Raw genomic sequence first — 88,026 nt, 5'->3', positions numbered from 1 at the left:
TGATAATATGGCGTGTTTGAAACGCTAATTAAGTTTCTACGTGGGGTTGCCATGCTCTTCTCCTCCATGAGTTGAACACTATAAGCTTAGCTGTAATTCCAAAAATTGAGAAATATTAAGTTGGATGTCTACATAAATTTAGTCTTTATATATGAAGCTCGGTTAACTCTTCAAATTTAAAATGGGTGTCTAAATATATATCTAAATAAAAAAGCTCAGCGGTGCTGAGCTTGCTTGAAATTAGGGGGTACTTTGCAAGTGAATGATTACGAAAATGCCTTTTCGCTTAGGAGTTCCTGCATTTGTTCGCGCATTTTAAATTTTTGAAGCTTGCCTGTTACTGTCATTGGGTATTCTTCAACAAAGCGGATGTGCTTTGGTACTTTGAAATAGGCAAGTTTATCTTTTAAAAAATCACGAATGGCATTTTCATCAAGTACCGCATCATCTTTTGGTTGGATCCAGGCGCACACTTCTTCGCCGTATTTTTCATCGCTAATACCAAATATGGCTGCATCTTGAATACCTGGATAGGTGTAGAGAACTTCTTCTATTTCTCTTGGATAAATGTTTTCTCCACCGCGGATGATCATGTCTTTTATCCTGCCAACGATAGCAACAAAGCCATCTTCGTCCATCACTCCTAAGTCACCAGAATGTAACCAGCCGTCTTGATCAATTGTTGCTTTCGTTTTTTCTTCATCATTCCAATAGCAGCGCATAATTCCAGCACCACGGCTACATACTTCACCCGGTATGCCAACTTTTTGAATATCACCCAGCTCGTCGATAATTTTCACTTCAGTATGGGCTAATGCACGGCCCACTGTGGTAACTTGTTTTTCGAGAGGCGAGTCGGTTTCGGTCACGTTATTGATAGGGCTACATTCTGTTTGGCCATAACCAATTACAACTTCTTTCATATGCATTAATGAGTGTACTTTTCGCATAACTTGCTCAGGGCAGGTTGAGCCGGCCATTACGCCTGTTCGTAGGCTAGATAAGTCATAGTTTGCAAAATCTTTAAGCTCTAACTCGGCGATAAACATAGTTGGAACACCATGTAGGCCTGTACAGCGTTCTTTTTCAACAACTTCAAGGGTTGTTTTAGGGTCGAAAGAATCCCCCGGAAAAACAGCTGTAGCGCCTTTACTTATACATACTAAATTGCCAAGCACCATCCCAAAACAGTGGTATAAAGGTACCGGAATACAGAGTTTATCTTCATGTGTCAGCTTCATAGCTTGTGCCATCAAAAATCCGTTATTGAGGATGTTTTTATGGGATAAGGTCGCTCCTTTTGGGTTACCTGTAGTACCAGAGGTAAATTGAATATTGATATCTTGGTCACAATGTAAAGTGGCCGCAATGGCATCAAGCTCCAGCTTATGGGCATCTGTAGCGCGCTGCATGATATCGCTAAAGCTAAACATGCCAGTAGCAGGCTCATCACCAATACGAATAATGTTTTTTAGGTGTGGCAGGGCGTTTAAATTTAATTCACCTGCTTGTGAATCTATAAGTTCCGGTGCGAGCTCATTCAGCATGCTTATATAATTACTGGCTTTAAATTCACTTGCTGTGATAAGTGTTGAACACTCAACACTATTGAGTGCGTATTTTAATTCGCTTGGTCGATATGCAGGGTTAATGCACACCATAATTGCACCAATCTTGGCTGTAGCAAATTGGGTTAAGCACCATTCAATATTGTTAGGAGACCAAATACCAACCCGGTCGCCAGGTTTTACGCCAAGTGATAATAATCCCATTGCTAACTTGTTAATCTGTTGCTGGTATTGCCTATAGGTTAAACGGATCTGTTGATGATGAACCACAATCGCGGGGTGATCAGGGTAATTGTCGACAATGTTATCAAGGTACTGTCCAATAGTTTTTTCAATTAAAGGAATATCTGTACGGCCTTGATAATAGCTTTGAGTAAGTGGAAGCGCATTACAGTGTGTGTTCTTTGTCTGCATTGTATTCTCCGTGTCCGGTTAATTTGTTGTCATGGACTTGATGCAAAAGAATTGAAACAATCATTTAGGATGATTTCAAAACATGCGTACTTGATTAACTAAACATAGATTGTCGACAAAGAAAAGCTTTATAAGACTAATGTACAGAGTTTAATTTTAATAAAGCAGAATAAAGGATGGTTTTTGAGGTATAAAAAAACGTGCCGTAGCACGTTTTATTAAGAATAAGCAGCAATTAAGCTTTTGGCTCATCTTGCTTATAAGTTTTACGCATGATGTACACGTAAGCACTAATGAATGCGTTTTCTTGGAATTTTTTCAGGCCTGTGTCTTCAAAATCAATAGGCACCGGGTTGCGCTTAAGCTGCTCTTTGATTTCAGTTGCAGATAAAATTTGCACATCTAAGCGTTCAATTAACTGAATAGCCGTTTCCATTTTGAAACCTTTTGCGCTGCCAGCAAACTTACCTTTTGCTTGGCGCTCTTTGATTGCTACAGAGTCAATTTGGTAATCTTCCATTAATTTTTTGAAATCAAATTGGAATTTACGCATTACTTCTGTGTCATTACCATTGCCTAAGGTAAAACGTGTTTGTCTGACATCACGTATATCAAATACATCATTGTCTTTGGTTAAAATGCACAGCAGTACGTCACTACCTGTAATTTCTACACCACATGTTCTCATGGTCTTTCTCTAAATAACTTAATTTGCGCAATTATAGCAATTAACGTTATGAAAAACAGGTGCTTTAAAAATGAATTTTAATTGCGATAACACCGTGGTCACTTACACTAATATCTTCGGTTAATTTACCTGGCGAAATATGCTTATCATAACTTTCGTAGTCGAGCACTTTAACTTTCGAAGCTTGGCAATCGGGATTAAAATGCGCTGAAGCAAGAATATAATCTAATACATTCCCTTTTCCTTGGTAATAATGGCTAAAGGGTTTGTTTTTATTATCATAATATGAGCGGCTAAACTCATAGCTGTCGGTCAGACCAACAACAAGTTCGTTCTGTTCTATACAAGGTTCACAGCGAGTGGGGTGAAAGCCTTGAGTCATAAACGATAAAGTTGGGCTGGTAAGTACATCATTAAAGTCCCCCATAACAAGTGTTGCACATTGCATTTCTCGCTGCGTTTTCAGTGCATCATAATAGACAATAGACGCTTCTAATGAGCGGGAGATTTGCGACTGCATGGTACCCACCGTTTGATGTAGTAACTGCAGGAGCGGATCTTCAAGGTTATGAATATTAAGAATGTGCGCCATTGATTGCACACGCTGTGACTTAAAATGAACAACATAAAAACAGACTTCACCAAAATCAGGTAAATCAATGATACATTTAATCGGTGTGCGATTAAATTTGAACTCATTTTGATTGTTTAAGTACTCAAGTAATTCAGGGCATGGCGTCAGTGCATCGGCTGATTTAAACGGGTATTTACTCGCAATTGCAACTACAGGGTTGAATAACACTTGCGGATAGAGCGCATCATGGGACGGGCTATCGACCGTTTTAAAATAATCATAACCCGCTTCTTTACACTGCACTTCTAATGCGTGTTGACTAAACACTTCTTGAAATGCCACCACATCAGGGGTTGACTCACTTAAGAAATTAGCAACAAACAATTGTTTTTGCAGCCATTGTGTATTGTTATAGCGTTCATGTAATTGGTAAAACGAGTAGGGTGGCGCGGTGTAATTTAATAAGTTAAATGTAGCAAACTTGAAAGAACGCGTGTTTGGCATTTTCATCACCCTAAAAGTACTGACTCATTAAGTATGAAATGAGTTAACTAATTGTCAATTTACTCTCCTAACTACTTGTATTTGAGCACGTGAGCAGCGACAATAGTCGCTTGTATTTGCGAAGACTCAGTAAATACAAGCATAAATAGCAATGCTTATTCGTAAAAGCGTTGCAGAGTTACTAAAAATTAATTTAAAAATATTACATGTGATGCATTGTAGGCATCACCACTGTATTAAGGATTTATAATGCCAGTTATTACCCTCCCTGACGGCAGTCAGCGTAGTTTTGAAAACCCAGTAAGCACATTTGACGTAGCGAGCGATATCGGTCCAGGTCTTGCCAAGGCAACGATTGCAGGCCGTGTTAATGGTACTCGTGTTGATGCATGTGACTTAATCACCGAAGATGCGCGTTTAGAAATTATCACAGCAAAAGATGATGATGGTTTAGAGATTATCCGTCACTCATGTGCGCACCTTATTGGTCATGCAGTTAAGCAGCTTTTCCCTGAAGCAAAAATGGCAATCGGTCCGACCATCGATAACGGTTTTTATTACGATATCGACATGGAACACTCTTTAAGCCAAGATGATTTAGATGCTATCGAAAAGCGCATGCTTGAGCTTGCTAAAACAAACTACGACGTTGTTAAAAAGACCGTAAGCTGGCAAGAAGCACGCGATACTTTTGAAGCGCGTGGTGAAACATATAAAATGGAAATCCTAGACGAGAACATCGCGAAAGATGATCGTCCAGGCTTATACCATCACGAAGAATACATCGACATGTGTCGTGGTCCACACGTTCCAAACATGAAGTTCTGTCAACATTTCAAAATCATGAAAGTGGCAGGTGCTTATTGGCGCGGTGATTCTGAAAACAAGATGCTGCAACGTATCTACGGCACTGCATGGGCAGATAAAAAGCAACTTAAAGCGTATTTAAAACGTTTAGAAGAAGCTGAAAAACGTGATCACCGTCGTATTGGTAAAGCGCTTGATTTATGGCACTGGCAAGAAGAAGCACCAGGCATGGTGTTTTGGCACAATGATGGCTGGAGCATTTACCGTGAACTAGAAGACTTCGTTCGTGAAAAACTACGTGAGTACGATTACGAAGAAGTTAAAGGCCCATTAATGATGGACCGTGGTTTATGGGAAAAATCAGGTCACTGGGACAAATACGCAGATGCGATGTTCACAACTGAATCTGAAAAGCGTGAATACGCAATCAAACCAATGAACTGTCCGGGTCACGTACAAATCTTTAACCAAGGTTTAAAATCATACCGTGATCTTCCATTACGTATGGCTGAGTTTGGTTGTTGTCACCGTAACGAACCATCAGGTGCATTACACGGCTTAATGCGTGTACGTGGCTTTACTCAAGATGATGCGCATATCTTCTGTACTGAAGAGCAAATCATGGATGAAGTTTCTGCATGTATCAAAATGGTTTACGACACATATGAAACGTTTGGTTTTGAGAAGATCGTTGTAAAACTATCTACTCGTCCAGAAAAACGCATCGGTGAAGATGAAATGTGGGATAAAGCTGAGCTTGCGCTAGCTGATGCATTAAAAGCAAACGACATTGAGTTTGATTACCTACCAGGTGAAGGTGCATTCTACGGTCCTAAGATTGAGTTTACACTTTATGACTGTTTAGACCGTGCATGGCAATGTGGTACTGTACAGCTAGACTTCGCATTACCAGGTCGTTTAGGTGCAACTTATGTTGCTGAAAATAACGAACGTCGTACACCTGTTATGATCCACCGCGCGATTTTAGGTTCAATTGAGCGTTTCATCGGTATTTTAACTGAAGAATACGCTGGTTTGTTCCCAACGTGGCTTGCTCCTAAGCAAGTTGTGATCATGAACATCACGGACAAACAAGCAGATTATGTGCAAGAAATTGTACAAAAATTAAATAAACTTGGAATTAGAGCCGCTGCTGACTTGAGAAATGAGAAGATTGGCTTTAAAATCCGTGAACATACGTTAAAACGTATTCCATATTTACTTGTTGTTGGCGATAAAGAAGTTGAACAACAAGAAGTGGCAGTACGCACTCGCACAGGTGAAGACCTAGGCAAATTTAGTGTTGATGATTTCATTGCAAAAGTAAGCGAAGAAATTAAAAATCGACAATAAATCATGAGCGTGTAGGGCAAAACAAACAGCCAACTACACGCTTTTTATTTTATATTCTTGGAGGATCGTACCATTAGAGGCGGCAAGAAAGGGCAACAAACAGCTCAAAAAAATCGTATCAACGAAGATATTACAGCTAAAGAAGTTCGTTTAATTGGCATCGACGGCGAGCAAGCTGGCATCGTGTCATTAAAAGAGGCGCAAGCTATCGCTGATGATGCGGGTGTAGATCTTGTAGAAATCAGTCCTAATGCTGAGCCACCTGTTTGTAAGGTTATGGACTACGGTAAGTTCATCTTTGAAAAAAGCAAAGAACTAAAAGAACAAAAGAAAAAGCAAAAGCAAATCCAGGTTAAAGAAATCAAATTCCGTCCAGGTACGGATGAAGGTGACTACCAGGTTAAGCTACGCAACTTACGCAAGTTCTTAGAAGCGGGTGATAAAGCTAAAATCACTATCCGTTTCCGTGGTCGTGAAATGGCTCACCAAGAAATTGGTATCGAATTATTAAACCGTGTTAAAGCCGATTTAGAAGATGTTTCACAAGTTGAATCATTCCCAAATCGTGTTGAAGGTCGCCAGATGGTTATGATGATGGCACCTATTGCTAAAAAGCAATAAACAGGGTATATTACGCACCGATTTTATTTCAGGTCTGCAAGTAACAGTTTACTGTTCACCTGAAATAACCGGTTATAAGTAAGGTTGCACTGCTTTTGTAGTGAGCCTTCACCGGATTATGGCAGTAAGTTAGGCCTTAAAAGTAGAGCTATTTTTATATCTCTCGCCTGCTTGCTAATTTTTAAGCAATACATTTGGAGTTATTGCAATGGCTTACAAGCTAAAAACTCACAGAGGCGCGGCTAAGCGTTTCAAGAAAACTGCTTCTGGCGGTTTCAAGCGTAAACAAGCGCATCTTCGTCACATTCTGACTAAGAAAACTTCTAAGCGTAAATTACACTTACGTCCTAAGATGATGGTTCATAAGAATGACCATGGTCTAGTTTCACGTATGTTACCATTCGCTTAATAGGAGTCTTCAGAAATGGCAAGAGTTAAACGCGGTGTTATCGCACGTGCACGTCACAAAAAAGTTTTAAAGCAAGCTAAAGGTTACTACGGAGCACGTTCACGTGTTTACCGCGTAGCTTTCCAGGCAGTTACTAAAGCGGGTCAATACGCTTACCGTGACCGTCGTGCTAAGAAACGTACTTTCCGTCAACTTTGGATTGCACGTATCAATGCAGCAGCTCGTCAAAACGGTCTTTCATACAGCCGTTTTATCAATGGTCTTAAAAAGACTTCTGTAGAAATCGATCGTAAGATCCTTGCAGATATCGCTGTTTATGACCAAGTTGCATTCGCAGCGCTTGTTGCAAAAGCAAAAGAAGGCCTAGCGGCTTAATTTCGCTTTTCATAAAGTTTAAAAAGGAGCCTAGTGCTCCTTTTTTTGATCTTAATTAATATTCATAACTAACAACGATTTTGCATAGCGTATGTCGTTTGCTCCATTTTTTTGTTGAATCACCGCAGTTTACGCAATCCATTCAGATTAGTTGTTATAATTTCCCCAATATAGAATAAGTACCGCACTTGAGAGTGATATGTTTGCGAGTTTAGTGTTTTTATCTGCTGCAGTAACTTTAGACAGCCACTTACCCCCATTATTGCCATGGCAAGGCGATAGTGTGTCTTTAATGCAAGAAAAAGGACCTTTAACCACAGATTTTGAATTAAGCGAAGGCACTTTATCGCCAAATTATGCCGACACGATGGCGTTCGTAGATCGCCTAGTTGCAGCAAACCCAACACAATTCAAAGTAACGACAATTGCAACGAGCAGTGCGGGTCGTGCGGTTAAGATGTTAGTGGCGAATGAGCAAGGTTTGTTTGATGCCAAACAACTTGTTGCTGATACAAAGCCAACTATCTTTATTCAGGCTGGCATTCACAGCGGTGAAATTGATGGCAAAGACGCCATGTTTATGTTGCTACGCGATATTGCAACAGGTAAACGCCGCGATATTTTGAGCAAAGTAAATATTCTGTTTATTCCTATTTTAAACGTTGATGGTCACGAGCGCAGTAGCCAATACAACCGTATTAATCAGCGTGGCCCAGTAGAAATGGGCTTTAGAACGAATGGTCTAAATTTAAATTTAAATCGTGATTACACTAAGCTTGATACACCCGAAGTACGAGGTGTGATGCAGGTTATTAATCAATTTAAGCCAGATTTATACGTGGATGTCCATGTAACCGATGGCGCTGATTATCAGTATGACGTGACCTACGGCTATAATCCGGTTTTTTCGAGTGAATCACCGAGTGTGTCACAAGCGCTGGATAATCTATTTAAACCTGTTATTGATGCCAAACTCGAAAAAGCAGGGCATATTCCTGGTCCACTGGTGTTTGTAATGGACAAGCGGGAATTTAAAAAAGGGTTAGCGGGTTGGGTGGCAACACCACGTTTTTCAAATGGCTGGGGTGATTTACGTTCATTACCGACCATCTTAGTTGAGAACCACTCTTTAAAACCTTATAAGCAGCGCGTATTAGGTACTTATGTATTTATTGATGGTGCCATTGATGCTTTAGCTGCAAACGATAAAGCCCTTAATGAAGCAGTTCAAAAAGAGCTCGATTTCAAACCTACGCAATTAGTAGTGGAACGCGGTTATGCAAAAGAGCCAGATACCATCGAATTTAAAGGGATCGCCTATTCAAGAACTGAAAGCGCATTGTCTGGGCAACCTGAAGTTAAATATTTAGGTCAAGCTAAAAACTATGACGCATTACCGGTTTTTTGGCAAAAAGAAGTTAAAAAGACCGTTAACGTACCTGCTGCGTTTTATATTCCGCCGGCGTACAGCCAATTGGTAAGTAAGCTTAAATTACACGGCGTAGAGGTAACGACAGTGAATGGTTCTGTTTATGAGCCATTAACGCAAGCAAGCGTTGCTGATTATTCATTTGCAAAAGCACCTTTTGAAGGACGTTTTCGTGTAGAGGCGACATTTGATTACAACACCGTAGAAAATGTCGATATGACCGGCTGGTACAAAGTCTCAACTGAGCAGCCATACTCAGAACTGGCTACACACTTACTACACCCAGAAGCGCCAGATTCATTCTTTGCTTGGGGCGAGTTTAATACTCTTTTTCAGCGCACTGAATACGTTGAGAATTACGCTTTAATGCCGTACGCACGTCAAATGCTAAAAGAAAAACCTGCATTGGCTTTAGAGTTCGATAAAAAAATTCGTGAAGATAAAAACTTTGCTAAAGATGCTGATGCGCGCTTGCATTGGCTTTATGAGCGTACACCGTTTTATGATCAAGGCTATTTAAAATACCCAATTTTAATGGCGTTTGAGCAGTTACAAAAAGGACAATAACATGAAAGTGATTGTTGTTCCTGTTACTGGCTTTGCGCAAAATTGCCGAATTATTATTTGTGAGCAAACGAATAAAGCGGCATTGGTTGACCCAGGTGGAGATGCAGAGAAGCTGCAAGCGGAACTAGCTGCGTTAAATTGTGAGTTAGAGGCAATTTACTTGACCCATGGTCACTTAGACCATGTGGGCGCTGCAAAGCAACTCGCAGAGCATTTTAGTGTTGATATCATTGGCCCACATTTAGATGATAAATTTTGGTTTGATGCCTTGCCAATGCAGGCGCAAATGTTTGGTTTTGCACCAATTACACCATTTTATCCAACGAAGTGGCTAAATCATGGCGATACAATCACAGTGGGTGAACTTGAATTATCTGTACGCCATTGCCCAGGGCATACGCCTGGTCATGTTGTTTTTTACCACCAAGGTTCTGAACAGGTGATTGTTGGGGACGTGATTTTCCAAGGCTCTGTCGGTCGTACTGACTTCCCGAAAGGGGATAGTGCGCAATTAATCGAATCAATTAAGTCTGAGATTTTATCATTCTCTGATGAAGTTGCTATTTTGCCAGGCCACGGTCCGAATACCACCGTAGGGCATGAGCGAAAAACAAATCCATTTATCAGCGGACGTTTTGGTTAATGCCAACGCGTAACATCAGTTAAGTAGTTTGTAAGTGGATCGGTATAAAATTGCAATTTTTTTGCATAAATAGTAGAAAATAGGCAGACTGATTTTTAAATCAGTTATATAATTTAACCAGTATTTTTACAGAAAAAGAAATAAAATGTCTCTGAACCAAGTAGATCGCCAAATTTTGGCATTATTACAGCAGGATGCTAGCTTATCTACGGCAGAAATTGCCGATAAAGTTGGTTTATCTCAATCTCCATGTTGGCGTCGTATTGCTAAGCTTGAGCAAGATGGCTATATCAAAGGTAAAGTTGCTTTGCTTGACGAGAAAAAGCTTGGCTTTGATATGTTGGTTTATGCCCATGTTCGTCTATCTAACCACGGTAGAACGAACCTAGCTGAGTTTGAACGTTTAATTATGAGCTATGATGAAGTAACCGAGTGTTACAGTATGGCGGGTACCATGGACTTCATGCTTCGTATTATTTCAAAAGGTATTGAAGGTTATGAGCAGTTTGTTCGTGATAATCTACTAAACCTTGAGTTTGTTCAAGAAGTTCACTCAAACGTGACCATGACATGTGTTAAGCGTAGTACGTCTTTACCTCTTTAATCTTTTTCTACTACGTTTTATTTTTCGAAAACGGTTAGTGCTTTTAGGTACTAGCCGTTTTGTTGTTAATAATTGTTAACTTTTGCGGATTTTGCTAGAATTCTGCGCCTTGCCGAAATGCATTCACTATAAAGAGGATCTTAATGTTTAACTTACTCAGCAAAGCGCCAAGCTCTGCTAAAAACGATATTCTATCAGGCCTGACCGTTGCGTTGGCATTGGTACCAGAAGCGGTTGCGTTTGCTTTTGTTGCTAATGTTGAGCCTTTGGTTGGTTTATATGCCGCATTTATTGTTGGCTTAATTACGGCTATTTTTGGTGGTCGTCCAGGTATGATTTCTGGTGCTACCGGCGCACTAGCCGTTGTAATGGTAAGTTTAGTTTTAGATCATGGTGTAGAGTATCTATTTGCAACCGTCTTATTGATGGGGATACTGCAAGTACTCGCAGGTATCTTCAAGCTTGGCAAGTTTATTCGCATGGTTCCGCACCCTGTAATGCTTGGCTTTGTAAATGGTCTTGCGATTGTTATTTTCTTGGCGCAACTGGGTCAATTTAAAGTACCAGACGGTATGGGTGGCCAACAGTGGATGGAAGGGCAAGCACTTTATATTATGCTTGGCTTAGTAGCGTTAACTATGGCTATTATTCATTTCTTACCTAAGTTAACTACAGCTGTACCTTCATCGTTAGCTGCCATTGTAACGGTAACAGCGATTGTGATTGGCTTTGATTTAGAAGCGCGCACTGTACTAGATTTCTTAAAAGGAATGACAGGCAATGAGCAAGCAACGATTGCCGGTGGCTTGCCGGAGTTTCATATTCCTATGGTACCATTTAACCTTGAGACATTAAAAATTATCTTCCCTTATGCTTTAGTTTTAGCAGCGATTGGTTTAATTGAATCGTTATTAACACTGACCTTAATTGATGAAATTACTGAAACCCGTGGTCACAGTAACAAAGAGTGTATTGGTCAAGGCGCTGCAAACATTACCTGTGGTTTCTTCGGTGCAATGGGTGGTTGTGCGATGATTGGTCAATCTATGATCAATATTAACTCGGGCGGTCGTTCACGTTTATCTGGTATTAGTGCCGCAATTATACTGCTAGCATTCATCATTTTTGCAGCCAGTCTCATTGAAATGATCCCACTAGCTGCCTTAGTTGGTGTTATGTTCATGGTTGTTCTTGGTACCTTCGAGTGGGCAAGCTTCAAAATGATGAAACGTGTACCTAAGTCTGATGCTTTTGTTATCGTGCTTGTTTCTGGCGTAACCGTAGTAACAGATCTTGCGATCGCGGTATGTGTGGGTGTGATTGTTTCTGCTTTAGTTTTTGCTTGGCAGCATGCGAAACACATTTACACAAGCAATTACATCGATGAGCAAGGCTCTAAAGTGTACGAGCTTCATGGTCCTTTATTCTTTGGTTCGGTTAAGAACTTTGCCGAGTTATTTGATGTTAAAAATGACCCAGAAGACGTGATCATTGAATTCAAACATAGCCGTGTTGCTGATCACAGTGCGATTGAAGCGATTGACAGTCTTGCAGAAAAATACGCAAAAGTCGGTAAGAAACTGCATTTGCGTCATTTAAGCCCTGATTGTATTCAACTATTACACAATGCGCGTGATTTAGTTGAAGTGAATGTGATTGAAGATCCAAATTATAAAGTGGCTTCAGATAAACTAGCTTAAAAATAAAGCAGATAAAAAGCGAAGGCTGTTGTGGCCTTCGCTTTTTTAATGTCTGAAGAATGCGGTAAGGCTATAAAAAATTAAGATAGGCGGCAGTGCTTTGTTCTCGTGACTATCGGTATAATAAAAATAATTATGAAAGGTAATCTGATATTTTGAATTGGCAATCATTAGTTGATAATCGACAACGCTTTTTCTGGGTTTTGCAAATTGCAGGCTGGATAGGTTATGCGTTAGTTAATTATATCGGCTCAAAAGTCTTTGAAATGCGTGATATTTACGTATTTGTTATTGTATTAAACGCTTATGCAGGCTGTTTAATGACAGTACCTTTACGTTATATGTATCGTAAAGTGTGGAATGCCTCACCTTGGGTATTAATGCTTGTCGTTTTTGGTGCTTCCTATGTAACTGGCACATTATGGGCCGTTGTACAAAAATTCAATTTATGGGAAATCTACCGTCACGGTTACCGTCCAAATGAATGGTTTTATTACTTTCAACAAGGTTTAGATTCGGTTTATATCATTCTTTGTTGGAGTGGTTTGTATTTTGGTATTAAGTATTACCAGCTATTGCAAAGTGAGCGTCAAAAGGCTCTAAAAGCAACCACTATGGCGCACGAAGCTCAGCTGAAAATGCTGCGCTATCAACTTAATCCGCACTTTTTATTTAATACCCTAAATGCAATCTCAACCTTAATTTTGGTAAAAGAGAACAAAGATGCAAATTTAATGGTGTCAAAATTGAGTGACTTCTTACGATACACACTCAATACCGACCCAATAAAAAAGGTGCCGTTAGAGCAAGAAATTCATGCCCTCATGCTGTACTTAGAAATTGAAAAAGTACGCTTTGATGAACGTTTACAAGTCAATGTAGACGTAAGCGAGCAGGCAAAAGAAGCCTTGGTACCAAGCTTGATCCTCCAACCTATTATCGAAAACTCGATAAAGTATGCGATAGCGCAATTAAATGAAGGTGGTGTGATTGATATTAAAGCACAAGTTTTTGCAAATGAACTATTATTGGAAGTAGGCGATAATGGTCCTGGCACTGAGCTTAAAAATGGCCAACTGGTTAATTCTCAAGGCGTTGGCATAGCTAATACACAGGACCGCTTAAAAACACTTTATGAGAACAACTACTCGTTTGTTCTCTCTGACAATACGCCAAGTGGATTAAAAGTTAATCTGCGCGTTCCGTTTGAAAAGGCTGTTAAGAAATGAGCAAAATTAGAACTTTGATCGTTGACGATGAACCGCTAGCAAGAAAGGGCTTAGCTGTTCGACTTTCTGAATTTGACGATTTAGAAGTCATTCGTTTATGTAGCAATGGTCAAGAGGCAATTGATGAATGCTTATCGGGCAATATTCAATTGGTTTTCTTAGATATTCAAATGCCAAATATGAACGGTTTTGAAGTTGCAAGAGCACTTAGCGAGAGCGTTAATCCATTACCCGCTATTGTGTTTGTAACGGCTTTTGACCAGTTTGCAGTTAAAGCATTCGAGATTCATGCGTTGGATTATATTCTTAAACCAGTCGATGACAACAGACTAAAACAGGCGGTAGAAAAAGTGCATACCTATTTAAAAACGCAACAAGATAACGCCCATAAGAAAAAACTAGCGAGCTTTGTTGCAGGTATTACAGGCAATAATTGCGAAGAAATTTTAAAGAAGTTAGCAACGGGCGATAGCCTTGCTGACCGTCGTTATCCAGAATCATTAGCTGTAAAAGAGCAGGGCGAAATTGTTCGTGTGCCTGTTATTACAATTCAATGGGTTGATGCGGCTGGTGATTATATGTGCCTTCATTGCCAAGATGGGCAAACACATATCCTTCGTAAAACAATGAAAGAGCTTGAACAAGAGCTTGATCCACAACTATTTGTGCGAGTTCATCGCAGTGCCATTGTGAATACTAAGCAAATTAGCAAACTTGTAACTCAAGTAAGTGGTGAGTATCTTTTAGTGCTAGATAACGGCCAAGAACTAAAAGTAAGCCGAAGCTATCGCGATAAAGTGAAAGCAGCTCTGGCGAGCTAATAGTTGTTCTAAGCTAAACAAGTTAAAACAAAAAAGGCGCAATAAATTGCGCCTTTTTTATTGAAAATTTGTAACAGCTTAAACAGTTACAATCTTCATCGTGTTTGTTGCACCAATCGTTTCCATTGCATCACCATGAGTTAAAATCACAGTATCACCTGCAACTAGTGAGCCTTGCTCAACAAGAGTGTTTAATGCATCACGTACCATGCTTTCGTCTTCACACTTCGTTGAATCGAAAAATACAGGATAAACACCACGGTAAAGTGCTGTTTGGCCCAGCGTACTTGGATGACGTGATAATGAATAAATTGGTAAACCAGAGCTGATGCGCGACATCAATTTAGCTGTACTTCCTGATTCAGTCAGAGTCACAATAGCTTTAACAGAATCTAAGTGGTTAGCTGCATACATCGCAGATAATGCAATTGATTCAGCATTTGATGAAAAACGGCTGTCTAAACGGTGCTTAGAAACGTGCGTTTCTTTTTGTGATTCAGCACCTAAACAAACGCGAGCCATAGTCGCTACGGTTTCTTCAGGGTAGTCACCAGCAGCTGTCTCAGCAGATAACATAACTGCATCAGTACCATCTAATACGGCGTTTGCTACGTCCATAACTTCTGCACGTGTTGGCATTGGGTTATCGATCATAGATTCCATCATTTGTGTTGCAGTCACAACTGTACGGTTAAGTGAACGAGCACGGCTAATGATAAGCTTTTGTTTACCAACAAGCGCTGCATCACCAATTTCAACACCTAAGTCACCACGCGCAACCATCACTGCGTCAGACGCAAGTACGATATCATCAATTGCTTCAACAGTTTCAACGGCTTCTGCACGTTCGATTTTTGCTAATAGTTGTGCGTTTGAGCCAGCAGCTTCTGCTAAAGAGCGAACATAACGCATGTCATCACCACTGCGTGGGAACGAAACAGCAATATAATCAACACCAATCTCAGTGGCAGTGATTAAATCTTCTTTATCTTTATCAGTGAAAGCAGGGGCTGTTAAACCACCGCCTAAACGGTTGATACCTTTGTTATTTGAAAGTACGCCACCAACAGTAACAGTTGTGTGCACTAGGTCACCGTCAACGCTATCTACTGTCAATTGGATTAAACCGTCGTTTAATAACAGTAAGTCGCCTGTTTTAACGTCGTTAGGTAGCTCTTTATAGTCGATACCTACTGCATTAACGTCGCCTTGGCCTTTTTCCATTTTCGCATCAAGGGTAAATTTTGCGCCAACTTCTAGGTTTACTTTACCGTCTTTGAAGGTTGATACACGAATTTTAGGACCTTGTAAGTCTGCAAGGATAGCAACGTGTTTGCCTAAACGCTTAGCAATGCTGCGTACCGCTTCAGCGCGGTCTTTATGATCTTGTGCTACGCCATGTGAGAAGTTCAAACGAACCACATTTGCACCTGCACGAATAATTTTTTCTAGGTTGTTATCGCGATCGGTTGCCGGTCCAAGGGTCGCAACAATTTTTGTGCGTCTTAGCATCAAATTCTCCTGTGCGCTCAAATATATTAAGCGAATTGATGGTTATCTATTAAAATGTCGTGCTATAAACCTTTAATATAGGCTTATACATAAGCACAATGTAGAACTCATAAGTAAAAAATGATTGTTTTTACTTATGAGAATCTGGCTCTTTGTATTAATTATAGAGTATACAAAGGGTGAATGACGTTATTATGACACCGGTGTCAGGTAGCGTCAATACACATACCTTTTTAAAGGGTATTATAAAAATCTGGTCCGATGCCTTGGTTATTTTGATATACTGGGGGCCAACGTCGCTTCATGATTTCGATGATTTATCTCAAGTTGGCTGTCAAGCTCGCATTTTTGGGCTGCTTGGGTATAATGCGCGCGTAATTATTTTGATTAACTAACCAATAGTTGTTACCGAGGAGGACACTAAATGCAAGTTGCATTAGTAGGGTTAGGCGTTATGGGTAAAAATCTTGCCCTCAACCTGATTGAAAAAGGGCTGACATTAGTAGCTTACGATAAAAACCCAGATGCGGGTGCCGAGTTACTAAGCTGTGCGAAAGCATTAGGTTTGGCAGACCGTTTACATATTGTGTCTGATTTAAATGATATGGTTAGACGCTTAGAGCCGCCTCGTTCGATTCTTCTTTTAGTTCCTGCTGGTGAATTGGTTGATAAAGTATGTACAGAGCTTGCAGAAGCAGGTGTTGACTGTGATGACATTATCGTAGATTGCGGCAACAGTAACTACAAAGACGGCATTAGCCGTAAACTTAAATATCAAAACAAATTTGAATTTGCCACTATGGGTATTTCTGGCGGTGCAGAAGGCGCACGTCACGGCCCTGCAATGATGGCAAGTGGTTCAGAAGGCGGCTGGGAGCGTGTTGAGCCGTGGTTTGAAAAAGTAGCGGCAAGCTACAAAGGTGAGTCGTGTTTTGCACGTGTAGGCCAATCTGCAAGTGGTCACTTTGTGAAAATGGTGCATAACGGTATTGAATATGCGCTAATGCAATTAATTGCAGAAATGTATCAATTATTACGTTTAGGTACTAATCGTTCACCAAAAGAAGTGGCTGACATTTTCAATGAATGGTCCGAAGGCACTTTAAATAGCTACTTACTGTCAATTTCAAGCCATATCTTGAGCCTTGAAACGACAGAAGGCGAGCCACTCGTTGATTTAATCGACAATAAAGTTGGCGCGAAAGGCACGGGTTTATGGACTGCACAAAATGCCCTAGAGCTTGGTATTGCTGTGCCATCACTCGTTGCGGCTGTTCAAGCTCGTCACTTAACAAATACGTGTGATACGCATGCTGCTAAAGAAATGACTTACGCTGCTAAAGCAACTGATACCGTTGATTTAGACTTAGCAGAGCTAAAAGATGCATTCACATTGGCAAGTTTACTTGCTTATCGTCAAGGTTTAGCACTTATCAAAGGTGCGTCTCGTGCGCATCAGTGGAAAGTTGATCTTTCTAAAACGCTACAAACGTGGCGCGCTGGCTGTATCATCCGTGCTGATTACTTAGACAATGTCGCTGAAGGTGTAGAATTTATTGATTCTATGCAGCGTGAATCAGCAGCATTACGTAAGGTAACGGGTGCAGCAGTTTCATCTGGTCTTGCATTCCCAGTGTTAACAGCAACGCAAACTTACATTGCGACGTTAACAACACCAAGTAATGGTCACCTTGTTCAAGCACAACGTGACTACTTCGGTGAGCATGGTATTAAAACTCACAGTGGTGAGATTTGCCATTTAACAGATTTAGTTGAGATTGACGAAAAAGTTCGTTAATTATCAAAAAGCATAAAAAAGGCACCAATTGGTGCCTTTTTTGTATTTGCTGCATTAACGACTTAGCTCACCGCGCAGGTTGTCTTGCATCAAGTGACGAATTGTTTCTACTTCCAGCTTTTGACTAAATAAGTAGTGTAACTTGGTCAAACAGGCTTCTAATGTCATATCGTAGCCACTGATCACACCACAATTTAATAAGGCATTACCGGTTGCATAACCGCCCATATTAACTTGGCCTTTTAAGCACTGCGTTAGATTTATAATCACCATACCGCGTTTGCTTGCATCATTAAGAATGTCTAAGAACGCCGGATCTTGTGGGGCATTACCCACGCCAAAACTTAATAACACAAGTGCTTTTATGTCGTCATTAACTAAACTTTTAACCACTTTTGGGCTGATCCCAGGATAGAGATAAAGCACACCAATTGGCTGTGGCGTGATATTTGACACCTGTAGTTCGTTATCAACATAAGGGCTAAGTTGCCCTTTGATCAGTTGAATATTAATTCCTGATAGTGCTAATGGTTCAAGGTTCGGTGATGCAAAGGCATCAAAGCCATCAGCATGGGCTTTTGTTGCACGGTTACCACGGAATAACTGGTTATTAAAAAACAGACTTACTTCGGCAATTGGGTAATTTGCGGCTAAGTACATGGCATTAAGTAAGTTTACTTGGCCATCAGAACGAAGTTGCGACAATGGAATTTGTGAGCCTGTCACAATCACAGGTTTTGTCAGGTTTTCGAACATGAAAGACAAAGCAGAAGCTGTGTAGGCCATAGTATCGGTACCATGCAAAACCACAAAGCCATCATAGTCTTGGTATTTACTCTTAATATCGTCAGCAATTAATTGCCAGTGGGCAGGGGACATATCTGAAGAATCAATGAGCGGGCAATATTCGTGAATATCAAACAAAGGCATTTCATCACGATTAAACTCTGCATTATTGACCACTGTTTCGGTTAAAAAACCTTCTGCCGGAACATAGCCACGGCTCGATTTTTTCATACCGATAGTACCACCCGTATAGGCGATATATATACGTTTACGTTTCATAAAAAAAGCCCAGTTAAATAACTGGGCTTAGTATACCTAAAATCGCTTAGCTAAGTAACTTATTGAATTACATTACACACTAAACAACGAGCGTAAACGCCTTGTGGATCGTTGTAATCTTTTAGATTATCGATCTCACTACTTAACTGATTAATAAGGCTTTGTAAGTTAGCTTGTGTTGCGAGTACTGATTGTGATGAATCAGACTTAGCAAAGAAGCTCTTAACAGCCGCGGTGCCAAAGATATCTTGCAGCATTTGCTCTTGTGGTGTTAATGACTGTTTGATGGTCTTAACATCATAATGATTAAGCTTAGCAAGCTCAGCTGCCGCCTTAATTGCATCTTGCTTATCGCCAAGCTTATCAACTAAACCTAGTTCTTTTGCTTGAGTTGCAATCCATACACGGCCTTGGGCAATTTTATCAACTTGCTCAGGCGTCATGTTACGTGCTTCAGCCACTACATTTAAAAAGCGTTTATATGCATTTTCAACGCTCATTTGAATGATGTCTGACATTTTCTCGTCAAGTGGGCGTGCAATAGAGAAGCCAGCAAGATCAGTTGTTGCAACACCGTCTGAGTAAATACCTAATTCAGCCATGGTATTTTCAAACGTCATGAAAGTACCAAATACACCAATTGAACCTGTAATTGTGCTAGGGGCTGCCCAAATTTCATTGGCTGCAGATGCAATCCAGTAACCACCTGATGCTGCCACTGAGCTCATTGAAGCGATAACCGGTTTACCCGCTGCCTTAAGTGCTAATACTTCAGCGCGGATAACTTCAGAAGCAAACATACTACCGCCACCTGAATCGATGCGTAGTACAACGGCTTTCACTTTGTCATCAAGACGCGCTTTACGAAGTAGGGCTGCAGTAGAGTCACCACCAATTTCGCCCGCTTTACGCTCGCCATCGACAATGGTGCCTTTAGCTACAACGACAGCTACTTTTTCAGTAATTGGGTTATCGAACTCAACAGGCGGTTTTACCAGCGATAAATACTCACGGAAGCTTACTTGCTTAAAGGTTTTACCTGTTTCTTCTGCACCGACTAACTCAATAAGTTGTTGGCGAATTTGTTGTGATGTTTTTAAAGAATCAACCCACTGATTATTTAGCGCGTATTGGCCCGAGTTACCATCCACTGCTTGCATTTTTGCAAGATAAACATCCATATCTTCATCGAAGTTACTTTCATCGAATGGACGGCTTGCTGCAACGTCAGTTTTGTACTCGTTCCAAAGTGCAGTTAACCAAACACTATTCGCTTCTTTTGCCGCATCTGACATATCATTACGAATGAATGGTTCAACCGCTGATTTATAAGTACCCACACGGAAAATATGTTGAGTCACTTTTAACTTTTCAAGTGCATCTTTGAAGTAAAGCGGGAACATACCGTAGCCTTCAATGCTCACACCACCATATGGGTGCATAGACACTTCATTGGCATGGGCAGCAATATAATATTGTGCTTGTGTATAGTAGTAGCCCGTTGCAATAACTTGCTTGCCTGCATCTTTAAACGCATCAATTGCTTTAGTTATTTGTTTTAGCTTATTAATGTGCGCGCTTGGCATTTTTTGTAGGTCAAGAAGCATAACAGTGATGCGATCATCTTTAGTTGCTTCGTTGATCACTTCAATGACGTCATCAAGAAGAATTTCTGATGGTGCTTCTTTACCCATAGTTGCATCGTTGATGGCTGCTTCTACAGGATCAACATAGGTTTTTTCTTCAACAATAGGGCCATTTAAGTTTAGGCGTAGCACGGTTCCGTCTGCTACTTTTACTTGGTCTTCTTCACCTGTGATGGCAACAAAGAAGAGTATTACTAGTAATAGAAATAATATGTTTAGGACCAAACGGCGGGAAAAATTAATCCCGGTCCAAATGCCTTTAAATATCTTTGCTAGCAAAATAAATCCTTAATTCAGTACAGCTTAGTAGTGAACTCATCTTAGCTTAGAATAACTTTAAAATTAACTGTTAAATAGTAACAGAGTGTTTAAAACGATAATTTGCTACCGATTAATTAGCAGCGAAAAGTTGATTATTCTAAGTTATTGCCGCAGAATCTATTTCAAATAGAGGTTCGACCAGTTAACGGGGCACACAATGTTAGAACAAAAATTACAATTACCGCATACCGAACTTCGTAATCGTTTGGTTATGGGATCAATGCATACTGGCTTAGAAGAAGGCTGGCATAACCGCAAACGCTTACGTGCATTCTACGAGGCACGTGCCAAAGGCGGCACGGGTTTAATCATTACAGGTGGCTACAGCCCAAATATTCGTGGCAAGCTATCTCCGTTCGCATCAACATTTAATTCATTTTATGATGTGATCAAACACAAAGCATATACTGATGCGGTGCATCAACATGGCGGAAAAATTTGCTTACAATTATTGCATGCAGGTCGCTATGCGTATCATCCATTCAATCAAGCGCCAAGTTCAATTCAAGCTCCTATTAATCCATATAAACCTAAAGAAATGTCGTTAGGTTCAATTAAAAAAACCATCAAAGACTTTGCTAACTCAGCAAAAATGGCTGAAAAAGCAGGTTATGACGGTGTTGAAATCATGGGTTCTGAAGGTTATTTGATTAATGAATTCATGGCTAACCACACCAATAAAAGAACAGACAGCTATGGCGGTAGTTTAGAGAACCGTATGCGCTTGGCTGTTGATATTGTTAAAGCTGTTCGCGCTAAAGTCAGTCAAAAGTTCATTATTGTATTTCGTTTGTCTGTAATGGATTTAATTCCTAATGGATCAACACCCGATGAAGTAAAGCAACAAGCCCTGGCACTTGAACAAGCTGGCGTTGATATCTTTAACACCGGTATTGGTTGGCACGAAGCTCGTGTACCAACCATTGCCAGTATGGTGCCAGCAGGTGCATTTAAAGAAGCATCGAAACGCTTAAAAGAAACGGTATCAGTGCCAGTGATCGCGGTTAACCGTATTAACACGCCAGAAATTGCCAATGGAATTTTAGAAGCAGGCGAGTCTGATTTAATTTCGATGGCACGTCCTTTATTAGCAGACCCAGAGTTTTTCAATAAATACGTTAATAATAAGTCTGAGCAAATCAATATTTGTATTGGTTGTAATCAGGGCTGTTTAGACCATGTGTTTAAAAATAAACGTGCCACCTGTTTGGTTAACCCACAAGCGGCTTTTGAGTTAGATTACAGCCTTGAAAAAGCTCCATCTTCTCGATTAGTTCTGGTTGTGGGTGCTGGCCCTGCTGGCCTTGCTGCAAGTTGTTACTTAGCAGCGAAAGGTCACAAAGTGACTTTAATTGAACGTAAAGAACAAATGGGTGGCCAATTTAATTTAGCCATGCAAGTGCCGGGTAAAGAAGACTTTAACCATACCCTTAACTACTTTACTAATGAATTAAAGCGTTTAAATGTCGATTTACAACTCGGTACTGAATTTACTGACAATATGCTCAATCAATACGATGATGTTGTTTTTGCAACAGGCGTACGTCCGCGCGAAGCCAAAATAGAATGCGGTGATGGCAAACGTGTATTCGCTTATGATGAAGTAATTCGTGGTGAAGTAGAACTCGGTGAGAAAATTGCGATTCTAGGTGCCGGTGGTATCGGTTTTGATATGGTTGCCTTTTTAAGTGAACACAAAGGCCAAACAATTGAGCAATTCAAAACTCAATGGGGTATTGAGTGCGAAGCTGCGCCTGAAAAAGACAATCGTCAACTTTACATGCTTAAGCGAAGTGCAGGGCGTTTTGGTAGTGAACTTGGTAAAACAACGGGTTGGATCCACCGTCAAGTTGCCAAACAGCATGGTGTTAAACAAATCGCTGAGTGTCAGTATCTAAGCTTTGATAAGCAAGGTTTGAAGATAACGGTAAAAGGTGAAGAGCAAATCCTCGATGTTGATACCGTGATTGCTTGTATTGGTCAGGTATCAAATACTGAAACGTTCGACAATCAAACCGAAAACGCGAAAGTACACGTTATTGGTGGCGCAAAACTAGCTGCCGCTATCGATGCTAAACGTGCAATTTTTGAAGCGTTACAAGTCGCTCGTAAAATTTAATTGAAAGTAAACTAGAAAACGTGCGGTCTATGTGATTAATCTATTTAGTCACGAGACCGCTATGTTGAACACACACCTAATACCCCTTTACCAACACACCTTAAAGAAACTGCAGTTTTTAGATGGACTACCGAATCTATTAATTCGCTTGATTTTAGCCCCAGTGATGATCATTGCAGGCTTTAATAAGCTTGCTTTAAGCGGTGATGTTACTCATTTTTATCAATACTTTTTAGCATCTGAAGATATTGTTGCATGGTTTGGAAATAGTGACTGGGGTTTAGGCCTACCCATGCCCTCTGTATTGGCCTTTTTAGCTGCATGGACTGAGTTTTTAGGGGGGATCTTTATATTATTGGGTTTATTTACTCGTTTAACCGCAATTCCTTTGATGATTACCATGCTGGTTGCAGCGACAACAGTACATGCCAGTAATGGCTGGTTTGCTGTAACACCAACCGATGCCAGCACCAGCCCAGCGAGAGTACTCAATTGGCTTGCAATACCTGGTAGTGAAGCTAGCCTAGTTAATTCTGATGAAGCCAGCGAAAGATTAACCAAAATGCGTGAGTTGCTAGAAACGCATGGTTATACAGAGTACCTTTATGCGAAAGGGAAACCTGTGATCTTAAATAATGGTATTGAGTTTTCTGCCATATATTTTGTTATGTTATTGAGTTTATTTTTTACAGGGGGTGGTCGTTACGTTAGTTTAGATTATTGGTTAACTAGAAAAGTATCGAATAGCTTTCTTGCTCATAAAGATAAATGATAAGCTTGGGTTTTCTGCCCCGATTATTAAGGGGCGTCGTACTTAAGCATTTACGGAATATTCATGGACGCTTTAACGCTATTACAAACTCGACAATCAGATCCTCGCCTTATCGCACCTGGACCTACTGCAGAACAACTTGAAATTATTAAGCGAGCGGCCATTAAAGTGCCTGATCATGGCTGTATTGCTCCTTGGCGATTTATTGTCGTTGAAGGCGATGCACGTAATAAATTAGGCGATATCTATCATCAGGCCGCTGTTGCTGAAAACCAAGATGATAGAACCATTGAGCGCGCTAAAGAACTACCGCTGCGATCTCCGATGATGATCATTGCCATTGCAGATGTAACTGAAAACCCAAAAGTGCCACGTATTGAACAAGTACAAAGTGCAGGCTGCGCTGTACTTGCAATGCAACAAGCGGCATTCGCCCAAGGTTTAGGGGGGATTTGGCGCACAGGTTATTTTGCACAGAGCCCAGCTGTTAAAGCGGCACTCGGTTGTAAAGAACAAGATGAGATTGTTGGTTACCTCTATTTAGGTACGCCAGAAATAGACATTAAAAAACCTATCAGACACAAGCCAGAGACGTTTTTTGAGAATTTATAAATAGTAGGAACTTTTTTGCAGTTAAGCAGTCAGACACTATTAAGCTTACTTATGTTAGTTTTTTTAGATTTAGCTTAGCTGTAAGAAGCGCACGGATGCAAAAAACGAAATAATTCTTCTTCAGTGTGTTTTTTAATCGGTTATTTTTTGTTAACGTATGGAAAGTCTTAAAAAAATAACGATAAAGAAGACGAGAACAATGGGAAACTTATTTTTACGTGAAAAAGAAAATTGGTTCGCTTGGTCAATTTGGGGCTTAGTTGGCGCTGTTGTCACATTTTTTGTTGCCATGTCTACAAAACAACCTCATTACCTTGGCTTGTCTGCTGTAGTGGTATTACTTCTATTGACATGGTGGATGCAAAGCACTAAACGTTTCGATTTCGGCCGCGCTTTTAAAATTTGTTGCTACGTTTTAACGATCACCTGCTTACCCGCCTTCGCATTAGTTATTGTACCGAGTTATAACCTCAATAAAATTGACGTAATAGTGCAGGGCTCAGGTTTTGCAATTGTTAGTTTAATTGTTTGTTTAGTTTGCTCTTTAATCGCAAAGCGTCCGAAGCAGTACTATTAAAAATACTTTTTTAAAGTTTTTTACATTTAAGGCTTTACAACGAACGCAGTAAACACTATTATGCGCGCCGTACGGAGAGATGGCAGAGTGGTCGAATGCACCGGTCTTGAAAACCGGCAGGGGTTTGTAGCCCCTCTAGGGTTCAAATCCCTATCTCTCCACCATTATTTAGAAAAACCGCCTTTAGGGCGGTTTTTTGCTATCTGGAGATAAGTAATGTCAGCAAGCGAGTCTTCTTCTACACTAATGCGCATTGTTAAACATGTTCTGCTTTGGTGTATCTTTTCTTATTTTTATCACAGCGGGATCAATGTACTTGTAGCTATGGCCCATGATGCGCAGCCTGATTACGGGCTAATATCTTCAATCGCTTATGGTATTGGGTTTAATGTGTTAGTAGGGCACCTTATTGGCAAATACGACAAGCATTGGCCTGTTATTGCAGCATGTGTGATTTCTACTGTGGGTCTTATTGCTGTGCCTTTAATTATGTTAGGCAAAGATGGTTTAATGAGCGGTTTTTTTATTGCTTCGATGATCGCTACATTACCTGTTGCGACATTTGTAATTGATAAAATAAAGCAGCGAATTAGTGCAAACACTGAGCAAACGCAGTAAAACTAGGCGATATTCGTTGTTTTTTTATGTTAGTATGAGCACGTCTTTTAACTAAATAAACGTGAATTAAAACATGTCAGATAATTTTACAACAGACGCTGAAAAAGCAAGTTACGGTATTGGTTTACAAATGGGTGAGCAATTAAAAGCGAATCCATTCGAAGGTTTAAACTTAAATTCTGTATTTGAAGGTATGAAAGACGCATACACTGGTAATGATTTCCAAGTTGAAATCCCAGAAATTCAAGCAGCTTTTGAGAAAATCAACGCTGAGATCCAAGCTCGTCGTGAAGAAGAAGCTAAAGTTCTTGCAGCTGAAGGTATTGCATTCTTAGAAGAAAATGCAAAACGTCCTGAAGTAACAGTAACTGAATCAGGTCTTCAATACGAAGTACTTACTGCAGGCGACGGTGAAAAACCAACTGCAGATTCAACAATCCGTGCACACTACCACGGTACACTAATCAACGGTACAGTATTTGACAGCTCATACGAGCGTGGTCAACCAGCTGAATTCCCAGTTGGCGGTGTAATCAAAGGTTGGACTGAAGCAGTGCAAATGATGGGTACTGGTTCTAAGTGGCGTTTATACGTACCACACGAACTTGCTTACGGTGAGCGCGGTGCTGGTGCAGCAATCGCTCCTTTCTCAACGTTAATCTTTGACGTTGAGCTATTAGAAATCATCTAATCGATTTCAAATAGATATAAAAAAACCTGCTTTAAGCAGGTTTTTTTATGTCTGAACCAAATAGCTAATTAGCTATTTGATTCAGCGTATTCTTTACACGCAGCAGTGTTTTCACATTCACCATATAGGTAAAGAGAGTGGTTCGTCAGTTTAATACCATTCTCTGTTGCGATTTCTTCTTGACGACGTTCAATAGTGTCGTCTTCAAACTCAACTACCTTACCACATTTTAGGCACACTAAGTGGTCATGGTGAGTGCTACCTGATAATTCAAATACTGACTTGCCGCCTTCGAAGTGGTGGCGAGATACAATACCTGCATCATCAAATTGGTTAAGAACACGGTAGACAGTTGCAAGACCAATCTCTTCGCCTTTGTCTAAAAGAATTTTATAGACATCTTCAGCGCTGATGTGTTGGTTGTCTGGAGATTGTAGAATCTCTAAAATTTTAATACGTGGCAAGGTTACTTTTAACCCTGCTTTTTTTAATTCCAAGTTGTGATCAGTCATTCAATCTGTCTCAATTTTATTTAGTTATACTAGGCATCATCAAGATGCACACGACACATTAGCAACTATTAGAATAACGTGCCTAGTTACTAAGTGCAAAGAACAATTCGTCTATTTGCCGATTTTTCAAACAAAAATGAACTGGTTGTGCATCTTTACATCAGCTAGTAAATGCGAGTAGTACTTGTTATTAATCAGCAAGTTCCGCTAAACACATTTCGTCATAAACCTGAGCACACCAGTCTTTAACACGCTTTTCAGTAAGCTCTGGTTGACGGTCTTCATCAATACCAAGGCCAACAAAGTTGCTGTCATCTACGAGTGCTTTTGAAGCTTCGAAGTCGTAGCCTTCAGTTGACCAATGGCCCACTACGATTGCGCCACGCTCAGTAACGATATCGTTGATCATGCCCATTGCATCTAAGAAGTACTCTGCATAGTCTTCTTGGTCACCGCAGCCGAAAATAGCAACAAGTTTACCTTCGAAGTCAACTTCTTCTAATTCAGGGAAAAAATCATCCCAGTCACATTGAGCTTCACCGTAGTACCAAGTTGGAATACCGAATAACAATAAATCGAATTCAGCAATCTCTTCTTTAGAACTTTTTGCAATGTCGTGAACAGCTACAAGCTTTTTACCTAATTCTTTTTGAATCATTTTAGCTACGTGTTCAGTATTGCCTGTGTCACTTCCGAAAAAAATACCTACGCTTGACATGGATTTAAAACCTTCTATCTATCAATAGCCAATCTTTCTTGTAAAATTGTTTCAATCAACGCGCTACGGCTAATATTCTGCGCATCTGCCATATCGCTTAATGCTTGATATAACTGTGATGAAACCTTAAATTCTACACGCTTTAAACCACGTGCTTTATCTCGTTTTATTTGGTTACGTTTATTTACTTTTAATTGCATATCGCGAGGTAGGGGATTTGTTTTCGGCCTACCTGGACGCTTTTCGTATTCAAATAAATCGGGTGTTGTTCTATCTGTTTCTGACTTTGCCATGTCTAGCCCACACCTGCGCCTTGCCAGAAGACTTGAATAAGTCCTTTCGCTATAAACCCAGAACAGCCTAAAAATAGCACTAACCAAACGATGTATCGGCCAAATCGTGGTACATCACCTTTTTTAAGGACGTCTTGAATTGCCATTCCAATAAAAAAGAAAATACCGGCTAAGCCAAAATACAACCCTAAGGTATCAAATTCGTTAATTAACTGACTGACCATCAACGTATAAACCTTTAAATTAAACGGCGCGTACTATATCACACAAATTTGTAATAATTTAGTGCGCACGATCAAAAACAGCGAATTTAATCAGCCCTATTAATGAGCTAAAAAATCGCTGATTGCTTTATTAACAGCAAGTGGTTTTTGGGCATGTAGCCAGTGACCAGCACCATGAATAATTTTTGCTTTTGCATTAGGGAACAACGCCATAATAGCAGGGCGGTGCTCTGCTAAAATGTAGTCAGAATCATTACCTTTAATGAACAAAGTATCACATAAACAAGAATCATTTTCACTAACTTGCGCTAAAATATTTTCATATTGCTGGTATAAAACAGCTAAATTAAAGCGCCATTGATAGTGACCTTCATCATTTTTAGCAAAGCTTTTTAATAAAAATTGACGTACGCCCATTTCCTCAATGTGCTTGGCAAGTATTTCATCAGCCGATTTTCTATCTTTGATATTAGACTGTGCAACTTCGTTTAGGCCTGCAAAAATGGCACTGTGGCGAGGGTTATTAGCAACAGGAGAAATATCTAACACGACAAGCTTATCGATAAGTGAAGGGTGATTAAGTGCTAATTGCATGGCCACTTTGCCACCCATTGAATGACCTATGATGTGCGCTTTACTAATAGTTAGATGTTCAAGTAACTCACTGACATCTTTAGCCATAGCATGATAATTCATGGTATCGCTATGGAATGATTTACCGTGATTACGTAAATCGATATTCGTTACACGATAATTTTCAGCTAATGCTTTTGCGATTACATTGAGGTTTTCAAGTGAGCCAAACAAACCGTGGATCAATACAACGTCTGAACCTTGACCCATTTGTTGGTAGTTTAATAGCATTTTCAACTCCTATTTTTAATGGCAGTATTTTGCCTAGTGAAATTACAAAATGCAAAACATAGAGAATTGCTGCGAGCTTAGGTATAATCATTGAGAACTTTTAAAATGTGACCCGTAAAGACAGGAATAACATGAAAAAAATCGACATAGACGACGAGTTATATCAATACATTGCAAGCAACACGCAAAGTATTGGTGAAAGTGCATCAACCATTTTGCGTCGTTTATTAAACCTCTCTGATGGCACCAATGCCCCAGTTGAAACAACTACTAAAACTGAACAAGAAACCCCAGTTGTTGAAGTACAAGAACAAGCAGAACAAGAATCAAGCCCTGAACCTAGCAACGAAAATGTTGAAGAGGCTGCAGAAACTGTCACAGCATCGACACAAGTGAAAGGTAATGTGTTTAATGTATTAAACAAAGAAGAGCTGGCAATGCAAAAAGGTGTTGTTGGTCGATTCTTATTTATACTTGCTGCTTTATATAGAACGCATAAAAAAGATTTTGCTAACGTGCTTGAAATTAAAGGCCGTGATCGAGTTTATTTTGCCACAAGCAAAGAAGCACTTCTGGAGAGCGGTAGCAGCATGAATCCAAAAAATATCACTGATACTGAGTATTGGGTGATGACAAATTCAAATACAACCAGAAAAAAAATGATGCTTCACGAAGTAGCACTGTGCTTAGGTTACAGCGCAGATGAAGCAGAAAAAATTCGTGATTACTTATAATCCATAAGGAAATAATATGGCGATTCATCCAGATGCAGGTAAACCTGCACCGCAATCAAGCTTAGTGAATGTACCAAAACTGATCTCGGCTTATTACTTAAATGAACCAGACCTAGAACAAAACCCAGAGCATTGTGTTGCTTTTGGTACATCTGGCCATCGTGGTTGTTCGTTCGATGTAAAATTTAATGAATCGCATATTTTAGCGATCACTCAAGCAATTTGTGATTACCGTAAAGAAAACAATATTTTTGGCCCACTTTTCTTAGGTAAAGATACACATGCATTGAGTGAAGCGGCTTTTAACTCTGCTATTGAAGTACTTGTTGCAAACGAAGTGCAAGTCATTGCACAAGAAAATGACGATTACACGCCAACGCCGGTAATCAGTCATGCTGTTGTTTGCCATAATAAAGAAAATCCAAATGAACTTGCTGATGGTATTGTGGTAACACCTTCACATAACCCGCCAGAAGATGGTGGTTTTAAATATAACCCGCCAAATGGTGGCCCAGCAGATACTGATGTTACTAAGTGGATTGAAGACAGAGCAAATCAATTACTTTTAGAAGACTTAGTTGAAGTTGAGTTATTTCCGTATGCTAAAGCATCACGTTCTGGTTTTATTAAGTACCAAGACTTAATTACCCCTTATGTTGATGACTTAGTTAATATCGTTAATCTAAAAGCAATTAGCGATGCGAAAATCAAAATTGGTGTGGATCCACTTGGTGGCTCTGGTATCAACTTTTGGCCAGTCATTGCAGAAAAATATAATTTAGACTTAACGGTCGTAAATGAATCTGTTGACCCAACATTTTCGTTCATGCCTTTAGATAAAGACGGCAAAATCCGTATGGATTGTTCATCTCCTTATGCAATGACAAACCTTATTGCATTGAAAGATGACTATGATATCGGTATAGGTAACGACCCTGATTATGACCGCCATGGTATTGTTACTCCTGACGGCTTAATGAATCCAAATCACTTTTTAGCAGTTGCGATTGACTACTTATTAAATAACCGCGAATGGTCAAAAGAGGTCGCAATTGGTAAAACGCTGGTATCAAGCGGCATGATTGATAAAGTGGTTGCACGTAATAACCGCGAAGTAAAAGAAGTACCGGTAGGCTTTAAATGGTTTGTTGAAGGCTTAAGCAAAGGTACCCTTGCTTTTGGTGGTGAAGAAAGTGCAGGGGCGTCATTCTTACGCTTTGATGGTACAGTTTGGAACACTGATAAAGATGGTTTCATCTTAGGTCTACTTGCTGCAGAGATTTTAGCTGTAACAGGTAAAACACCATCACAGCTTTATAAAGAACTTGAGCAAGAGTTCGGTGCGCCTATTTATAAACGTATTGATGCGCCAGCTAATACAGAACAAAAATCACGTTTAAAAGCGTTATCAGCGGATGATGTAACTGCAAGTACCTTAGCGGGTGATGCCATTACGCAAAAACTAACCCATGCTCCTGGTAATAACGCTGCTATCGGCGGTTTAAAAGTTGTTACTGAAAACGGTTGGTTTGCTGCACGCCCATCTGGCACTGAAGACATCTACAAAATTTACCTTGAATCATTCAAAGGTGAAGAACATCTAGCATTATTAGAAAAAGAAGCGAAAAAGCTGGTTGATTCAGTAATTAGCTAATTCCTTTTTTACCTATTAAAACGGCTGAGTTTCTCAGCCGTTTTTGTATTCTACTCTCACACATTTTTAGGATAGAACAATGAGCTATTCAACTCCTTCATATCTCGAACAATTAAAAAGTACTGGCGACTTTTTAACCCTGACCCGTAACAATGAATTTTCACTCGAACCTTGTGCATTTACCCTTGAAAACGGTACTGATGTCACTGTTCACGACACGGGTATCATTGAGTTTCAACCTGCGCAGCAGACAAACAAAGATATTGTACTTTCAAGTGCGGTACATGGTAACGAAACTGCGCCAATTGAAATCTGCGATCAATTAATCAAGTCAATCGTTACAGAACAACTTACCTTGCAGCAGCGTGTACTGTTTATTTATGGTAATCCTAAATCTATTAATATCGGTAAGCGTTTTGTAGATGAAAACTTAAACCGTTTGTTTAATGGTCATCATACAGTAGAAGGTATTGCTTCTAACCCTGAGCGAGTGCGTGCAAAGCTCCTTGAAGACGTTGTTACTGATTTCTTTGCTAGAGGCAACCAGGGCAGTGAGCGTTTTCATTATGATCTTCACACAGCAATTCGTGGCTCTAAAAATGAAAAGTTCGCAGTGTATCCTTTCTTACATGGTAAACCGTGGAAAAAATCACAACTGCAATTTTTACTTAGCTGTGGCGTAAACACGGTACTAATGATGAAATCAGCGGCAACTACCTTCAGTTACTACTCGTCGTTTGTACATGGAGCTGACTCATTTACGGTAGAACTTGGCCAAGTAAAACCATTTGGCGAAAACGACATGTCGCGATTTGAGAAAACCAAACAAACCTTAATTGCATTAATTAGTCAAAAATCTGTTGAATATAAAGAATTTAATGCAGAGGATTTCGAGTTGTTTTCTGTATATAGAACAATAAACCGTACTTGCGAAGACTTTAGTTTTCCATTTGCTGATGATGTGGAAAATTTCACCGGTTTCGCAAAGGGCGAATTAATGGCAACTGATGGTCAGACCAGATATGAAGCGGAAGTAGACGGTGAAGCTATTATCTTCCCAAACGCTGATGTAGCCTTAGGTCAGCGCGCTTTGCTTACCGTTATTCCAATGCAAGTTGATAGCAACTTTATTTAAAATCTCTGCATTAACACCCATCTATATTTAGTTAACTATATGACTATAAAGAATTTATCTTGTTGTATAGTTAACTTTCCATGCGTTTTTAGCCATTTGTCATCTATTCGTCTATGATTAGTTGAATAACAACTTACGTTAACGTAAAGTGACGGCAGTTTAATTTAATTAGATTGAATATTGCGCAAACTTTATCCTTACAGCTCATGCTGATAAAAATATAATTAAGGGCAGTAGCGTAGGTTTCTGACAACGAAAGAAGGTAGGTTATGAGTAATCCAAATAACGTATCGCTAAACATTAATCATGAACTGTCATTTATTGATGGTCACGCATTAACGATCCCTACATTAAGTATTCTTAATGAGGAAGGCGACATCTACGAAGGTGCAACCGCACCTGATATCGACAAAGCAACGGCAATCCGCCTATATGAAACAATGCGTTTTATTAGAGCACTTGATGAGCGTATGCAAGCAGCACAGCGTCAAGGCCGTGTTAGCTTTTATATGCAATGTCTAGGCGAAGAAGCGGCTGTAACAGCATCAGCTGCAGCGCTTGATCAAAACGATATGATCATGGCCCAATACCGTGAGCAAGCAGCTTTACGTTATCGTGGTTTTAGCCTTGACCAATTCATGAATCAAATGCTCTCAAATGAAAAAGATTTGGGTAAAGGTCGCCAAATGCCAATTCACTATGGCTCACGCGAACTTAACTACATGACTATTTCATCACCGCTTGGTACACAAATTCCACAAGCAACAGGTTATGCATATGGTCAAAAAGTTCGTCATATTGATGCCCAAACCGGTGAGTTAAACAGCACTATTGATAACATCACTATTTGTTACTTTGGTGAAGGCGCTGCGTCTGAAGGTGATTTCCATGCTGGTTTAAATATGGCCGCAGTTCATGAAGCACCAGTAATTTTCTTTGCTCGTAACAATGGTTATGCGATTTCTACACCTGCTGATGAGCAATTTAAAGGTGATGGTATTGCATCACGTGGTGTTGGCTATGGCATTAAAACAATTCGTGTTGATGGTGCTGATGCACTTGCTGTTTATGCAGCAACTAAAAAAGCCCGTGAAATTGCAACGACTAAAGGTGAACCTGTTTTAATTGAATCGATTGCCTATCGTCTTGGCGCTCACTCAACCAGTGACGACCCTAGTGGCTATCGTACAAAAGATGAAGAAGCAAAACATAAAGGCTGTCCAATCGAGCGTTTCCGTAAGTGGTTATTAAAACAAGGTTGGTTAGATGAAGCGCAAGACGCGAAAGACAAAGAAACAATTCGTGAAGAAATTTTAGCGGCTCTTAAACGCGCTGAAAAAGTAGCAAAACCAGCATTAGAAGACCTTATTTCTGATGTGTATGATAAGCCAATCCCATCACTGCAAAAACAATATGAAGAACTAAAAGAGCACATTTTGCAGCATCCTGATGCTTATCCAACAACTGCAGGGAGATTAAAGTAATGGCTAAAATGAACATGCTTCATGCAATTAACTCTGCCCTTGATATCACCATGGCAGAGCATCCAAATGCATGTATTTTCGGTGAAGATGTTGGTTATTTTGGTGGTGTATTCCGTGCTACATCTGGCTTACAAGAAAAATATGGTAAGCATCGTGTGTTCAATACTCCGTTAACTGAGCAAGGTATTTTAGGTTTTGCAAATGGTTTAGCGGCGTTCGGTGCACCTGCTTTAGCTGAAATTCAATTTGCTGATTATATTTTCCCTGCATTTGACCAAATCGTGAATGAATCAGCTAAATTCCGTTACCGTAGTGGTAATGAATTTAATGTTGGCAATCTAACAATCCGTACACCATACGGTGGTGGTATTGCAGGTGGTTTATATCACTCACAATCACCAGAAGCTTATTTTGCTCACACACCGGGTTTAAAGTTAGTTGTGCCACGTAACCCATACCAAGCAAAAGGTTTGCTTCGTGCATCAATTAAAGATGATAACCCTGTTATTTTCTTTGAGCCGAAACGTTTATACCGTGCATCAACAGGTGAAGTGCCAGAAGAAGATTACAGCATCGAGCTTGGTAAAGCTGAAATCGTGCAAGAAGGCACTGATGTCACTGTACTTGCTTGGGGTGCTCAGCTGGAAATCATCGAAGACGCCGCTAAAAAAGCTGCAGAGCAAGGTATTAGCTGTGAAGTGATCGACTTACGTACCATTTTACCATGGGATGTTGAGACCATTGCTAAATCAGTGACTAAAACAGGTCGTTTAGTGGTAAGCCACGAGGCACCAATCACGAATGGTTTTGGTGCAGAGATCGTTGCAACAATTCAACAAGAGTGTTTCTTACACCTTGAATCGCCAATTACTCGCGTGTGTGGTTTAGATACGCCATACCCATTAGCACTTGAAAAAGAATATGTGCCGGATGCACTTAAAGTGCTTGCTGCGATCAAGCAATCAGTAGAGTTTTAGGAGTCAGTATGTCTAAAGATTTTATCTTGCCAGATATCGGCGAAGGCATCGTAGAGTGTGAAATTGTTGAATGGTTAGTTGCAGAAGGCGATTCTGTAAAAGAAGATCAGCCTATTTGTGATGTTATGACCGACAAGGCGCTTGTGCAAATTCCTGCTGTTCATGATGGTGTGATCAGTAAGCTCTATTATGCAAAAGGGGATATTGCGAAAGTACATGCACCATTATTTGCAATGGATGTTGATGGCGAAGCACCAACACAAAGTGAAGTAGTTCAAGCTCCTGCAGCAACTGAAGCATCATCTGAGGCTGGTGAGCACTTAGAAGATTTCATATTACCCGATATCGGTGAAGGGATCGTTGAATGTGAAATCGTTGAGTGGTTAGTCAGTGAAGGCGATGAAATCGTAGAAGACCAAGCTGTGTGTGATGTAATGACAGACAAAGCATTGGTGCAAATTCCGGCTAAATACACAGGTAAAGTTGAAAAGCTTTATTATCAAAAGGGTGATATTGCAGCGGTTCACAGTCCATTATTCCAAATGAGCATTGCCGGCCAAAGTGCAGAGCCAGATGTAAGTTCTGCGGTAGTTAAAGCACAAACAAATGCAGCAACTAAACCAGCACAGAAACCTGCGGCTTCAGCAAACTCTAGCAAACAACTTAATAAGAAAGCGGTTGCTTCACCTGCTGTTCGACGTAAAGCCCGCGAACTTGATGTTGATTTAACGCAAGTACCAGGCTCTGGTAAAAACGGCCGTATTTATAAACAAGATATCGAAGATTTCTTGAATGAAACACCAAGCCAAGCAGCATCACAACAAGCTTCGCCAAAAGCGGCAGAGCCTGTATCAACGGTGGTGTCTTCTGGTGGCAGTCGCGTAGAGCCTATTAAAGGCATTAAAGCGGCAATGGCTAAGCAAATGGTTGCTTCAGTTTCGACAATTCCTCACTTTACTTTCTGTGATGAAATTGACCTCACTAAACTAATTGCAATGCGCAGTGAGCTCAAAGAGCAGTATAAGCAGCAGGGTGTTAAGCTCACTATGATGCCGTTCTTTATCAAAGCACTGTCGTTAGCGATTAAGCAATTCCCAGTACTAAACTCGCAAGTAAATGATGATTGCAGCGAGCTAACTTACTTTGATGATCATAACATCGGTATGGCGGTTGATTCTAAGATTGGTTTACTTGTACCAAACATTAAATCATGCCAGTCAAAGAGTATCGTAGATGTTGCAAACGAAGTGACCCGCTTAACTGAAGCAGCACGTGATGGTCGTGTTTCACCGGATGATTTGAAAGGCGGCACTATTAGCATTTCTAACATCGGTGCGATTGGCGGCACAATTGCAACCCCGATCATCAATAAACCTGAGGTAGCGATTGTTGCTTTAGGTAAACTGCAGCATTTACCTCGCTTTGATGCACAAGGTAATGTGATTTCAGCAGCAATTATGCAAGTAAGCTGGTCTGGTGACCACCGAGTGATTGATGGCGGAACAATTGCCCGCTTCAATAACTTATGGAAGTCTTACTTAGAAGACCCTGCAAAAATGATGATGGCCATGAGCTAACATTAGTAAGCATTAAAAAACCAGCCTCGGCTGGTTTTTTTAATTGTAAATTTTGTATTTGCTATTTACCGTAAAAATACAACCCATAACCGAGTATCAGCGCTGGAATTGTTGAATACACCGTCGCGATTAAGGCCGCTTTTGGCGCTAATGCGATAGCTGGGAATAGGGCATCGCCGTCATTTGAAATTGCATTGGCTGCCATCGCACTAAATGGAATAATACCTTGAATATAGAGTGTCATCACGACGATTTGTGGCCCGCAGCCGGGTAATAAGCCAATAGCCACAGCCACCAGCGGTGCAAGATAAGCATACTCAGAAAACCACGCTGTTAAATCAACACCAACTAGGTTAACGAGAATTTCAAACAGCATAAAACTGGCAACAACCCAGGCCGTAACAAAGTGCGTGTCCATTAACACTTTCGTGAGTTTTGAAGGAGGTGTGCAAGGTGCTTCTTCACTGGTTACTTGCTTATAACTGCTGCCTTTAGAAGACAGTGCCCACACAACCACGGTGAATAGTGCCATGATTGAGCCAAATACAGTAATGCCCTCATTAATACCACTGCCAAATACACTTAAGTCGGTATTGGTGGCGATAACAAAAGCAACAATCAAGCTCGGTACTAAAGCAAATTTCCATACTGGTCGGCTAAACTTTAACGCTTTTGGTTGGCATTGTGGCTGCTCGTTGTATTCGCTAGCCTCATCAGGCTGAAATTTATTTGGGCTATGAAATGTATTAACTAATTGACCACTAATAACGCCTACAGCAACACCTATTAACATCATTAATAAGCCATCAAGCGGACGGGTTGCTAACAGTAAAAAGGCGGCATCACCCATGGTTGCGGTTAAGACAGCAACAACAGAGCCAAAGCTAGCCTGCTTTTTAGTAAATTGGGTTACCACAATAATGGCACCCCCACAGCCAGGTAAAGCACCTAAAATTGAGGCAAAACTCACCTCTAGAATGCCTGATTTAGCGCGTAGATAGCTCAGCTGTAACTGAGGAAGTTTATCAATAAGGTAGTAATAGATTAATAAGGTGGCTGCAACAAATACAGATACTTGAAAAAAAGCATCACTTAGCGCTTGTAGGGTGAATTCTCGGCTTGCAGGTACCGCCAAAGAAATTAGTAATAAAAGGGGTAAAAATAAGCGTTTATTGTCCGTAATGTAACACCTCGCTTTGTTAGGAATAAACCTCGTTTGTGTTAGTGAGAGCATACAGTGCAACCTTAAAATTAATCAGGTTACACTGTAGTACGATTTTAAATGAAAATCAATCTCATTTGTATCTATTTGCGTTGGAACTCAGAATTGGCATTCCAGGTCGGCCATTCTTTTCGTTCTGAGATATCAAAACCTACTTGATAGAATAACTGAAGGTCCTGAACGGCACCTGATAAATCCCATTCATCACGGTAACGGTCGCAAGGCTGATGATAACAACCACGAAGCACCAGGCTCATACGCTTACGGTAATTTGCCGTTTCTTCATCAAGGGCTTCACTACCACCACCGGCATACATTGCTGGTACACCCATGTTTGCAAATGCAAAGTGATCAGAGCGGTAGTAACCACCTGAAGACGGTTTAGGGTCGCCAGATACTGTACGGCCTTGCGCTTTTGCAGCTGTTTCTAGTAGGCTATCCATTTCAGATTTGCCAATACCAACAACACTGATGTCTTTTACTTTACCTAATAGGTTTAAGCTATCCATATTGATGTTTGCAACCGTTTGTGATGCTGGGATCACTGGATTTGCAGCATAATATTTCGAGCCAAGTAAACCTTGTTCTTCAGCAGTAACGGCTAAGAAAGTCATTGAACGGCTAGGGTGCTCAGGTAGGGTCGCGAATGCTTCAGCAACTTCGATTAAGCCAGCAGTACCCGTTGCATTATCGTGGGCGCCATTATAGATTTGGTCGCCTTTGCGGGTTTTATCAGTACCAAGGTGATCCCAGTGAGCTGAATAAATGATGTGCTCATCAGGCTTTTCGCTACCCGGTAACGTCGCGATAAAGTTATACGAAATTGATTTTTTAATTGTGTTATTTACTTCAACACTTGCAGTTAGGTCGCCCATATCAACATGGTAAGCGCCTTTTGCCGCATTCGCTTTCATGGTATCGAAATCTAAGCCTGCTTTTGTGAAAAGCTCTTTAGCAACATCTGTTGTTACCCAGCCTTCAACAGCAACACGGTCCATGTTGTTATTTTCTTTTTGGAAACCAAATTGCTCACCGCTCCAAGAGTTTTCAACAACTGACCATGGGTAAGAAGCCGGTGCTGTTTCGTGGATGATAATCGCACCTGCTGCACCTTGACGGCTTGCTTCTTCATATTTGTATGTCCAACGACCGTAATAGGTCATGGCATCGCCCGTGAATAAATCAGGGTTTTTCGTCGCAAAACCAGGATCGTTTACCAGCATAACAACGGTTTTGCCTTTAACATCTAGGCCTTCGTAGTCGTTCCAGTTGTACTCTGGTGCATTAACACCGTAACCAACGAATACTAATTCAGAATCTTTAATGCTTTGCTTAGCACTAATACGGCTACTACCCATTACCATATCTTTTTTGTATTGGTAATCTTTGCCGCCAATAGTAAGTACCATGTCTGAATCAGCTTCTAGTGAAACAAGCGGTACTTCTTGTAAGAAGCTATCACCATTACCCGGCTCAAAACCCAATGCTTTAAATTGGTCGGTTAAATAGGCAAGCGTTAGCTCTTCACCTTTCGATGAGGGGGCACGGCCACCGAACTCATCAGAGGCAAGCACTTTAATGTGCTCTGCTAGTTGCTCTGAGTTAATGCTTTGATAGGCTTTTTCGACATCACTTGATGTGATACTTGTTGAAGCACAGCCCGCAAGAATAGCACTTGCAAGGACTGTCATTGGAAAATAGCGTTTCATAATAGCTCTTTTTTTGTTTTATGGTGGCGTTAGTATATGAGGTTCTATTAATGAGAACCAGTTTTTACGGTAAACTACCCACAATACATCAATAAGTTAAAAAATAAGCAATGAAACGATTTACTGCTCCCGAGCAATGGTCAACGAAATACCTTACAACGGGTGCCTTTAGTGACCTAGCCACGCTATTTAATATTGATAAACTCTCAGATTGGCCATCTTGCCAGTGGTTTAATCAATATCTAAATGCGAAAACTACACAGGGCAAAGCCATAACCTTTGTTGAAGATGAACAGTTTGCTGATGAAACCCGTTATTATGAGCAAATCATATTTGAAACAGGGCAAGTACCAACAAGACAACAAAATTGGCATGACCTTTTTGGTGGCTTTATTTGGTGTTTATTCCCAAAAACCAAAGCGCTGATTAATCATCAGCACATTGAAGAAATTAAACTGCATGGTCTAAAAGAGCGTAGTAAACACCGAAACGCACTGACCTTATTTGATGAATGCGGCGTGGTGCTGGCAATTACTGAACAAAGCTGGCAGCAGCAATTACGCGACCACCAATGGCAGCAAGCCTTTGTAGAACAGCGTGAACAGTGGGGTAAATGCATTAGACCATTTATGTTTGGCCATGCTAACTACGAAATGCTCACACAGCCTTATATTGGTTTAACGGGGAAAGCATTATTTGTAATTGTTCCTGATGACATATTTTGTAAAGATTTAACCGAGCAATATGCGTATCTAGATCAACGTCTTTATGAGATGATTAAGCATGATGATTGTTTGCGTGATAACAAAAATTTATCACCCTTACCCTTGTTAGGCGTACCGGGATGGTGGACTGACAATGAAAATCCAGAATTTTACAGTAACACTGATTACTTTAGACCGAAACGAAGGAAACGCACATGATTGAAGTGGCAGGGCTTAAAAAGAAGTTTAAGCTAACAAAAGATCATAAAAAAAATAAAACGGATAACGTAGACCCCCGTGAAGATAAAGAGTTTTTTCATTCTGTAAGAGACGTCAGCTTTCAATGTAACAAAGGTGAAGTACTCGGTTTACTCGGCCCAAATGGTGCCGGTAAAACAACCACCCTTAGAATGATTTCAACAGCCTTAAAACCAGATGAAGGCAGCATTACCATCTCTGGTCACGATATCGTTAAAAAGCCATTAGTTGGCCGCAAATCAATTGGATTTCTGTCAGGTAGTACTGGCTTATATGGGCGTTTAACAGTAAAAGAAAACGTTGAATACTTTGCCCGTTTACATGGCATGAGTAAAAAAGCGGTCGCCGCTCGTTGTGATGAGCTATTCACCTTACTTGATATGCACAGCTTTATTGATAAACGCGCCGAAAACCTTTCAACAGGTATGAAGCAAAAAGCCAATATTGCCCGTGCTGTTGTTCATCATCCTGATGTGGTTATTCTTGATGAGCCGACAACTGGTTTAGATATTATGACTACGCAAACCGTCATTAACTTTATTCGCGGCCTTAAAGAGCAGGGCACACCAGTTATTTTCTCAACGCACCATTTAGATGAAGTTGCCTTACTGTGTGACCGTGTTGCAGTGATAAACCAAGGAATTAGTTGCTTTGATGGCACCTTAGATGAGTTTAAACAAACAGGTCAAAGTGAAGAATTAAACCAAGCGTTTATGAATATTTTAACGGAGAGCCGTAATGTTTGAAGTATTTAAAAAGGAATTAAAAGAGCTATTACGTGACCGTAAAACATTGATTTTCGTTGTTGCACTACCGGTTGCTATCTTCCCACTGTTATTTGCTGTTATGGCCTTTATTAGTTCACAAGCGGCGTTAGAGGCAGAACAAGAGGTCCATACTTACGCTATTATCAATGGTAATTACGCGCAAGATTTTACAGATAAAGTGTTTTACCATAAGAGCTTTGCTTTATATAAAGGTGATGAAACCTTTAATACGGTAGAAGATCTCACTAAAGCGGTAAAAGCAGGTACCATAGACATGGGTATCTATTTACCGTCAGACGCTAAGCAAACGTTAGATGATGCAAAGCAAAGTGAATGGCAAGTTGTGTATAACGACGCAAAAGCAATTAACTTCCTATTTGACCGTGTAAAAGAACTGGCAAAAGAATATGGCGATACGCTGCGTACAAACAAACTATTAAGCTTTGGTGTATCAGAAGAGCAGCAAGCTGCTATTATCGAGCCTATTAAAGTGGTGAAGGTCGACACTGCAGATAAACGTGAAAATCTGGGTGAGAAAATTGGTGGGTTTATTCCTTATCTACTTATTCCTCTGGTATTGATGGGCGCAACGTACCCGGCGATTGATTTAGGAGCTGGTGAAAAAGAGCGTGGTACGCTCGAAACCTTGTTACTTACACCAATCACCCGTACACAGCTGGTGTTAGGTAAGTTTGTAACCTTACTTGCTTCTTCTATTGCAACAACCACCATTACCGTACTCAGTATGGGTGTGTGGATATCAGTGGCCATTGCATTTGTAGATTTAGCCGTTGTTAAAAACGCATTTAGCTCTTTAACTGTATTAGATTTAGGGCTAATTTTTGTGCTGTTATTACCTATTGCTGCAATCTTCTCATCATTAACGTTGGCTATTTCTATCTATGCGCGAACCTTTAAAGAAGCACAAAACTACATGGCACCACTTAGCATGGGTGTAATTTTTCCAATTATGGTTGCCTTAATGCCTAATGTTGAGCTTACGAGCAAAACAGCATTTATTCCTGTGACAAATGTAGCTCTGGCAATCAAAGAAATCATTAAAGGTACAGTTGATTACACACTCGTGGGTTTAATTTTCTTAGCGACAGTCATTGTGGCAGGTGCATTACTTGCGTTTTGTGTTAAATGGTTCAATAAAGAAGATGTACTATTTAGATAGTAAATTACAATAAATTTAAGCCCCGAGTAGGGGCTTTTTACGTTTAGGTCTAGGCTGCATCTTGGTTTTTATCATAAGCAGTCTTTGGTGTAAGTTTACTAATGTCTGCCGAGTGAATCACTTTTTTAGTTTCACTCCAGTGCAATAACTCTATACGCCCAGAGCTGTTCTCTACTAATGCAGTGCAGTTTTCAATCCAGTCGCCATCATTGCAATATAAAATTCCATCAACCACTTTAACAGCTGGGTGATGAATGTGCCCACAAATAATGCCATCGACGGCTTGTTTTTTTGCTTCGTGGATGGCCGCTTTTTCAAATGCATCAATAGCTTCACGTGCTTTATGCACGCGTGCTTTGATCCAAGAGGCCAATGACCAATAATTACCGCCAAATAAACGCCGAATGCGATTAGTCCAGCGATTTAAAAATAATAAAAAGTCGTATCCTGCATCGCCTGCAATACTGATTAATTTGTTGTAGCGCGTTGCTGAGTCAAAATCGTCACCATGTAACAGTAAAAGCCGTTTTTTGGCTTTTGTGGTATGGATATATTGCTTGTGTACTTCGATACCGAATAATGAATCATTGGTATAATGGCGAAAGGTTTCGTCGTGGTTACCCGGTATATAGATAACTCGAGTGCCATCTTTTGCTTTTTGTTGAATAAGCGCAAGCACATCATAATGACTAGGATGCCAAAAAAACTGTCGTTTCATTGACCATAAATCAACAATATCACCGACCAAATACAGAACATCGCATTCAATGGCATTTAAAAAATCTAGTAAATACTGCGCTTGGCAGTCTTTATAACCTAAGTGAACGTCGGAAATCCAAACGGCAGGATAGTGGGTTTTACTACTGCAAGTGGTGTTATTCATGGCATTTACTCATGGTGTAATAAAGTAAATGCTAGGCAGAATCAATGACAGTTAAAAGACGCTTTAGCGAAACATCTATGACAATTAATAAAACAAAAAAACCGCCGAAGCGGTTTTTTAAATTTTGTTGAGCAGACTTAATTAGCCTTTAACAAGTGCGGCAATTTCAGAAGCGGCACTATCTAAATCAAGCATTAGCTTTTCGCCAGTACGACGGTTTTTAAGCTCAACCTTGTTTTCATCAAGGTTACGCTCACCAATTACTAATGTGAAAGGCACACCTAGTAATTCCATATCGTTAAACATAACACCTGGGCGCTCTTTACGGTCATCAAACAACACATCTAAACCGGCATCTTTCAAGCCTTTGTAAAGGTTATCAGCAATATTAGGAATACGATGAGACTTGTGCATGTTCATTGGCACAATCGCTAAATCAAATGGTGCGATAGGTTGCGGCCATTTAATACCGTATTGGTCATTGTTTTGCTCAATAGCGGCAGCTACGATACGTGATACACCAATACCGTAACAACCCATTGTCATTACTTGGTTTTTACCTGTTTCACTTAATACGCCAGCTTTCATTGCTTCTGAGTATTTAGTACCAAGTTGGAAAATATGACCTACTTCAATGCCACGTTTGATTTGCAGTGAACCTTGACCACATGGGCTTGGGTCGCCTTCAACGATATTACGGATATCAGCCACTTCGTAGTTTTCTACATCGCGATCCCAGTTGATACCGCTGAAATGTTCACCATCTTTATTAGCACCTGCTACAAAGTCAGCCAAAACGTTAGCTGTGCGATCAACAATAATTGGCATTGATAGACCAACAGGGCCTAATGAACCTGGTTTTGCGCCAATTGCAGCAACGATGTCTTCTTCTTTCGCCATTTCTAGCGGTGAGTCTACAAGTGGATGCTTCTCAGCTTTTAACTCGTTTAATTCATGGTCGCCACGTAATACAAGAGCAACTAAACCACGTTGTTCGTTTTCATCTGGTGCGCCATACACGATTAATGTTTTCACGCCGCGATGAGGTTTAACACCATAGTGCTCTTTAAGCTCAGCAATTGATTTTGCATCAGGCGTTGGGAACGCTTTTAACTCTTTACTTGCTGCTGGGCGCTCTTCAGTCGGTGCTAATGCTTCTGCTTTTTCGATATTTGCAGCGTAATCACTTGCATCACTAAATGCGATTGCATCTTCGCCTGATTCGGCAAGTACATGAAACTCGTGTGAAACGCTACCACCAATTGAACCTGTATCAGCGATAACAGGGCGGTAATCAAGACCAAGGCGCTCGAAGATGTTGCAGTATGCTTTGTGCATTACTTGGTATGTTTTCTCTAAACACTCATCACTTAAGTGAAAAGAGTACGCATCTTTCATGGTAAATTCACGGGCACGCATTACACCAAAACGAGGGCGAACTTCGTCACGAACTTTTGTTTGTACTTGGTAAAGAGTAAGCGGTAATTGCTTATAAGAGCTCACTTCTTTACGTACAAAATCTGTGATCACTTCTTCGTGAGTTGGACCAAGTGCAAATGGACGGTTGTGACGGTCATTAATACGAAGTAATTCAGGGCCGAATTGCTCCCAACGACCAGACTCTTCCCAAAGATCAGCAGGTTGGATAATAGGCATTAACATTTCGATAGCGCCTGCTTTATCCATTTCTTCACGTACGATGTTTTCTACTTTTTTAAGTACGCGTAGACCAGAGGGCAACCATGTATACAAACCCGACGCAACGCGGCGGATCATGCCTGCTCGTAGCATTAATTGATGAGAAACAATTTCTGCATCAGACGGAGTTTCTTTAAGTGTTGCGAGTATATATTGACTGGTACGCATCTCTATTCCAAGTAGTGTTAAAATTATTATCGTTTACTCAAGACGTTTGAGTAATAACAAGGCGCTAAGTTTACCAGTGGAAGCACTGACACTAAAGCGCTATATGCTAAAAACTAGCATTTTTCAATGCTGGTCACTGTATTATGATTGTCCTGAACATGCCACCTAATATTAAAATCATATAAGGTCATGCCGTAGCTTTGCTCTGAGTCACGTTGCTTTTTATAAGCTGGGCGAGGATCTTGCTTTAATACATTGCTTATAAACGCTTTTAATTCAGGTTGCTCAGTTTGCTTTGCAATAAACGCCAGGGCTTCTTCACTAAACTCAACGCTCATATCGGTTTCTGGTCGGGTATCGGCAAAGCCTGCGGTGGCATCGGTCATTGCGTCTGAGTAGGGCAAATATGGCTTAATGTCTAAAATAGGTGTGCCATCGAGTAAATCGATTCCTGAAAGCAATAAGCTTAACTGACCATTTTTATACTCGATACCCTCTAATTTTACGGCACTCATGCCAATTGCATTTGGGCGAAAGGTTGCACGTGTTGCAAATACACCTTTACGTTCATTACCGCCTAGGCGAGGGGGTCTCACCATTGCTGAATAGCCTTTATCTGCGGTTTCATGAAATCTGAATAGTAACCAAATATGGCTAAATTCATCGAGGCCGCGTACAAACTCTTCACGATTAAAATCGCTGCTAAATACCAGCTTTGCTTTAGCTTCAGGAACTAAACGAGGTTGGCGAGGTATGGCAAACTTTTGTTTATAAGGAGATTGAATATGGCCGACGGCAGTTAATTGGTATTCGCTCATTGTGCATTGTCGTTAAGAAAATCTGCCGACATTTTACATGCATTACATGCAAACACAAAAAAGGCAGTCGAGACTGCCTTTTAAATATTTAGACTGTATAGTCTAAATTAAAACATGTATTGGAATGATACAGACGCAACGTCCATATCTGGGTCAATATCATCTTCTAATTTATAGCGCTCATACTCTAAACGTACTTGCATGTTTGTTGTGAAAGCATATTCTACACCTGCACCATAAAATACATCACCACCGTCTGAGTCAGCACTGATGCTGCCAAGCTCGCCTAGGTCTTGCTCAATTTCAGCATCCCACTCTAGCCAACCACCTTTGGCATAAACAGAAAAGCTATCTGTAATTGGGGCTGCTAAGCGTGCTGCTAGTGAAACACCGTCAATTTCAGCTTTAGAATCGATATCGCTTACTTCATCAAAATTTTGATAAGCAAGTTCAAGGCTTAAGTACTTGTTAAACTGAGTACCAATATAGCCTTTTAGCATTTGTGAATCGTCATCGAAGTCAGTGTCATTTTCACTGTCTTCAAACTCAAAAGAATATTGGCCGTAGCCGATACCGGTATAAATACGCGGAGAATCCATTTCGGTAATATCTGCATGTGCAGCATTATTAAAACCTAGTAGTGCTAAAGAAAGTGCAGAAAGTGAAATTGCTTTAATCATTTAATAGCTCCTTTATAAAATAAATAAACGAATGTTTCGCGTCATTCACAAGGAGTATTGCAATGGCAATGCCAAGCTGAAAATAAAGCCTAAAGTATTGTTTTTAGGCTTCATTAAGTGGTTTTTTAAACAGTTTGTTGAAACTGTAATCAGGCATTCAGTTTGGCAGTCGTAACAATTTCAGGGTGCTCTGTAGAAGTTACTAGGTGCAGTTTATATTTTTGTTGCTTTAAATTTTAGGCTTTTTGTAAAAGGGTTTCTGTTTCTATCGCGATCTCTTTCATTTTTATCGCATAGTTTTCAATTTTCTTTTCTTCGTCTGTTACGGCTGTATATGAAGGTACTTCAATTGGGTAGCCTGCTTCATCCATTGCAATAAAACTTATAACACAATGATTGGTTTCAACTAGATTTTGTGTTTTAGGGTCGCCGCAGCGTACTTGAATAAAGATTTGCATGCTGGTTTTACCTGTGTGGGCAATACTGGCTTTCACTTCGACTATTTGGCCAACCAAAATAGGGCGCTGAAACTTTACACCCGCAACTGAGACAGTTACGCAGTAATGACCGCTCCAACCTGCAGCACAGGCGTAACCAGCTTGGTCAATCCACTTCATTACCACACCACCATGAACTTTACCGCCAAAATTGACATCGGTAGGCTCAGCTAAAAAACGAAAGGTTACACTTGAAGACGGCATACTTTACTCACTTTTATAAAACACGACACTTTCAGCATAGCCTAAAAAAGGGGCCGAAGCCCCTGCAATTTAGGATAAATTTTAATTAAATGAGTAACGTGCGTTACATATTAGGGTAGTTTGGCCCTCCTGCTCCTTCAGGTGTTACCCAAGTAATGTTTTGACTTGGGTCTTTAATGTCGCAGGTTTTACAGTGCACACAGTTTTGTGAGTTGATCACAAACTCTTTCTTACCTTCAACTTCTTGTACTTCGTACACACCTGCAGGGCAGTAGCGTTGTGCTGGCTCATCGAATTGCGGTAAATTCACTGCAATAGGAATCGAGTTATCTTTAAGCTTTAAATGGCATGGCTGCGATTCTTCATGATTGGTATTTGATAAAAACACCGATGAAAGTTTATCGAAGCTAAGTTTGCCATCTGCTTTTGGGTAGTCGATTTTTTCAGCCTGATCAGCTGCAACCAAGGTTGCATGATCTGGCATGTTATCTTCAAAGTTAAACGGTAAGCTGCCACCAAATAGATTTTGATCGAGGGTGTTATAAGCACCACCTAAGAATTTACCGAGTTTGTGCATAACAGGGCCAAAGTTACGTGATTGATAAAGCTCTTTGTATGCCCAGCTTTGTTCAAAAGCTGATTTATATTCAGCTAAATCGGCATTTTCTTTACCGTCGCTAAGAGCTGCTACTATCACATCAGCGGCAACCATGCCTGATTTCATCGCTGTATGATTACCTTTGATCTTGGCAAAGTTCAATGTGCCCGCATCACAACCTACAAGTAAACCACCCGGGAAGTGCATTTTCGGTAAAGAACGCAGGCCACCTTTGGCAATAGCTCTTGCGCCATAGGCTATGCGTTCACCGCCTTCTAAAACATCTTTAAAAACAGGGTGATGCTTCATGCGTTGGAATTCATCAAACGGGCTTAAATGTGGGTTTGAATAGTTAAGGTCAACAATTAAGCCAACCACAACCTGATTGTTGTCGCTGTGATACATAAATGCACCACCACTGGTATCACCAGTTAACGGCCAGCCTGTACCATGTACTACAGTGCCTTCTTTGTGTTTACTCGGGTCGATTTGCCAAATTTCTTTGAAACCTAAACCGTAATGCTGTGGTGATGCATCTTTATCAAGAGCAAAGTGTTTGATTAGCTCTTTACCTAAATGACCGCGGCAGCCTTCAGCAAATACGGTGTATTTTGCTCTAAGCTCCATACCAGGCATGTAACCATCTTTTTCGTTGCCGTCTTTATCAAGGCCCATATCGCCAGTGATAATGCCTTTCACTGTTTCGTCTTCAATAATCAAAGAATGAGCACTAAAGCCAGGGAATATTTCTACCCCTAAGTTTTCCGCTTGCTCTGCTAAAAAGCGACATACATTACCCATAGAGACAATGTAATTGCCTTCGTTATGGAATGTTTTAGGGCTAGCAAAGTGGGGGATGCTGGTGGCTTTTTCACTGTTATTGAACCAATAAATATCATCTTGCGTTACTTTAGTGGTAACTGGTGCGCCTAATGACTGCCAATCAGGTAATAATTCATCCAGCGCTTTGGTTTCGAAAACCGCACCCGATAAAATGTGTGCGCCCACCTCAGAGCCTTTTTCTACCACACAGATCATTAATTCTTGTTGTTTTTCTTGTGCTTGTTGAGCCAATCTAATCGCAGTTGATAAACCTGCTGGGCCTGCGCCTACGATGACTACATCAAATTCCATGGTTTCGCGTTCGACCATATAAACCTCTTCTCGGTGACGGACCTGCTGTAAAGAACCTTATTTCATACTTGCAAATGAAACGTTACAGGCTGTGAATACTTTAAGGTTATTTTAGGTTGACGTTTACGTCAACAGGAAGTAGTCTGAATTCATAAAATAAATAAGTTGACGCCAAGGTCAACTTTGAGAACACACAATTGATGGAGTCACGATGAAAGTCCTCGTTCCAATTAAAAGAGTAATTGACTACAACGTCAAAGCACGCGTTAAAGCCGATAAAACGGATGTTGATCTAGCTAATGTAAAAATGGCGATGAACCCGTTTTGTGAAATTGCAATTGAAGAAGCTATTCGTTTAAAAGAAGCAGGGACGGCCACAGAGGTTGTTGCTGTGACTATTGGTAATAAATCATCTCAAGAGCAATTACGTACGGCATTAGCACTCGGTGCTGATAAAGCCATTCATATTGAAACAGAAGAAAAGCTTGAGTCTTTACATGTTGCTAAATTACTGAGCAAGATTGTAGAGCAAGAATCACCTGAGCTGGTTATTTTAGGTAAGCAATCGATTGACTCTGACAACAATCAAACCGGTCAAATGCTTGCAGCTTTAACGGGTCGTGGCCAAGGTACTTTTGCATCTAAAGTCGATGTTCAAGCGGGTACCGTTAATGTAACGCGTGAAGTAGACGGTGGCTTACAAACAGTTGCTCTTAAACTACCTGCTATCGTAACCACAGACTTACGTCTAAATGAACCGCGCTATGCTTCATTGCCAAACATTATGAAGGCAAAACGCAAGCCTCTTGATGTAATTGCTGCTGACAGCCTAGGTGTAGACCTTGCGCCTCGCGTACAGCTGGTAGAAGTAAATGAGCCAGAAAAACGCAGTGGCGGCATCATTGTAGAAGATGTAGCAACATTGGTAGAAAAGTTAAAAACAGAAGCGAAGGTGATCTAAATGAAAACATTAGTGATAGCCGAACACGATAAAGGTGTTCTAAAGCCTGAAACCAATAAAACGATTACTGCTGCTGTTAAACTAGGCTTTGATGTAGATTTACTACTTGCCGGCGAAAACTTATCAGCAATGAGTGAACAAGCAGCATCAATTGCAGGTGTTAGTAACGTACTTATTGCCGATGATGCAGCTTATGCTAATCAACTTGCAGAAAACATAGCTGATCTAGTTTTATCTTTAGCTGATAACTATTCACACATTGTCGCAAGCGCAACAACAACGGGTAAAAACTTTATGCCACGTGTTGCTGCACTTTTAGATGTTGCGCAAATCTCTGAAATCATCGATGTGATTGATGCAGATACCTTTAAGCGTCCTATTTATGCAGGTAATGCAATTGCGACAGTTAAATCATTAGATAGCAAAAAGGTTATTACTGTTCGTGCAAGTAGCTTTGATATTGCACAAGAGCAAGCGCCAGTAGCTGTAACGAGTGTTACTGGTAAAGGTTCTGTTGGTCTGAGTGAGTTTGTATCAGAAGAACAAACTGAATCAGAACGCCCTGAGCTTACTGCAGCACCTGTAGTTATTTCAGGTGGTCGTGGTATGCAAAATGGTGAAAACTTTGCGTTATTAAATGGTATTGCTGACAAACTAGGTGCAGCGATTGGTGCTTCACGTGCTGCTGTTGATGCGGGCTTTGTACCAAACGATATGCAAGTCGGTCAAACAGGTAAAATTGTTGCGCCAGATTTATATATTGCTGTGGGTATTAGTGGTGCGATTCAACACTTAGCGGGCATGAAAGACTCAAAAGTGATTGTTGCCATCAATAAAGACCCTGATGCGCCAATTTTCCAAGTCGCAGACTATGGTTTAGTTGCTGATTTATTTGATGTGTTACCAGAGCTTGAAAGCGCTCTGTAATTCATAACGATTCTGGTTGTTAAAAGCTGTTCACCTTTTAGGTGCGCAGCTTTTTTTATATTTACGAAGCTATTTTACTGGAAGGTAGCCAATATCGAGCATTTTTTGTTGTATCTTTTTTGACTTTATAAATACAGCTAATTTGTCACCTATTTTCTTTGAACGCGGTGATTGTGTATTAACTATCAATACCAATGGGCGAACAAAAGCGTATTCTCCACTTTGAATTGTTTCGATAGACGGGCTAACGCCATCAATTGCTAATAAACTCACTTTATTTATTCTTCTATCGTTTTCAAGCTTGGTTATTGCTCCATATGAATCATAAGCAATAGCATTTTGTATTCGTTGCACAATTCCCAGCGCTTGATTAAATTGATCGTATAATTCAACTTTTTGTTCAGAAAATAGGCCTCTATTTCCAGCATTTTTTAGGCGAATAAAATTACTGTCTGGTTCTTTGATGTAATCAAGCTGTAAATACTCTAAAAACACATCAAAACTGCCGTGCGTTGTGCCTTTGCTGAAAAGCAAAATCTCATCATTTTTACTACTAAGTTTCGGAGTATGCGGAGAAACATCTGACCACTTAGTGAGCTTACCCTGATATATAGCACTGAGTGTACTAGTTGATAACTCATCGATATTGAGGTTTTTATTTACAAAAAAAGTGATCGCATCTTGTGCTAAAACAATTTGCCGTAAAAAGGGCCATCTTTGTTGTTCATCTTTGGTGAGGTATCGGGAGCTTGTGCCAATATCGATGACATTATCTGCAATTGCGATAATTCCTTTATCGCTACCCATAGGTCTTATTTGTATGCTATTACCAAATTCTTGACTTAATTCGCTCTTAAGATCTATTAATAATGTAGAAACAGAAGTTGATCCTGCAATAAAAATAGGCTTTGCGTTTAAGTCTTCTTCTAGTGCCGTGACTTTGCATGCGATTAATGATGAGGTTACTAGTAAAATGGTCTGAATAGCGCGAAAGTGCATAATAAAATGAGCTCTTAATTATTAGACTACTTTCAATATAGGCTATTTATTTATGTTTGCTAAATCTCTACCAGATTTTTTATATATTATAGTGTGTTAGCAATAAAAAAGCCGCTCGAAAGCGGCTTTTAAATTGTATAGCGTTGCTTATTAGTAAGTCGCGCTGCCTTTTGTACGTGGGAAAGCGATAACGTCACGTACGTTCCCCATACCGGTTACATATGCAACTAAACGCTCAAAACCTAGACCAAAACCTGAGTGCGGTACAGTGCCGTATTTACGTAGGTCGCGGTACCAGCTGTAATCTTCTTTGTTTAAGCCCATTTCTTCTAGACGCTTATCTAATACATCTAGACGCTCTTCACGTTGAGAGCCACCGATGATTTCACCAATACCTGGTGCAACTACGTCCATTGCAGCGACTGTTTTGCCGTCTTCGTTTTGACGCATGTAGAAGGCTTTAATATCACGCGGGTAGTTTTTGATAACTACTGGTGCGTTAAAATGCTCTTCAGCAAGGTAGCGTTCGTGCTCAGATTGTAAATCTACACCCCATTCAACAGGGTATTCGAATTTCTTGCCACACGCTTTTAATATTTCAATAGCATCTGTGTAATCAACTTGTGCGAAATCTTTAGTTACGAACTCTTCTAAGCGTGAGATAGCTGTTTTCTCAACACGTTGTGCAAAGAATTCCATATCGTCACGACGCTCAGTTAATACTGCATTGAAAACATATTTCAGCATGTCTTCAGCAAGTTTTGCGATATCTTCTAAATCTGCGAATGCAACTTCAGGTTCAACCATCCAAAACTCTGCTAAGTGACGAGATGTGTTTGAGTTTTCAGCACGGAAAGTCGGGCCAAAAGTATAGATTTTTGACATTGCAGATGCGTATGTCTCACCATTTAACTGACCAGATACTGTTAAGAATGCTTCTTTACCGAAGAAATCTTCACTGTAATCGATGTCGCCTTTATCTGTGCGTGGCAAGTTTTGCATATCTAAAGTAGATACACGGAACATTTCACCGGCGCCTTCACAGTCACTAGCAGTGATGATAGGTGTGCTGATCCAGTAGTAGCCTTGCTCGTGATAAAAACGGTGAATCGCTTGTGCTAAACAGTTACGTACACGTGTCACTGCACCCATGATGTTAGTACGAGGGCGAAGGTGTGCGTGCTCACGTAAATATTCAATGCTGTGACGTTTAGCAGACATAGGGTAGGTGTCTGGGTTCTCAACCCAACCTAATACTTCTACAGAGTTAGCTTGAATTTCGAAAGACTGACCTTGACCCGCAGAAGGCACAAGAACACCCGTTACAGATACAGAACAACCCGCAGTTAAACGTGTTACTTCATCATAATTATTGAGTGAATTAGGTACTACCGCTTGAATAGGATCAAAACACGAACCGTCATGAACGGCTAAAAATGAAATTCCTGCTTTTGAATCGCGGCGTGTACGGATCCAGCCTTTTACTGTTACTTGGCTGTCTACCGCAACCTTGCCTTTTAATAGCTCTGAAATCGCTAAATGGCTCATCTTCACTCCAATGATATAAGTTGCCTAATATAATAATGCTGTGCATTGCACTTGAATCGACTATCTTACCCTCGTAAATCAAATAAAAAAACTATTGTGACGCACTCTTTAGTAGTTTTTCTTCAATTGAGTAAAATAGCAGCAATATTTTGCGTAAAATTTGCGTTTATTTAAATTCTCGCTGCGCTAATTGGTTATTTTGTGGCATTATTAACAATTCTCAATAGGATAACTGTCCTTTAGTCTTTAATTAAATTGTATAACAGGTGCTATGAAACAAGTTTTTATTCTTCGCGGCTTACCAGGCTCAGGTAAATCATATTACGCACAAAGCCTTGCTGATGAGTTGGTAGCTGGTAATGAAAGTGATTATGTCGTGTGTTCAACAGATGATTATTTTTACAATAGCGAAGGTGAGTATCAATTTGATAAGTACAAGTTATCTGAATATCACAATCTAAACCTTGCACGCTTTATTAATGCCTTAGCAGAAGAAATCCCGTTAGTAATTGTTGATAACACTAATATTAAAAAATGGGAATTTATCGCTTACGCACAAGCGGCTACTGCACTGGGTTATCAAGTAAAAGAAGTGATCGTTGGTGAAATTAAAGATAAATCATTACAGCATCTTTACGCTAAGCGCTGCGAACATAAAGTACCGCTTCGCATGATAAGTAAAATGGCTTATATGTTTGAATGGTAAAGTTTAAAGAAAAGGAAGCATCAGCTTCCTTTTTAGCAATACGCCTGCTGTTCTATGGCTGCATAAATAGCATTGCATAACTTAGTTAAGCTTTGTTCGTCGCTTATGTAAGGCGGCATCAAATAAATTAACTTACCAAACGGGCGTATCCACACACCTTGCTCGATAAAAAAGCGTTGAATTTTTGCTACATCTACACTTCGCTTAAGCTCAACAACACCAATTGCCCCCAATGTCCGCACATCAACGACTGCATCAAGTTGCTTACACTTTGCAAGCTGGGTTGTTAGAACATCATTTATGTGTTCAATTTGCTCTTGCCACGGTTGCTCTAGCAGTAAATCAATACTTGCACAGGCTGTAGCACAGGCAAGCGGGTTACCCATAAAAGTTGGGCCATGCATTAATACGCCGGCTTCACCTTCACTAATGCCAATAGCGACTTTGCTGGTGGTTAATGTTGCTGATAGGGTCATCATGCCACCCGTTAATGCTTTGCCAATACATAAAATATCAGGCTCTATGTTGGCGTGCTCAACAGCAAACAAGGTGCCGGTGCGGCCAAAGCCTGTGGCGATTTCATCACAAATAAGTAAAACATCATACTTATCACACAGAATGCGTAGGTGCTTTAAGTAATCAGGGTGGTAAAAATTCATGCCCCCAGCATTTTGAACTATGGGTTCAATGATAAATGCCGCAACATCGTGGTGGTGAGCTGCAAAGTAGCTTTCAAGCGTATCAGCTTCAGCAGGGTTAAACTCGCCATTAAATTTAGCACTCGGCGCAGGTACAAAAACATGTTCAGGTAAAAATCCTGAGTACATACTGTGCATTGAATTAACCGGATCGCAAACGCTCATCGCCGCAAAGGTATCGCCATGGTAGCCCTTAAGCGGCGTCATTAATTTTTGTTTGCTGGTGTAACCTTGGCTAAGCCAGTACTGCAAGGCCATTTTTATTGCAACTTCAACACTCACAGAGCCACTGTCGGCTAAGAACACCTTATCGAGTGACTCAGGTGTGATACTGACTAGCTTTTTACACAGCTCAACAGCGGGCTCATGAGTTAAGCCACCAAACATGACATGACTCATTTTGCTAACTTGCTGGGTGATTGCTTCATTTAAAACAGGATGGCAGTAACCATGGATGGCACTCCACCAAGAGGCCATACCATCTATTAGGCTTTCGCCTGTTTCTAAGAAAATACGATTTGCATTGGCATGACTGACTGGGTAAACGGGAAGGGGCTGAGTCATAGAAGTATAAGGGTGCCAAATATGCTCACGATCAAAATCTAAATCTATTGGTTGTTTATTAATCATATGTAAACTTTATATCACTTCGATTCGTTGACAATGTTACGTCAAGTCGTAGACTAAGCCAATCTAACCGTCCCAATAATTTAAAAAAAGAGACTATTATGGAGCACGCAGTTGTCCGTCACGATTGGACTCACCAAGAAGTAAAAGCATTATTTGAAATGCCGTTCAATGATTTGTTATTTAAAGCGGCCAGTGTGCATCGTGAAAACTTCAATCCAAATGAAGTACAAATTTCTACTTTATTATCGATTAAAACCGGTGCTTGCCCAGAAGATTGCAAATATTGTCCTCAGTCAGGTCATTATAAAACAGACTTAGACCGTGAACGCCTTATGGAAGTAGAAAAAGTGGTTGAGCAAGCGCGTGTTGCCAAAGAAAAAGGCGCTACCCGTTTTTGTATGGGCGCTGCGTGGTCTGATCCGAAAGAACGTGACATGCCTTATATTTCAAAAATGGTAAAAGAGGTTAAAGAGCTCGGCCTTGAAACCTGTATGACGCTTGGCATGCTAGATAACGAAAAAGCCCATGCATTAAAAGACGCGGGTCTTGATTACTACAACCATAACCTAGATACATCACCTGAGTATTACCAGCAGATCATTACAACACGAACTTACCAAGACCGTTTAAACACCATCGATAACGTGCGTGATGCGGGCATGAAAGTGTGCTCTGGCGGCATTGTAGGTATGGGCGAGCAGGCTGCTGACCGTTTTGGTTTATTAATGCAATTAGCTAATTTGCCGCAGCAGCCAGAGAGTGTGCCAATTAATATGTTGGTTAAGGTTAAAGGCACGCCACTTGAAGATGTCGAAGACTTAGACCATTTTGAGTTTATTCGTACCATTGCTGTTGCACGTATCATGATGCCGAAAAGCTATGTTCGTTTATCAGCTGGTCGTACGGCGATGAATGAACAAATGCAATCTATGTGTTTCTTTGCTGGTGCTAATTCAATTTTCTACGGTGATAAACTACTGACTACAGAAAACCCTGAAGCAGACGCAGACATGATGCTGATTAAAAAATTAGGCATGAACCCAGAAACTCGTGAAGATTATTCTGATGAAGCGGTTGCAGCATCACTTTCATCAAAAGTTGCTGATAAAGCAACATCAGAACTATTTTACGAAGCGTAGCAATTAAATGGCTTTTGATTTTATTGCCGAGCATCTTGTTGAGCGTCAAGCAGAGGCATTACTGAGAAAGCGTCAACTTGTTGAGCAATCAAGCGGGCGCTTTATTCAGGTTGCAGGCAAACAGTATTTAAATTTTGCCAGTAATGACTACCTTGGCTTTTCGGATGGTTTTATTGAGATACAAGCGCAGCAACTAGGTAGCCACAGTTCAGCATTAGTGAATGGTTATAATAAACCACAACAACAGCTTGAGCAGCGTTTATGCGAGTTATTAGGCTACGAAAGCGCCATGTTATTTAATAGCGGATTTAGTGCTAATAGCAGTGTATTAAAAGCGTTGTTTCAAGATAAAAGTGTAGCGAAATCATCGGCAATATTTCAAGATAAGCTCAATCATGCCAGCTTAATTGATGGTGGACTTCATTCTGCCGCTGCCATGGTGCGCTTTAATCATAACGACCTTAGGCACTTAGAATCTCGGTTACAAAAGTCAAAAGCAAAGCATAAGCTTATAGTGAGCGAAGGGGTGTTTTCGATGGATGGCGATCAAGCCCCCATTGAAGCACTCTGTAAACTCGCTAAACAATACAACGCGTGGCTGATGATTGACGATGCCCATGGCTTTGGTGTGTTAGGCGAGCAAGGCTTAGGCAGTTGTGAGGCAATCAAGCCTGATTTACTGATCATCACCTTTGGCAAGGCACTGGCAAGTAGTGGCGCTTGCCTGCTTGCATCAAAGCAAATGATTGATTACATGTTGCAGTTTAATCGCGAATACATTTATTCAACGGCGATGTCACCACTGATGGCAAGTTGTACTCTTGAGCGACTCGAAAAGTTACTAAAAGCAGATAAGAGACGCTCTCAGCTTACAGAGAATATTGCCTACTTTAGAGCACTTGCCAAAGAGCATAACTTGGCATTAATGGAATCAACAACGGCAATTCAGCCCTTGGTATTGGGCGATGCAGAACACACGCTTGCCGTTGCTAATAAGCTTAAAGAGAAAGGCGTGTGGTTAACCGCTATTCGACCGCCCACGGTGCCATTTAATACGGCACGACTTAGAGTAACCATAAGTAGCGCACATCAAGCAGACGATATAAAACAGCTTGTTGATTCACTAGTGGAGTGTTTATGAGTGTTCAACTGCAAGCGCCTTTAAGCTTTCAACACAGTAATAAGCAAACAACACAAACTAAGTTCTCTAAAGCGGCTGCAAATTACGCGAGCCATGCTAATGTACAAAAACAAGCTGCTGCACACTTATTTAAAATGATGGCAAGTAAACATCAGCAGGGTACTTGCCTTGATTTAGGAGCTGGGCCTTTAGTTAATACGGCAATGCTTAAAACACATTTTGATACTGTATTGGCAATGGATTTAAGTCATTCCATGCTAAGCACAGAGCATAACCCGCGTTGTTTAAAAGTGTGTGCTGATATGGATAACCTACCATTACAGCAAAACTCTCTTGATTGTGTGTTTAGTAATTTTGCAATGCAATGGTCTGCTGATTTAGAGGCACTACTTAAAAGTCTTTTTTACTCCCTAAAAGCAGGCGGTAAGGTTTATTTAAGCTGCGTGGTAGATGGATCCCTTAAAGAGATCAAACAGGCTTTTGCTTGTTTAGATGATCAAAGCCATATTAATCAGTTTCATAGTGCTAGTCACATTATTGAGTATGCAAAATTAGCAGGGTTTAAGCTCAATTTTGCAGCCGATAGATGTTATATAGATGCCTATAACTCTCCCTTAGATGCTCTGCGCTCAATAAAAGCGATTGGTGCTACCTCATTGCAAACTAAGCAAAAACGCAAAGGATTATTGACAAGACAGGCACTTAATAGTGTTTGTAGGGCATACCCTCTGGTTGATGGGCATGCTAGAGTGAGCTATCAAGTTGTCCTTTTAGAACTAGAAAAATAGAATTAACTAAAAAATGAAAGAATTTTTTATCACGGGTACAGACACCGATGCCGGAAAAACCCATGTCACCAGTTTATTATTAAACTTACTGGCGCAACATAAACAGCGTGCGGTTGGTTTTAAACCTATTGCAGCAGGCGCAGAAGAAGCATTTGGTCAGCTAGTGAATGATGATGCATTAACCTTAATGGAAAGCTCATCAATTGGGGTTAAATATAACATAGTTAACCCCTTTACCTATGAGCCACCCATTGCACCGCATATTGCAGCTGCCCAAGTAGGTGACAGACTGACATTTGATAAGCTCGATACTGCTTATGCAAATGTAAAAGCACTCAATACCGATTATATTCTTACAGAAGGTGCAGGCGGTTGGTGTTTACCTATCAACGAAACTGATTTACTATGCGATTGGGTTAAATCACAAAACCTTGATGTTGTTCTAGTAGTAGGCATGAAGCTTGGTTGCCTTAATCACGCACTATTGACAGCTGCTCACTTTAAAGCGCTCGGTGTAAATTGTGTGGGTTGGATTGCAAATCATGTAGACCCAAACATGCGTGAACAAGAGGCCAATTTAGAAACACTAAAATCAGCATTGCCTTTCCCGCTTTTAGCGATTAGTCCGTATACAGACGGCACCCCTAAATTAAAAATTTACAAAACCTTACTTGAAATTTTATCTATCAACCCATAATAATTGAGTTGTTACTTTTGACATACTCTGTCACAATTGGTTGCAATTAGTTCCTTGCAACCAATTGCATAAGCCCTAAACTGAGTTGGTAGAACACCCAGATAATTTTATTAACTAACGATTTTTAACCATGTCGTTAGTTAATACAATTGGTATGTTTATTCTGAGGTTTTTATGAAGCGTGTATTTTTGTTTCTACTTACAAACTTAGCGGTAATGCTAGTTTTAGGTATTGTGTTGTCTATTGTGATGAGCGTACTGGGTATTAGCCATCGCAGTCTAGGCGGCATTTTAGTTATTTCGACCGTATTTGGTTTTGGTGGCTCGTTTATTTCGTTATTTATGTCGAAATGGATGGCAAAAAAATCAACTGGTGCACATGTTATTGAACAACCTCGTTCTGAAACAGAACAATGGTTAGTTTCGACGGTAGCAGCGCAAGCTAAAAAAGCAGGTATCGCGATGCCAGAAGTGGCTATTTACGATAGCCCTGAAATGAACGCATTTGCGACCGGCCCAAGTAAGAACAACTCGCTGGTGGCTGTGAGCACAGGTTTATTACACAACATGAATCAAGATCAAGCTGAAGCGGTATTGGCTCATGAGGTGTCACACATTGCAAATGGTGACATGGTAACGCTGACACTTATCCAAGGTGTAGTGAATACCTTTGTTATCTTTATGGCGAAAGTATTGGCAGGTATTGTTGATAACTTCCTTAATAGTGATGAAGAAGAGGGCGGGAGTAGCTGGACATACTTCTTGTTCGATATGATTTTCCAAATGTTATTTGGTGTTCTAGCAAGTGTGATTGTTGCTTACTATAGCCGTAAACGCGAATTCTCTGCGGATGCCGGTGCAGCAAAACTAGTAGGTGCAGATAAAATGCGCAGCGCCCTTGAGCGTTTAAAACAAAACCACCCATCACAACTTGAAGGTTCAATGATGGCATTTGGTATTGCAAGCGGTAAAGGTGTTGCTGAATTATTCTCATCGCACCCACCACTTGATGAGCGTATTAACGCATTACGTTAATTTAAACACGAAAAAGCCAGCTTGATGCTGGCTTTTTTTATTGTTGGTTTTTCTCTCGCTCGAGTTGTTGTGGCAATAAAACCTCAACAATTTCACGGGCCGGTAAGGTATACCTTACGCCATCAAACATCACAGAAGTATGTTCATCAATACTGGTGATCCCTGTTAAGGTCCAGCCTTCCCCGCGTTCTTTACAGTATACTGTGGTGGTAGGTTGAATTACTTTAAATTCTTCACTCATCGAACTTAATCTAATTGCTTGAAATTGCGTTTATAGTAAGACAATAATGCCAGCTCATAAAGCAAAAAGAAGAAATTAACGTGTCTAGCCACGATGACTTAGCCTTTGACTTACGCCCAATTCGTCATAAAGATTGCCAAGCGATATGGGATATTTTAAAAGATCCGCAAGTACAAACATTTAATGATTACGGCGCTGATATAACGAAAGGTGACGTGTACGACTTTATTCAAGGCGACATAGAACGTTTTTATAATCAACAAGGCATTCGTTTAGTTATTGTTTTACGAAGTAGTGGGCAGGTTATTGGCAGCGTAGGCATATTTAACATAATTGACGGACAGGGCATGTTGGGGTTTGAGTTGTCGTCTCAATACTTTGGCAAAGGAATAATGCAAAAGGTACTAGATATGCTATTTGAAAAACTGACGACCTATGTACCTGCTCCGCTAAACAGTGTGTTAGCTTTAGTTAACCCAAATAATAGCGCAAGTATTAAACTTTTAACTAAATGTGGCTTTCAACAACATGACACTCACTGGGTAAAATACGTTAGCTAATTACTATAATAGTACAATCTTGTTCTGCTAGGGTTGCTACTATAAAATAGCGCCTCATTTTTAAAAAGGAGCGCTTGCAGCTATGGCAAAAGCAAAGCCAATTACCACTATTGAAAGTTACGGCATTTACAGTCATTGGGATGCAAAAGAGAAAGACCTGCCACAAATCACCGAGTTTACAACAGACGTTCCTGCACAGTTAGATATTGAATTTGGCTTTATAGTTAACATTAAAAAGGCCAAAGGACAAAAAATTAAATTTTGCGTTTACCACCCAGATATTCCGGATGAAGATGGCGAGATCATGCCACCGTTTGAGGGCGAACAGTACGTTAAAACAAACGATTGGCAGTTTTATTTAGGTGATACGATATGGGCACCTGTTGACAATAAAGTAGGTATTTGGCGCATGACTATTGAGTTAAATGGCCATATAATTGCTGATAAATCCTTTAACTTATTAAAGGAAGCCGAAGGCACTGCCACTGAATTTTGGAAGCATCGCGGTTATTAATCTTTAAACCTGAGAGGGACTATGTATCAAGGAAGTTGTTTATGCAGCAAAGTAAAAGTAACTATTGCTGGTGGTATAGACTCAATTATTCATTGTCATTGCTCCTTATGTCGTAAAAACTCAGGCACAGCCTACGCAACCAATGGCTTTATTCAACGAGATGGTTTTAACCTCACAGAAGGTAAGCAGCATCTAAGCGCGTTTGAATTTAAACCCGGCAGAATTCGTTATTTTTGTAGCTATTGTGGCTCACCTATTTATAGCGAGAATAAAGATGACCCAAGCCGCTTACGTATTCGCTTAGGTTTATTAGATAGCGATATAAATGAGCGCCCGATCAGCCATAACTTTGTAAGCTCTAAAGCAAATTGGGATACATTTGACGAAAAAATTCCATGTTATGATGGTTTTGAACCAAGTAGGGGGAAGTAACAGCCATGATAGCGAATACACCAAAACCGCCTTATTACGCCGTGATTTTTACGAATACCTTATCTGACGATACCGCCGGTTATGAAGATGTGGCTAATAGAATGGTTGAACTTGCAGAGCAACAACCTGGGTATTTAGGTATAGAGTCTGTTCGTGATGGTTTGGGAATTACAGTGTCGTATTGGCAAAGCTTAGATGCAATAAAAGCCTGGAAACAAAACGTTGAGCACTTAAACGCCCAACAGCTCGGTAGAGACAAATGGTACAGCGCCTTTACAACGCGTATTGCTAAAGTAGAACGTGATTATTCATTGTAATAGCCATTAATCATAAAAAGAACACATCATACTGTTTTGAGGTTTATTTCAATCTCGGCAAATATCTTTGAATTTAAGATTTTTAAATCAACAGATGGTGTGTAAGAGGGGCTATTAATATTCACGTGCAACAAATGAGGGTAATCGCATTATTTGCTTATTCAAAAAATGCAAAATCTCTTTTCCTTTCTATAATTTAAATATCAATAGCTTGCAGACTTTCTTGTCATCTTTTGTGGTGCCTTATTAGCTACTTAATATTTATCGATAATACAGGACTCGGTGTGGAATCTTCTTTGTTTATCAAATACGGTGGTTTTTCTCGAATTTATACCGTCATAGAAAAGTTTTATGACAATATTTTAAAGTCAGAAACCCTTAATGCTCATTTTAAACATACCAACATGGAAAGGTTAATTCATCATCAAACAAGTTTTATCTCTTCTTTAATGGGTGGACCTGATTACATCAGTGATGAACAGCTAGCACAAGCCCATAAAAATTTAGGTATTAATCTTAAAGATTGGCAAGAAATGATAAATATCTTGTCGCTTACATTTGCTGAGCAAGGAATTTCTGATGCTGATTCCATACAAGTAATTGCCAAACTTGAAGCAAAACGAGACTTTATCGTATGTCATTAGAACAAAACAACGCGGATTATTCTGTTTTAAATTATTTGCAGTTACCTGTCGTTGTTTTGTCGGCTAATGAACACAAGGAAGTATTTCAAAACAACTCATTTCAACTTGTTGCACAGCATTACCTAAATGCATCCAATAACCCAGCCAATAGACACTTAGCGCAATTAATTAGCTCAAAATTATTAAAAAACGATGTAGATAAGCTTGAAGTGGAAATTAATAACGGTTCTTATCGTCATATATTTAGATTTACTGCCAATGTAGTGGGTGAGCACGTCATTGTTGAAGGTGAGGATATCACCGAACTTAAGAGAAACCAGTTTTTGTTTAACAGAACAAACTCATTGTTAGAAGACTACAGTAAGCAAATGTTTGAACTTGCTCATACGGACCAATTAACAAATGTGCCAAATAGGCGAGCCTTGTTTGCAAAATTCAGTCAGTTACAATCAAATCATAAAGACTTTAGTTGTACTGTTTCTCTTATCGATCTTGATCACTTTAAGCGTTTTAATGATTCATTTGGCCATGATTTTGGCGACCAAGTATTAGTCACATTTGCGAAGCATGTAAAAGATAGCATTGATGATACGTGTTATTTTGCAAGACTTGGCGGTGAAGAGTTTTGCCTTATCCAAATAAACAATAAAGACACGGTTTGTTTTGCCAATACAGAAACACTACTTCAAACAACTAAGACCATAAAGCTAATGACACCTGATAACTCAAATATAGGTATGTCGTTTAGCGCAGGTGTCGCTGTGTATGGTAAAGACGGCATTTCACTTGATGAACTTTTGAATAATGCTGATAAAGCACTTTATTTTGCCAAAGAGAATGGCCGTTCGCGTGTAGTAACGTTTGAAGGTGCTTAAAGTGCTAGTTTGGTTTACTTATACTGTATACATTTTAGATTCGCTAAAAAATTAATAGCTTACTTTTCTGCTAACACGTACCTATTCCAACATACGTAACATATAAGCTATTTCCTAAAGTGAAGTGAAACTGTCATTCGTTTTTATCAGAAATTTGAACGCTCCATTGCTAACTTTTCTGGCTAGTTATCAGTTAATAGCTCTGGTAGAAATAGCATATTCAGAAAAGGAACTATTATGCTTTAGTAAAATGTGTAATTAGCTTGTCTTACATTTCTTAAATACAAGCATAATCAACAAATTTGTGAAGAGGTGCTAAATGTCGGTTGATTTAGAATTAAATAAGAGAAATGCTATTGAGTTTTACAAAACCGCTTATCTTGGAAATCCATCTCTAGCGGTTGAAAAGTATGTAGGCGAAGTATACATACAACATAATCCTTTAGTTGGTGATGGAACAGCCTCATTCATTACCTATTTTGAGAAAATGCATAATGAATATCCAGATAAGAAAATTGATTTTGTTCGTGCTATAGCAGAAGGTAATCTTGTTGCGCTTCATACTCACCAAATATGGCCTGGTAATGATCAATATGTCACCATGGATTTCTTTCGGTTTGATGAAAATGGCAAGATTGTCGAGCACTGGGATTCAATACAACAGATACCACAAGAGACTTTGAATGGTAACTCAATGTATTGAATATGTACGTAAGTGACTTAACGTTGTAAAGCCCACAAAAGTGGGCTTTAGTATTAATGGTAACTACAAAGTATAATTAAATCCAATAGCTACACCGTCATCTTCGGTTTGAGACATCTGTGCTTCTTGCTCTGCGTCATTACTTGAAAAGTCACTAAAATCCTTACGAGCTTCGATATATAAAATGGTATCCTCAGCCATAAAGTAGTGCACACCTAAAACTGCAAATTGGCGTTTAAACACATCTTCAGGGTCGGCATTAAAATTAGGCTGAATAACATAGTCACTACCTGCATCAAATACGTTATAGGCAACAAAAGTACGAATGTCATTATCAAAGCGATAACTTAGAATTGACTCTAAACCAACGGCATCTTTGATTAAGCGTCCTAAGTTGTCGGTGTCGTGGTTTTCGTTTTTATTTATATTTGCTGATGCATACCAGCCTGGTTTATAAAAATCACCATAAGTAACACCAACACCATAGATAAGATCTGTAACGAGTTGATCGCGACCGTTTGCATAAACAATATCAAATTCACCTCGGTTAACCCCTGCAGTAAATTTTAAATTATTTGTTGCATTGTAGGTGATAGCCGCACCATAGGTTGAATTAAACTCTACTCTTTGAGCTGCGGCATTACCTTGATTAAATAACAGTTCACATGAACTTCGTGATATGTCTGCAATGTCGCAGGTATAAAAGTCATCTGATTTTAGTTGCGCTTGTAGGGCAAGATGAAATTTTCCCCACGTATTACGATACTGTAGTACTTTATCACCGCGACCAGTACCATTTACTGCACCGTCATCTTTATTGTAGGTATAAACACCCGCGGCGTTACCATCCCACACTAAACTGTAGTTGGTGTTATAAACAACGTCATACCATGCACCCCATTGTTTGCCTAATGTAATTTGACCATAGTCTTCATGTTTAAGGCCAACATAGCCAAGCCGGTTATATAAAAACTCATCTTGAATCGATTCAAAGCGATTATTATAAATAATGTCACTACTACCAACAGGGTTTACACCCCATTCTAATAATGCTAAGGCTTGCCAGCCATTTTCTAATTGACGCTTAAAATCTAAATTGATTCGTGATGCACCATTAACTACCTCTGTTTCACCTTGTGTATTAATAACCCTTGCATCTATAAAGCCACCTATAGTGACACTATTGGTTTGATCGTTGTAGATCTCGATGGCATTCGCTGTAGACATGGTTATCATGCCCGCAACAAAAAAGGCAGCGTGTGTTCTTTTCATAATGTACCTTGATTAAATATTGTCCCTAATAGGTATAATTTAGTTAAGAGTCGGAGATTATCAAAGCTAAAATTGGGTCAAAAGTGAAAAATTATCATGCAACAAACCTTGTTTGAGGAAAAATTATTCACTTTAGGTTCACAATATCGAATTATCAATGAGTTAGTGAGCTTAAAATATAGACACTTTCTGACTCAGCGTTCTCAGCATCAATTTTGTATTCGGAGTTTCAGCGCCCAATCCATACAATAAGGTCATATAATAGCAGTCGAGTAATATAGCTGCTTTAACTTTATTAAATTGGGGTTGATCGGCAAATACTAATGATTGAATTAGTTCCATGTGTTGTTGTTGAAAGGTTTTGCAGAACAAGCGTTGGCTAAAAAGCACTTTATAAAAGCGGTGATGTAAACAGTAAAATTGATAAAAGTATTGAGCATAATGATTGATTTTAAGACGAGGAGGGCGGTGAATGTCGGTTTCTTTGGCAAGTTCTAATACGTCATGAAACCGTAGATCAAGACATGCTTCTAAAATCGTAATTTTACTATCAAAATGTTTAAACAAAGTACCGATTGCAATACCACAAGTAGAAGATATTTGCCGTGTAGATGTTTCATTGAACCCATGTTTAGAAAAAAGTTGCCAAGCAACATTTAAAATATGCTGATGTGTCTTATCGTAATTACCCATAGCTAATATCTTAATTTTTATAGTTAAATTTAAAAGTGAGCGCGTTCACTAATAAAAGTGAGCGTGTTCACTAAATGTAGACCTAACAATTTTAGTTGTAAATTGAGGAATTGATTTAACTAATCTTTCATGGCGTGCCAAGCGGCTTTAGTTTAAAATTGCCATCAGTTTCGTTTTTACTTTTTACCCGCTGGAGGGTACCGCTATCATTAGTACAGCTAATATCACCATGCAATTTGGTGCTAAACCTTTATTCGAAAATATCTCAGCAAAATTTGGCGATGGGAACCGTTACGGTTTAATCGGTGCGAATGGCTGTGGTAAATCAACCTTCATGAAAATCCTAAGTGGTGAACTAGAGCCATCTTCAGGCAATGTCAGCACAGATCCAAACGAGCGTATTGCTAAACTAAACCAAGACCAGTTTGCTTACGAAGAGTTTTCTGTAATCGACACAGTGATCATGGGTCATAAAGAGCTGTGGGAAGTAAAAAAAGAGCGTGACCGTATTTACAGCTTACCTGAGATGAGCGAAGAAGACGGTATGCGTGTAGCAGACCTAGAAACTGAGTTTGCCGAAATGGATGGTTACTCAGCAGAAGCTAAAGCAGGTGAGTTATTAATTGGTGTAGGTATTGGCACAGAGCAACACTACGGCCCTATGTCAGAAATTGCACCGGGTTTTAAACTGCGTGTTTTACTTGCACAAGTGCTGTTTTCTGATCCAGATATCATGCTACTCGATGAGCCTACCAATAACTTGGACATTTACACCATCAAGTGGCTAGAAGACGTACTAAACCAGCGTGACTGCACCATGATCATCATTTCGCACGACCGTCACTTCTTAAACTCAGTTTGTACACACATGGCCGACATCGATTACGGTGAGCTTCGTATTTACCCAGGTAATTACGATGAGTACATGTTTGCTGCAACGCAAGCTCGTGAGCGTCTACTAAGCGAAAATGCCAAGAAGAAAAGCCAAATTGCCGAACTTCAACAGTTCGTATCGCGCTTTTCTGCGAACGCTTCAAAAGCAAAGCAAGCCACATCACGTGCTAAACAAATTGATAAAATTCAGCTTGAAGAAGTTAAAGCATCTTCTCGTCAAAGCCCGTTTATTCGTTTTGAGCAAGAAAAGCAGTTATTCCGTAATGCCTTAGAGCTAACAAATTTAACGCAAGGATTTGACGAAATGCTTTTCAGCGGTCTTGAAGGTCTAGTCGAAGTAGGCGAGCGCATTGCAATCATCGGTGAGAACGGTGTTGGTAAAACCACACTATTAAATACCCTTGCTGGTCGTTTAGCACCAAAACAAGGTGAATTTAAATGGTCTGATAACGCTAATATCGGTTACTACGCACAAGACCATGCTGACGAGTTCGAACAAGATATGAACTTATTCCAGTGGATGGAACAATGGCAACAAGAAGGTGACGACGAGCAAGTTGTTCGTAGTTTCTTAGGTCGTATGCTGTTTTCACAAAACGATATCAAAAAGTCAGTAAAAGTGATTTCAGGCGGTGAGCAAGGCCGTATGCTGTTTGGCAAAATTATGATGCATAAACCAAACATCTTATTAATGGATGAGCCAACCAACCACATGGATATGGAATCTATCGAAGCGCTTAACTTAGCACTTGAAGCATACGAAGGGACATTATTGTTCGTATCTCACGATAGACAATTTGTATCATCACTAGCTAACCGTATTTGGGAAATCAAAGACGGCAAAATTATCGACTTTAAAGGTACATACACTGAGTACCTAGCAAGCAAAGAAGCTTAATTAGCTGATGAGTGATTAAAAGCCATGCATGTCATGGCTTTTTTGTGCTTCTAGAGTCGCATCTTGATGTGGTTTAAGAGCGATTTATACTGCGTTATCGATTTTAACAATAGAACCTCTATTATTTGCATCAACGCCTTGCAAAATCGCTTTTAATTCCAACTGAAACTCGCATCTTGATGTGAGTTAGGTATATAATACCCGCCACAAAATAAGGACAAAAGTCCGCTTTTTAGAAAACTATTTAACTGAGGTGTATTTATGACTGTTGGCATTATTATGGGTTCCAAATCAGACTGGCCAACGATGGAACATGCGGCGTTAATGCTAGAAAAATTCGGCATTGAATACGAAACTAAAGTTGTTTCTGCTCACCGTACCCCTCAATTACTTGCTGACTATGCAAGCTCGGCTGCAGATCGCGGCATTAAAATTATTATTGCAGGTGCCGGTGGTGCTGCGCACTTACCAGGTATGGCTGCGGCGTTTACATCACTGCCAGTTTTAGGTGTGCCAGTTAAGTCTAAAACACTTAATGGTGTAGATTCGTTATTATCTATCTGCCAAATGCCTAAAGGTGTTGCGGTCGGTACTCTTGCTATTGGTGAAGCGGGTGCTGCAAATGCTGGCCTTTTAGCGGCACAAATTTTAGGTTGCCAACAGCCTGAAATCTTCGCAAAAGTTGAAGCTTTCCGTAAAGAACAAACAGACACTATCTTAGCTAACCCTAATCCTGCAGAGTAATATGAATATTCTAATTTTAGGTGCAGGTCAGTTAGCTCGCATGATGAGCTTAGCGGGTGCACCGCTTGATTTAAATGTTGTTGCCTACGATGTGGGTAGTGAAAAAATCATTCATCCATTAACTGGTGAAGTTCATAACAGCACATTACAACAAGCTATTTATAACGCAGACGCGATTACAGCAGAGTTTGAACACATTCCTGATGATGTACTTACATTATGTTGTCAAAGCAATAAGTTTTATCCGGGTAAAGCGGCAATTAAAACAGGTGGCGATCGCGCACTTGAAAAAGCATTACTTGATAAAACAGATGTTGAATGCGCGCCTTACCAGCTAATTACAGAAAAAGCGCACCTTGTTGCTGCCGTAGAGCGTTTAGGCAAGCCGCTTGTGATCAAAACTTGCCAAGCAGGTTACGATGGTAAAGGTCAGTGGCGCTTAAAGTCTGATGATCAAATTGACCAAATTTGGTCAGAAATGGCAGATTTCATTGCATCAGGCACTGAAAGTGCGCCGCATTCTATTATCGCTGAAAAGATGATCCCATTTGACCGTGAAGTATCTATCATTGGTGCACGCGACAAAGCGGGTAACACCGTTATTTATCCATTGACTGAAAACCAACACACCAATGGTGTACTTACGCTTTCAGTTGCCGGTAAAGAAAAAGCAGCAATTCAAGAACAAGCAGAGCTTGCTTTTAACAAGTTAGCGCAAGAGCTTGACTATGTGGGTGTATTAGCAATTGAGTTTTTTGACGTACAAGGTACGTTATTAGTTAACGAAATTGCGCCACGCGTTCATAACTCTGGTCACTGGACACAGCAGGGTACACATTGCTCACAGTTCGAAAACCACATGCGCGCTGTTGCAGGTTTACCATTAGGTAGTACAGCGTGTCTTCGTCCTACTGCCATGATCAACGTACTTGGTCAGCCTTCAATCCCACACTCAGTACTGGCAACGCAAGACGTTACAAGTCACTGGTATGGTAAAACGGCTAAACCAGGTCGTAAGATGGGTCATATCAATGTATCGGCTGATAACCTTCACCAATTAGGTGAACGTTTAGCGGCACTGGCTGAAATTCTACCAGAGCAAGAGTACCCAGGAGTAGCTGATACCAGCACTCAACTTATTTTAAACTAATCAGTTTAAATTCTTAAAAGCCGAGTTTATCTCGGCTTTTTAATTACCCGCAAACTTCGCTAATTTTGTACCTCTTGTCTCAAAGCACTTGCGTCAGGGTCATCTTGCTATAGACTAATATTTTTATATTAATATTAGATCGTTATGTTACATCCTCGATTAAGAACAGTCGTATTTGCGTTCTTTATGGCGCTGTTTATGTCTGGATTTATGTCTTTAGTGATCAGCATTTTTAACGTTGGTTTAATCGATAACATTGCAACCATTTGGCTTAAAGCATGGGCTTTTGCATTTTGCGTGGCATTTCCTACCGTTATTTTTGTTGCACCTGTGGTGCATAAGCTAACCAATAAACTGATCAGAGCACCGTTGTGATAGCCGAACGCCCAAAGCAGTTTCTATTTATTGCACTATTTTTAGTATCAGCATTACCATTTGTTGGCTCTGCTACGGCACTTGTCGTCGGTGCTTTATTTGCCATGATATTAGGCAACCCATTTTCAGTGCAGTCACAAAAAATAAGTAAATGGATGCTAAAGTTGGCGGTGATTGGCTTAGGCTTTGCTGTTGATTTTAATCAAGTTATAGAAGTAGGGCGCAGCTCTATTGTGCTTACTATTGTCAGTATTACCGCTATTATTGGCCTTGGTGAAATTTTATCTCAGTTATTTAAGTTAAATAAAAACACCGGTGTACTTATTTCATTTGGTACCGCCATTTGTGGTGGTAGCGCCATTGCAGCAATGGCGCCGGTTATAAAAGCCAAAGATCACGAAGTAGCCATATCACTCGCTGTGGTGTTTTTATTAAACGCCCTTGGCTTAGTGTTATTCCCAATGATTGGTCATTACTTTGGCCTGACTGAGCAACAATTCGGTGTTTGGGCTGCACTTGCTATTCACGACACCAGTAGTGTAGTGGGGGCTTCCGCTGCGTATGGCGCATCAGCACTTGCTATTGCCACAACCGTTAAACTGACCAGAGCGATGTGGATAATCCCTTATACAAGCATTGCGGGTGTGTTTTGGAAATCTGACGAAAAAGCCAGTATCCCATTGTTTATATTTGGTTTTTTGGCGGCTGCACTGATTAATTCAAGCTTTCCCGAGTATCAAACACTATGGCATGCACTCAATGTTGGTGCTAAACAAGTTTTAGTAATGACCTTATTTTTGATTGGTAGTGGTTTATCTATTTCAGTCTTAAAACAAGCGGGCATTAAACCTTTTATCATGGCGATGATCTTATGGATCATTGTCAGCAGTATTATTTTACTACTTATAGTAGACGGATTTATTTCATGAAAAACGCTTTATTAACTTCTTCAATAGCACTGGCCATGGGCCTTTTTGCTAACAATATATCGGCGGCTGATTTACGTGTTGCTACCTTTAATGTGAGTATGGATGCCACTAACTATGCTAAAAAAGGCGAAGCAATAGATAAAGATGCTTTAAGTAAAGCATTAGCCAGTAACCACCAGCAAATTCGTAACATTGCAGAAATTATTCAGCGCGTAAGACCTGATGTAATTTTACTCAATGAGTTTGATTATATTGATGCCGACAAAGGCATTAACGTATTTCGTAAAAACTACCTGCAAGTATCGCAAAATAAGCAAGTTGCCATCGATTACCCGTATTACTTTATTGCACCTGTTAACACTGGTTTACCTACTGAGTTCGACCTAGATAACGATGGTGTAAAGGGGCATTACAAAGGCGACGCACACGGCTTTGGCTTCTTTGAGGGGCATTATGCAATGGCAGTATTGTCGCGCTACCCAATCGATTTAGATAAAGCGCGTACATTACAAACATTCAAATACAAAGATATGCCAAATGCACAAATGCCTATCGACCCCAAAACAGGTAAAAACTGGTATTCAGCTGAAGAGTGGCAAGCAATTCACCTAAGTTCTAAGTCTTTTTGGGATTTACCAATAGATGTAAAAGGTAAAACGTTTCACTTGCTTGCATCGCACCCAACGCCGCCTGTTTTTGATGGTGACGAAGACCGTAACGGTAAGCGTAACCACGATGAAGTACGCCTAGTTGCAGATTACATCAACAATGCTAACTACATTTACGATGATAAAGGTCAAAAAGGTGGCTTAAAAGCGAAAAGCCGTTTTGTTATTGTTGGTGACTTAAATGCTGCGCCAGAAGGAGGTAAGGCACGCCCGAATACAACAGACCAAATTTTAAAAAATCCATTAGTGAATACCTCTTTTACCCCAACAAGCAAAGGTGCAAAAGAATCGTATAAAGAAGATTACGCTAAAAACTATACTGCTTATTGGCAGGCGCGTGCTGATTACGTTTTGCCATCAAATTATGGTATTGAAATAAACGATGGTGGTGTTTTTTGGCCACAGAAAAACTCTGAACTGTTCCGTTTAATTAAAGATCGTAACGCATCATCTGATCACCGTATGGTATGGCTTGATATCAGCTTAAAATAAGCTGTTATTAAACGGAAAAGTTTGGCTGTTTATCCTATAAAAATTGCTATTTCATCAGTGCTTCTGCTTAAATAGGGCGAATTATAATAACCCGTAAGAAGCACTATGAAATTCAAAACCACTGCTAATAAAACGTTAGTGGCTCTCGCAGTCGCATCTAGCTTCATGCTAGCAGGTTGTCAATCAACCGCCTCAACGCCTTCTGAAGAACAAGTTACCAATGTAGCACCAGTTGTTGCTACTCCTGCTGATCCAGGTTCAGCTGAAATCACGTTAGAGCAAGCAATGGCTCACCCTGATTGGTTAGGCCGTCAACCTGAGCGTGCTTTCTGGAACGGTGATTCTAACAGCATCGTTTATGCACAAAAGCAACAAGGCAATGAGTTACGCGATTTATACGTTCAAGCGGTAAATAGCCAATCTGCATCACAATTAGCGTTAAACAAACTACACACTGTAGGCGCTAAAAATGCCGTTTACTCAGCAGATAAAAAACAACAGGCTTATGCATTTGAAGGTAATATCTTCGTTAAAAACCTAAGCACTGGGCAAATTACACAAATCACTCACGATAGCGCAAAGCAATCAAAACCACAGTTTTTAACTGATGGTAACCTTGCATATCGCCAAGGTAATGCATTTTATAAAGTTGATTTAGCAACGGGTCGTCAAGTTGAATTAGTTAACTTACACCTAGACGATGCACCTAAAGGTGTACAAGAGCCAGACACTTACATTGCAAAAGAGCAGCACAAACTAATTGATTACATTGCGCTGACGCACAAAAACAAAAAAGATCGTGAAGAGCGTAAAACACAAATCAACGAGCAAAACGACAGCATTGCTAATGCACAATTTTATTTAGGTAAAGGTAAGCGTTTAGCAGATGTACAGCTTTCACCAAATGGCCAAGCACTTGTTGCAGTAACCACAGAAAGCCGTTCATGGCGCGATGAAGGCGATATCATGCCTAATTACATTGCCGATGATGCACGCGTTAAAGCAGAAAAAGTACGCCGTCGTGTTGCTGATGAAAAACCAATCAGCTCAGACGTTGTTTACATCGACCTTAAATCAGGCGAGCAAACAACGCTTGCATTCGATACCTTACCTGGTTTTGATGAAGACGTACTTGCAGCTGTTAAAAAAGAAAACTACGCCCGTGATGGCAAAACTTATAAGTCTGAAAAATCACCACGTGCCATCAACTTAATGATGGATTGGGGTTGGGACCAAAGTGCAATCCAATGGAACACAGATGGTACACAAGTGGCACTAATGCTTGAAGCATGGGACAACAAAGACCGTTGGTTAGCGACTGTTGATACACAAAACAATAAACTTGTTTCACAACACCGTCTGCATGACGATGCGTGGGTTAACTATGCATACAATGATTTTGGTTGGTTGAACAACTCAGACACGCTTTACTTCTTATCTGAAGAGTCTGGTTACAGCCACATTTACAAAAAGCCTGTAAACGGTAAAGCAACGCAGCTTACTAAAGGCCAATTTGTTGTTTCTAACTTAACGTTAACAGCTGATAACTCAGCGATTTACTACAAAGCCAACGTTGAGCACCCAGGTCTTTACGAAATCTATCGTGTAAACCCTGCAAACGGTGAATCTGAGCAAGTAACCAACCTTGATGGTATGACTGATTACCAGTTAAGCCCAGATGAAAGCAAACTATTGCTAACTCATTCAAAAATTATGTCGCCGCCTGAGCTCTATGTTGCTGATGCAAAAGCAAACACCCAAGCAACTCAGTTAACGCATACAGTATCTGATGAGTTCTTAGCGAAGAAACTAATTGCACCTAAGATTGTTGCTGTGCCTTCAAGCCATACTGATCAGCCAATTTACGCAAAAGTATATTACCCAGCTGATTATAAAGAAGGCGAAACAGGTAAAAACCGTAAAGCAGTTATCTTTAACCACGGTGCTGGTTACCTACAAAACTCACACATGGGTTGGTCTGGTTACTTCCGCGAGTTTATGTTCCACTCACTACTTGCTTCAGAAGGCTACGTAGTAATGGACATGGACTACCGTGCATCGAAAGGTTACGGCCGTGATTGGCGTACAGCTATTTATCGTCAAATGGGTACACCTGAAATCCAAGATTTAGCAGATGGCGTAAGCTGGATGGCAGACAACGCAAACGTTGATACACAAGCTGTAGGCACTTATGGTGGTTCTTATGGTGGTTTCATGACGTTTATGGCGCTATTCACGCAACCTGATTTATTTAAAGCAGGTGCTGCACTTCGCCCGGTAACTGATTGGGCTCACTACAATGGTCCTTATACGTCTAACATCTTAAACCACCCAGATGTTGACCCAATTGCCTATGAAAAGAGCTCACCAATTTACTTTGCTGAAGGGCTTAAGAGTCGTTTATTAATTAATGCGCCTATGGTTGATGACAATGTTTTCTTCCAAGACTCAGTTCGCTTAGTACAACGCTTAATTGAGCTTGAAAAAGAAAACTTTGAAACAGCGATCTTCCCAGTTGAGCCGCATGGTTTTGTACAACCATCAAGCTGGTTAGATGAATACCGTCGTATTCATAAGCTATTTAAAGAAACGCTTTAATCAATAGCGTAAATGAAAAACAGCCACTTTAAGTGGCTGTTTTTATTTGTAATCGAATTTATCTATAAAGGGTTATTTGCAGTAAAATTCACTCACATCAAGTACTGTCTTACCTTCTTCTGAGTCGTTTTCAAAAATTAAACTATCACCCTCTAAACTCATTTTATAGTCTTTCATCCATGATAGATTAGCTATTAACTCCAATTCATAGCGATTAAACGAAACAGGGCACTTTAAATACACATAATGGTGAGCAGTTCCAAAAGCTCCAGGGTCTGATGTGTAGACATAAAAGGTGCGATATTCAAATGCTCGTTCTTGGTGAACGTAATCAGTATTTGAGTTAAACATGTTGTTGAATAATATAAGTAAACCAATACCAAAGAACATTAAGCATGAATACAAAATACTAAGAATAAGGGTCAAATGAGCAATAATTTTATTTTTAAACGATTCTTTAACGATTCTGTATTTTGCTAACAATAGACAAAACCCAATACAAAGTGAGCAAAACACTATGGTGTAATAGATATTATCAAGGCTTGCCATAAACGTTGGTGAAACAAATTTTAAGTTTACCAATTGGCCAAATAGCCCAGCCAATAGAGGCCCGTAAAGACAGAATAGTATAATGCGAAGGTAAATATTTCCTTTATTTTCATTCATTTAAAATTCCTTTTTCTAGTTAACAAAGAGCAGTTGTAAAGAGCGAGTAAGGTTACCCGCGCTTTTTTATTATTTTTATAAAGACAGGCAAAGCCAACAGTGTGCCGCCAATTGCGCCGATAAAGTGGGCATCAATGGCAACATTAGACGCGATTAACTGAGTCACCGATTCACTCGGGCCTGCTATTTGCTCCCAAATCACTTTAGCCCAAGTACCAGCGAACAATAACCAGCCTGATAGCATGCCTGCTTGTACATCTTTAACTGCACCCCAAATGATCACACCGTGCAACAGGGCACTTAATCCGGTGTAAATTTGGATATCTGGGCAAAATAGCCACACACCTAATCCACACCACAGTGCAAGAACAATAATATTAAACGCATAGCGAGCAGGGCTTGTATGCTCAGCGTGTAGAGCCCAAATTAATAAAATTCCGGCGCAATTTAAGCCTAAATGTGGCCAATTAGCATGCACAAATTGGCTAGTGAAAATGCGCCAAAATTCACCATTTGCAACTAACTCACGGTTAAATTCAAGATATTCATTTAAGTTAAACGTAGCAAATGAGGAACTTAGTATTACTAAACACAGTGGCGGCAGAATATATTCTAGTTTCAGGGGCAGGTTTATCATGTTATTTTTGGTGTATCTGAGATTGTCGCCTATTGTGCACGTTTAATTTTAAGATGCCAAATACACTACGGGATTAAGTTTATTTATGTTATTCAAAACCAAAGCGCTGTTAGCTCTGTCCACCTCATTAATTTATTCAACTGCTATTTTCGCAGCCCCTGCAAAAGTTGAAACTCGCGAACCTGAAGCTGCAACGGGATTTGCTCATAAACAAGTTGTTGAAGGCGATAAATACATGGTCGCTGCAGCAAACCCTTATGCAGTAAAAGCCGGGCAAAAAATGCTTGAACTAGGCGGCTCAGCGGTTGACGCTGCTATTGCAACGCAATTAGTACTGACACTGGTAGAACCGCAATCGTCGGGGATCGGTGGGGGTACATTTATGATGTACTTCGACAACAAAACAAAGAGCCTAACTAGCTTTGATGGCCGTGAAACGGCTCCAAGCAATGCTGACGAAACGTTGTTTTTAGATAAGCACGGTAAAGCCGTAAAATGGATTGAAGCCGTTGTAGGTGGTCGTTCTGTTGGTGTACCGGGTATTTTAGATGCCTTTGCCACAGCCCATAAGCGTTACGGTAAGTTAGAGTGGCAAACCTTGTTTGCCCCTGCCATTGAATTGGCTGATAAAGGCTTTATCGTGTCGCCGCGTTTACATCAATTATTGGCTAAAGAATTAAACCCAGGGGTTACCAAGCTACCTGTTATTCGTGACTACTTCTTTCCTGATGGTAAACCGCTTGCTGTAGGTACCGTGAAAAAGAATCCTGAACTTGCCGCGCTTTATAAAGATATAGCGAAACAGGGCATTGATGCATTTTACAAAGGTGAAAACGCTAAAGAGCTTGTGCATGCAGTGCAAAACTCAGCAGTCGCACCGGGTACATTAACGGTTGAAGACTTAGCCAATTACAAAAGCAAAGAGCGTGCACCTGTGTGTGTTGATTATCGCCAGTACGCAGTGTGCTCAATGGCACCACCTAGTAGCGGTGGTGTAGCTGTGTTACAGATTTTAGCCTTACTTGAACATAAAGACATGGCTAAACTTAAACCAAACTCTGTACAGGCGCTGCATTACTTTACCCAAGCATCACGTTTAGCGTTTGCTGATCGTAATGTGTATATGGGTGACCCTGACTTTATGACAATCCCGACACAAGGATTACTCGATAAAAACTACATTGCTGGTCGCGCAAAACTTATTTCTGAAAAAGATACTCACGCAGAAGCAGGCACACCACCAAACTCAGTTGCATACGCGCAAGATGATGCATATGAGCTGCCATCAACTTCCCATGTTTCGATTGTCGATAGTCAAGGTAACGCTGTGTCGATGACAAGCTCTATCGAAATGGCGTTTGGTTCAACAGTAATGGTGAGCGGGTATATTTTAAACAATCAACTAACTGACTTTGCTTTATCGCCAACTAAAGATGGTAAGCCATTGGCTAATCGTGTTGAAGCAGGTAAACGTCCGCGTAGTTCTATGTCGCCAGTCATGGTGTTTAACAAAGACGGCAGCTTACGTTTAGTGGTTGGTTCGCCGGGTGGTAGCCGTATTATTGATTATGTAGCTCAAGTGGTTGTAGGAGTGCTTGATTGGAACCTAGATGCGCAAACAGCCATTAACTTACCGCGCATTACTAATCGTAATAATTACACAAGCCTCGAAAAGGGCACTGAGCTTGCCAACGCTGAAGCTGATTTTGTTAACCGCGGACACACAGTTCGTATCCTAGATTTAAACTCTGGTTTACATGCTGTTGAAGTTAAAAACGGTAAACTTTATGGCGCAGCCGATCCGCGTCGCGAAGGCATCGCTTTAAGTGATAAAAGCCACTAAAAACAAGCTCAGCAGCCTTAAAGCTGCTGAGTTTTCATGTATACTATCTGCTATGCTATTTAGAGCATAAAATTCATTTTCTTCAATGGTCTGACAAGGTGAATTGTCATTGCAATTTCGCCTTCAAGAGTAATAATGTCAGGTCATAATTATGACGCATCAAAGCTTGGAAATATGACTACAAATACCGATCCAAATTATCTTTATATTCCTTATTCAGGCCCAGGTCTGATTGAAACGCCACTATTAAATAAAGGCAGTGCTTTTTCACAAAAAGAAAGGGAAAATTTCAACTTAGCCGGATTACTGCCACCGCGTTATGAAACGATCGAAGAACAAGTTGAGCGTTGTTACCAGCAGTATTCTAGCTTTAGCGATAATTTAAATAAGCACATTTACTTACGTGCTATTCAAGATAACAACGAAACACTTTACTACCGTTTAGTGCGTGATCATCTTGAAGAAATGATGCCTATTATCTACACGCCAACGGTAGGTGATGCTTGTGAAAAGTTCTCAGACATTTACCGTAGTGCCCGTGGTCTATTTATTTCTTATGAAGATCGTTTCCAAATTGATGATATTTTACGTAATGCCACTAAAGGCAAAGTAAAAGTTATCGTTGTGACTGACGGCGAGCGTATTCTTGGTCTAGGTGACCAAGGTATTGGTGGTATGGGTATTCCAATTGGTAAGTTATCACTTTATACAGCGTGTGGTGGTATTAGCCCTGCATATACGTTACCAGTGATGCTTGATGTTGGTACGAATAACGAAAAACTACTTAACGACCCTATGTACATGGGTGCTCGCCATAAGCGTATTTCGCAAGAAGAATATGACGAATTCTTAGATCTATTTATTAAAGCAGTTAAACGTCGTTGGCCAAGTGTTTTACTTCAGTTTGAAGACTTTGCACAACCAAATGCCATGCCATTACTAAAACGCTACCGTGATGAAATCTGTAGCTTTAACGATGACATTCAAGGTACTGCTGCGGTAACTGTAGGTTCTTTACTTGCTGCATGTCGTGTTAAAGGCGCGAAGCTTTCTGAGCAAAAAGTGGTGTTTGTTGGTGCAGGCTCTGCAGGTTGTGGTATTGCTGAGCAAATTATCAGTACTATGGTTGCTGAAGGCATTAGCGATGAGCAAGCGCGTTCGCAAATTTTCATGGTTGACCGCTTTGGTCTACTTACTGAAGGTATGGAAGGCTTACGCGATTTCCAACAAGCACTTTGCCAATCTAAAGATGGCTTAAGTGAGTGGACTTACAGCGGTGAGTACGCATCACTATTAGATGTAATGCACTGTGCGCAACCAGACATCCTGATTGGTGTATCTGGCCAGCCTGGTTTATTCACTGAACAGGTTATTCGTGCAATGCACGCATCTTGCCCACAACCGATTATCTTCCCGCTAAGTAATCCGTCTAAGCAAGTTGAAGCACTTCCTTCTGATGTTATTGAATGGACAAACGGCCAAGCGATTGTTGCTTCTGGTAGTCCATTTGATCCGGTTGAGTATAACGGCCAAACATTCCCAATCCCACAATGTAACAACAGTTATATTTTCCCGGGTATTGGTTTAGGCGTAATTGCTGCTAAAGCTACACGTATTACAGATGCAATGCTGATTGTATCAAGTGAAACACTGGCTGAGTCTTCACCACGTGCAAACACTGGTAAAGGCAGCTTATTACCTGCACTGACTGAAATCCAAGCGTTAAGTAAACGTATTGCTTTTGCGGTTGCGAAAAAAGCGATGGAAGAAGGTGTTGCACTAGAGCTGAGCGATGAAGCGCTATGGGCAGCAATCGAGAAAAACTACTGGCTTCCAGAATATCGAAACTACAAGCGCCGTAGTATCTAAACTAGAACGCTTTTAGTGAATGAAAAAACAGGCTTTTTATGCCTGTTTTTTTATATCTGTAAAATGGCTTGTTCATATTCAATTAACCCTTTAAGGTGATAATGAACGGAGTTTTAAATTAAGGAACAGTATTATGCGTAAGTTAGTTTTTACCGCTATGGCGGCAGCACTTAGTTTTAATGTGTTAGCACAAGCAACACCTGATGCGCCACATATTTATATACAAGGTAATGCAACGGTTAAAGCGATCCCTGATAACGTTAAACTAACGGTAGGTATTGTTGAAGTAGATAAAGATTTAATTGCCGCGAAAAACAAAGCCGATGCAACCATGGCGAAAGCGATTAAGCTTGCTAAAAACCAAGGCGTAGAAGAAAAGGGCATTTATGCGTCTAATATCTCGATTAATCGCCAAACAGAATATAACCGTGAAACGGGTAAGCAAGAGTTTGTAGGTTATAGAGTAACGCGTAGCCTGTCTGTAACTTTAACTGATATAAAAAAATACCCAATTATGCTTCAGCAACTAGTGAATTCGGGCATTAATGAAATTAATCAAACGCAATTTGTATCAAGCAAGTACGAAGAGCTACAAAAGCAAGCGCAAAAGCTAGCCATTAAAGATGCCCGTGCTGCGGCGAAAGAATTTGCCAATGACTATGGGGTAGAGCTTAAAGGTCTTTATACAGCTTCAAGTAGCCCACTTGATACAGGTAGCCAACCTTATATGCGTGCCAGCAAAATGGTTATGGCAGAAGCTGCACCAGATAACTATGTACCTGATGCATACAATGGTGGTGAGCTTACGATTACCGCAAGCAGCTATGCGGTTTATTTAATCGAAAACTAAGTTAACTTATTGATTGCTGGCAAACCTTGCCAGCAATTTTTCACCTTGTTGCTCTGAAATACGAGCAATCGCTTTTAGCATATTAGTGATTTGCTCACGGTCGTATTCATTACTAATATGCTTATCTATATCTTCAATAATTGCCCCTAAATAAACAAATAGGCTATCAGTTGCTTTATTGTTATCAGATGCTCTAAACAATATGTTTTTAAATGCCTCAAGCACGTTAACCATTACATAGGCGTCATTTTTTGCATAGTTACGAATTGGCGTGAAGTTATCATGCAGCAGCTCATCGAATGAGGTTTCGTGAATAAACAGGTGCGGTTGATTGTTCTCGCATCGTTTAAGCGAGTAATTCACATCGTAAATATCTAAGCGCAATATCAGTAATATGCTCAACATATCTATGGCTTTTACCGCAGTACCGGGATCGTTAATACCCGGGCTCATAGCTTTAACAGCGATTTCTGAAATTTGTGTCATACCGTAGCGGTAATGGTCACTAATATATTCTTCGATATAAAAGATAAAGCAGTCTAGTAATTGTTCTACCAGTTCAGGTTTGTCAGATAAATCCTTATCACACTTTAAAAACGGGTATCCCTTTACTGTAAAGAAGCCTTGTTTAACCGAAATATAAATTTTAATACTGTGCTGTTGGCATAACGCACACAACTTATCGCTATGTGCCCCTTTAAAGTAACCTTCTGTTTTACTTTTAACACTATGCCAGTCATCAAACTCAGGAAAATGCTCAACAGGATTTTGTTGTTGCATGTCAATTATGCATTTAAGCTCGCCTTTGGTATTTTTAAATAAGTCGTTTAGTACATTATCGACTTGAATTGCTTTTGAAATTGAGTGAATAAAAAACACAAAAAAACCAAGCGAAATTAAACCAAACACCAATGAAAAGAAGATACCAAGCGATGGAATACCCATATCTCCATCACCAATGGTACGTATGTTTATCAGCATTAATATGGTGTAGATAATACTACCAAGATAAAACCCCAGTACTAATTGGTGCGACTTACGGGTAATAAGGCCCGGCAACACACGCGGCGAAAGACTGGCACTGGCACTATTAAGCACCACCATAACCATAGAAAAACTAAAAACCGTTAATGAGATAATACTGCCGGCAAGTGTGCTGAGGATGGTACGGGCATTCTCTTCGCTATCGACCAATAACACACCAATAAGCTTTTTAAATTCCATTGATAATGACGAGTACTCGACCGCAGTAGTAATTAATCCAAAAACTAAAAACACTACAGAGAGCATTGATGGGTAAAATCCGATACTACTGATCATTTCGCGGTAGTTATCGGCGATTTTTCTTGGCGTAAACATGCACTTCCTTAAGAACTGTTAGACATTAAATATCATACTGAGCTAACCTAACTACTTACTTAACAGCCTAGCAATAAATTATGCTAAGCGTCTAACTTTAAATAAAAATTGGAAAAACTGTGATTGTTTCAACGTTTGCTGCCATCTTGGCCATTTTATACATTCAACTTAGCCTTCGCGTGATCAAATTACGTAGAGCAAAACGCATTTCACTTGGTGACGGGGGAGATAAAAGCCTACAAGCAGCTATACGAACTCATGCTAATTTTATTGAATATGTGCCTTTTTCGTTGATCCTGCTATTTTTATTAGAGTACCAAGGCCTCCCAAGCCATTATTGCTATATTTTAGGTGCAATGCTGGTTGCTGGTCGTTTTTGTCATAGTTACGCACTTGCTGATAATCTGATGAAATTACGTGTATTAGGTATGATGCTTACTTTCATTACTATTTTGATTAGCGCTGTGATGTTATTAGTTACACAGGTTTTCTGATATGCTAAAAATTGTTTTTCCATGTTTGTTGTTCTTATTTTCAACTTGTTTATTTGCCAATGTAAAAACAATTAATGCCAAGAAAAATCGCGTAACACCACCAACCACTTTGCATGTTGTTTATCCTAAAACAATGGATAGCTTAGACGAAGAAGTACTTTATCCTTTAATACTTCTTCGTACAGCTTTAAAAAGAAGTGGTTATAAGTTTACCTTATCACCCGCACCTGAATTATTAAGCCAAAATCGTGTTTTAAAAGAAATTGAAACGACTGGATCTATTAATGTTACTTGGAGCATGACAAACCAAGAGCGTGAAGACACTTTGCTCCCTCTACGAGTTCCTATATTTAAAGGCTTATTTGGTTGGCGATTAATGTTTACTACAGAAGATAAGTTACCGAGGTTGAAACAGCTAAAATCTCTTGATGATTTAAAATCGATTAACTTAGTTCAGGGTGCAGATTGGCCAGATACACGAATTCTAACAAGTAACGGTTTAACAGTGGCAACGGCAATGGACTTTGAATCATTGTTTGTAATGTTAGATAGAGGAAGGGGGGATTTATTTCCTCGTTCAGTATTAGAGATCCAAGATGAACTTGCGTATTTTAAAGAAGGAATGCCGTTGGTCGTTCTGCCGCATCTAATGCTCAAATACAAAAGCCCAATCTATTTCTTTTTTAATAAACATAATACTAATATTGCTAAAGCCGTTTCTCAGGGGATTAAGGTTATGCAGCAAAGTGGTGAATTTGACGAGTTATTTTTTAAGTACAACGGAAACTTTATAAAAAACGCCCACCTACACGACAAAATTGTTATAGAATTGCATAATTATGATTTACCAAGGTTAACCCCAGTCAACGACAAATCGCTGTGGTTAGCATTTGATCAGGTGCCATGAGCTCTAAAATTTTTATTATCGGTTTACCACGAACCGGCACAACTAGTATCTGTAACAGCTTTTTACAACTCGGTTATAAAACCGCCCACACAGCCTATACCCAACAAGCAATTACAAGTGCAGATGTTATTGCTGATACTCCAGTTTTTAGTGAATACGCCTTGCTTGATGAGCACTTTGCAAATAGCCGTTTTATCAACCTCGAGCGCGATTTAACTAAGTGGCTGCCTTCGATTAGGCAGTTACTAGCACGCATGCACACTAATTTAATGCGCCCTGATGGTGGCTTTAATAGCCATTTAAAGCGCTGTTATTTTGATGTGTTTGGTCAGTATAGCTTGGCAGAGTTAGAATCTGATGAATACATAACAGCGTGTTATCAGCGTCACCAACAGCAAGTAGCAGACTACTTTAAAGGGCGTGAACAGCAATTATTAACACTGGATGTAGCAGACTCAAACAGCCCGCAATTACTTCAGCAGTTTTTAAACACTCAGCAGCCAATTAGCTTTAAACAGCTTAATATGGGTGGCAAAGTCACAGCGTGGAATGACATAAAACACCCAGATAAAGTATCATCTACCCGAAGTGGTAAAATTGATAAATCTCTTGGTTATAATCACACGTAAAATACGTTAAAATCGCCGCAATCATAAGTTTAGTTGTTCCTCATCATGTTTGAATTGAAATACCACACGCCATTTGAATGGACAGAAGGTGTCTTAGCTGACTTCGATACCTTTTTACAAGATCATGCTGCAGCAGAGAAAAAAGCTTCTGGTATGGCTATGTCTATGCTTTCTCATTACCCAGACCGTCGCAAGCTTGTTAGAGCCATGACAGACTTAGCACTGGAAGAAATGATCCACTTTAAACAAGTTTTAAAGCTATTAATGGAACGTGATGTATCACTTGGCAATGACCAAAAAGATCCTTACATCAAACAAATTCGTGCGGTATTTAGAAATGGTCGTGATGAATTCTTGATGGACCGTTTATTAGTAGCAGGCGTTATTGAAGCACGCGGACACGAGCGCTTTTCGCTTGTTGCAGAGGCTTTACCTGCAGGCAAAGAAAAAGAGTTTTATGTCGCGATTGCAAAATCAGAAGAAAAACATAAAAACTTATTCGTTGAACTTGCTTACGAGTATTTCGATAAGCAAGAGGTTGATACACGCCTTGAAGAAATCCTTATTGCAGAAGCCGAAATCTGTAAAAAAATTCCATTTACAGCAGCGCTTCATTAACTTGATGCTTGTGTATTAGGCCTTTTAGCCTAATACACAAATTTATGTCTAAACCCCAAAGCAGTAAATTAGGGACTAAAAACAATAATTAAGTATCCTGCAAATAGTTACGCTAATTCTAATTGATTAAATAAACAGCATACATTCATCTTTCTCTCCTATAGTTAAATGAGTACCTAACTGAGAGGAATAGAGCATGAAATGGATGATGACTCTTACGACGCTGTCGTTAATAGGGATTGTATTCACCGGTAATTCTATTTATACCGAAGTGAAGCTCTTTCGTTCAAACGATAAGCCAACCGAAATAACTGCTAGTATGTATCGCTCGCTTATTTGGCATAGTGATATTTATAAAGACGATGAATTTCTACATACCGCACAAAGCTACTTTAGCGATGGCAAAATTGATACGCGTGAATACAGTAAACTAACTAGCCTGGCAAGCAAAACTGCTGGCCCAATCATCTACATTCAAGAAACAGATGAGCAGTTGTGGCACGCTAGGCTAACTTACAAAAAATACCTTGAACAGAAAACGGTCGAACGACTGGCAAGTTTACATTGAGGAAAACTGTTTTATCAACGTGCTAAGCTCAACAATGGTGGGCTTACCGCTGAGGTAATTAGTATCAAGATGGTAACTATTGCCAAGCCAATAGGGCTTTTGGGTCGTGTTATGGCCATGCACAGAAAAGTCGATACTAGGGTTAATTAAAGGTTTTTTCGCTTTGGTTAAGCTCCTATCCCAAAGCAAAGCGCCAATCGCTTGTTGTATATCTTGAGTAGGATTTTGCCAATCCCAATCCGCATGCGTTGTATGTGATAAACCAACTTTAATTTTGCCGTATTCAACATAGTAAGAAAGCGGGCAGTTAAGTAGCTGCTTACAGACAAATGCGAGCTCTTCATCGGTTGCATCTAAATGCCAACGGCCGCCATTCTCAACCCATAAACGGTAGTAACTTTTATCGCCTGCAAGTAAAGACTCAAGCAACATATGCTCGTGGTTACCAAGGCACATATGTACACCAAGCTCTTTATAACGCGCAAGTAACGCAATGCTGTGCTCCCCCCGATCAATCACATCACCCAGTGAAAACAAAATATCTTCGCTTGGATTAAAATTAACAGAGCAAAGCGCCTGTTCAAATTTAGTTAAATCTGCATCTAAATCGCCAATAACAAATACACGTTTACTTTCATTAATTTGGATCTTAACTTGAATGGGGTTTTGCGAGGCAAGAGGGCTTTTAACTAAATTCAAAATACATTCCTTTAAGCAGCTAATAATTTAAGACTATCATAACTCGTTGCTATTTGAGCACTGGGTGGTTATTATCTAGCCTCACTTTTTAGGAGTTACCGCCAACATGAACAACTAAACCTGTTATCCAATTTCATTTTTATCTTTTTGGACCAACAGGGTTAGTAGGCGCTGCTCACTATCACTTTTATAATATTACTTTTCGTGTGATCAAGCGCTTATGCCCCTGTAGTACAGGAGGCACTATGCCACAACTTCAAGCTTTTAATTTATGTTACCAACATGGCAATGGCGATGTTGTATTTAACGACCTTTCATTTTCACTTACTGCTAAAGTCACCGCATTAGTCGGAAGGAACGGCTATGGTAAATCTATTTTAGCGTCAATACTTGCTAAGCAAAAAGAGCCTAGCTCTGGTACGGTTGTTTGTAATTCAACCCTTGGCTTTTACAGGCAAATGAACGATGTAAATCAGGCTGATAACCAAGCAATTGCTGAGGCTATTGGGCTAGAGCCTGTGTTTAATGCCCTCGATGCGATAAACCAAGGGCAAGTTACAGAGCAAAACTTAATTTTGCTTGAAGGAAATTGGGACTTACCAGAGCGCTTTAATGCAGAACTTGTAAGGCTTGGCGTAAACAACAAAACCCCTTACTCACTAAGCAAATATTTAAGTGGCGGTCAGCTTAGCCAATTAAAGCTTTGGGCACTATTTACCTGCATAAAGCCCGACATTTTAATACTGGATGAGCCATCAAACCATCTAGATGCAAAAGGTAAAAGCTGGCTTATAAAGCAAATACACAACTTTAAAGGGCAATTATTACTAATAAGTCACGATCAAGAATTATTAGAACATGCCCATGAAGTTTGGGAGCTAACAACCCTTGGTTTAACACAATATAGTATGCGTTTTTCTGAGTACCAAGCACAAAAACAGCAGCAAGTTGCTGCCCTTGAAAACAAGTTAAACCACGTTGTTAAACAGCAAAGTAAGCTCAAGGCAGCAGAGCAACTACAAAAGCAAAAAACACAAAAACGTGCAGGTCATGGCGCAGCGCTGAGAAAATCAGGCAGCCAGTCTAAAGTGCTGATGGATGCTAAAAAAGATAAAGCCAGCGCTAATTTATCATCACAAAGTAAAAACACCGCTAAGCGAGAAGGTGAACTCACTCGTAATAAACTAGAGCTTTCTAGCCAGCTTGAACAAACTAAAGCACAGCAATTTTACTTAGCGCAATCAGATGAAGTTAAGCACCAAAAAGTACTAAGCCTGCAGGATGTGGTATTAGCACACGGCACACAAAAGCCGCTTAATTTACAGGTGTTCAGTGATGATAAAATTCATTTAGTAGGAGCCAATGGCACTGGTAAATCAACCTTACTTAAAACGCTTATTTTCGAAATACCAGTAAAAGCAGGGCAGTTACATTGTAATCAAGCACTCTATTATTTAGACCAACATTTTGCATTAATAAACAACGAGCTAACCCTGCTTGATAACATTTTGTTTTACTGTAAAAACCTAGATGAGAGCACCGCGCGTACTCTACTTGCCAGTATTGGCTTTAGAAAAGACGCTGTTTTTAAATATGCCGCACTTTTAAGTGGCGGTGAAAAAATGAAGCTCGCCATGTGTATCGTCAGTAATATTGAAAGTACTGCATTCTTGTTACTCGATGAGCCCGATAATCATCTCGACCTTGAATCAAAACAGCTCTTGGCTCATTCATTACAGGGTTTTAAAGGCGGGTTTATACTCGTAAGCCATGATAAATACTTTGTAGAAAGTGTCGGCTGTAATAAGCAAATTGTATTATAAAATAGCCATTTATAAATAAGCGTGCTAGGGTGGTTGTAGGTACTTTATACCAATCCGCAATAATACT

General features: G+C 40.1%; 86 protein-coding genes and 1 tRNA gene. 58 read left to right on the top strand and 29 right to left on the bottom strand.

The genetic code is table 11. The annotated features are described in order from the left end of the window. Window positions 1-266: 266 nt before the first annotated feature. From CWC02_RS05060 to CWC02_RS05050, 3 genes are all read right to left on the bottom strand, one after another. The gene (locus CWC02_RS05060) at window positions 267-1,982 is read right to left on the bottom strand and encodes an AMP-binding protein (protein ID WP_138616820.1); all 1,716 of its coding nucleotides are present in this window, start codon (window positions 1,980-1,982) and stop codon (window positions 267-269) included. 235 nt (window positions 1,983-2,217) lie between these two features. Then, window positions 2,218-2,670 carry a DUF3010 family protein gene (locus tag CWC02_RS05055; protein ID WP_054554891.1) on the bottom strand — a complete coding sequence of 151 codons (453 nt, stop codon included), beginning with the start codon at window positions 2,668-2,670 and terminating at the stop codon, window positions 2,218-2,220. Between the two features lie 64 nt (window positions 2,671-2,734). Next, the gene (locus CWC02_RS05050; RefSeq protein ID WP_054554890.1) at window positions 2,735-3,748 is read right to left on the bottom strand and encodes an endonuclease/exonuclease/phosphatase family protein; all 1,014 of its coding nucleotides are present in this window, start codon (window positions 3,746-3,748) and stop codon (window positions 2,735-2,737) included. A gap of 249 nt (window positions 3,749-3,997) precedes the next feature. On the opposite strand from CWC02_RS05050, the gene thrS reads away from it, so the two are divergent. From thrS to CWC02_RS05000, 10 genes are all read left to right on the top strand, one after another. Further along, window positions 3,998-5,908 carry a threonine--tRNA ligase gene (gene thrS, locus CWC02_RS05045; RefSeq protein WP_054554889.1) on the top strand — a complete coding sequence of 637 codons (1,911 nt, stop codon included), beginning with the start codon at window positions 3,998-4,000 and terminating at the stop codon, window positions 5,906-5,908. 57 nt (window positions 5,909-5,965) lie between these two features. Next, the gene (gene infC / locus CWC02_RS05040; RefSeq protein WP_082389338.1) at window positions 5,966-6,529 is read left to right on the top strand and encodes a translation initiation factor IF-3; all 564 of its coding nucleotides are present in this window, start codon (window positions 5,966-5,968) and stop codon (window positions 6,527-6,529) included. Window positions 6,530-6,737: 208 nt separating this feature from the next. Then, window positions 6,738-6,938, top strand: a complete 201-nt coding sequence (gene rpmI / locus CWC02_RS05035) for a 50S ribosomal protein L35 (RefSeq protein WP_054554888.1) — start codon at window positions 6,738-6,740, stop codon at window positions 6,936-6,938. Window positions 6,939-6,953: 15 nt separating this feature from the next. Continuing rightward, window positions 6,954-7,313: a 50S ribosomal protein L20 gene (gene rplT / locus CWC02_RS05030; RefSeq protein WP_036968189.1), complete on the top strand. Its 360-nt coding sequence runs from the start codon at window positions 6,954-6,956 to the stop codon at window positions 7,311-7,313. A 199-nt stretch (window positions 7,314-7,512) separates the two neighbouring features. Then, a complete protein-coding gene (locus CWC02_RS05025) occupies window positions 7,513-9,309 on the top strand; it encodes a M14 family metallopeptidase (protein WP_138616818.1) in 1,797 nt (598 codons plus the stop codon). A gap of 1 nt (window position 9,310) precedes the next feature. Further along, complete coding sequence (locus CWC02_RS05020; protein WP_138616816.1) at window positions 9,311-9,952, top strand: MBL fold metallo-hydrolase; 642 nt, start codon at window positions 9,311-9,313, stop codon at window positions 9,950-9,952. 145 nt (window positions 9,953-10,097) lie between these two features. Next, window positions 10,098-10,556: an Lrp/AsnC family transcriptional regulator gene (locus CWC02_RS05015; RefSeq protein ID WP_036968198.1), complete on the top strand. Its 459-nt coding sequence runs from the start codon at window positions 10,098-10,100 to the stop codon at window positions 10,554-10,556. Window positions 10,557-10,699: 143 nt separating this feature from the next. Continuing rightward, window positions 10,700-12,256, top strand: a complete 1,557-nt coding sequence (locus tag CWC02_RS05010) for a SulP family inorganic anion transporter (protein ID WP_054554885.1) — start codon at window positions 10,700-10,702, stop codon at window positions 12,254-12,256. A gap of 155 nt (window positions 12,257-12,411) precedes the next feature. Further along, window positions 12,412-13,485, top strand: coding sequence for a sensor histidine kinase (locus CWC02_RS05005; RefSeq protein ID WP_054554884.1), 1,074 nt, complete (start codon window positions 12,412-12,414; stop codon window positions 13,483-13,485). Beyond that, window positions 13,482-14,306 carry a LytR/AlgR family response regulator transcription factor gene (locus CWC02_RS05000; RefSeq protein ID WP_054554883.1) on the top strand — a complete coding sequence of 275 codons (825 nt, stop codon included), beginning with the start codon at window positions 13,482-13,484 and terminating at the stop codon, window positions 14,304-14,306. Before CWC02_RS05005 ends, CWC02_RS05000 begins: the two co-directional genes overlap by 4 nt. Window positions 14,307-14,384: 78 nt before the next feature. On the opposite strand, the gene pyk is transcribed toward CWC02_RS05000, so the two are convergent. Beyond that, window positions 14,385-15,818, bottom strand: a complete 1,434-nt coding sequence (gene pyk / locus CWC02_RS04995) for a pyruvate kinase (protein WP_138601084.1) — start codon at window positions 15,816-15,818, stop codon at window positions 14,385-14,387. 424 nt (window positions 15,819-16,242) lie between these two features. On the opposite strand from pyk, the gene gnd reads away from it, so the two are divergent. Continuing rightward, a complete protein-coding gene (gene gnd / locus CWC02_RS04990; protein ID WP_055022232.1) occupies window positions 16,243-17,616 on the top strand; it encodes an NADP-dependent phosphogluconate dehydrogenase in 1,374 nt (457 codons plus the stop codon). A gap of 54 nt (window positions 17,617-17,670) precedes the next feature. On the opposite strand, the gene ansA is transcribed toward gnd, so the two are convergent. Together ansA and sppA are read right to left on the bottom strand one after the other, a co-directional pair. Then, window positions 17,671-18,681, bottom strand: coding sequence for an asparaginase (gene ansA, locus CWC02_RS04985; protein ID WP_138616814.1), 1,011 nt, complete (start codon window positions 18,679-18,681; stop codon window positions 17,671-17,673). A gap of 59 nt (window positions 18,682-18,740) precedes the next feature. Then, the gene (sppA, locus tag CWC02_RS04980) at window positions 18,741-20,606 is read right to left on the bottom strand and encodes a signal peptide peptidase SppA (protein WP_138616812.1); all 1,866 of its coding nucleotides are present in this window, start codon (window positions 20,604-20,606) and stop codon (window positions 18,741-18,743) included. 199 nt (window positions 20,607-20,805) lie between these two features. Between sppA and CWC02_RS04975 the strand changes: the two genes are divergently transcribed. The 7 genes from CWC02_RS04975 (at window position 20,806) to bamJ (ending at window position 26,037) form a co-directional block, all read left to right on the top strand. Further along, window positions 20,806-22,767: an oxidoreductase gene (locus CWC02_RS04975; protein ID WP_138616810.1), complete on the top strand. Its 1,962-nt coding sequence runs from the start codon at window positions 20,806-20,808 to the stop codon at window positions 22,765-22,767. Window positions 22,768-22,828: 61 nt separating this feature from the next. Then, complete coding sequence (locus CWC02_RS04970; protein WP_138616808.1) at window positions 22,829-23,539, top strand: HvfX family Cu-binding RiPP maturation protein; 711 nt, start codon at window positions 22,829-22,831, stop codon at window positions 23,537-23,539. Window positions 23,540-23,602: 63 nt separating this feature from the next. Then, complete coding sequence (locus CWC02_RS04965; RefSeq protein WP_138601088.1) at window positions 23,603-24,151, top strand: NAD(P)H nitroreductase; 549 nt, start codon at window positions 23,603-23,605, stop codon at window positions 24,149-24,151. A 199-nt stretch (window positions 24,152-24,350) separates the two neighbouring features. Further along, window positions 24,351-24,728 carry a hypothetical protein gene (locus tag CWC02_RS04960; protein WP_054553932.1) on the top strand — a complete coding sequence of 126 codons (378 nt, stop codon included), beginning with the start codon at window positions 24,351-24,353 and terminating at the stop codon, window positions 24,726-24,728. A 73-nt stretch (window positions 24,729-24,801) separates the two neighbouring features. Further along, window positions 24,802-24,892, top strand: a tRNA-Ser gene (locus tag CWC02_RS04955). A gap of 52 nt (window positions 24,893-24,944) precedes the next feature. After that, the gene (locus CWC02_RS04950; protein ID WP_054553931.1) at window positions 24,945-25,346 is read left to right on the top strand and encodes a hypothetical protein; all 402 of its coding nucleotides are present in this window, start codon (window positions 24,945-24,947) and stop codon (window positions 25,344-25,346) included. Window positions 25,347-25,419: 73 nt separating this feature from the next. Then, complete coding sequence (gene bamJ / locus CWC02_RS04945) at window positions 25,420-26,037, top strand: BamJ family beta-barrel-assembly machinery protein (RefSeq protein WP_054561418.1); 618 nt, start codon at window positions 25,420-25,422, stop codon at window positions 26,035-26,037. Window positions 26,038-26,105: 68 nt separating this feature from the next. Here bamJ and fur read toward each other — a convergent pair whose 3' ends face one another. The 5 genes from fur to CWC02_RS04920 form a co-directional block, all read right to left on the bottom strand. Further along, complete coding sequence (gene fur / locus CWC02_RS04940; RefSeq protein WP_138616806.1) at window positions 26,106-26,549, bottom strand: ferric iron uptake transcriptional regulator; 444 nt, start codon at window positions 26,547-26,549, stop codon at window positions 26,106-26,108. 190 nt (window positions 26,550-26,739) lie between these two features. Then, window positions 26,740-27,267, bottom strand: a complete 528-nt coding sequence (fldA, locus tag CWC02_RS04935) for a flavodoxin FldA (RefSeq protein ID WP_054553928.1) — start codon at window positions 27,265-27,267, stop codon at window positions 26,740-26,742. A gap of 14 nt (window positions 27,268-27,281) precedes the next feature. Next, window positions 27,282-27,560, bottom strand: coding sequence for a LexA regulated protein (gene ybfE / locus CWC02_RS04930; protein ID WP_004586673.1), 279 nt, complete (start codon window positions 27,558-27,560; stop codon window positions 27,282-27,284). A gap of 2 nt (window positions 27,561-27,562) precedes the next feature. After that, complete coding sequence (locus CWC02_RS04925) at window positions 27,563-27,784, bottom strand: DUF2788 domain-containing protein (RefSeq protein ID WP_036968243.1); 222 nt, start codon at window positions 27,782-27,784, stop codon at window positions 27,563-27,565. Window positions 27,785-27,883: 99 nt separating this feature from the next. After that, window positions 27,884-28,648: an alpha/beta fold hydrolase gene (locus CWC02_RS04920; protein ID WP_138616804.1), complete on the bottom strand. Its 765-nt coding sequence runs from the start codon at window positions 28,646-28,648 to the stop codon at window positions 27,884-27,886. 131 nt (window positions 28,649-28,779) lie between these two features. Between CWC02_RS04920 and seqA the strand changes: the two genes are divergently transcribed. The 6 genes from seqA (at window position 28,780) to CWC02_RS04890 (ending at window position 36,209) form a co-directional block, all read left to right on the top strand. Beyond that, entirely contained in the window at window positions 28,780-29,382 is a 603-nt protein-coding gene (gene seqA, locus CWC02_RS04915; RefSeq protein ID WP_054553926.1) for a replication initiation negative regulator SeqA, read from the top strand. A gap of 16 nt (window positions 29,383-29,398) precedes the next feature. Next, window positions 29,399-31,036: a phosphoglucomutase (alpha-D-glucose-1,6-bisphosphate-dependent) gene (gene pgm / locus CWC02_RS04910; protein WP_138616802.1), complete on the top strand. Its 1,638-nt coding sequence runs from the start codon at window positions 29,399-29,401 to the stop codon at window positions 31,034-31,036. A 79-nt stretch (window positions 31,037-31,115) separates the two neighbouring features. Beyond that, window positions 31,116-32,171, top strand: coding sequence for a succinylglutamate desuccinylase (gene astE / locus CWC02_RS04905; protein ID WP_138616800.1), 1,056 nt, complete (start codon window positions 31,116-31,118; stop codon window positions 32,169-32,171). Window positions 32,172-32,440: 269 nt separating this feature from the next. Next, window positions 32,441-33,655 carry a thiamine pyrophosphate-dependent dehydrogenase E1 component subunit alpha gene (locus CWC02_RS04900; protein WP_138616798.1) on the top strand — a complete coding sequence of 405 codons (1,215 nt, stop codon included), beginning with the start codon at window positions 32,441-32,443 and terminating at the stop codon, window positions 33,653-33,655. Then, window positions 33,655-34,632 (top strand): alpha-ketoacid dehydrogenase subunit beta, encoded by a 978-nt coding sequence (locus CWC02_RS04895; protein ID WP_138616796.1) that lies wholly within the window; start codon window positions 33,655-33,657, stop codon window positions 34,630-34,632. The genes CWC02_RS04900 and CWC02_RS04895 overlap by 1 nt, the downstream gene beginning before the upstream one ends. An 8-nt stretch (window positions 34,633-34,640) precedes the next feature. Beyond that, complete coding sequence (locus tag CWC02_RS04890) at window positions 34,641-36,209, top strand: dihydrolipoyllysine-residue acetyltransferase (RefSeq protein WP_138616794.1); 1,569 nt, start codon at window positions 34,641-34,643, stop codon at window positions 36,207-36,209. Window positions 36,210-36,270: 61 nt separating this feature from the next. Here the strand turns inward: CWC02_RS04890 and CWC02_RS04885 are convergent, their stop codons facing one another. Both CWC02_RS04885 and CWC02_RS04880 read right to left on the bottom strand, forming a co-directional pair. Further along, window positions 36,271-37,443 carry a putative manganese transporter gene (locus CWC02_RS04885; protein WP_138616792.1) on the bottom strand — a complete coding sequence of 391 codons (1,173 nt, stop codon included), beginning with the start codon at window positions 37,441-37,443 and terminating at the stop codon, window positions 36,271-36,273. A gap of 71 nt (window positions 37,444-37,514) precedes the next feature. Further along, window positions 37,515-39,140 (bottom strand): M28 family metallopeptidase, encoded by a 1,626-nt coding sequence (locus CWC02_RS04880; RefSeq protein ID WP_138616790.1) that lies wholly within the window; start codon window positions 39,138-39,140, stop codon window positions 37,515-37,517. A 110-nt stretch (window positions 39,141-39,250) separates the two neighbouring features. Here CWC02_RS04880 and CWC02_RS04875 point away from each other — a divergent pair, with 110 nt between their 5' ends. Genes CWC02_RS04875 through CWC02_RS04865 form a run of 3 tightly spaced genes read left to right on the top strand, consistent with a single transcriptional unit; the run spans window position 39,251 to window position 42,049 of the window. Further along, entirely contained in the window at window positions 39,251-40,063 is an 813-nt protein-coding gene (locus CWC02_RS04875; protein ID WP_138616788.1) for a DUF3025 domain-containing protein, read from the top strand. Further along, a complete protein-coding gene (locus CWC02_RS04870; RefSeq protein WP_054553917.1) occupies window positions 40,060-40,848 on the top strand; it encodes an ABC transporter ATP-binding protein in 789 nt (262 codons plus the stop codon). The genes CWC02_RS04875 and CWC02_RS04870 overlap by 4 nt, the downstream gene beginning before the upstream one ends. Beyond that, the gene (locus tag CWC02_RS04865) at window positions 40,841-42,049 is read left to right on the top strand and encodes an ABC transporter permease subunit (RefSeq protein WP_138616786.1); all 1,209 of its coding nucleotides are present in this window, start codon (window positions 40,841-40,843) and stop codon (window positions 42,047-42,049) included. The genes CWC02_RS04870 and CWC02_RS04865 overlap by 8 nt, the downstream gene beginning before the upstream one ends. Before the next feature lie 49 nt (window positions 42,050-42,098). Here CWC02_RS04865 and CWC02_RS04860 read toward each other — a convergent pair whose 3' ends face one another. From CWC02_RS04860 to CWC02_RS04835, 6 genes are all read right to left on the bottom strand, one after another. After that, window positions 42,099-42,932 (bottom strand): UDP-2,3-diacylglucosamine diphosphatase, encoded by an 834-nt coding sequence (locus CWC02_RS04860; RefSeq protein WP_138616784.1) that lies wholly within the window; start codon window positions 42,930-42,932, stop codon window positions 42,099-42,101. A 141-nt stretch (window positions 42,933-43,073) separates the two neighbouring features. Continuing rightward, window positions 43,074-44,798 (bottom strand): proline--tRNA ligase, encoded by a 1,725-nt coding sequence (locus tag CWC02_RS04855; protein ID WP_138616782.1) that lies wholly within the window; start codon window positions 44,796-44,798, stop codon window positions 43,074-43,076. 113 nt (window positions 44,799-44,911) lie between these two features. Next, entirely contained in the window at window positions 44,912-45,616 is a 705-nt protein-coding gene (gene tsaA, locus CWC02_RS04850; protein ID WP_054553913.1) for a tRNA (N6-threonylcarbamoyladenosine(37)-N6)-methyltransferase TrmO, read from the bottom strand. 107 nt (window positions 45,617-45,723) lie between these two features. Further along, window positions 45,724-46,296: an outer membrane beta-barrel protein gene (locus CWC02_RS04845; RefSeq protein ID WP_055198360.1), complete on the bottom strand. Its 573-nt coding sequence runs from the start codon at window positions 46,294-46,296 to the stop codon at window positions 45,724-45,726. A 236-nt stretch (window positions 46,297-46,532) separates the two neighbouring features. After that, window positions 46,533-46,997: an acyl-CoA thioesterase gene (locus tag CWC02_RS04840; RefSeq protein WP_054561436.1), complete on the bottom strand. Its 465-nt coding sequence runs from the start codon at window positions 46,995-46,997 to the stop codon at window positions 46,533-46,535. 103 nt (window positions 46,998-47,100) lie between these two features. Then, window positions 47,101-48,747: an electron transfer flavoprotein-ubiquinone oxidoreductase gene (locus CWC02_RS04835; RefSeq protein ID WP_138616780.1), complete on the bottom strand. Its 1,647-nt coding sequence runs from the start codon at window positions 48,745-48,747 to the stop codon at window positions 47,101-47,103. A gap of 193 nt (window positions 48,748-48,940) precedes the next feature. Between CWC02_RS04835 and CWC02_RS04830 the strand changes: the two genes are divergently transcribed. Together CWC02_RS04830 and CWC02_RS04825 are read left to right on the top strand one after the other, a co-directional pair. After that, window positions 48,941-49,690 (top strand): electron transfer flavoprotein subunit beta/FixA family protein, encoded by a 750-nt coding sequence (locus tag CWC02_RS04830; protein ID WP_063705098.1) that lies wholly within the window; start codon window positions 48,941-48,943, stop codon window positions 49,688-49,690. Then, window positions 49,691-50,617 (top strand): electron transfer flavoprotein subunit alpha/FixB family protein, encoded by a 927-nt coding sequence (locus tag CWC02_RS04825; RefSeq protein WP_138616778.1) that lies wholly within the window; start codon window positions 49,691-49,693, stop codon window positions 50,615-50,617. Window positions 50,618-50,686: 69 nt separating this feature from the next. Here the strand turns inward: CWC02_RS04825 and CWC02_RS04820 are convergent, their stop codons facing one another. Both CWC02_RS04820 and asnS read right to left on the bottom strand, forming a co-directional pair. Next, complete coding sequence (locus tag CWC02_RS04820; protein ID WP_138616776.1) at window positions 50,687-51,616, bottom strand: PstS family phosphate ABC transporter substrate-binding protein; 930 nt, start codon at window positions 51,614-51,616, stop codon at window positions 50,687-50,689. Window positions 51,617-51,766: 150 nt separating this feature from the next. Further along, window positions 51,767-53,164: an asparagine--tRNA ligase gene (asnS, locus tag CWC02_RS04815; RefSeq protein ID WP_054553906.1), complete on the bottom strand. Its 1,398-nt coding sequence runs from the start codon at window positions 53,162-53,164 to the stop codon at window positions 51,767-51,769. Between the two features lie 271 nt (window positions 53,165-53,435). On the opposite strand from asnS, the gene CWC02_RS04810 reads away from it, so the two are divergent. Then, complete coding sequence (locus CWC02_RS04810; protein WP_138616774.1) at window positions 53,436-53,870, top strand: ATP-binding protein; 435 nt, start codon at window positions 53,436-53,438, stop codon at window positions 53,868-53,870. A gap of 32 nt (window positions 53,871-53,902) precedes the next feature. Here the strand turns inward: CWC02_RS04810 and bioA are convergent, their stop codons facing one another. Continuing rightward, window positions 53,903-55,198: an adenosylmethionine--8-amino-7-oxononanoate transaminase gene (gene bioA, locus CWC02_RS04805; protein WP_138616772.1), complete on the bottom strand. Its 1,296-nt coding sequence runs from the start codon at window positions 55,196-55,198 to the stop codon at window positions 53,903-53,905. Between the two features lie 98 nt (window positions 55,199-55,296). On the opposite strand from bioA, the gene bioB reads away from it, so the two are divergent. The 5 genes from bioB (at window position 55,297) to htpX (ending at window position 59,998) form a co-directional block, all read left to right on the top strand. Continuing rightward, on the top strand, window positions 55,297-56,337 hold the full coding sequence (gene bioB, locus CWC02_RS04800; RefSeq protein WP_054553903.1) for a biotin synthase BioB: 1,041 nt from the start codon (window positions 55,297-55,299) through the stop codon (window positions 56,335-56,337). A gap of 7 nt (window positions 56,338-56,344) precedes the next feature. Next, window positions 56,345-57,478: an aminotransferase class I/II-fold pyridoxal phosphate-dependent enzyme gene (locus CWC02_RS04795; protein WP_138616770.1), complete on the top strand. Its 1,134-nt coding sequence runs from the start codon at window positions 56,345-56,347 to the stop codon at window positions 57,476-57,478. Next, window positions 57,475-58,266: a methyltransferase domain-containing protein gene (locus tag CWC02_RS04790; RefSeq protein WP_138616769.1), complete on the top strand. Its 792-nt coding sequence runs from the start codon at window positions 57,475-57,477 to the stop codon at window positions 58,264-58,266. Before CWC02_RS04795 ends, CWC02_RS04790 begins: the two co-directional genes overlap by 4 nt. A 13-nt stretch (window positions 58,267-58,279) precedes the next feature. Further along, window positions 58,280-58,963 (top strand): dethiobiotin synthase, encoded by a 684-nt coding sequence (bioD, locus tag CWC02_RS04785; RefSeq protein ID WP_130166356.1) that lies wholly within the window; start codon window positions 58,280-58,282, stop codon window positions 58,961-58,963. Between the two features lie 174 nt (window positions 58,964-59,137). Further along, window positions 59,138-59,998: a protease HtpX gene (htpX, locus tag CWC02_RS04780; RefSeq protein ID WP_054561446.1), complete on the top strand. Its 861-nt coding sequence runs from the start codon at window positions 59,138-59,140 to the stop codon at window positions 59,996-59,998. Between the two features lie 37 nt (window positions 59,999-60,035). Here the strand turns inward: htpX and CWC02_RS04775 are convergent, their stop codons facing one another. Then, complete coding sequence (locus CWC02_RS04775) at window positions 60,036-60,239, bottom strand: hypothetical protein (protein ID WP_054561447.1); 204 nt, start codon at window positions 60,237-60,239, stop codon at window positions 60,036-60,038. Window positions 60,240-60,319: 80 nt separating this feature from the next. Between CWC02_RS04775 and CWC02_RS04770 the strand changes: the two genes are divergently transcribed. The 7 genes from CWC02_RS04770 to CWC02_RS04740 all read left to right on the top strand — a co-directional run bounded on the left by CWC02_RS04770 (window position 60,320) and on the right by CWC02_RS04740 (window position 64,284). Beyond that, window positions 60,320-60,799: a GNAT family N-acetyltransferase gene (locus CWC02_RS04770; protein ID WP_171043817.1), complete on the top strand. Its 480-nt coding sequence runs from the start codon at window positions 60,320-60,322 to the stop codon at window positions 60,797-60,799. A gap of 82 nt (window positions 60,800-60,881) precedes the next feature. After that, window positions 60,882-61,313, top strand: a complete 432-nt coding sequence (locus CWC02_RS04765; RefSeq protein ID WP_138616765.1) for a DUF3859 domain-containing protein — start codon at window positions 60,882-60,884, stop codon at window positions 61,311-61,313. Window positions 61,314-61,334: 21 nt separating this feature from the next. Next, on the top strand, window positions 61,335-61,745 hold the full coding sequence (locus CWC02_RS04760) for a GFA family protein (RefSeq protein ID WP_138599572.1): 411 nt from the start codon (window positions 61,335-61,337) through the stop codon (window positions 61,743-61,745). Window positions 61,746-61,750: 5 nt separating this feature from the next. Further along, on the top strand, window positions 61,751-62,062 hold the full coding sequence (locus CWC02_RS04755) for an antibiotic biosynthesis monooxygenase family protein (RefSeq protein WP_138616763.1): 312 nt from the start codon (window positions 61,751-61,753) through the stop codon (window positions 62,060-62,062). Between the two features lie 284 nt (window positions 62,063-62,346). Beyond that, window positions 62,347-62,706: a group I truncated hemoglobin gene (locus tag CWC02_RS04750; RefSeq protein WP_171043816.1), complete on the top strand. Its 360-nt coding sequence runs from the start codon at window positions 62,347-62,349 to the stop codon at window positions 62,704-62,706. Continuing rightward, window positions 62,697-63,581 carry a GGDEF domain-containing protein gene (locus CWC02_RS04745; protein WP_138616758.1) on the top strand — a complete coding sequence of 295 codons (885 nt, stop codon included), beginning with the start codon at window positions 62,697-62,699 and terminating at the stop codon, window positions 63,579-63,581. Before CWC02_RS04750 ends, CWC02_RS04745 begins: the two co-directional genes overlap by 10 nt. A 319-nt stretch (window positions 63,582-63,900) precedes the next feature. Then, window positions 63,901-64,284, top strand: a complete 384-nt coding sequence (locus tag CWC02_RS04740) for a nuclear transport factor 2 family protein (RefSeq protein ID WP_138616756.1) — start codon at window positions 63,901-63,903, stop codon at window positions 64,282-64,284. A gap of 63 nt (window positions 64,285-64,347) precedes the next feature. On the opposite strand, the gene CWC02_RS04735 is transcribed toward CWC02_RS04740, so the two are convergent. Together CWC02_RS04735 and CWC02_RS04730 are read right to left on the bottom strand one after the other, a co-directional pair. Next, window positions 64,348-65,556 carry a porin gene (locus CWC02_RS04735; RefSeq protein WP_138616754.1) on the bottom strand — a complete coding sequence of 403 codons (1,209 nt, stop codon included), beginning with the start codon at window positions 65,554-65,556 and terminating at the stop codon, window positions 64,348-64,350. A gap of 171 nt (window positions 65,557-65,727) precedes the next feature. Further along, window positions 65,728-66,249, bottom strand: a complete 522-nt coding sequence (locus CWC02_RS04730) for a TetR/AcrR family transcriptional regulator (protein WP_138616752.1) — start codon at window positions 66,247-66,249, stop codon at window positions 65,728-65,730. A gap of 205 nt (window positions 66,250-66,454) precedes the next feature. Between CWC02_RS04730 and CWC02_RS04725 the strand changes: the two genes are divergently transcribed. From CWC02_RS04725 to CWC02_RS04695, 7 genes are all read left to right on the top strand, one after another. Next, window positions 66,455-68,041, top strand: coding sequence for an ABC-F family ATPase (locus CWC02_RS04725; RefSeq protein WP_138616750.1), 1,587 nt, complete (start codon window positions 66,455-66,457; stop codon window positions 68,039-68,041). 261 nt (window positions 68,042-68,302) lie between these two features. After that, complete coding sequence (gene purE / locus CWC02_RS04720; protein ID WP_054553887.1) at window positions 68,303-68,785, top strand: 5-(carboxyamino)imidazole ribonucleotide mutase; 483 nt, start codon at window positions 68,303-68,305, stop codon at window positions 68,783-68,785. 1 nt (window position 68,786) lies between these two features. Next, window positions 68,787-69,935 carry a 5-(carboxyamino)imidazole ribonucleotide synthase gene (locus CWC02_RS04715; protein WP_138616748.1) on the top strand — a complete coding sequence of 383 codons (1,149 nt, stop codon included), beginning with the start codon at window positions 68,787-68,789 and terminating at the stop codon, window positions 69,933-69,935. Between the two features lie 144 nt (window positions 69,936-70,079). Continuing rightward, window positions 70,080-70,310, top strand: a complete 231-nt coding sequence (locus tag CWC02_RS04710; RefSeq protein ID WP_054553885.1) for a DUF2798 domain-containing protein — start codon at window positions 70,080-70,082, stop codon at window positions 70,308-70,310. Beyond that, window positions 70,307-71,239, top strand: coding sequence for a YeiH family protein (locus CWC02_RS04705; protein ID WP_138616746.1), 933 nt, complete (start codon window positions 70,307-70,309; stop codon window positions 71,237-71,239). The genes CWC02_RS04710 and CWC02_RS04705 overlap by 4 nt, the downstream gene beginning before the upstream one ends. Window positions 71,240-71,274: 35 nt before the next feature. Next, window positions 71,275-72,399: an endonuclease/exonuclease/phosphatase family protein gene (locus CWC02_RS04700; RefSeq protein ID WP_502705396.1), complete on the top strand. Its 1,125-nt coding sequence runs from the start codon at window positions 71,275-71,277 to the stop codon at window positions 72,397-72,399. A 105-nt stretch (window positions 72,400-72,504) separates the two neighbouring features. Next, on the top strand, window positions 72,505-74,997 hold the full coding sequence (locus tag CWC02_RS04695; protein ID WP_138616742.1) for a S9 family peptidase: 2,493 nt from the start codon (window positions 72,505-72,507) through the stop codon (window positions 74,995-74,997). A 72-nt stretch (window positions 74,998-75,069) separates the two neighbouring features. Here the strand turns inward: CWC02_RS04695 and CWC02_RS04690 are convergent, their stop codons facing one another. After that, entirely contained in the window at window positions 75,070-75,663 is a 594-nt protein-coding gene (locus tag CWC02_RS04690) for a hypothetical protein (RefSeq protein WP_138616740.1), read from the bottom strand. Between the two features lie 52 nt (window positions 75,664-75,715). Then, window positions 75,716-76,300 carry a rhombosortase gene (rrtA, locus tag CWC02_RS04685; RefSeq protein ID WP_138616738.1) on the bottom strand — a complete coding sequence of 195 codons (585 nt, stop codon included), beginning with the start codon at window positions 76,298-76,300 and terminating at the stop codon, window positions 75,716-75,718. Window positions 76,301-76,385: 85 nt separating this feature from the next. Here rrtA and ggt point away from each other — a divergent pair, with 85 nt between their 5' ends. From ggt to CWC02_RS04670, 3 genes are all read left to right on the top strand, one after another. Continuing rightward, window positions 76,386-78,143, top strand: a complete 1,758-nt coding sequence (ggt, locus tag CWC02_RS04680; RefSeq protein ID WP_138616736.1) for a gamma-glutamyltransferase — start codon at window positions 76,386-76,388, stop codon at window positions 78,141-78,143. A 174-nt stretch (window positions 78,144-78,317) separates the two neighbouring features. Next, window positions 78,318-80,012: an NAD-dependent malic enzyme gene (locus tag CWC02_RS04675; protein ID WP_054553942.1), complete on the top strand. Its 1,695-nt coding sequence runs from the start codon at window positions 78,318-78,320 to the stop codon at window positions 80,010-80,012. A 133-nt stretch (window positions 80,013-80,145) separates the two neighbouring features. Beyond that, window positions 80,146-80,862: an SIMPL domain-containing protein gene (locus CWC02_RS04670; RefSeq protein WP_054553878.1), complete on the top strand. Its 717-nt coding sequence runs from the start codon at window positions 80,146-80,148 to the stop codon at window positions 80,860-80,862. Between the two features lie 6 nt (window positions 80,863-80,868). On the opposite strand, the gene CWC02_RS04665 is transcribed toward CWC02_RS04670, so the two are convergent. Beyond that, window positions 80,869-82,221: a DUF2254 domain-containing protein gene (locus CWC02_RS04665; protein WP_138616733.1), complete on the bottom strand. Its 1,353-nt coding sequence runs from the start codon at window positions 82,219-82,221 to the stop codon at window positions 80,869-80,871. 119 nt (window positions 82,222-82,340) lie between these two features. Between CWC02_RS04665 and CWC02_RS04660 the strand changes: the two genes are divergently transcribed. The 5 genes from CWC02_RS04660 (at window position 82,341) to CWC02_RS04640 (ending at window position 85,437) form a co-directional block, all read left to right on the top strand. Next, window positions 82,341-82,715 (top strand): MAPEG family protein, encoded by a 375-nt coding sequence (locus tag CWC02_RS04660; RefSeq protein WP_138616731.1) that lies wholly within the window; start codon window positions 82,341-82,343, stop codon window positions 82,713-82,715. A 1-nt stretch (window position 82,716) separates the two neighbouring features. Beyond that, complete coding sequence (locus CWC02_RS04655) at window positions 82,717-83,622, top strand: substrate-binding periplasmic protein (RefSeq protein WP_138616729.1); 906 nt, start codon at window positions 82,717-82,719, stop codon at window positions 83,620-83,622. Beyond that, the gene (locus tag CWC02_RS04650) at window positions 83,619-84,251 is read left to right on the top strand and encodes a sulfotransferase (RefSeq protein WP_138616727.1); all 633 of its coding nucleotides are present in this window, start codon (window positions 83,619-83,621) and stop codon (window positions 84,249-84,251) included. Before CWC02_RS04655 ends, CWC02_RS04650 begins: the two co-directional genes overlap by 4 nt. A gap of 45 nt (window positions 84,252-84,296) precedes the next feature. Continuing rightward, on the top strand, window positions 84,297-84,869 hold the full coding sequence (locus CWC02_RS04645) for a MiaE family protein (protein ID WP_138616725.1): 573 nt from the start codon (window positions 84,297-84,299) through the stop codon (window positions 84,867-84,869). A 196-nt stretch (window positions 84,870-85,065) separates the two neighbouring features. Continuing rightward, window positions 85,066-85,437 (top strand): hypothetical protein, encoded by a 372-nt coding sequence (locus CWC02_RS04640; RefSeq protein WP_138616723.1) that lies wholly within the window; start codon window positions 85,066-85,068, stop codon window positions 85,435-85,437. Here CWC02_RS04640 and CWC02_RS04635 read toward each other — a convergent pair. Further along, window positions 85,429-86,136 (bottom strand): metallophosphoesterase, encoded by a 708-nt coding sequence (locus CWC02_RS04635; protein WP_249364079.1) that lies wholly within the window; start codon window positions 86,134-86,136, stop codon window positions 85,429-85,431. The two genes, CWC02_RS04640 and CWC02_RS04635, sit on opposite strands and share 9 nt — an antisense overlap. Window positions 86,137-86,381: 245 nt before the next feature. Here CWC02_RS04635 and CWC02_RS04630 point away from each other — a divergent pair, with 245 nt between their 5' ends. Beyond that, window positions 86,382-87,959 (top strand): ATP-binding cassette domain-containing protein, encoded by a 1,578-nt coding sequence (locus CWC02_RS04630; protein ID WP_138616721.1) that lies wholly within the window; start codon window positions 86,382-86,384, stop codon window positions 87,957-87,959. Window positions 87,960-88,026: the final 67 nt, after the last annotated feature.

The organism is Pseudoalteromonas sp. S2721, assembly GCF_005887425.1.
Lineage (GTDB): Bacteria > Pseudomonadota > Gammaproteobacteria > Enterobacterales > Alteromonadaceae > Pseudoalteromonas > Pseudoalteromonas simplex.
The sequence above is the reverse complement of the archived record's forward strand: the minus strand, read 5'-3'. Positions and strand labels throughout refer to the sequence as shown.

Bases quoted from the DNA above. Each gene is read 5' to 3' on its own strand.
- CWC02_RS05060 (WP_138616820.1), bottom strand. From the start codon at position 1,982: ATGCAGACAAAGAACACACACTGTAATGCGCTTCCACTTACTCAAAGC.
- CWC02_RS05055 (WP_054554891.1), bottom strand. From the start codon at position 2,670: ATGAGAACATGTGGTGTAGAAATTACAGGTAGTGACGTACTGCTGTGC.
- CWC02_RS05050 (WP_054554890.1), bottom strand. From the start codon at position 3,748: ATGCCAAACACGCGTTCTTTCAAGTTTGCTACATTTAACTTATTAAAT.
- thrS (WP_054554889.1), top strand. From the start codon at position 3,998: ATGCCAGTTATTACCCTCCCTGACGGCAGTCAGCGTAGTTTTGAAAAC.
- rpmI (WP_054554888.1), top strand. From the start codon at position 6,738: ATGGCTTACAAGCTAAAAACTCACAGAGGCGCGGCTAAGCGTTTCAAG.
- rplT (WP_036968189.1), top strand. From the start codon at position 6,954: ATGGCAAGAGTTAAACGCGGTGTTATCGCACGTGCACGTCACAAAAAA.
- CWC02_RS05025 (WP_138616818.1), top strand. From the start codon at position 7,513: ATGTTTGCGAGTTTAGTGTTTTTATCTGCTGCAGTAACTTTAGACAGC.
- CWC02_RS05020 (WP_138616816.1), top strand. From the start codon at position 9,311: ATGAAAGTGATTGTTGTTCCTGTTACTGGCTTTGCGCAAAATTGCCGA.
- CWC02_RS05015 (WP_036968198.1), top strand. From the start codon at position 10,098: ATGTCTCTGAACCAAGTAGATCGCCAAATTTTGGCATTATTACAGCAG.
- CWC02_RS05010 (WP_054554885.1), top strand. From the start codon at position 10,700: ATGTTTAACTTACTCAGCAAAGCGCCAAGCTCTGCTAAAAACGATATT.
- CWC02_RS05000 (WP_054554883.1), top strand. From the start codon at position 13,482: ATGAGCAAAATTAGAACTTTGATCGTTGACGATGAACCGCTAGCAAGA.
- pyk (WP_138601084.1), bottom strand. From the start codon at position 15,818: ATGCTAAGACGCACAAAAATTGTTGCGACCCTTGGACCGGCAACCGAT.
- gnd (WP_055022232.1), top strand. From the start codon at position 16,243: ATGCAAGTTGCATTAGTAGGGTTAGGCGTTATGGGTAAAAATCTTGCC.
- ansA (WP_138616814.1), bottom strand. From the start codon at position 18,681: ATGAAACGTAAACGTATATATATCGCCTATACGGGTGGTACTATCGGT.
- CWC02_RS04975 (WP_138616810.1), top strand. From the start codon at position 20,806: ATGTTAGAACAAAAATTACAATTACCGCATACCGAACTTCGTAATCGT.
- CWC02_RS04970 (WP_138616808.1), top strand. From the start codon at position 22,829: ATGTTGAACACACACCTAATACCCCTTTACCAACACACCTTAAAGAAA.
- CWC02_RS04965 (WP_138601088.1), top strand. From the start codon at position 23,603: ATGGACGCTTTAACGCTATTACAAACTCGACAATCAGATCCTCGCCTT.
- CWC02_RS04960 (WP_054553932.1), top strand. From the start codon at position 24,351: ATGGGAAACTTATTTTTACGTGAAAAAGAAAATTGGTTCGCTTGGTCA.
- CWC02_RS04950 (WP_054553931.1), top strand. From the start codon at position 24,945: ATGTCAGCAAGCGAGTCTTCTTCTACACTAATGCGCATTGTTAAACAT.
- bamJ (WP_054561418.1), top strand. From the start codon at position 25,420: ATGTCAGATAATTTTACAACAGACGCTGAAAAAGCAAGTTACGGTATT.
- fur (WP_138616806.1), bottom strand. From the start codon at position 26,549: ATGACTGATCACAACTTGGAATTAAAAAAAGCAGGGTTAAAAGTAACC.
- fldA (WP_054553928.1), bottom strand. From the start codon at position 27,267: ATGTCAAGCGTAGGTATTTTTTTCGGAAGTGACACAGGCAATACTGAA.
- ybfE (WP_004586673.1), bottom strand. From the start codon at position 27,560: ATGGCAAAGTCAGAAACAGATAGAACAACACCCGATTTATTTGAATAC.
- CWC02_RS04925 (WP_036968243.1), bottom strand. From the start codon at position 27,784: ATGGTCAGTCAGTTAATTAACGAATTTGATACCTTAGGGTTGTATTTT.
- CWC02_RS04920 (WP_138616804.1), bottom strand. From the start codon at position 28,648: ATGCTATTAAACTACCAACAAATGGGTCAAGGTTCAGACGTTGTATTG.
- seqA (WP_054553926.1), top strand. From the start codon at position 28,780: ATGAAAAAAATCGACATAGACGACGAGTTATATCAATACATTGCAAGC.
- pgm (WP_138616802.1), top strand. From the start codon at position 29,399: ATGGCGATTCATCCAGATGCAGGTAAACCTGCACCGCAATCAAGCTTA.
- astE (WP_138616800.1), top strand. From the start codon at position 31,116: ATGAGCTATTCAACTCCTTCATATCTCGAACAATTAAAAAGTACTGGC.
- CWC02_RS04900 (WP_138616798.1), top strand. From the start codon at position 32,441: ATGAGTAATCCAAATAACGTATCGCTAAACATTAATCATGAACTGTCA.
- CWC02_RS04895 (WP_138616796.1), top strand. From the start codon at position 33,655: ATGGCTAAAATGAACATGCTTCATGCAATTAACTCTGCCCTTGATATC.
- CWC02_RS04890 (WP_138616794.1), top strand. From the start codon at position 34,641: ATGTCTAAAGATTTTATCTTGCCAGATATCGGCGAAGGCATCGTAGAG.
- CWC02_RS04885 (WP_138616792.1), bottom strand. From the start codon at position 37,443: ATGCTCTCACTAACACAAACGAGGTTTATTCCTAACAAAGCGAGGTGT.
- CWC02_RS04880 (WP_138616790.1), bottom strand. From the start codon at position 39,140: ATGAAACGCTATTTTCCAATGACAGTCCTTGCAAGTGCTATTCTTGCG.
- CWC02_RS04875 (WP_138616788.1), top strand. From the start codon at position 39,251: ATGAAACGATTTACTGCTCCCGAGCAATGGTCAACGAAATACCTTACA.
- CWC02_RS04870 (WP_054553917.1), top strand. From the start codon at position 40,060: ATGATTGAAGTGGCAGGGCTTAAAAAGAAGTTTAAGCTAACAAAAGAT.
- CWC02_RS04865 (WP_138616786.1), top strand. From the start codon at position 40,841: ATGTTTGAAGTATTTAAAAAGGAATTAAAAGAGCTATTACGTGACCGT.
- CWC02_RS04860 (WP_138616784.1), bottom strand. From the start codon at position 42,932: ATGAATAACACCACTTGCAGTAGTAAAACCCACTATCCTGCCGTTTGG.
- CWC02_RS04855 (WP_138616782.1), bottom strand. From the start codon at position 44,798: ATGCGTACCAGTCAATATATACTCGCAACACTTAAAGAAACTCCGTCT.
- tsaA (WP_054553913.1), bottom strand. From the start codon at position 45,616: ATGAGCGAATACCAATTAACTGCCGTCGGCCATATTCAATCTCCTTAT.
- CWC02_RS04845 (WP_055198360.1), bottom strand. From the start codon at position 46,296: ATGATTAAAGCAATTTCACTTTCTGCACTTTCTTTAGCACTACTAGGT.
- CWC02_RS04840 (WP_054561436.1), bottom strand. From the start codon at position 46,997: ATGCCGTCTTCAAGTGTAACCTTTCGTTTTTTAGCTGAGCCTACCGAT.
- CWC02_RS04835 (WP_138616780.1), bottom strand. From the start codon at position 48,747: ATGGTCGAACGCGAAACCATGGAATTTGATGTAGTCATCGTAGGCGCA.
- CWC02_RS04830 (WP_063705098.1), top strand. From the start codon at position 48,941: ATGAAAGTCCTCGTTCCAATTAAAAGAGTAATTGACTACAACGTCAAA.
- CWC02_RS04825 (WP_138616778.1), top strand. From the start codon at position 49,691: ATGAAAACATTAGTGATAGCCGAACACGATAAAGGTGTTCTAAAGCCT.
- CWC02_RS04820 (WP_138616776.1), bottom strand. From the start codon at position 51,616: ATGCACTTTCGCGCTATTCAGACCATTTTACTAGTAACCTCATCATTA.
- asnS (WP_054553906.1), bottom strand. From the start codon at position 53,164: ATGAGCCATTTAGCGATTTCAGAGCTATTAAAAGGCAAGGTTGCGGTA.
- CWC02_RS04810 (WP_138616774.1), top strand. From the start codon at position 53,436: ATGAAACAAGTTTTTATTCTTCGCGGCTTACCAGGCTCAGGTAAATCA.
- bioA (WP_138616772.1), bottom strand. From the start codon at position 55,198: ATGATTAATAAACAACCAATAGATTTAGATTTTGATCGTGAGCATATT.
- bioB (WP_054553903.1), top strand. From the start codon at position 55,297: ATGGAGCACGCAGTTGTCCGTCACGATTGGACTCACCAAGAAGTAAAA.
- CWC02_RS04795 (WP_138616770.1), top strand. From the start codon at position 56,345: ATGGCTTTTGATTTTATTGCCGAGCATCTTGTTGAGCGTCAAGCAGAG.
- CWC02_RS04790 (WP_138616769.1), top strand. From the start codon at position 57,475: ATGAGTGTTCAACTGCAAGCGCCTTTAAGCTTTCAACACAGTAATAAG.
- bioD (WP_130166356.1), top strand. From the start codon at position 58,280: ATGAAAGAATTTTTTATCACGGGTACAGACACCGATGCCGGAAAAACC.
- htpX (WP_054561446.1), top strand. From the start codon at position 59,138: ATGAAGCGTGTATTTTTGTTTCTACTTACAAACTTAGCGGTAATGCTA.
- CWC02_RS04775 (WP_054561447.1), bottom strand. From the start codon at position 60,239: ATGAGTGAAGAATTTAAAGTAATTCAACCTACCACCACAGTATACTGT.
- CWC02_RS04765 (WP_138616765.1), top strand. From the start codon at position 60,882: ATGGCAAAAGCAAAGCCAATTACCACTATTGAAAGTTACGGCATTTAC.
- CWC02_RS04760 (WP_138599572.1), top strand. From the start codon at position 61,335: ATGTATCAAGGAAGTTGTTTATGCAGCAAAGTAAAAGTAACTATTGCT.
- CWC02_RS04755 (WP_138616763.1), top strand. From the start codon at position 61,751: ATGATAGCGAATACACCAAAACCGCCTTATTACGCCGTGATTTTTACG.
- CWC02_RS04745 (WP_138616758.1), top strand. From the start codon at position 62,697: ATGTCATTAGAACAAAACAACGCGGATTATTCTGTTTTAAATTATTTG.
- CWC02_RS04740 (WP_138616756.1), top strand. From the start codon at position 63,901: ATGTCGGTTGATTTAGAATTAAATAAGAGAAATGCTATTGAGTTTTAC.
- CWC02_RS04735 (WP_138616754.1), bottom strand. From the start codon at position 65,556: ATGAAAAGAACACACGCTGCCTTTTTTGTTGCGGGCATGATAACCATG.
- CWC02_RS04730 (WP_138616752.1), bottom strand. From the start codon at position 66,249: ATGGGTAATTACGATAAGACACATCAGCATATTTTAAATGTTGCTTGG.
- purE (WP_054553887.1), top strand. From the start codon at position 68,303: ATGACTGTTGGCATTATTATGGGTTCCAAATCAGACTGGCCAACGATG.
- CWC02_RS04715 (WP_138616748.1), top strand. From the start codon at position 68,787: ATGAATATTCTAATTTTAGGTGCAGGTCAGTTAGCTCGCATGATGAGC.
- CWC02_RS04710 (WP_054553885.1), top strand. From the start codon at position 70,080: ATGTTACATCCTCGATTAAGAACAGTCGTATTTGCGTTCTTTATGGCG.
- CWC02_RS04700 (WP_502705396.1), top strand. From the start codon at position 71,275: ATGGGCCTTTTTGCTAACAATATATCGGCGGCTGATTTACGTGTTGCT.
- CWC02_RS04695 (WP_138616742.1), top strand. From the start codon at position 72,505: ATGAAATTCAAAACCACTGCTAATAAAACGTTAGTGGCTCTCGCAGTC.
- CWC02_RS04690 (WP_138616740.1), bottom strand. From the start codon at position 75,663: ATGAATGAAAATAAAGGAAATATTTACCTTCGCATTATACTATTCTGT.
- rrtA (WP_138616738.1), bottom strand. From the start codon at position 76,300: ATGATAAACCTGCCCCTGAAACTAGAATATATTCTGCCGCCACTGTGT.
- ggt (WP_138616736.1), top strand. From the start codon at position 76,386: ATGTTATTCAAAACCAAAGCGCTGTTAGCTCTGTCCACCTCATTAATT.
- CWC02_RS04675 (WP_054553942.1), top strand. From the start codon at position 78,318: ATGACTACAAATACCGATCCAAATTATCTTTATATTCCTTATTCAGGC.
- CWC02_RS04670 (WP_054553878.1), top strand. From the start codon at position 80,146: ATGCGTAAGTTAGTTTTTACCGCTATGGCGGCAGCACTTAGTTTTAAT.
- CWC02_RS04665 (WP_138616733.1), bottom strand. From the start codon at position 82,221: ATGTTTACGCCAAGAAAAATCGCCGATAACTACCGCGAAATGATCAGT.
- CWC02_RS04655 (WP_138616729.1), top strand. From the start codon at position 82,717: ATGCTAAAAATTGTTTTTCCATGTTTGTTGTTCTTATTTTCAACTTGT.
- CWC02_RS04650 (WP_138616727.1), top strand. From the start codon at position 83,619: ATGAGCTCTAAAATTTTTATTATCGGTTTACCACGAACCGGCACAACT.
- CWC02_RS04645 (WP_138616725.1), top strand. From the start codon at position 84,297: ATGTTTGAATTGAAATACCACACGCCATTTGAATGGACAGAAGGTGTC.
- CWC02_RS04640 (WP_138616723.1), top strand. From the start codon at position 85,066: ATGAAATGGATGATGACTCTTACGACGCTGTCGTTAATAGGGATTGTA.
- CWC02_RS04630 (WP_138616721.1), top strand. From the start codon at position 86,382: ATGCCACAACTTCAAGCTTTTAATTTATGTTACCAACATGGCAATGGC.